This window comes from Tropicibacter naphthalenivorans (assembly GCF_900176475.1).
GTDB lineage: Bacteria > Pseudomonadota > Alphaproteobacteria > Rhodobacterales > Rhodobacteraceae > Tropicibacter > Tropicibacter naphthalenivorans.
Map to the genome: position 1 here is coordinate 1 of NZ_FWXX01000002.1, position 111,151 is coordinate 111,151.

The 111,151-nt window shown below is 62.9% G+C and carries 107 protein-coding genes, 3 tRNA genes, 1 other RNA gene and 1 pseudogene (1 of these 112 cut by a window edge); 65 read left to right on the top strand and 47 right to left on the bottom strand.

Features of this window, described 5'->3' with window-relative positions; all coding sequences use genetic code 11:
- Positions 1-140: 140 nt before the first annotated feature.
- Entirely contained in the window at positions 141-380 is a 240-nt protein-coding gene (locus B9A11_RS04345) for a hypothetical protein (RefSeq protein WP_143595797.1), read from the bottom strand.
- 116 nt (positions 381-496) lie between these two features.
- Positions 497-586 (bottom strand) — tRNA-Ser (locus B9A11_RS04350).
- Positions 587-831: 245 nt separating this feature from the next.
- Here B9A11_RS04350 and B9A11_RS04355 point away from each other — a divergent pair.
- From B9A11_RS04355 to B9A11_RS04385, 7 genes are all read left to right on the top strand, one after another.
- Positions 832-1,647 (top strand): DUF2059 domain-containing protein, encoded by an 816-nt coding sequence (locus B9A11_RS04355; RefSeq protein ID WP_058247094.1) that lies wholly within the window; start codon positions 832-834, stop codon positions 1,645-1,647.
- A gap of 202 nt (positions 1,648-1,849) precedes the next feature.
- On the top strand, positions 1,850-2,425 hold the full coding sequence (locus tag B9A11_RS04360; RefSeq protein ID WP_058247093.1) for a 50S ribosomal protein L21: 576 nt from the start codon (positions 1,850-1,852) through the stop codon (positions 2,423-2,425).
- A 19-nt stretch (positions 2,426-2,444) separates the two neighbouring features.
- Positions 2,445-2,714 (top strand): 50S ribosomal protein L27, encoded by a 270-nt coding sequence (rpmA, locus tag B9A11_RS04365; RefSeq protein ID WP_058247092.1) that lies wholly within the window; start codon positions 2,445-2,447, stop codon positions 2,712-2,714.
- A 185-nt stretch (positions 2,715-2,899) separates the two neighbouring features.
- On the top strand, positions 2,900-3,439 hold the full coding sequence (locus B9A11_RS04370) for a GNAT family N-acetyltransferase (protein WP_058247091.1): 540 nt from the start codon (positions 2,900-2,902) through the stop codon (positions 3,437-3,439).
- A 105-nt stretch (positions 3,440-3,544) separates the two neighbouring features.
- Positions 3,545-4,594, top strand: a complete 1,050-nt coding sequence (obgE, locus tag B9A11_RS04375; protein WP_058247090.1) for a GTPase ObgE — start codon at positions 3,545-3,547, stop codon at positions 4,592-4,594.
- Positions 4,582-5,685 carry a glutamate 5-kinase gene (gene proB / locus B9A11_RS04380; protein WP_058247089.1) on the top strand — a complete coding sequence of 368 codons (1,104 nt, stop codon included), beginning with the start codon at positions 4,582-4,584 and terminating at the stop codon, positions 5,683-5,685. The genes obgE and proB overlap by 13 nt, the downstream gene beginning before the upstream one ends.
- Before the next feature lie 58 nt (positions 5,686-5,743).
- Complete coding sequence (locus B9A11_RS04385; RefSeq protein ID WP_058247088.1) at positions 5,744-7,009, top strand: glutamate-5-semialdehyde dehydrogenase; 1,266 nt, start codon at positions 5,744-5,746, stop codon at positions 7,007-7,009.
- Between the two features lie 3 nt (positions 7,010-7,012).
- Here B9A11_RS04385 and B9A11_RS04390 read toward each other — a convergent pair whose 3' ends face one another.
- Entirely contained in the window at positions 7,013-7,621 is a 609-nt protein-coding gene (locus B9A11_RS04390; protein ID WP_058247087.1) for a histidine phosphotransferase family protein, read from the bottom strand.
- 30 nt (positions 7,622-7,651) lie between these two features.
- On the opposite strand from B9A11_RS04390, the gene B9A11_RS04395 reads away from it, so the two are divergent.
- The 3 genes from B9A11_RS04395 to olsA all read left to right on the top strand — a co-directional run bounded on the left by B9A11_RS04395 (position 7,652) and on the right by olsA (position 9,534).
- Positions 7,652-7,834, top strand: a complete 183-nt coding sequence (locus tag B9A11_RS04395) for a DUF3553 domain-containing protein (protein WP_058247086.1) — start codon at positions 7,652-7,654, stop codon at positions 7,832-7,834.
- Between the two features lie 123 nt (positions 7,835-7,957).
- The gene (olsB, locus tag B9A11_RS04400) at positions 7,958-8,716 is read left to right on the top strand and encodes an L-ornithine N(alpha)-acyltransferase (protein ID WP_058247085.1); all 759 of its coding nucleotides are present in this window, start codon (positions 7,958-7,960) and stop codon (positions 8,714-8,716) included.
- A complete protein-coding gene (gene olsA / locus B9A11_RS04405) occupies positions 8,713-9,534 on the top strand; it encodes a lyso-ornithine lipid O-acyltransferase (RefSeq protein ID WP_058247084.1) in 822 nt (273 codons plus the stop codon). The genes olsB and olsA overlap by 4 nt, the downstream gene beginning before the upstream one ends.
- 5 nt (positions 9,535-9,539) lie before the next feature.
- On the opposite strand, the gene B9A11_RS04410 is transcribed toward olsA, so the two are convergent.
- Positions 9,540-10,157 carry a thiamine phosphate synthase gene (locus B9A11_RS04410; protein ID WP_058247149.1) on the bottom strand — a complete coding sequence of 206 codons (618 nt, stop codon included), beginning with the start codon at positions 10,155-10,157 and terminating at the stop codon, positions 9,540-9,542.
- 156 nt (positions 10,158-10,313) lie between these two features.
- On the opposite strand from B9A11_RS04410, the gene B9A11_RS04415 reads away from it, so the two are divergent.
- Entirely contained in the window at positions 10,314-11,060 is a 747-nt protein-coding gene (locus B9A11_RS04415; RefSeq protein WP_058247083.1) for an RNA methyltransferase, read from the top strand.
- Between the two features lie 73 nt (positions 11,061-11,133).
- Here the strand turns inward: B9A11_RS04415 and B9A11_RS04420 are convergent, their stop codons facing one another.
- Entirely contained in the window at positions 11,134-11,463 is a 330-nt protein-coding gene (locus tag B9A11_RS04420) for an SH3 domain-containing protein (RefSeq protein ID WP_058247082.1), read from the bottom strand.
- Positions 11,464-11,653: 190 nt separating this feature from the next.
- Between B9A11_RS04420 and ctaA the strand changes: the two genes are divergently transcribed.
- Together ctaA and B9A11_RS04430 are read left to right on the top strand one after the other, a co-directional pair.
- Positions 11,654-12,793 (top strand): heme A synthase, encoded by a 1,140-nt coding sequence (gene ctaA, locus B9A11_RS04425; protein WP_058247081.1) that lies wholly within the window; start codon positions 11,654-11,656, stop codon positions 12,791-12,793.
- Positions 12,794-12,796: 3 nt separating this feature from the next.
- Entirely contained in the window at positions 12,797-14,272 is a 1,476-nt protein-coding gene (locus B9A11_RS04430; protein WP_058247080.1) for a carboxypeptidase M32, read from the top strand.
- A 187-nt stretch (positions 14,273-14,459) separates the two neighbouring features.
- On the opposite strand, the gene B9A11_RS04435 is transcribed toward B9A11_RS04430, so the two are convergent.
- The 4 genes from B9A11_RS04435 to gyrA form a co-directional block, all read right to left on the bottom strand.
- A complete protein-coding gene (locus B9A11_RS04435; RefSeq protein WP_058247079.1) occupies positions 14,460-14,810 on the bottom strand; it encodes a DUF6614 family protein in 351 nt (116 codons plus the stop codon).
- Positions 14,811-14,935: 125 nt separating this feature from the next.
- Positions 14,936-15,325: a hypothetical protein gene (locus B9A11_RS04440; RefSeq protein ID WP_084662778.1), complete on the bottom strand. Its 390-nt coding sequence runs from the start codon at positions 15,323-15,325 to the stop codon at positions 14,936-14,938.
- A gap of 103 nt (positions 15,326-15,428) precedes the next feature.
- Entirely contained in the window at positions 15,429-16,283 is an 855-nt protein-coding gene (locus B9A11_RS04445; protein ID WP_058247077.1) for a LysR family transcriptional regulator, read from the bottom strand.
- 288 nt (positions 16,284-16,571) lie between these two features.
- Positions 16,572-19,367: a DNA gyrase subunit A gene (gene gyrA, locus B9A11_RS04450; protein WP_058247076.1), complete on the bottom strand. Its 2,796-nt coding sequence runs from the start codon at positions 19,365-19,367 to the stop codon at positions 16,572-16,574.
- Between the two features lie 192 nt (positions 19,368-19,559).
- Between gyrA and B9A11_RS04455 the strand changes: the two genes are divergently transcribed.
- On the top strand, positions 19,560-19,829 hold the full coding sequence (locus B9A11_RS04455) for an usg protein (RefSeq protein WP_058247075.1): 270 nt from the start codon (positions 19,560-19,562) through the stop codon (positions 19,827-19,829).
- Positions 19,830-19,887: 58 nt separating this feature from the next.
- Here B9A11_RS04455 and B9A11_RS04460 read toward each other — a convergent pair whose 3' ends face one another.
- Complete coding sequence (locus tag B9A11_RS04460) at positions 19,888-20,442, bottom strand: lipid-binding SYLF domain-containing protein (protein ID WP_058247074.1); 555 nt, start codon at positions 20,440-20,442, stop codon at positions 19,888-19,890.
- Between the two features lie 117 nt (positions 20,443-20,559).
- Positions 20,560-21,558, bottom strand: a complete 999-nt coding sequence (gene hemB, locus B9A11_RS04465) for a porphobilinogen synthase (protein WP_058247148.1) — start codon at positions 21,556-21,558, stop codon at positions 20,560-20,562.
- Between the two features lie 170 nt (positions 21,559-21,728).
- Here hemB and B9A11_RS04470 point away from each other — a divergent pair, with 170 nt between their 5' ends.
- From B9A11_RS04470 to B9A11_RS04480, 3 genes are all read left to right on the top strand, one after another.
- Entirely contained in the window at positions 21,729-22,253 is a 525-nt protein-coding gene (locus B9A11_RS04470) for a hypothetical protein (RefSeq protein ID WP_058247073.1), read from the top strand.
- Between the two features lie 101 nt (positions 22,254-22,354).
- On the top strand, positions 22,355-25,849 hold the full coding sequence (gene mfd / locus B9A11_RS04475; RefSeq protein ID WP_058247072.1) for a transcription-repair coupling factor: 3,495 nt from the start codon (positions 22,355-22,357) through the stop codon (positions 25,847-25,849).
- 94 nt (positions 25,850-25,943) lie between these two features.
- On the top strand, positions 25,944-26,510 hold the full coding sequence (locus tag B9A11_RS04480; RefSeq protein WP_058247071.1) for a methyltransferase domain-containing protein: 567 nt from the start codon (positions 25,944-25,946) through the stop codon (positions 26,508-26,510).
- A 150-nt stretch (positions 26,511-26,660) separates the two neighbouring features.
- Here B9A11_RS04480 and B9A11_RS04485 read toward each other — a convergent pair whose 3' ends face one another.
- The 4 genes from B9A11_RS04485 to B9A11_RS04500 are packed head-to-tail and all read right to left on the bottom strand — an operon-like array spanning position 26,661 to position 29,664.
- Positions 26,661-27,737, bottom strand: a complete 1,077-nt coding sequence (locus B9A11_RS04485; protein ID WP_058247070.1) for a methyltetrahydrofolate cobalamin methyltransferase — start codon at positions 27,735-27,737, stop codon at positions 26,661-26,663.
- Positions 27,734-28,402 carry an HAD family hydrolase gene (locus tag B9A11_RS04490; protein ID WP_058247069.1) on the bottom strand — a complete coding sequence of 223 codons (669 nt, stop codon included), beginning with the start codon at positions 28,400-28,402 and terminating at the stop codon, positions 27,734-27,736. Before B9A11_RS04490 ends, B9A11_RS04485 begins: the two co-directional genes overlap by 4 nt.
- A gap of 9 nt (positions 28,403-28,411) precedes the next feature.
- The gene (locus tag B9A11_RS04495; protein WP_058247147.1) at positions 28,412-29,338 is read right to left on the bottom strand and encodes a methylenetetrahydrofolate reductase; all 927 of its coding nucleotides are present in this window, start codon (positions 29,336-29,338) and stop codon (positions 28,412-28,414) included.
- A gap of 17 nt (positions 29,339-29,355) precedes the next feature.
- Positions 29,356-29,664 carry a virulence factor gene (locus B9A11_RS04500; protein ID WP_058247068.1) on the bottom strand — a complete coding sequence of 103 codons (309 nt, stop codon included), beginning with the start codon at positions 29,662-29,664 and terminating at the stop codon, positions 29,356-29,358.
- 316 nt (positions 29,665-29,980) lie between these two features.
- Here B9A11_RS04500 and B9A11_RS04505 point away from each other — a divergent pair, with 316 nt between their 5' ends.
- A complete protein-coding gene (locus B9A11_RS04505) occupies positions 29,981-31,093 on the top strand; it encodes a Ppx/GppA phosphatase family protein (RefSeq protein ID WP_058247067.1) in 1,113 nt (370 codons plus the stop codon).
- Positions 31,094-31,144: 51 nt separating this feature from the next.
- Entirely contained in the window at positions 31,145-31,855 is a 711-nt protein-coding gene (locus B9A11_RS04510) for an RlmE family RNA methyltransferase (protein WP_058247066.1), read from the top strand.
- Here the strand turns inward: B9A11_RS04510 and B9A11_RS04515 are convergent.
- Positions 31,852-32,043: a hypothetical protein gene (locus B9A11_RS04515; protein WP_058247065.1), complete on the bottom strand. Its 192-nt coding sequence runs from the start codon at positions 32,041-32,043 to the stop codon at positions 31,852-31,854. The two genes, B9A11_RS04510 and B9A11_RS04515, sit on opposite strands and share 4 nt — an antisense overlap.
- Positions 32,044-32,221: 178 nt before the next feature.
- Between B9A11_RS04515 and B9A11_RS04520 the strand changes: the two genes are divergently transcribed.
- The 4 genes from B9A11_RS04520 (at position 32,222) to B9A11_RS04535 (ending at position 36,018) form a co-directional block, all read left to right on the top strand.
- Positions 32,222-32,848 (top strand): SGNH/GDSL hydrolase family protein, encoded by a 627-nt coding sequence (locus tag B9A11_RS04520; protein ID WP_058247064.1) that lies wholly within the window; start codon positions 32,222-32,224, stop codon positions 32,846-32,848.
- Complete coding sequence (locus B9A11_RS04525) at positions 32,845-33,288, top strand: lipocalin/fatty acid-binding family protein (protein ID WP_058247063.1); 444 nt, start codon at positions 32,845-32,847, stop codon at positions 33,286-33,288. Before B9A11_RS04520 ends, B9A11_RS04525 begins: the two co-directional genes overlap by 4 nt.
- A 68-nt stretch (positions 33,289-33,356) precedes the next feature.
- Complete coding sequence (locus tag B9A11_RS04530) at positions 33,357-34,763, top strand: carnitine 3-dehydrogenase (RefSeq protein WP_058247062.1); 1,407 nt, start codon at positions 33,357-33,359, stop codon at positions 34,761-34,763.
- Positions 34,756-36,018: a glycerate kinase type-2 family protein gene (locus B9A11_RS04535; RefSeq protein ID WP_058247061.1), complete on the top strand. Its 1,263-nt coding sequence runs from the start codon at positions 34,756-34,758 to the stop codon at positions 36,016-36,018. Before B9A11_RS04530 ends, B9A11_RS04535 begins: the two co-directional genes overlap by 8 nt.
- On the opposite strand, the gene B9A11_RS04540 is transcribed toward B9A11_RS04535, so the two are convergent.
- Entirely contained in the window at positions 36,015-36,779 is a 765-nt protein-coding gene (locus B9A11_RS04540; RefSeq protein WP_234988729.1) for a hypothetical protein, read from the bottom strand. The two genes, B9A11_RS04535 and B9A11_RS04540, sit on opposite strands and share 4 nt — an antisense overlap.
- A 97-nt stretch (positions 36,780-36,876) precedes the next feature.
- Here B9A11_RS04540 and B9A11_RS04545 point away from each other — a divergent pair, with 97 nt between their 5' ends.
- Entirely contained in the window at positions 36,877-37,752 is an 876-nt protein-coding gene (locus B9A11_RS04545) for a glycosyltransferase family 2 protein (protein WP_058247059.1), read from the top strand.
- Between the two features lie 18 nt (positions 37,753-37,770).
- Here B9A11_RS04545 and B9A11_RS04550 read toward each other — a convergent pair whose 3' ends face one another.
- The 4 genes from B9A11_RS04550 to B9A11_RS04565 all read right to left on the bottom strand — a co-directional run bounded on the left by B9A11_RS04550 (position 37,771) and on the right by B9A11_RS04565 (position 40,882).
- On the bottom strand, positions 37,771-38,307 hold the full coding sequence (locus B9A11_RS04550; protein ID WP_058247058.1) for a hypothetical protein: 537 nt from the start codon (positions 38,305-38,307) through the stop codon (positions 37,771-37,773).
- A gap of 302 nt (positions 38,308-38,609) precedes the next feature.
- On the bottom strand, positions 38,610-39,983 hold the full coding sequence (locus B9A11_RS04555) for a M20/M25/M40 family metallo-hydrolase (protein ID WP_058247057.1): 1,374 nt from the start codon (positions 39,981-39,983) through the stop codon (positions 38,610-38,612).
- Positions 39,984-40,046: 63 nt separating this feature from the next.
- Positions 40,047-40,382, bottom strand: coding sequence for a hypothetical protein (locus tag B9A11_RS04560; protein WP_058247056.1), 336 nt, complete (start codon positions 40,380-40,382; stop codon positions 40,047-40,049).
- 185 nt (positions 40,383-40,567) lie between these two features.
- Positions 40,568-40,882 (bottom strand): hypothetical protein, encoded by a 315-nt coding sequence (locus B9A11_RS04565; RefSeq protein ID WP_058247055.1) that lies wholly within the window; start codon positions 40,880-40,882, stop codon positions 40,568-40,570.
- Between the two features lie 371 nt (positions 40,883-41,253).
- Between B9A11_RS04565 and hemA the strand changes: the two genes are divergently transcribed.
- From hemA to ispG, 3 genes are all read left to right on the top strand, one after another.
- Positions 41,254-42,483 carry a 5-aminolevulinate synthase gene (hemA, locus tag B9A11_RS04570; RefSeq protein WP_058247054.1) on the top strand — a complete coding sequence of 410 codons (1,230 nt, stop codon included), beginning with the start codon at positions 41,254-41,256 and terminating at the stop codon, positions 42,481-42,483.
- A 196-nt stretch (positions 42,484-42,679) separates the two neighbouring features.
- On the top strand, positions 42,680-44,257 hold the full coding sequence (locus tag B9A11_RS04575; protein ID WP_234988730.1) for a RodZ domain-containing protein: 1,578 nt from the start codon (positions 42,680-42,682) through the stop codon (positions 44,255-44,257).
- Between the two features lie 108 nt (positions 44,258-44,365).
- Positions 44,366-45,490 (top strand): flavodoxin-dependent (E)-4-hydroxy-3-methylbut-2-enyl-diphosphate synthase, encoded by a 1,125-nt coding sequence (ispG, locus tag B9A11_RS04580; RefSeq protein WP_058247052.1) that lies wholly within the window; start codon positions 44,366-44,368, stop codon positions 45,488-45,490.
- 62 nt (positions 45,491-45,552) lie between these two features.
- Here ispG and B9A11_RS04585 read toward each other — a convergent pair whose 3' ends face one another.
- The 3 genes from B9A11_RS04585 to B9A11_RS04595 are packed head-to-tail and all read right to left on the bottom strand — an operon-like array spanning position 45,553 to position 48,081.
- On the bottom strand, positions 45,553-45,960 hold the full coding sequence (locus tag B9A11_RS04585; protein ID WP_058247051.1) for a thioredoxin domain-containing protein: 408 nt from the start codon (positions 45,958-45,960) through the stop codon (positions 45,553-45,555).
- Positions 45,957-46,736, bottom strand: coding sequence for a DsbA family protein (locus B9A11_RS04590; protein ID WP_058247050.1), 780 nt, complete (start codon positions 46,734-46,736; stop codon positions 45,957-45,959). The genes B9A11_RS04585 and B9A11_RS04590 overlap by 4 nt, the downstream gene beginning before the upstream one ends.
- Positions 46,737-46,758: 22 nt before the next feature.
- Entirely contained in the window at positions 46,759-48,081 is a 1,323-nt protein-coding gene (locus B9A11_RS04595; protein WP_058247049.1) for a M48 family metalloprotease, read from the bottom strand.
- 55 nt (positions 48,082-48,136) lie between these two features.
- Here B9A11_RS04595 and B9A11_RS04600 point away from each other — a divergent pair, with 55 nt between their 5' ends.
- The 3 genes from B9A11_RS04600 (at position 48,137) to B9A11_RS04610 (ending at position 53,307) form a co-directional block, all read left to right on the top strand.
- On the top strand, positions 48,137-49,291 hold the full coding sequence (locus tag B9A11_RS04600) for a pyridoxal phosphate-dependent aminotransferase (protein WP_058247048.1): 1,155 nt from the start codon (positions 48,137-48,139) through the stop codon (positions 49,289-49,291).
- A gap of 71 nt (positions 49,292-49,362) precedes the next feature.
- Entirely contained in the window at positions 49,363-50,586 is a 1,224-nt protein-coding gene (locus tag B9A11_RS04605; RefSeq protein ID WP_058247047.1) for an N-acetylmuramoyl-L-alanine amidase, read from the top strand.
- A gap of 192 nt (positions 50,587-50,778) precedes the next feature.
- Positions 50,779-53,307: a penicillin-binding protein 1A gene (locus B9A11_RS04610; protein WP_058247046.1), complete on the top strand. Its 2,529-nt coding sequence runs from the start codon at positions 50,779-50,781 to the stop codon at positions 53,305-53,307.
- 59 nt (positions 53,308-53,366) lie between these two features.
- On the opposite strand, the gene B9A11_RS04615 is transcribed toward B9A11_RS04610, so the two are convergent.
- A complete protein-coding gene (locus tag B9A11_RS04615; protein WP_058247045.1) occupies positions 53,367-54,218 on the bottom strand; it encodes an aminoglycoside phosphotransferase family protein in 852 nt (283 codons plus the stop codon).
- A 78-nt stretch (positions 54,219-54,296) separates the two neighbouring features.
- Between B9A11_RS04615 and prfB the strand changes: the two genes are divergently transcribed.
- The gene (prfB, locus tag B9A11_RS04620) at positions 54,297-55,421 is read left to right on the top strand and encodes a peptide chain release factor 2 (RefSeq protein WP_058247044.1); all 1,125 of its coding nucleotides are present in this window, start codon (positions 54,297-54,299) and stop codon (positions 55,419-55,421) included.
- Positions 55,422-55,589: 168 nt separating this feature from the next.
- Positions 55,590-56,396, top strand: coding sequence for a DUF2189 domain-containing protein (locus B9A11_RS04625; RefSeq protein WP_058247043.1), 807 nt, complete (start codon positions 55,590-55,592; stop codon positions 56,394-56,396).
- 39 nt (positions 56,397-56,435) lie between these two features.
- On the opposite strand, the gene B9A11_RS04630 is transcribed toward B9A11_RS04625, so the two are convergent.
- The gene (locus B9A11_RS04630) at positions 56,436-57,260 is read right to left on the bottom strand and encodes a helix-turn-helix domain-containing protein (protein ID WP_234988732.1); all 825 of its coding nucleotides are present in this window, start codon (positions 57,258-57,260) and stop codon (positions 56,436-56,438) included.
- A 76-nt stretch (positions 57,261-57,336) separates the two neighbouring features.
- Between B9A11_RS04630 and B9A11_RS04635 the strand changes: the two genes are divergently transcribed.
- A complete protein-coding gene (locus B9A11_RS04635; RefSeq protein ID WP_143595798.1) occupies positions 57,337-57,843 on the top strand; it encodes a hypothetical protein in 507 nt (168 codons plus the stop codon).
- An 82-nt stretch (positions 57,844-57,925) separates the two neighbouring features.
- On the opposite strand, the gene ilvN is transcribed toward B9A11_RS04635, so the two are convergent.
- Entirely contained in the window at positions 57,926-58,486 is a 561-nt protein-coding gene (gene ilvN / locus B9A11_RS04640) for an acetolactate synthase small subunit (RefSeq protein ID WP_058247041.1), read from the bottom strand.
- A gap of 148 nt (positions 58,487-58,634) precedes the next feature.
- Here ilvN and B9A11_RS04645 point away from each other — a divergent pair, with 148 nt between their 5' ends.
- Positions 58,635-60,293, top strand: coding sequence for an ATP-binding protein (locus B9A11_RS04645; RefSeq protein ID WP_058247040.1), 1,659 nt, complete (start codon positions 58,635-58,637; stop codon positions 60,291-60,293).
- Positions 60,294-60,421: 128 nt separating this feature from the next.
- Here the strand turns inward: B9A11_RS04645 and B9A11_RS04650 are convergent, their stop codons facing one another.
- Entirely contained in the window at positions 60,422-62,176 is a 1,755-nt protein-coding gene (locus B9A11_RS04650) for an acetolactate synthase 3 large subunit (RefSeq protein WP_058247039.1), read from the bottom strand.
- Positions 62,177-62,627: 451 nt separating this feature from the next.
- On the opposite strand from B9A11_RS04650, the gene B9A11_RS04655 reads away from it, so the two are divergent.
- Entirely contained in the window at positions 62,628-62,828 is a 201-nt protein-coding gene (locus tag B9A11_RS04655) for a hypothetical protein (RefSeq protein WP_058247038.1), read from the top strand.
- Here the strand turns inward: B9A11_RS04655 and B9A11_RS04660 are convergent, their stop codons facing one another.
- Both B9A11_RS04660 and B9A11_RS04665 read right to left on the bottom strand, forming a co-directional pair.
- Positions 62,829-63,461, bottom strand: coding sequence for a response regulator transcription factor (locus tag B9A11_RS04660; RefSeq protein ID WP_058247037.1), 633 nt, complete (start codon positions 63,459-63,461; stop codon positions 62,829-62,831).
- Positions 63,458-64,858 carry a cache domain-containing protein gene (locus B9A11_RS04665; protein ID WP_234988733.1) on the bottom strand — a complete coding sequence of 467 codons (1,401 nt, stop codon included), beginning with the start codon at positions 64,856-64,858 and terminating at the stop codon, positions 63,458-63,460. The genes B9A11_RS04660 and B9A11_RS04665 overlap by 4 nt, the downstream gene beginning before the upstream one ends.
- 276 nt (positions 64,859-65,134) lie before the next feature.
- Between B9A11_RS04665 and B9A11_RS04670 the strand changes: the two genes are divergently transcribed.
- From B9A11_RS04670 to B9A11_RS04685, 4 genes are all read left to right on the top strand, one after another.
- Positions 65,135-66,220 carry a TRAP transporter substrate-binding protein gene (locus B9A11_RS04670; protein WP_058247035.1) on the top strand — a complete coding sequence of 362 codons (1,086 nt, stop codon included), beginning with the start codon at positions 65,135-65,137 and terminating at the stop codon, positions 66,218-66,220.
- Positions 66,221-66,388: 168 nt separating this feature from the next.
- On the top strand, positions 66,389-67,336 hold the full coding sequence (locus tag B9A11_RS04675) for a TRAP transporter small permease subunit (RefSeq protein ID WP_058247145.1): 948 nt from the start codon (positions 66,389-66,391) through the stop codon (positions 67,334-67,336).
- Between the two features lie 12 nt (positions 67,337-67,348).
- Complete coding sequence (locus B9A11_RS04680; protein WP_058247034.1) at positions 67,349-69,709, top strand: TRAP transporter large permease; 2,361 nt, start codon at positions 67,349-67,351, stop codon at positions 69,707-69,709.
- Between the two features lie 213 nt (positions 69,710-69,922).
- Complete coding sequence (locus tag B9A11_RS04685; RefSeq protein ID WP_058247033.1) at positions 69,923-70,207, top strand: hypothetical protein; 285 nt, start codon at positions 69,923-69,925, stop codon at positions 70,205-70,207.
- Between the two features lie 39 nt (positions 70,208-70,246).
- Here B9A11_RS04685 and B9A11_RS04690 read toward each other — a convergent pair whose 3' ends face one another.
- From B9A11_RS04690 to B9A11_RS04700, 3 genes are all read right to left on the bottom strand, one after another.
- Positions 70,247-71,059, bottom strand: coding sequence for an arginyltransferase (locus B9A11_RS04690; protein ID WP_058247032.1), 813 nt, complete (start codon positions 71,057-71,059; stop codon positions 70,247-70,249).
- Between the two features lie 205 nt (positions 71,060-71,264).
- Positions 71,265-71,708, bottom strand: a complete 444-nt coding sequence (locus B9A11_RS04695) for an RDD family protein (RefSeq protein ID WP_058247031.1) — start codon at positions 71,706-71,708, stop codon at positions 71,265-71,267.
- A gap of 79 nt (positions 71,709-71,787) precedes the next feature.
- Entirely contained in the window at positions 71,788-72,213 is a 426-nt protein-coding gene (locus tag B9A11_RS04700) for a DUF2852 domain-containing protein (RefSeq protein ID WP_058247030.1), read from the bottom strand.
- A gap of 204 nt (positions 72,214-72,417) precedes the next feature.
- Between B9A11_RS04700 and B9A11_RS04705 the strand changes: the two genes are divergently transcribed.
- Positions 72,418-75,186: a [protein-PII] uridylyltransferase family protein gene (locus B9A11_RS04705; RefSeq protein WP_058247029.1), complete on the top strand. Its 2,769-nt coding sequence runs from the start codon at positions 72,418-72,420 to the stop codon at positions 75,184-75,186.
- A gap of 3 nt (positions 75,187-75,189) precedes the next feature.
- Positions 75,190-75,456 carry a hypothetical protein gene (locus B9A11_RS04710; RefSeq protein ID WP_058247028.1) on the top strand — a complete coding sequence of 89 codons (267 nt, stop codon included), beginning with the start codon at positions 75,190-75,192 and terminating at the stop codon, positions 75,454-75,456.
- Positions 75,457-75,490: 34 nt separating this feature from the next.
- Here the strand turns inward: B9A11_RS04710 and eda are convergent, their stop codons facing one another.
- Together eda and edd are read right to left on the bottom strand one after the other, a co-directional pair.
- Positions 75,491-76,135, bottom strand: coding sequence for a bifunctional 4-hydroxy-2-oxoglutarate aldolase/2-dehydro-3-deoxy-phosphogluconate aldolase (eda, locus tag B9A11_RS04715; protein ID WP_186009185.1), 645 nt, complete (start codon positions 76,133-76,135; stop codon positions 75,491-75,493).
- Between the two features lie 73 nt (positions 76,136-76,208).
- The gene (gene edd / locus B9A11_RS04720; RefSeq protein WP_058247027.1) at positions 76,209-78,014 is read right to left on the bottom strand and encodes a phosphogluconate dehydratase; all 1,806 of its coding nucleotides are present in this window, start codon (positions 78,012-78,014) and stop codon (positions 76,209-76,211) included.
- 215 nt (positions 78,015-78,229) lie between these two features.
- On the opposite strand from edd, the gene B9A11_RS04725 reads away from it, so the two are divergent.
- From B9A11_RS04725 to B9A11_RS04745, 5 genes are all read left to right on the top strand, one after another.
- On the top strand, positions 78,230-78,940 hold the full coding sequence (locus B9A11_RS04725; RefSeq protein WP_143595799.1) for a DUF6778 family protein: 711 nt from the start codon (positions 78,230-78,232) through the stop codon (positions 78,938-78,940).
- Positions 78,941-78,979: 39 nt separating this feature from the next.
- Entirely contained in the window at positions 78,980-80,185 is a 1,206-nt protein-coding gene (locus B9A11_RS04730; protein ID WP_058247025.1) for an RSP_2647 family RNA methyltransferase, read from the top strand.
- A gap of 5 nt (positions 80,186-80,190) precedes the next feature.
- Complete coding sequence (locus B9A11_RS04735; protein WP_058247143.1) at positions 80,191-80,730, top strand: RSP_2648 family PIN domain-containing protein; 540 nt, start codon at positions 80,191-80,193, stop codon at positions 80,728-80,730.
- A 94-nt stretch (positions 80,731-80,824) separates the two neighbouring features.
- Positions 80,825-82,204, top strand: a complete 1,380-nt coding sequence (locus tag B9A11_RS04740; protein ID WP_058247024.1) for an SLC5/6 family protein — start codon at positions 80,825-80,827, stop codon at positions 82,202-82,204.
- A 65-nt stretch (positions 82,205-82,269) separates the two neighbouring features.
- Positions 82,270-83,349: an ABC transporter ATP-binding protein gene (locus B9A11_RS04745; protein WP_058247023.1), complete on the top strand. Its 1,080-nt coding sequence runs from the start codon at positions 82,270-82,272 to the stop codon at positions 83,347-83,349.
- Here the strand turns inward: B9A11_RS04745 and B9A11_RS04750 are convergent.
- The 7 genes from B9A11_RS04750 to B9A11_RS04780 form a co-directional block, all read right to left on the bottom strand.
- Positions 83,346-83,573 (bottom strand): ribbon-helix-helix domain-containing protein, encoded by a 228-nt coding sequence (locus B9A11_RS04750; RefSeq protein ID WP_058247022.1) that lies wholly within the window; start codon positions 83,571-83,573, stop codon positions 83,346-83,348. The two genes, B9A11_RS04745 and B9A11_RS04750, sit on opposite strands and share 4 nt — an antisense overlap.
- Positions 83,570-83,743: a DUF4169 family protein gene (locus B9A11_RS04755; protein ID WP_058247021.1), complete on the bottom strand. Its 174-nt coding sequence runs from the start codon at positions 83,741-83,743 to the stop codon at positions 83,570-83,572. The genes B9A11_RS04750 and B9A11_RS04755 overlap by 4 nt, the downstream gene beginning before the upstream one ends.
- 124 nt (positions 83,744-83,867) lie before the next feature.
- Positions 83,868-85,262 (bottom strand): class II fumarate hydratase, encoded by a 1,395-nt coding sequence (gene fumC / locus B9A11_RS04760; protein WP_058247020.1) that lies wholly within the window; start codon positions 85,260-85,262, stop codon positions 83,868-83,870.
- Between the two features lie 121 nt (positions 85,263-85,383).
- Positions 85,384-85,845, bottom strand: a complete 462-nt coding sequence (locus B9A11_RS04765; protein ID WP_058247019.1) for an SspB family protein — start codon at positions 85,843-85,845, stop codon at positions 85,384-85,386.
- A 106-nt stretch (positions 85,846-85,951) separates the two neighbouring features.
- Complete coding sequence (locus B9A11_RS04770; protein WP_058247018.1) at positions 85,952-86,392, bottom strand: nuclear transport factor 2 family protein; 441 nt, start codon at positions 86,390-86,392, stop codon at positions 85,952-85,954.
- Between the two features lie 82 nt (positions 86,393-86,474).
- Positions 86,475-86,823: a transfer-messenger RNA gene (gene ssrA, locus B9A11_RS04775) on the bottom strand.
- A 17-nt stretch (positions 86,824-86,840) separates the two neighbouring features.
- Complete coding sequence (locus tag B9A11_RS04780; protein WP_058247142.1) at positions 86,841-87,191, bottom strand: DUF4345 family protein; 351 nt, start codon at positions 87,189-87,191, stop codon at positions 86,841-86,843.
- A 331-nt stretch (positions 87,192-87,522) separates the two neighbouring features.
- Between B9A11_RS04780 and B9A11_RS04785 the strand changes: the two genes are divergently transcribed.
- Together B9A11_RS04785 and tkt are read left to right on the top strand one after the other, a co-directional pair.
- Positions 87,523-88,830, top strand: a complete 1,308-nt coding sequence (locus B9A11_RS04785) for a sensor histidine kinase (protein WP_058247017.1) — start codon at positions 87,523-87,525, stop codon at positions 88,828-88,830.
- A 132-nt stretch (positions 88,831-88,962) separates the two neighbouring features.
- Positions 88,963-90,957: a transketolase gene (gene tkt / locus B9A11_RS04790; protein ID WP_143595800.1), complete on the top strand. Its 1,995-nt coding sequence runs from the start codon at positions 88,963-88,965 to the stop codon at positions 90,955-90,957.
- Between the two features lie 38 nt (positions 90,958-90,995).
- On the opposite strand, the gene B9A11_RS04795 is transcribed toward tkt, so the two are convergent.
- Positions 90,996-92,024: a LacI family DNA-binding transcriptional regulator gene (locus B9A11_RS04795; RefSeq protein WP_058247016.1), complete on the bottom strand. Its 1,029-nt coding sequence runs from the start codon at positions 92,022-92,024 to the stop codon at positions 90,996-90,998.
- Between the two features lie 173 nt (positions 92,025-92,197).
- Between B9A11_RS04795 and B9A11_RS04800 the strand changes: the two genes are divergently transcribed.
- The 15 genes and pseudogenes from B9A11_RS04800 to B9A11_RS04870 all read left to right on the top strand — a co-directional run.
- The gene (locus tag B9A11_RS04800; protein ID WP_058247015.1) at positions 92,198-93,433 is read left to right on the top strand and encodes an ABC transporter substrate-binding protein; all 1,236 of its coding nucleotides are present in this window, start codon (positions 92,198-92,200) and stop codon (positions 93,431-93,433) included.
- 84 nt (positions 93,434-93,517) lie between these two features.
- On the top strand, positions 93,518-94,408 hold the full coding sequence (locus B9A11_RS04805; RefSeq protein WP_058247014.1) for a carbohydrate ABC transporter permease: 891 nt from the start codon (positions 93,518-93,520) through the stop codon (positions 94,406-94,408).
- 31 nt (positions 94,409-94,439) lie between these two features.
- Positions 94,440-95,342, top strand: a complete 903-nt coding sequence (locus B9A11_RS04810) for a carbohydrate ABC transporter permease (protein WP_058247013.1) — start codon at positions 94,440-94,442, stop codon at positions 95,340-95,342.
- Between the two features lie 5 nt (positions 95,343-95,347).
- On the top strand, positions 95,348-96,436 hold the full coding sequence (locus tag B9A11_RS04815) for an ABC transporter ATP-binding protein (protein ID WP_058247012.1): 1,089 nt from the start codon (positions 95,348-95,350) through the stop codon (positions 96,434-96,436).
- A gap of 23 nt (positions 96,437-96,459) precedes the next feature.
- A complete protein-coding gene (locus B9A11_RS04820) occupies positions 96,460-97,209 on the top strand; it encodes a sugar phosphate isomerase/epimerase family protein (RefSeq protein ID WP_058247011.1) in 750 nt (249 codons plus the stop codon).
- A gap of 3 nt (positions 97,210-97,212) precedes the next feature.
- Positions 97,213-98,343: a Gfo/Idh/MocA family protein gene (locus B9A11_RS04825; RefSeq protein ID WP_058247010.1), complete on the top strand. Its 1,131-nt coding sequence runs from the start codon at positions 97,213-97,215 to the stop codon at positions 98,341-98,343.
- A complete protein-coding gene (locus tag B9A11_RS04830) occupies positions 98,343-99,167 on the top strand; it encodes a TolB family protein (protein WP_058247009.1) in 825 nt (274 codons plus the stop codon). Before B9A11_RS04825 ends, B9A11_RS04830 begins: the two co-directional genes overlap by 1 nt.
- A 12-nt stretch (positions 99,168-99,179) precedes the next feature.
- Positions 99,180-100,238 carry a sugar phosphate isomerase/epimerase family protein gene (locus B9A11_RS04835; protein ID WP_058247008.1) on the top strand — a complete coding sequence of 353 codons (1,059 nt, stop codon included), beginning with the start codon at positions 99,180-99,182 and terminating at the stop codon, positions 100,236-100,238.
- Entirely contained in the window at positions 100,238-101,347 is a 1,110-nt protein-coding gene (locus B9A11_RS04840; protein WP_058247007.1) for a Gfo/Idh/MocA family protein, read from the top strand. Before B9A11_RS04835 ends, B9A11_RS04840 begins: the two co-directional genes overlap by 1 nt.
- A 100-nt stretch (positions 101,348-101,447) precedes the next feature.
- Positions 101,448-103,247: a calcium-binding protein gene (locus B9A11_RS04845; RefSeq protein ID WP_058247006.1), complete on the top strand. Its 1,800-nt coding sequence runs from the start codon at positions 101,448-101,450 to the stop codon at positions 103,245-103,247.
- Positions 103,248-103,451: 204 nt separating this feature from the next.
- Positions 103,452-104,318 (top strand): FAD binding domain-containing protein, encoded by an 867-nt coding sequence (locus B9A11_RS04850; protein ID WP_058247005.1) that lies wholly within the window; start codon positions 103,452-103,454, stop codon positions 104,316-104,318.
- Entirely contained in the window at positions 104,315-104,797 is a 483-nt protein-coding gene (locus B9A11_RS04855; RefSeq protein WP_058247004.1) for a (2Fe-2S)-binding protein, read from the top strand. Before B9A11_RS04850 ends, B9A11_RS04855 begins: the two co-directional genes overlap by 4 nt.
- On the top strand, positions 104,797-107,034 hold the full coding sequence (locus B9A11_RS04860; RefSeq protein WP_058247003.1) for a xanthine dehydrogenase family protein molybdopterin-binding subunit: 2,238 nt from the start codon (positions 104,797-104,799) through the stop codon (positions 107,032-107,034). The genes B9A11_RS04855 and B9A11_RS04860 overlap by 1 nt, the downstream gene beginning before the upstream one ends.
- Positions 107,034-107,276 (top strand): MoaD/ThiS family protein, encoded by a 243-nt coding sequence (locus B9A11_RS04865; protein WP_058247002.1) that lies wholly within the window; start codon positions 107,034-107,036, stop codon positions 107,274-107,276. The genes B9A11_RS04860 and B9A11_RS04865 overlap by 1 nt, the downstream gene beginning before the upstream one ends.
- A gap of 348 nt (positions 107,277-107,624) precedes the next feature.
- Positions 107,625-107,903 (top strand): annotated as a pseudogene (locus B9A11_RS04870) (integrase core domain-containing protein); the annotation flags it as partial.
- Positions 107,904-107,970: 67 nt separating this feature from the next.
- On the opposite strand, the gene B9A11_RS21065 reads toward B9A11_RS04870, so the two are convergent.
- Positions 107,971-108,609, bottom strand: coding sequence for a hypothetical protein (locus B9A11_RS21065; protein WP_143595801.1), 639 nt, complete (start codon positions 108,607-108,609; stop codon positions 107,971-107,973).
- Between the two features lie 281 nt (positions 108,610-108,890).
- Here B9A11_RS21065 and B9A11_RS22015 point away from each other — a divergent pair, with 281 nt between their 5' ends.
- Positions 108,891-109,058: a hypothetical protein gene (locus B9A11_RS22015; protein WP_186009184.1), complete on the top strand. Its 168-nt coding sequence runs from the start codon at positions 108,891-108,893 to the stop codon at positions 109,056-109,058.
- A gap of 270 nt (positions 109,059-109,328) precedes the next feature.
- Here the strand turns inward: B9A11_RS22015 and B9A11_RS04885 are convergent.
- The 3 genes from B9A11_RS04885 to B9A11_RS04895 form a co-directional block, all read right to left on the bottom strand.
- A tRNA-Asn gene (locus B9A11_RS04885) sits at positions 109,329-109,403 on the bottom strand.
- A gap of 49 nt (positions 109,404-109,452) precedes the next feature.
- A tRNA-Asn gene (locus B9A11_RS04890) sits at positions 109,453-109,527 on the bottom strand.
- A 70-nt stretch (positions 109,528-109,597) separates the two neighbouring features.
- On the bottom strand, positions 109,598-110,515 hold the full coding sequence (locus B9A11_RS04895) for an MBL fold metallo-hydrolase (protein ID WP_058246999.1): 918 nt from the start codon (positions 110,513-110,515) through the stop codon (positions 109,598-109,600).
- Between the two features lie 54 nt (positions 110,516-110,569).
- Between B9A11_RS04895 and B9A11_RS04900 the strand changes: the two genes are divergently transcribed.
- Positions 110,570-111,151, top strand: the beginning of a protein-coding gene (locus tag B9A11_RS04900; RefSeq protein ID WP_058246998.1) for an ATP-binding protein. The gene runs 708 nt beyond the window's last position; the window shows 582 of its 1,290 coding nt (coding positions 1-582); it begins with the start codon at positions 110,570-110,572; the stop codon falls past the right edge of the window.

Sequence of the window (111,151 nt, forward strand, 5' to 3'; positions counted from 1 at the left end):
TGCCTCTGTGAGCCAGAACAAATCGCTCATGATGCAGGTCTCCACGACGCCCCTGCATAACCTTGTCCCTCAAATCTTAATGAGGCCTGAGCCTAATGCCTCGGCCCGCATTTGTCGCCACTCAGAGGCGCTCTCTGGGCTTAGGTCGATGATCCGGCCAATGCGCTTCTGGCCTTGGCGTCGGCTTCAAGCTGTCTGATCTGGCCAATGCGCACGTCCCGCAGGCGGACGGCTTCTGCGTGGCTGGTCGTGTTCAGCCCGAGTTTGATTTCGTTGCCGAAGGATTTCTTGGTCCAAGAGTTCTGGGTTCCGACCAGCACAGGGGGCGTGACCATGCGAAGAGAGTATCCTCGGCCTCGGGGCTTGGTGAGATACTGCATGTCAGGCTCCGGCGAGCCCGAGGTGATCTGCGGCGGTTGAATGTGGTCCGTCCTGTACCACAGGATGGTGTGTGCCACCCTTGATTTAAACCCTACAAATCAATGACTTAGGGGGGTGGCGGAGAGACAGGGATTCGAACCCTGGGTCCCCGTGAAGGGACAACGGTTTTCGAGACCGCCCCGTTCGACCACTCCGGCACCTCTCCGCGGGGGTCTTGGTGAGCGGTCGTTTAGACAATCCCCAAACCGGGCGCAACAGGGAAAATCGAAAAAAGTCACATGGCCTCGCATTTTAACCCAAAGCCCAAGCCACAGGCAGAGCGGGTAGGGGGAGCACACTCGCTAGAATTGCAGGCAAAAACCGGCAAAGCCTTGCGCACCACTGCACGCAGCACCTTGTTGAGACACGCGCCCTGCACTAGCTTTCCCATAGCAAACAGGAGCTGGCATTATGCGCGCACAGGCGGTTCAACGTATCGGCATGACCCTCGGGGCAGCTTTGCTGGCTTGGCCTTTGCACGCGGCCCCCGCGGACGATCTGATCGACGCGCTGCGGCTGGACGATATGATCGCCACCATGCGCACCGAGGGGCTGGCCTACGGGGCCGAGCTGGGCGAAGACATGTTCCAGGGGGGCGATGCGGGCTGGCAGCGTCTTTTGGAAGACATCTATGACACCGACCGGATGGAAAGCCTGATCGAAGCGGAATTCACCGCCGCGCTCGGGGACACTGACCTGACGCCGCTAATTGACTTTTTCGAGTCGGACCAAGGGCAGGAAATCGTCGAGCTGGAGCTGGCCGCGCGCGAGGCCATGATCGACGACGAGGTCGAAGAGATGGCGCGCTCGACCTATCGTTTTGCCGACCCGGACGGGGGGCGCACCCGGCAGATCACCCGCTTTATCGAGGCGAACGACCTGCTGGACTCCAACGTGGCCGGGGCGATGAACGCCTCTTTCCGGTTCTACCTGGGGCTGGTGGACGGCGGCGGCTTTGAGATGAGCGAATCCGACATCATCCAGGACGTCTGGGCGCAAGAGCCAGAGACCCGCTCTGACACCCAAGAGTGGCTGTATGGCTTTCTCTTGATGGCCTATGATCCGCTCAGCGACCGCGAGCTGGACCAGTACATCGACCTGTCTGCAACGCCCGAAGGGATGGCGCTGAACCGCGCTTTGTTCACCGCATTCAACAAGATGTATGACGACATCTCTTATGCGCTGGGGCTGGCCGCCGCGCAGCAGATGCAGGGCCAGGACCTGTAAACGCCAAGGTTGTTGACAGGGCGCATGGCTTTGCCTATGTAGCGCGGACGAAAGACGGGGTCCCACAGGCCCCGCTTTTGTTTTTTGTTGAAACGAACGCCCCGTAACAGGGCGCGCCGTTCGAGGTAAGTGGCCCAAGCCACGCGAAACGCCCGGACCTGATCCGGGGACCAAAGAACGCGGGAATGAAAGGAACACGCGTATGTTCGCGGTGATGAAAACCGGCGGCAAGCAGTACAAAGTCCAGGCGGGGGATGTCCTTCGTGTGGAGAAGCTGGCAGCCGATGCGGGCGAGACCGTCCAATTCAACGATATTCTGATGATCGGTGGCGACAACACTGTTGTTGGTGCACCGCTCGTCGCAGGTGCGGCTGTTCAGGCCGAAGTGATCGACCAGATCAAAGGCGAAAAGACCATCAACTTCGTCAAGCGTCGTCGTAAGCACTCGTCGCAGCGCACCAAGGGCCACCGCCAGCAACTGACGCTGCTGCGCGTGACCGAGATCCTCGCCGACGGTGGCGACAAGTCCGGCGTCAAGGCCGCGACTGGCGCAGGGTCTGCCCCCAAGGCAGCCGCTCCCGCCGCAGCAAAGGCCGCTCCGGCAGCCGCAGCTGGTGACGATCTGACCACCATCACCGGTGTCGGCCCCGCCGCCGCCAAAAAGCTGAACGACGCAGGCATCACCACCTTTGCCCAGCTCGCAGCTGTTGACGCAGACACGTTCGAAGCCACCAAGGTCAAGCCTGAGTGGGTCGAGCAGGCCAAAACTCTGGCCTAAGTTCTAAGGAGAGACACTCATGGCACATAAAAAAGCAGGCGGTTCCTCCCGTAACGGTCGCGACTCTGCGGGTCGCCGTCTTGGTGTGAAACTGTACGGTGGCCAGGCGGCCATCCCGGGCAACATCATCGCACGTCAGCGCGGCACCAAATTCTGGCCGGGCGAAGGCGTTGGCATGGGCAAAGATCACACCATCTTTGCAACCGTCGAAGGCGCAGTCACCTTCCACAAGGGCCTCAAAGGCCGCACCTTTATTTCGGTTCTCCCGGTGGCGGAGGCCGCTGAGTAAGCCGACCTGAGGGTTTTGAAGAAAAACAGGGGATCGGCAGGACTGCCGGTCCCTTTTCTTTTGCGCGCTTGACCTTGCCGGGAATGGGGATTCGAGGGGGCTTGGCCATAAAAGCGCCGCGAAAGGGTGAAATACGTAACGAAACGCCTAATTGTTTCAGGCAGTTGCACAGGAGGAGCGTGCAGATGAGCCTCGATACCATGACCAGCCAGCCTTTGGTTGAAACCGACCGCTTTGACCTGCGGCCCTTGCGCCGTTCGGACATGGGGTTGATCGAACATTACGCCAGCGAAGAGCGCCTGGCGCGGATGACCGCGACGATCCCGCACCCGTTGCCGCCCACCGCGGCCGAGGCCTATGTGACCCGCGTCACCGCCCCGGACCGCGCCGAGGACGTCTGGGCGCTGGATGCCACCAAGGTCGGCGGAAGCGAGTTGATGGGGGTTGTGACCCTGACCCACGTCGATGACGGCCAGTCCGAGGTCAGCTATTGGATCGCGCCGGCGTTCTGGAACACGGGCCTTGCCTCTGACGCGGTGAACGCGCTGGTGGCGGCCAACCCGCTGAACTGCACCACGCTGTTCGCCTCGGTGTTTCAGGACAACCCGGCCTCGGCGCGCGTCCTGGTGCACGCGGGCTTTGAATACATTGGCGACGCCGAGACGTTCTCGGTGGCGCGAGGCACCAAGGTCCCAACCTGGACCTACCTTCGAAAACTGGGCTAGGCGTCTGCGTGGCCCGAGCCTTATGGCGGCGCCGGGCCGTGTCAGCGCTTGAGAGCGCGCCGAATCCCGGCTAAACCGCCCCCAACCAGTTAGAAAGCCGCCGCCATGAAATTCCTCGATCTCTGCAAGGTCTATGTCCGCTCCGGTTCGGGGGGGAATGGCTGCATTTCCTTCCGCCGTGAGAAATTCATCGAATACGGCGGGCCCGATGGCGGCGACGGCGGCAAGGGCGGTTCGGTCTGGGCCGAGGCGGTGGATGGGCTGAACACGCTCATCGACTTTCGCTATCAGCAGCATTGGTTTGCGCAGAACGGGCAGGGCGGCATGGGCCGCGCGCGCACCGGCAAGGATGGCGACGACATCATTCTGCGCGTGCCCGTGGGCACCGAGATCCTCGACGAGGATGAGGAAACCGTGGTCGCCGACCTGACCGAACTGGGCCAGCGCGTGCTGCTGGCTAAGGGTGGCAACGGCGGCTGGGGCAACCTGCACTTTAAAACCTCGACGAACCAGGCACCCCGCCGCGCCAACCCGGGCCAAGAGTGCATCGAGCGCACCCTGTGGTTGCGGCTCAAGCTGATCGCCGACGTGGGTCTGGTGGGTCTGCCGAACGCGGGCAAGTCGACCTTCCTTGCGGCGACGTCCAACGCGCGGCCCAAGATCGCCGATTACCCCTTTACCACGCTGCACCCCAACCTTGGGGTTGTGGGCGTCGACAACACCGAATTCGTCGTGGCCGACATTCCCGGCCTGATCGAAGGCGCACACGAAGGGCGCGGTTTGGGCGATATCTTCCTTGGGCATGTGGAGCGCTCGGCAGTGCTGTTGCACCTGATCGACGGCACGTCCGGCACCTTGATCGAGGATTACCAGACCATTTGCGACGAGCTTGACGCCTATGGCGAAGGGCTGTCGGAAAAGCCGCGTGTCACCGTTTTGAACAAGATCGACGCGCTGGATGACGAAGAGCGTGAATTCCTGCGCGATGAGCTGCACGCCGCCGGGGCGGAGGGCGTCATGCTGATGTCCGGTGCCTCCAAGGAAGGTGTGACCGAGGTGCTGCGCGCCCTGCGTCCGCACGTCGAGGCCCGCCGCGAAGCCGACCGTCCCCGCGATCCCGAGGACGAGGAGGAGGGCGGCGCGTGGCATCCCTGAACGAGGCGCAACGGGTCGTCGTCAAGATCGGCTCGGCGCTGTTGGTGGACCGCCAGACCGGCCTTCGGGCCGATTGGCTGGCGTCGATTGCACAGGATATCGCGGCGCTCAAGGCGCGCGGGGCGGATGTGGTCTTGGTCTCTTCGGGGTCCATCGCGCTGGGGCGCGGCATCCTGAAACTGCCCTACGCAGAGCTGCCGCTCGAGCAAAGCCAAGCCGCCGCCGCGGTGGGCCAGATCGGTCTTGCCCGCGCGTGGGAAGAGGCTTTGGCGCCGCATGGTTTGACCACGGCGCAGGTCTTGCTGACGCTCGAGGATACCTCGGATCGGCGGCGGTACCTGAACGCGCGGGCGACGCTTGAAACGCTGCTGGGGTTCGGCGCGGTGCCCATCGTCAACGAGAACGACACCGTGGCCACCGATGAGATCCGCTATGGCGACAACGACCGTCTCGCGGCGCAGATCGCGGTGACCATCGGGGCGGATACGCTGGTGCTGCTGTCGGATGTGGATGGGCTTTATACGGCCAACCCCAACACCGACCCGGACGCGCAACACTTTGATATCGTCGACAAGATCACCCCCGAGATCGAGGCGATGGCAGGTGAGGGCGTCTCTGGCCTGTCCAAGGGCGGGATGATCACCAAGCTTATGGCGGCCAAGACCGCGACCGCCTCGGGCTGTGCGATGGCGATCTGTCACGGGGCCGATTTGCACCCGCTGGACCGGCTGGCCAAGGGCGCGCGCGCCACGTGGTTTACCCCCGACATCAACCCGCACGCCGCCCGCAAACGCTGGATCGCGGCGATGAAGCCGCAAGGCGTGCTGACCATCGACGCAGGGGCGGCACGGGCGCTGGCGCAGGGGAAATCCTTGCTGCCTGCGGGGCTAAGCGCGGTGTCCGGCACCTTTGGCCGGGGCGAGCCTGTGACCCTGCGCGCCTTGGATGGGCGGCATCTGGGGCAGGGGTTGACCCGCTACACCCACGATGAAGCCACGGCGATCGCCGGGCGGCACAGCTCTGAAATCGAAGAGGTCCTCGGCTATCCCGGACGCGCCGTTGTGATCCACCATGATGATATGGCGCTTTGACCGGGCGACCATTTCGAGTACAACCCTGATCCTAACCTAACCAAAAGCGAGACACGCCATGAAGGATATGACCGACATTCCCGCCCTCATGCAGCAGATCGGCGCCCGTGCCAAGGCCGCCGCAGCCGAGCTCGCTTTTGCCCCAGCCGAGGTCAAGCAAAAGGCGCTTGAGGTGGCGGCCGATACCCTGTGGGCGCGCCGCGCCGAGGTGACCCTTGCCAATGCCAAGGATATGGACTTTGGCCGTGAAAAAGGTCTGTCGGACGCCATGATGGACCGTTTGATGCTGGACGATGCGCGCATCAAGGGCATCGCCGACAGCCTGCGGGCGGTGGCGGCGCAGGACGATCCGGTGGGGCAGGTGATGTCCGAATGGGATCGGCCCACGGGCCTGCATATCAAGCGCGTGCGCACGCCGCTTGGGGTGATCGGTGTGATCTACGAAAGCCGTCCCAACGTGACGGCGGACGCGGGCGCGCTGTGCCTCAAGGCTGGGAACGCGGTGATCCTGCGCGGCGGCTCCGAGAGTTTTCACTCGTCAGGCGCGATCCACGCCTGCCTCGTTGAGGGCCTGCGCGCCGCCGGTCTGCCCGAGGATGCCATCCAGCGCGTGCCGACCCGCGACCGTGCGGCGGTGCAGGAAATGCTGACCATGACGGACTATATCGACGTGATTGTCCCGCGGGGCGGCAAGGGCTTGGTGGGGCTGGTACAGCGTGAGGCGCGGGTGCCGGTCTTTGCCCATCTCGAGGGCATCGTGCACATCTATATCGACAAGGACGCCGATCCGGTCAAAGCACTGAGCGTGGTGATGAACGCGAAAACCCGCCGGACGGGGATTTGCGGTGCGGCGGAATGCTTGCTGATCCACCGCGATGTGGTGGACACGCTGGGGCAGGGGCTGATCAAGGCGCTGGTCGAGGCGGGCGTCGAAGTGCGCGGCGACGAGACCCTGTCGCAGATCGCCGGCACCGTTCAGGCGACCGAAGCCGATTGGGGCTGCGAATACCTTGACAGCATCATCGCCGCCAAGGTGGTCGACGATCTGGACGGCGCGATTGCCCATATCCGGCAGTACAGCTCGAGCCACACCGATTGCATCATCACCGAGGATGACGCCGCCGCCGACCGGTTCTTTAGCCGGGTGGACAGCGCCATTCTGATGCGCAACGCCTCGACCCAGTTTGCGGACGGGGGCGAGTTTGGCATGGGCGCCGAGATCGGCATCGCCACCGGCAAGATGCACGCGCGCGGCCCGGTGGGGGCCGAGCAGCTGACCAGCTTCAAGTACATCGTGGTCGGTGACGGGACGGTGCGCAGCTAAGCGTCAGGCAATCTTGATGGTGATCGTGCTGTCGTCACTGGTCACCATCACCTTATAGCCGCGCTCTTCGGCCAGCACGACAAGCAGGGCGAAATGCACCCGTTCTGGGCCGACGTCGTCCAGCGGCACAAGGCCATTGAGGTGATCCCACAGCGGCTGCACCATGTTCAGACGCGGGCCCGTCGCGGTGATCGACCAACCGGCCATATCGTGGTCAATGCGCACGGTGCCGCCTGCGGGCAGCGCGCTTTCGCAACACAGAAAGGTCAAAAAGGCCAGTTGCACGTCGTGGCGCGAGAATTCCCCCTGCGGCACCCAGTCGGCGCGCAGCCGCCCGCCTTGGGTTGTGGCGGTCAGGGTGGACACGATCTCGCGTTGACCTAGGGTCTGTTCTGACTTGGCGCTTCCAAAGGCGACGCGAAAGAACTGAATCCGGGCGGTCGCGCTGGTACAGCTTTCCTGGATCAGCGACATTTCGGGGGACTCAGGCTCTGATCCACCGGACAGAGCGATCAGTTCCAGCCCGTTTTGGATGGCCCCGATTGGGCTGATCAGGTCGTGGCAGAGGCGAGACCCCACAAGCGACGCGAGGTTGGCGCTGGACTGCGGCATGTAGTATGTTCCTCCGTGAAGGATGAAATGATGAACGAACTCAACTCTTTGCTCGAACCGGGGATGCTGGTGAAGCACCCGGATCAACCGGATTGGGGCATCGGACAGGTGCAGTCCAACATCGGTGGCCGCATCACCGTGAACTTCCGCGAGGAAGGAAAAGTGGTGATCGACGGCAACCGGGTCGCCTTGACCCCGGTCTTTGATGGTTAACCTAGTATATCAGAGGTTGAGATAAGGTTAACCAAAGTCGCGCCTTTCGTCGCGTTTTCGATGCTGTTGTCTTTGAGCGGTTGTCTGCTAAAACCCGCCGGGAACCGATGGCGGAGCCAAAAGATGACCGTACAAGGCCAGCATTTCGAGCTGCAACTGGCGCAGGGCGAGGCCGATATTCGCGCCGCGCAGCGTCTGCGCTACGAGGTTTTTGTGGATGAACTTGGCGGCGATGGCGCGCTGGTTGACCACGACGCGCGGCTGGAACGGGATCGGTTCGATCCCTTCGTGGACCACCTCTTGGTGCGCGATCCCATGCGGGATGGCATGGTTGTCGGCGTCTACCGCCTGATGCGCCAAGAGCAGGCAGAGGCCGCCGGGCAGTTCTATTCCGAGGATGAATACGACCTTGAACCGCTGCGGGCCTCGGGGCGTAAGCTATTGGAATTAGGGCGGTCTTGCCTGCACGCTGAGTATCGCGGCGGCGGGGCGATGTTCCGGCTGTGGCAGGGGCTGGGGCAGTATGTACTGGACCATGGGGTCGAGGTTCTGTTCGGCACGGCGTCGTTTCACGGCACCGATGTGGGTGCGCTGGCGGAGCCGTTGTCCTTCCTCCATCACCGCCACTTGGCGCCCGCCGACCTGCGGGTTCGGGCGCGCGATTTCCAGCCGATGGACCTGATCCCACAGGCCGATCTGGATCGCCGCGCCGCGATGCAGGCGATGCCAGCGCTGATCAAGGCGTACCTTCGTTTAGGCGGCTGCGTGGGCGAGGGCGCCTTTGTGGATAAGTCCTTTAACACAACTGACGTTTGTCTTGTCATGGACACCGCGCGGATGACCGAGGCGCAGAAATCCATGTACACCAAGGCGCGCGCATGAGCACCTGGGACGGGGGCACGCCTGCGCCGCAGATTCGCATCTCGGCCTTGGGCTGGCTGTGTATCGCCTATAGGTTGCCGCTGATCGGGCTGGTGAATTTCGGCGGGTTGCTGCTGTTGCTCAGCCTACGCCTGATCGAAAGGCCGCTGTTCGGGATGGATCGGCCGGTGACTCCGTGGATCACGCAAGCCGTTTGCCGTACCACGTTGCGGATCATGGGGCTGCGCCTGCGCGCCACGGGACCGCGTATGAAAGGCCCCGGCGCGGTGGTCGCCAACCATTCGTCCTGGCTGGATATTTTTGTCCTCAACAGCCGCAAGAACGTCTATTTTGTCGCCAAGCAAGAGGTGTCTGGCTGGGCCGGGATCGGCTGGCTGGCGCGCGCCACCGGCACCGTTTTCATCAAGCGCGACCGCCGCGAGGCCAAGGCCCAGACGCAGGTCTTCCAGGATCGTTTGCTGCACGGTCACCGCCTGTTGTTCTTCCCCGAGGGCACCTCGACCGACAACCAGCGCGTGTTGCCGTTCAAGACGACGCTCTTTGCGGCCTTTTTCGACGACGCCCTGCGCGAGCGCTTGCAAGTGCAGGCCGTTAGTGTCTCTTACCAAGCGCCTAAAGGCCGTGAGCCGTATTTTTACGGTTGGTGGGGCGGCATGGATTTCGCGCCCTACCTGCTGCATGTGCTGGGCCAGCCGTGTCAGGGCAGCGTGACGCTGACCTATCATCCGCCGGTGCGGGTGGCGGATTTCGCGGATCGCAAAGCGCTGGCCGCAACCCTCGAACAGCAAACGCGGGGCGGGTTCAGCCTCGCGCGTTAACGCCCTCAGACCATCGCGGCGCGCAGCGCTTTGAGCGTGGCCAGCGGGTCTTCGGTGTTCCAGATTTCCTCGCCGATGGCGAAAAAGTCGGTCACGGGGGCCAGATCGCGCACAAGCGCTTCGGTCAGGTTGCCCTCGGCGACGACCGGCACTTCGATCATCTCGGACCACCACTGGAACAGCTCCTTGTCCGCCAATTCGCCGCCGCCAAGCGCGCCGGACACCGGCCCGAAGGAAATATAATCCGCGCCGTTTTCGCCCGCGGTCATGCCGTCGTGACGCGACTGCGCGCAATAGGCGCCGACGATCGCATCCGCGCCCAGCTCTTTGCGGGCCGCGCGGACCGAGCGTGCGCCGTCCAGCAGATGCACCCCGTCAAGGCCCAGCCGCTGCGCCAGCACCACATGGGTGTCGATGACCAAGGCCACGTCCTGCTGATGCGCCACTTCGCGCACGGCATCGGCGGCGCGCATCAGGCGGTCTTCGTCGCGGGTGGCCAGCGACAGGCGCAGGCAGGCGATCTCGACCTCACCCATGACACGGGCAAGCTCTGCGGGAAACGTGCCGAGTTCAAACTCGGGCGGGGTCACGAGATAGATCTGGGGGGCGTCGTCCTGGGCCATCATTCGCTCCTGTGGGCTTGGCCGCGTCTCTTAACGTGGAATTTGCGGTTTGACCATAAGGATTTGCTGCAAAGGCGGGGTTTGCGGGCGGGCAGGGCTTGCGTGCACGCGGATGGCCCCTTAGGCAGGCGTCGCATTTTGACGGGGAAAAGACAGATGGCGACGGGCACTCCTCAACCGGCTTTTGTGCTGGTGCGACCGCAGATGGGCGAGAACATTGGCGCGGCAGCGCGGGCAATGTGGAACTTTGGGTTGGACCGGATGCGGCTGGTGGCCCCGCGCGACGGCTGGCCGAACCCGCGCGCCGTGGCGATGTCGTCGGGCGCGGGGCGTCTGCTGGACGAGGCGCAGCTGGCCGAGGATCTGCCCGGCGCGCTGTCCGATTGCACCTATGTGATGGCGACGACCGCGCGCTCACGTGATCTGACCAAGACGATTTTCACGCCGGAACAGGCGATGATCGAGGCCCGCGACCGCATAGCGCGCGGCGAAAAGGTGGCTGTGCTGTTCGGGCCGGAACGGGCGGGCCTTGAGAATGACGATATCAGCCGGGCGAATGCCATCATCTCGGTGCCGGTGAACCCGCAATTTGCCTCGCTCAACCTTGGGCAGTGCGTGCTGCTTTGCGCCTACGAATGGCAGCGCGCTGTGGGCAACGCCCCCGCGATCCAAGAGGAACTGGCCGGAACCGACTGGGCCAACGGCGAAGAGATCGAGCATCTGGCCAAGCACTACGAGGACCGGATGGAGGAGGCGGGCTTTTTCTTCCCCGAGCATAAGGTCGCCAGCATGAAGCTGAACCTGCGCAACATGTGGAGCCGGATGCCCCTGACGCGCGCCGATGTACAGATGTTGCACGGCATGATGCGTCAGATCGTGCGCTGGAAAGAGCGCGACAAGTAAAAAGCGGACCAGCTTTGGGGGCTGATCCGCTGGCGGCTGGGCCGATCCGGGAGGAGAAGACCGGCGCGCGCCGTCAGTAGCCGTAGCCGCTGTGGGGCTTTTTATAGACCGGCTTTTTGTGGGTTTTCTTGGGGGCCGGGGCATAGTGGCAGGACTGGTTGCTCAGATACTTGGCCGAAACCCAGTAATACCCATGGTTGTAGGCAACCTTGGCCCAGCCGTGGCTGTGTGCCACCACATGCACCGGGGTGCAGGGCTTGAAGGTGCCCAGGACGTGGTAATTGGTGCCGGGGCCAGAGCGGGCGTTCAGCGCCGAGGAGCCGACCCAGGCTTGGGTGGCAGAGGCGGCCGAAGCGGTCAGCGTGGCGGCGGCGAGGACGGCGGAAAGAAGGATCTTTTTCATCGGGATGGTCCTTGGAAATGCGTTGGGGTGGTGGGCCTTGACTTGTGCATCCAAGGTACGTCCCGACCCGCATTCGCATAAGTCCGGAAACCATTACTGAGGTTTTCCTTACCTTTGGGACGCGTGGTCGCATCCGCTTGAAGCGCCCGGTGCTGCGCACTACTGTCCCCACGAAATTCGGGAGAAGACGATGGCCGAGAAACGCAAACTCTTTGAAGAAGTGGGGCAAGACACCCCGGCGCGCACCGCCCCCGCAGGCGGCATGATCGACGCCAACAAACGCGGCGCGCGCGGGGCGATCCGGGCGTGGCTCATGGTGTTGTTCGCGCTGGTGATGGTGATGATCGCCGTGGGCGGTTTGACGCGGCTGACGGACTCTGGCCTGTCGATCACAGAGTGGAAGCCGATCACCGGCGCGATCCCCCCCATGTCCGCCGAGGCGTGGGACAGTGAGTTTGCCAAGTATAAGGAAATTCCTGAATACCAGTTGCAAAACAAGGGGATGAGCCTGTCCGAATTCAAATCCATCTACTGGTGGGAATGGGGTCACCGTCAGCTTGGGCGCGTGATCGGCCTTGTCTGGGCGGTCGGGTTCTTTGGCTTTTGGGCGGCAAAACGCATCCCCGCGGGCTGGACGGGCCGCCTGTTTGGCATCGGCGTCTTGGGCGGTCTGCAAGGGGCCGTGGGCTGGTGGATGGTGCATTCCGGCCTTGGCGGTCAGATGTTGGACGTGGCGTCCTATCGCCTTGCCACGCACCTTGGGCTGGCCTTTGTGATCCTTGGGTTTATCGCGTGGTTTGTCTTTAGCCTTGGGCGCGAGGAACGCGAGCTGATGCAGGCGCGCCGTCTGGCTGAAGTGAAACTTTTCAAGATGTCCACCGGGTTGTTGCACTTTGCTTTCTTGCAAATCCTGCTGGGCGCGCTGGTGGCGGGCATCGACGCGGGCCGCAGCTTTAACGATTGGCCGCTTATGGCCGGGGGCTTTTTCCCGCCGTATCCCTTCGATCTGGACCCGGTCTGGCGCAACTTCTTTGAGAACGCTGGGCTGGTGCAATTCATGCACCGGATGGCGGGCTATCTCTTGATGGCCTTTGGCATTGTGGTCTGGCTGCGTGGGCGGCGATCCGCGCAAAGCGACACGCGGTTCCGCTTTAACGCGGTGCTGGCGATGTTGATCATCCAGATGCTGCTCGGTATCGTTACGGTTGTGTACCTTGCCCCGTGGCAGGTCGCGATCCTGCACCAGATCGGCGCGGTTGTGCTGTGGGTGCTGATCCTGCGGGCGCGCTTTGCGGCGCGCTATCCCGTGCAACAATCTATCCGAGGGTAACCCATGAGTGCTTTTGAAGAGTTGATGGCCTTTCAGCGCGACACCGAGGCGCTGGCGGGCGTGGCCGGGCGTCTGGGCTGGGATCAGGAAACCATGATGCCGCGCGGCTCTGCCGATCAGCGCAGCGAAGAGCTGGCGGCGATGGAAGGCGTGCTGCACCAGCGCCGCAACAGCCCGCGCATTGGCGAGTGGCTGGCGGCGATTGATCACGATGCGCTGGACGCGGTCGGCAAGGCGCATCTGCGCCACATCCGCCGCAGCTTTGAGCGGGCGCAAAAGATCCCCGAGGCGCTGGCCTCGGCCCTTGCGCGCAAGACCAGCCAAAGCCACGTGATCTGGGCGCAGGCGCGCGCCGACGACGATTTCGCCGCCTTCGCGCCGACCTTGGCCGAGGTGATCGCCCTGCGCCAGGAAGAGGGCGCGGCGCTGGCGGATGGCGGCGATGTCTATGACGCGCTGATCGACGACTACGAACCGCAGGCCAAGGCGAGCGATCTGGCGGCGATGTTCGGCGCGCTGCGGCCGCGTCTGGTGGCGCTGCGCGAGGCGGTTCTCGCCCAGCCGGTGCCCGCTGGTCTCGAAGGACCCTTCGACGAAAGCGGCCAGATGAAGCTGGCGCGGGCCTGCGCCAAGGCCTTTGGCTATGACTTTAAACGGGGCCGGGTGGACAAGGCGGTGCATCCGTTCAGCTCTGGCAGCGGCGACGATGTGCGCATCACCACGCGGACCAACCCATTGGATCCGTTCAATTGTTTGTACTCGACCATCCATGAGGTCGGCCACGCCTGTTACGAGCAGAACATCGACGCCGCCTATCGGCTGACGCCGCTGGGGCAGGGTGTGTCCATGGGCGTGCACGAAAGCCAAAGCCGGATCTACGAGAACCAGCTGGGCCGTTCGCGCGCCTTTACCGGCTGGCTCTATGGCCAGATGCGTGACACCTTTGGCGACTTTGGCGTGGCCGATGAGGACGCGTTTTATGCCGCCGTGAACCGGGTGCACAACGGCTATATCCGCACCGAGTCGGATGAGTTGCAGTACAACCTGCATGTGCTGCTGCGCTTCGATCTGGAGCGCGCGTTGATCTCGGGCGATCTGGCGGTGAGCGATCTGGAATCGGCTTGGAACGATAGGTTCGAGGCGGATTTCGGCTTTGCCGTGGACAAGCCGTCGAATGGCGTTTTGCAGGATGTGCATTGGTCGGCGGGCCTGTTTGGCTATTTCCCGACCTATTCGCTGGGCAATGTCTATGCCGGGTGCCTGTATCAGGCGCTGCGTTCGGCGGTGCCGACCCTCGACGATCAACTGGCGCAGGGCGACACCTCGGGCGCGACCGCGTGGCTGCGGGACAACCTGCAAACCCACGGCGGGCTGTATACCCCGCGCGAGGTCATCGAACGCGCCTCTGGGGCTGCCCCGTCAGAGGCGCCTTTGCTGGACTACCTCGACGAAAAGTTCACCGGGCTCTACGGCCTGTAAGCGGACAAAGAAAAAGCAGGGGTTTCCCCTGCTTTTTGAGGTTCAGTATGCAAGCTCTTACGTGTGCAAGACACGCGAGACCTGTCTGTGCGGGCATCCCCTGATGTCCTTGAAAGTTGACTCTATAGTCCATCTTTGCGCGCCGCAACGCTGCCGTGGCGTATGGTGCGTGCTCTTTCGTATAGGGTTATAGCAGGGCCATCCGCTCGGCGCGTTCGGTATCGGGGAAGGGGCGGTACAGCCCGAAATCCGCCGCCAAAATCTGCTCGTGCACCGCGCGGTAGAGGGCGTCGATGGTATCGTCATGCCGGCCAAGCGTGCGAAAGGCTTGGTCAAGCTGGCTCATATCCTCGACCTCGATCTGCAACAGGAAATCGCGGTGGTGGCTGGAGGCAAGGTTCAGCTTGCGCCGATAGAGGTGCCAATCCTGTATGACTTTCAAGGACTTGAGGTGGTTTAGCCAATCCTCTGCCGCCTTGGCAAAGACCAGCGCCTTGGCGTCATTTTTCAGATCAATTGAACAGGTGTACAGGTTCATTGCTATTCTCCTCCGCGCTTGATCATTGCGCAGTCGCCTTTCCCGCCCCTTAATGCTTCTAATCCAACACAAAAAATGGCGACCCCGAAGGGCCGCCAGTACGGAGTCATCCATTGGGCAACGGATTACAGAGCGCCGCTCCAGCCGCGTTGCAGCAGGCTGTACCGTCCGCCGCCGCGCAACAAGAGCGGCAGGGCAATGACGGTGACGACGAAAAGAGAATGCGCGGTCTGCGCGGAAAACATGTGAACGCCGGGCACCAGAATCGCGAACCCGTAAAACAGCGCCAGCCCCAGCGCCGCGACCACGCGCGTGCGCAGGCCGAACAGCAACCAGATCGCGGTGATCCACAGCATGGCGCGCAGGATCAGGACGGACAGCGCCTCTAGCGGCGGCTGCACGGATCCGATGGGGAGCGCATTCGGGGAGAGGTAATGCTCGGATGCCGTGTATGCCAGCGCGCAGGCCAAGAGGATTCGAAGGGCGCATTGACGCCCGTCTTCAGAGGGTAACATTTTGATTTTCTGCTCGTTTTCTTCTTTTGTTACGATCAACGTCGTACAATTCGAAGATGTGCGCAACGCCGATTACCGCGACAGTGCAATTGCAGAAAACGTGTTAGCCCGCCTTCGTCCCTGCGCTATCGGAAAACTGCGCCTCTTCGAAAGCCTTCAGCACAAAGTCTACGGCGCGCCGAATGCTGGGGTCGCTGCGGCGGGATTCGTGGAAAAACAGCCAGAAATCCTTGATCTCGGGGGCCGCTTCGGGCGTGACAGGCTCTAGCTCGGGGTCAGCCATGCCCACCAGATCGGGCAAAGGCGCCGCGAGGTTCAGCGTCTTCATCAAGGTCTGAAGCGCGTGAAAGTTGTCGACCCGCAGACGCGGCGGGCATTTGAACTCGGCATAGGCCATCTGGATCAGGCTGTCGTCGTCCATCGACTCGGCCAAACCGGCCCAGGCGCCGCTGATGCTGCCCTTGGGGCGGAACAGGCGAAAGGACAGCTCGCCCGCCTTGCGCGTGACCACACGGCCTTGTTCGGGGCGGCGATACTGGATCACCAGATCATGATCGCCCAAGCCCTCTTTGTTGACGCGATCGGAAAACACCATGTTGATGCCGTCCAGCATTGCACCATCGCGCTGCAATCCGGGCGCAAGCACCGACCGCAATACGAAAGGCACGCTGCCCATCTTGATGACGACCGGTGCGCTGTCGGCGTCACTTTGCGCGTTCAGCGCCGATTGGATTTGTCCGTCAAAGCTTTGGGCGACGTGGATCAGCCCCTCGACCGCTTTGGAAGGTTTCCAGCCGTCGGTCGTTTTGATAAATGCGGGCTGCCCCAAGGTTTCGGAAAGCCGTTCAATGCGGCGGGATACGGTGGCGGTGTTTGTCCCCAAAACTTGCGCCGCCGCTTTCATTGTTCCGGTGCGGGCCAGCGCTACGAGAAAGCGCAGATCATCCCAATTATCCATGTAGTCTCTTCTTATTATATCCTTGCGGAATGGAAACGCATGACGCGGGATTTGGTTCCCGTATTCAGCACTGGCACTCGGCACATTTTTTGGCGGATTGAGTGAAGGTCCGCTTATTCGTTAGCTCGGTTTACCTTAATTTAGAGCACAAGGGCGAAACCATCAATCATGATGCTGTATCTGCGCTGCATCTAATACGGTCAGCGCAGGCGTTACATGCACGTTTACGCAGTAAAACGCAAAAGGCCCGGCGCGAACACCGGGCCTTTAGGCGTAGAACGGCGGGGATCAGCTGTCGTCGCTGGGCCCGGTTTCGGGGGCGTCGCCTGCGTCGGTGACGGCCTCTGCCTCTTCGGATTGCTCGGCGATCCATGCCACGGAGACGACGGTTTCCTCCTTCCCGGTGTTGAACACCTTGACGCCGCCGGCGCTGCGCGAGCGGAAGGAAATGCCATCCACCGGCACGCGGATCGACTGCCCGGTCGAGGTCGCCAGCATGATCTGATCGCCATTCTCGACGGGGAAAGAGGCCACGATGTCGCCGCCGCGCATGGATTTCTCCCACGCGGTGACGCCCTGGCCGCCGCGCCCGCGAACGGGGTAGTCATGCGACGAGGACAGCTTGCCCAGACCCTTGGCTGTGATCGTCAGGATCAGGTTCTCGGCGGCGGACATTTCCGCATAGCGTTCCTGCGGCAGCGGGGTGTCGGCGTTGCCCTCTTCCTCGGCGTCGTCCTCGGTCACGCCAGCCATCAGGCGGCGCATCTTGAGATAAGAGGCGCGCTCGTCAGACTCGGCGTCAAAGTGGCGGATCACCGACATGGACACGACCTCGTCGTCGCCGTTCAGCCGCACGCCGCGCACACCGGTCGAGGCGCGCGAGTTGAACACCCGCACATCCGTAACGGGGAAGCGGATCGCCCGGCCAGAGTTGGTCACCAGCATGACGTCGTCATCTTCGGAGCAGATGCGGGCGTTGATCAGACGCATCTCAGTTTGCCCTACCGCTTCGCTACTTGAGGGCGCGTCCTCGGTGTCGAACTTCATGGCGATCTTGCCGTTCGCCTTGACGTTGGTGAAGTCCGACAGACGGTTACGACGCACCGATCCCTTGTTGGTGGCAAAGACGATTTGCAGGTCGTCCCAGTCATCCTCGGGGCGGTCCACCGGCATGATCGCGGCAATCGACACGCCCGCCGGGATCGGCAGGATGTTGACGATCGCCTTGCCTTTGGAGGTGCGGCCACCCTGCGGCAGACGCCAGGTCTTGAGCTTGTAGGCCATCCCATCGGTGGTAAAGAACAGCAGCTGCGTGTGGGTGTTGGCCACGAACAGCGTGGTGACCACGTCGTCGTCCTTGGTGGCCATGCCCGACAGCCCCTTGCCGCCGCGTTTCTGCGCGCGGAAGTCGGCCAGCGCGGTGCGCTTGATATAGCCGGACTGGGTGACGGTGACGACCATGTCCTCTTGTTCGATGAGGTCCTCGTCGTCCATGTCGCCCGCCCAATCGACGATGGTGGTGCGGCGCGGCACGGCGAACTGGTCGCGCACTTCGCGCATCTCATCGCCGATGATGCCCATGATCCGGTCGCGCGAGGACAGGATTTCGAGGTAATCCTTGATCTTGGCGGCCAGCTCTTCGAGCTCGTCGGTGACCTCTTTGACGCCCAGCTGGGTCAGGCGCTGAAGCCGCAGTTCCAGGATCGCCCGCGCCTGGCTTTCGGACAGGTTATAGGTGCCGTCCTCGTTGGGCTTGTGGGTCGGATCGTCGATCAGCGCGATGAACGGCAGGATTTCCCCGGCGGGCCAGCGGCGTTCCATCAGCTTGGTGCGCGCTTCGGCGGCGTCGGCAGAGGCGCGGATCGTGGCAACCACCTCGTCGACATTGCTGACCGCCACGGCCAAACCGCACAGCAGGTGCGAGCGTTCGCGCGCCTTGCGCAGCAGATAGGCGGTGCGCCGCGCCACCACATCCTCGCGGAAGTCGATAAAGGCGGACAAAAACGCCCGCAGCGTCAGCTGTTCGGGGCGGCCGCCGTTCAGCGCCAGCATGTTGCAGCCAAAGGAGGTCTGCATCGGCGTAAAGCGGAAGAGCTGGTTCATCACCACCTCGGCGGTGGCGTCGCGTTTCAGCTCGACCACCACGCGCACGCCTTCGCGGTCGGATTCATCCTGAACGTGGGCGATGCCTTCGATCTTTTTGTCGCGCGCGGCCTCGGCGATGCGTTCGATCATCGTGGACTTGTTCACCTGATAGGGGATCTCGTCGATGACGATGGCCCAGCGGTCCTTGCGGATTTCCTCGACCCGGGTCTTGGCGCGGATGATGACGCTGCCGCGCCCCTCAAGATACGCCTTGCGCGCGCCAGAGCGGCCAAGGATCACGCCGCCCGTTGGGAAATCCGGGGCGGGGATGTATTCGATCAACTGCTCAGAGGACAGGTCGGGGTTGTCCATCAAGGCCAGCGTCGCGTCGATCACCTCGCCAAGGTTGTGCGGCGGGATGCGGGTCGCCATGCCGACCGCGATGCCTTCGGCGCCGTTGACCAGCACGTTGGGGTAGCGCGCGGGCAGAACCGTGGGCTCCTGCTCCTTGCCGTCATAGTTGTCCTGAAAGTCGACGGTTTCCTTGTCGATGTCGTTCAGCAGCGCAAGCGCGGTCTTGTCCAGACGGCTTTCGGTGTAGCGCATTGCCGCGGGCGGATCGCCATCCATCGAGCCAAAGTTGCCCTGACCGTCGATCAGCGGCAGCGACATGGAAAAGTCCTGCGCCATCCGCACCAGCGCGTCGTAAATCGCGCTGTCGCCGTGCGGGTGATAGTTCCCCATGACCTCGCCAACGGATTTGGCCGACTTGTGATAGCTCTTGTCCGGGGTGTAGCCGCCTTTGTGCATCGCATAAAGAATGCGCCGATGCACAGGTTTTAGGCCATCGCGCAAATCGGGAATCGCACGGCTGACGATCACGCTCATGGCGTAATCGAGGTAGCTCACCTTCATCTCGTTTTCGATAGAGATCGACGGGCCGCTGTACTGGGGCGTCTTTTTCTCTTCGTTTTCAGGGGTTTCGGGCGTGTCGTTCACGTTTTCGGCCTGTTCTTGTGGCTTCGATATATAGTTGGTGAGGTTATATCAGAGACCATATGCAGGGTGCAATGCCGCCCCTTTACGCGGATTTTTGGCAGCCACCGGGCGTGGGTGCTAACACACTGTTTTTATTGAAAACTAAAGGATTCCTTCGCAAGATTCCGGTATCAAGAAAATTGAGGGTCAAAAATGCAGGAAAGCGAAACGGAACTGATGCTGCGCGGCTATGGGCTGACCACGGCCGAGTTTTACTACCGGATGCCGGATTTTAAAAACGTGTTGAACACCTTCATCTGGCAAGAGTACGACATTGCGCCCGATCACCCCAAGCTGTTCGAGTTCATCGAATTCTGGCAGGACGAGATCGAAGGCCCGCTGCATTCGGTGCGCTTTACCCACCGCAAGATGATCTCGCCGGGGGAATGGCGCAACGTGGTGGGGGAATTTACCTACCATTGAAAACAAAAACATCGCCCCGCGTCCTGGGGGCGATGTCTATCAGCGCAAGTGCGCAAATTTACGGAATAATCCGGCTGTATTTCACGCCTTCCAGCGTTGCACCCAGTCGCAGGCCCGACTGGCCAAAGATCACCGCGATCACCGGCGCCAGCGAGGTTGTCGTCTCGGCGGCCAGCGTTTCCCCTTGCGACGGGGTCGCGTATTCGATGTTCGCGCCCGCCGCATAGCCGGGCGAGCGGCGGAAGGTTTGCAGCGCCGCTTCGGTCATGAAGAACAGCACGTGGCTGTACTGCTGCCCGCCGATCTGCAAGCCACCCGAGGCTTTGGCGATGGAGTAATAATCCACCGTCGCCCCGCCCACGCGCAGCGCGCCGCGCCCATAGCCGCCGCCAAGGCCAAGGCCGACCTCGGTCACCAGCGGCATGACCAACATGCCTACGGATTTTGCGGCCAGCTGCTGGGTCGCGGGGTAATCGCCGTAAAGCTGGCTGAGCGTCGCGTTCACGCGCGCGTCGATCGTCGCCGGCCCGCGGCTGCCAATGCCATTGCCGCAGCCCGCCATCAGGCCGGTCGCGCCCAACCCCAGGACCATCTCTCGTCTGGAAAAGCTCATGTCATCTGTCCCTTGCCGATGCCTCTGTCCGGCTTTTGTCGCCGGTTAACTATGACATCTTATAAGAGCGGCGGGGCGGCTTGTCATCCTTAACAGCCGCCCATCGGCAAGCTATCGCTATCCGTTCAGGATTTTCGACGCGGCGGGGGCGAAATAGGTCAAAATCCCGTCGCAGCCCGCCCGTTTGAAGGCGGTCAGGCTTTCCAGCATGACCTTTTCGCCGTCGACCCAGCCGCGCTCGGACGCGCCCGCCAGCATCGCGTATTCGCCCGACACTTGGTAGGCAAAGGTCGGCGCGCCGAACATATCCTTGGCGCGGCGGCAAATGTCCAAGTAGGGCATCCCCGGTTTGACCATCACCATGTCCGCGCCTTCGCGCAGGTCACGTTCGATCAGGCGCATGGCCTCGTCCGAGTTGCCCGGCTCCATCTGGTAGGTTTTTTTGTCGCCTTTCAGCGCGCCCGACGCGCCCACCGCATCGCGGAACGGGCCGTAAAAGGCGCTGGCGAACTTGGCGGCGTAGGACAGCAGCAGGACGTTTTCGTGCCCCTCAGCCTCCAAAGCCTGACGCAACGCACCGATCCGCCCGTCCATCATATCTGACGGGCCGATGATGTCCGCGCCCGCTTCGGCCTGCGACAGGGCTTGTTTCACAAGCGCCTCGACCGTGCGGTCATTGACGATCTTGCCATCCTCGACAAAGCCGTCATGGCCGTTGATGTTATAAGGGTCGAGCGCCACGTCGGTCATCACGGCGATCTCGGGCACCGCGTCTTTGATCGCGCGGGTGGCGCGGTTGGACAGGTTGTCCGGGTTCCACGCCTCGGCGCAATCTTCGGTTTTGAGCGACGGATCGGTGTAGGGAAACAGGCAAATCGACGGGATGCCAAGGCTGTAGGCTTCTTTGGCGGCCTCGACCACCTTGTCCACCGACAGACGGTTCACACCGGGCATCGAGGCGATGGGTTCGACCACACCCGTCCCGTCACGCACAAACACTGGCCAGATGAAATCGCCGGGTGTCAGCGTGGTTTCCTGCACCAGCTTGCGGATCGCGGGGGTGCTGCGCAGGCGGCGCAGGCGGGTGGCGGGAAAGGCGGCTTGGGTCGGGCGCATCGGCAACTCCTCGGGGTGGTTCGCGCCCAACAGATGCACGGGGCAGGGCGGCTTGTCCAGCCTGTCACCTGCGGCGCAAGCGCATCATATTGCCTCGGTCTCACGCAACCTCTGGGCATTTGCCCAGACCCGCGCTAGAACCCCTCGGACGGATTACAAGGACGCATTGCATGGATTGGTACGGCTCGGTTTTCGAAATGATCGACATGCGGTCGTTTTCGAACCTGTGGTTCTGGATTGTCCTTGCGGTGGTGTGGTCGTCCGCCAGCCATTGGGTGCTGGGGGTGCCGTTCGACATGGTCGCCCGCGCGAAACGCTCCAACGGCGGGCAAGCGGCCCAGGACCTGGAGGACCTCGTGCGCATCAACGCCAACCGCATCTGGTTCATCGTCGAGGAAACCGGGCTTTGGCTGGCCGCGCTGGTGTCGGGCTTTCACACCGGCATGGCGCTGCTGGGCTGGGTCTATGGCGTGGAATTCGCCCAGGCGGTGTTCCTGCTGGCCTTTCCCATGTCGCTGGTCGGCCTGCTGAGCATTGCCTCGGCCCGCCGTATCCTGAACGGCGAAGGGCAGGGCGAGGCGCTGTGGCGCCGCCTGCGCATCCACCGGACGATCTCGCAGTTCATCGGCACCATCTCGATCTTTATCACCGCCTTTTGGGGCATGGCGCAGAACCTCGTTGTTCAGGTTCCTTAACGCTCGTCCTTGACCCCTGTCCTTAATGCCTGTGCGGTTTTCACCCGCTTAATCACCGCTTGTGGTTGACCCGGACGCCGAGGCGCGCCAAATCACGACCCATGGCGTCAAATCAGATCATCATGGGCGGCGCGCCGGAAGGCTTCGACGCGACCCTCGTCCTGCAAGAACTCGACAAGGCCAATGGCCCGGTCATCCACGTGGCCCGCGACGACAAGCGGCTGGCGTCCATGCGCGACGCGCTGGCGTTCTTTGCGCCGGATGTGCCGGTGGTGACCTTCCCGGCGTGGGACTGTCTGCCCTATGACCGCGTCTCGCCCAATGCCGATATTTCCGCCGCGCGGATGGCGTGTTTGGCCGGTTTGGTCCACGGGATGCCGGGGCGCTATGTCCTGCTGACGACCCTGGCGGCGGCGATGCAGCGGGTGCCTGCGCGCGACGTGCTGCGCGAGGCGGCGTTCAGCGCACGGGTCGGCAGCCGCGTCGACGAGGAAGCCCTGCGCAAGTTCCTTGTCCGCATGGGCTTTTCCATGGCCCCCACGGTGACCGAGCCGGGCGACTACGCCATCCGGGGCGGCATCATCGACATCTATCCACCGGGCGAAGGCGGCCCGGTGCGGCTGGATTTCTTTGGCGATACTCTGGACGGCGCGCGGCGCTTTGACCCCGTCAGCCAGCGCACCACCGAAAAGCTCGAGGTGGTGGAGCTTGCCCCCGTGTCCGAGGTGATCCTCGACGACGCCGCCATCACGCGCTTTCGCCAGAACTACCGGATTGAATTCGGCGCGGCGGGCACGGACGATCCGCTGTACGAAGCGGTCAGCGCGGGCCGCAAGCACCAAGGGATCGAGCATTGGCTGCCCTTTTTCCACGACCATCTAGAGACGCTGTTCGACTATCTGCCGGACGCGCCGGTGATGATGGATGACCAGATGACCGCCGCGCGGCTGTCACGCTGGGACAGCATCGAGGACCAGTTCGAGACCCGCAAACACGCGATGTCTCAGAAGAAAACCATGGGCAGCACGGTCTACAAGCCGATCCCGCCGGGGCTGCTGTACCTGAACGACGGCGACTGGACGCAGGCTGTGGGCGACCGGCGCTCTGTCCTGTTCCACCCCTTGCCGCAGGCCACTGGCCGCGGCGTGGTGGACGCAGGCGGGCGCATCGGGCGCAACTTCTCGCCCGAGCGGCAGCAGGAAAGCGTGAGCCTGTTCGGCGCGCTGGCGTCCCACGTCAAAGCCAAGATGCAAGACGGCCCGGTGGTCATCGCCTCTTACTCCGAAGGGGCGCGCGAGCGCTTGACCGGCCTGATCGAGGACGAAGGCCTTGCCGCCGCGATCCCCATCGGCAACGGCACCCGCATCGGCAAGACCGGGCTGCATCTGGCGGTCTGGTCTTTGGAAGCGGGGTTCGAAGCGCCGTGGGAGGCCCCGGCCTCAAGTAGCGGAGCGGTAGGCCAACAAAAACTCACGGTCATTTCTGAACAAGACGTTCTGGGCGACCGCCTCATCCGCTCGCCGCGCAAACGTCGCAAGGCCGAGAACTTCCTGACCGAACATCAAAGCCTGACGCCCGGCGATCTGGTGGTCCACGTCGATCACGGCATTGGCCGCTACATGGGGATGGAGGTCATCACCGCCGCCGGGGCCGCGCACGAATGCCTGCTGCTGGAATACGCCGAGGCCGCCAAGCTGTATCTTCCGGTTGAGAACATCGAACTGCTCTCGAAATACGGCCACGAAGAGGGCTTGCTCGATAAACTCGGCGGGGGCGCATGGCAGGCGAAAAAGGCCCGTCTCAAGGAACGCATCCGCGAGATGGCCGACAAGCTGATCCGCATCGCCGCTGAACGTGCGCTGCGCAAGGCGCCGGTGATGGACCCGCCGGTGGGGGCCTACGAAAGCTTTGCCGCGCGCTTTCCCTACAGCGAGACCGACGACCAGCTGAGCGCCATTAATGACGTGATGGACGACATGCACTCGGGCCAGCCGATGGACCGGCTGATTTGCGGCGACGTGGGCTTTGGCAAAACAGAGGTCGCCATGCGCGCCGCCTTTGTCGCGGCCATGTCCGGCGTGCAGGTGGCGGTGATCGCGCCGACCACGCTGCTGGCCCGTCAGCACTATAAATCCTTTGCCGAACGCTTCCGGGGCTTCCCGCTGAACGTGGTGCCCATGTCGCGCTTTGTCTCGAGCAAAGAGATGAGCAAACACCGCGAGGGGCTGGCGAACGGCACCGTCGATATCGTTGTGGGCACCCACGCGGTCTTGGCGAAAAACCTGCGGTTCCAGAACCTTGGCCTGCTGATCATCGACGAGGAACAGCACTTTGGCGTGCAGCACAAGGAGCGGCTAAAGCAGTTGCGCAGCGACATCCACGTGCTGACCCTGACCGCAACGCCGATCCCGCGCACGCTGCAACTGTCGCTGACCGGGGTGCGCGATCTGTCGATCATCGGCACGCCGCCGGTGGACCGTCTGGCGATCCGCACCTATGTGTCCGAGTTCGACCCGGTCACCATCCGCGAAGCCTTGCTGCGCGAACATTACCGCGGCGGGCAGTCGTTTTACGTGGTGCCGCGCATCTCTGACCTGCCCGAGGTCGAAGAGTTCCTGCGCGAGCAACTGCCTGAGCTGACTTACGTTGTCGCCCACGGCCAGATGGCGGCGGGCGAGCTCGATGACCGCATGAACGCCTTTTACGACGGCAAATACGACGTGCTGGTGGCGACGACCATTGTCGAATCCGGCCTCGACATCCCCACCGCCAACACCATGGTGGTGCACCGCGCCGATATGTTTGGCCTCAGCCAGCTGTACCAGATACGTGGCCGCGTCGGCCGGTCGAAAACCCGCGCCTACGCCTATCTGACCACCAAACCGCGCGCCAAACTGACCACCACAGCCGAGAAACGCCTGCGCGTGCTCGCCAGCCTCGACAGCCTCGGCGCGGGCTTTAGCCTGGCGTCGCAGGATCTGGACATTCGCGGGGCAGGTAACCTCCTGGGCGAGGAACAGTCAGGCCAGATGCGCGATGTGGGCTATGAGCTGTACCAATCCATGCTCGAAGAGGCGATCACCAAGATCCGCTCGGGCCAGATGGAAGGTCTGACCGACGACGACGGCCAATGGGCACCGCAGATCAACCTCGGCGTGCCGGTCCTCATCCCCGAAGACTACGTGCCCGATCTCGATGTGCGTCTGGGCCTCTATCGCCGGTTGTCGTCCCTGTCGACCAAGGTGGAACTCGAAGGCTTCGCCGCCGAGCTGATCGACCGCTTTGGCAAACTCCCGCGTGAGGTGAACACCCTGCTCTTGGTGGTGCGGATCAAGGCCATGTGCAAACGCGCCGGGATCGCGAAGCTCGACGGCGGGCCAAAGGGCGCGACGGTGCAGTTCCACAACGACAAATTCGCCAAACCCGAAGGGCTGGTGGACTACATCAAACGCCAGGGCGAGCACGCCAAGATCAAGGACAACAAGATCGTCGTGCGCCGCGACTGGAAAAGCGACAAGGACAAGATCCAAGGCGCCTTTGCCATCGCCCGCGATCTGGCCGAGGCCGCAGGCACCGTCAAACGCAAAAAAGCCTGAGGCCGATCTGCCTCAGGTTGCCTGTTGCGCAGCGCCTTCGGGTTGACCTTGGCGCGCGGCTGCGGCCTCATGCCCGCAAAAGACGAGGTGAAAAATGGCGAGCATCAACCGAATAGTCATGGCCAAGGCCTGCCGCACCCTCGTGCGCCAGTTGGAACCCGAAACGCTGGATGTGGCGGAAATTTCTGGGAAATTCGGCGCGAACTTTAGCTTTCGCAGCTACGACCAATATTGGTTCCCCGAATACGACATCTGCAAAGCGCCTCTGATCGACGCAAACGGCAGCCAGAAACTCTACGATCTGATCATCGCCGATCAGGTCTGGGAACACCTCGACCGCCCGTACCTCGCCACGCAACATATCCGCCAATCGCTGCGCCCCGGCGGCTATTTCCTCGTGGCCGTGCCATTCTTCGTCCCGCTCCACGCCGCTCCGCACGACTGCACCCGCTGGTCGGCGCGCGGCCTCAAGAACTTCCTCATCGAATGCGGCTTTGCCGAGGAAAACATCCTGTCCGAACAATGGGGCAACCGCTGGGCCGGGGTGCGCAATGTGGTGGGCCCGTTTCCGCCGGTCTACCAACCCGAAACCGACAAGCTCGAAAACGAAGACGATTTCCCCATCACCACTTGGGCTCTCGCGCAAAAAGAGCAGCTCTAAATCACAAAAGCCCCAGCCAAACTTCGGCCAGGGCTTCTTCTCTTTGCAAATATCCCGGGGGAGGCCGCAGGCCGGGGGCAGCGCCCCCTTTTACCAATAAGTGGCTCACCTTCGGTGAGACGGGGCAGCGCCCCCAAACCCCTCAAAAAATCAGCGACGGCGACGACCGCCACCACGGCGACCACGGCCACCTTCTGCGCCATCCGCAGCAGGCGCTTTATTGAACTTGATCCACTCAGCGCCGCTGTCGTCGTTGTTGGTCAGGAAGTTCGCCGCGCGGATCGCTTCCATTTCCTTGCCGGGGCGCGGCTTGGTGCTGCCCATGCCGAACATCTGAACAAACGCTTCGTCGTCCATGCCCTCGGGCAGCACGATGCCAGCCGCTTCGACGGCCGCGCGCTTTTCGGCAATCGCCTTGGGGCCAACGGGCAGAGCCACCGGGTTCATGATCGCAGAGGTCATGCCCGCGCCCATGGCCATCGGCAGGAAGGCGTTGTTGATGCCGTGACGGTTCGGCAGACCAAACGAAATGTTCGACGCGCCGCAGGTGGTGTTCACGCCCAGCTCTTCGCGCAGACGACGCACCAAGGTAAAGACCTGAAGGCCTGCGGTGCCCATGGCGCCAATCGGCATGACCAGCGGGTCGACCACGATGTCATGCGCCGGGATGCCAAAGTCAGCGGCCCGCTCGACGATCTTTTTCGCCACGGCAAAGCGCACGTCCGGGTCTTCGGAAATGCCGGTGTCGTCGTTGGAAATCGCCACAACCGGCACGTTGTATTTCTTGACCAGCGGCAGAACCACCTCCAGGCGCTCTTCTTCGCCGGTGACAGAGTTCAGCAGCGGGCGGCCCTTGGCAGCGGCCAGACCGGCCTCCAGAGCGCCGGGCACGGAGGAGTCGATGCACAGCGGGCAATCGGTCACGGCCTGCACACGCTCGATCAGCTGCTTCATCAGGTCCGGTTCAACAAAGTTGTTGTCGGCGTAACGCGGGTCTTCGGCCATCTTGTTCGAGAACACCGCACCCGAGTTGATGTCCAGCACGGTGGCCCCGGCGGCGACCTGCGCGATGGCGTCGGCCTCCACGCGGGAAAAATCGCCGCGCTCCAGCTCTTCGTTCAGGATTTTGCGCCCGGTGGGGTTGATGCGCTCGCCGATGACGCAGAACGGCTGGTCAAAGCCGATCAGGGCAGTTTTGGTTGCGCTCTCGATGACGGTACGTGTCATGTGTTTGCCTCTCTGTCGAAGCGCTGAAATACCTCCCTCAGCGCCGGATCGTTGAAATCTTGGATGGTGATATGCGCGCCGTTCTCCCGCAATTCGCGGTCCGACAGCGCGGAACGGATGCCCACGGTGAACGCGCCGGAAGCCGCCGCCGCGCGGGTCCCCGAGGGGCTGTCTTCAAAGGCGATGCAGTCCGCCGGGGACACGCCCAGCTGGCGCATGGCCTCGAGGTAGGGATCGGGCGCAGGCTTGCCGCGCGGGCATTCCTCGCCGATCACCATCACCTCAAAGGCGTGGCGCTGGCCGACGGCCTCTAACATGGCTTCGGCGTTCAGACGCATGGCGTTGGTCACGACAGCGCGAGGCCAGTCGTTGTCCACCGCATGGGCGATCACCTCGGCCACGCCGGGCATGGCGGGGTAGGGACGCGGCAGGCGGGCGCGAAACTCGGCCTCCTTGGCGTCGGACAACCCCTGCGGGTCGGGCTCGTTCGGCAGGAACTCGGCGAAGAAATCCACATTCAGCCGTCCGTGGACGTGCTGCATATAGAAGTCTTCGGTCACGTTCAGCCCGCGCGAGCCCATCATGTCGGCGAAAACGGCCATGTGGATCGAGTCGCTGTTCAGCATCGTCCCGTCCAGATCAAAAAGCAGTGCCGGTTTCGCCATGATACCCCTTTAGCCGTTTGCCGGTTTCGCCGAAGCGCCGCCGTTCTCGATGGCCCAGTTTGCGTTGGTCTTGATGCCGCCCAGCGGGAAGAAGTGCACGGATTCAATGTTGAAATTCGGGTTGGCGGCCTTGTGCGCGGCCAGCTCGGTCAGCACCTCGGTCGGCTCATAGGGCAGCAGCAGCTTGGTCACGTCCATAGCGCGCTTTTGCAGAACCTTGAGCGAGGGGCCGACACCGCAGGCGATGGCGAACTTGATCAGTGTTTGCAGCTTGGCCGGGCCGGCGATGCCGATGTGGATCGGCAGGGTGATGCCCTCGGCGGTCAGGCGGTCGGCCCATTCGATGATCGGCTTGGCGTCAAAGGCGAACTGCGTGGCCAGCGCCATTTGCGCATCGGTGCGTTCGTTAAAGGCTTGCTTCCAGCGCAGCGCCTCCATCACCATGGCGTCGCCGCCGTTGGGGTCGATGTCCTTGTTGCCCTCGGGGTGGCCCGCGACGTGCAGACGGGTAAAGCCCGCTTTGTCAAACAGGCCCGTTTCCAGCAGCTGCATCGAGCTGTCAAAATCGCCGTGGGGCTCGGCCACACCGCCCGCAAGCAAAAGCGCTTGCTTGACGCCCGCTTCACCGGCGTACATGGCAATCCAGTTTTCCAGCGTCGCGCGGTCCTTGATGATGCGCGCCGGAAAGTGCGGCATCACGTTATAGCCGTCGGCGCTCAGACGCTTGGCAGTGGCGACCATATCCTCGATGGGGGTGCCTTCGATGTGCGCGATGTAGACGCGGGTCTCTGCGGGTAGCAGATCGCGGAAGTTCTCGACCTTCTCGGCGGTGCGCGGCATCACCTCGATCGAATAGCCTTGCAAAAAGGCCTCAAGCGCAGGGTTGGCGTTGCCCGACGGGATTTCGTCGCGCTTACGGAAATTGAGCAATGCCATCACGGCCTCCTTCAGGTTCACTCGGGCGCACTCGCCCAGCCATCATTTGCGATCAGCGTCTTGATCCGCTCGGGCGTGAACTCTGCGTCGATCCGTTCGGCGGCGGCTTTGGCCGCTTCCATTGGATCACCCTCGACCGTGCCTTCGGCCACCTTGCGCCATTCGGCAAGATAGGCGTCGGTGTCCGAGGCCCCCACCTTCATGGCGGCGCGGTCGATGGCCTGCTCGAAACGTTCGGGCAGGGGCATCTTTGCGCCACGGCGGCCTTTCCCGACAATGACTTGTGCCGGAATGTCGCGCCAATACACGATGGTGAGATCAGCCATGGAGTTGATTCCCTTTTTTCTCGCTAGACCTTGATTACCTGTGGTCGGCCCATTGCCGGTGGTCGTTTTCGACCGATGCCGGATGGTATGCGACAGGGTAAAGCGAAGTTGCCGGACATGCCACCGCCGCCAATCCCCTAAGTTTTCACAAACAACATGAGGCCCGTTAACAAAGTGTCGGCCTTGGCGCGCCTGATGTTTGACGCTTTGGTAAAATTATTGAAAACCGCTGCGATGCGGCGCGTCACGCCACTTGCGCCAAGGCGGGGGGATGCGTATCTTGAGGGCAAGTTGATATCGGAAGAGGCGCAAAATCATGGCGCCCAAGCGTCCCAAGGCTGCGGGCGCATTCCCGAAACCGGTCGAGAGCCCCGCGCCTGTACCGCCCGATCCCAATGCGCTGTATGCCGCGTTGGATCTGGGTACAAATAGTTGTCGCATGTTGATTGCCCAGCCAAAGGGCAGTCAGTTCCATGTGATCGACAGCTTTTCCAAGTCGGTCCAGCTGGGCCAAGGGCTTGAAAAGACTGGTCGTCTAAGCCGGTCGTCCATGCAGCGGACGATCTCGGCCATTCGTGTGTGCAAGCAAAAGATCGAACGCCACAACGTGCAGAACATGCGCCTTGTGGCGACCGAGGCCTGCCGCCGGGCGCGCAACGCCCGCGATTTCATCCGGCACGTCAAACGCGAAACCGGCCTGATGCTGGAAATCATCCAGCCCGAGGAAGAGGCGCGTCTGGCGGTGATTTCCTGCGCGCCGCTGGTGTCGACCAAGACGGAGCAACTCTTGGTGGTGGACATCGGCGGTGGCTCGACCGAATTGGTCTGGCTGGACCTGTCGAATGTCGAGCCGCGCGAGCGTCCGCGCGCGATCATGCGCCTGCACGCCGGGTTCCACCCGCCCGACAGCCCGTTCCCCACGGCCAAGGTGGTCGATTGGATCAGCGTGCCCTTGGGCGTGGCGACCTTGCGCGATCAGTTCAATGATGTGGCCGATGATGCCGCGCGCTACGCCCTGATGAGCTGGTATTTCGAGGAACATCTGGCCGATTTCGCCCCGTATAGTGACGAACAGGCGCGCGAAGGGTTCCAGATCGTCGGCACCTCTGGCACCGTGACCACGGTTGCGGCCTCTCATCTTGGGCTGCGCCGCTATGACCGGACCAAGGTCGACGGGCTGCGCATGTCCTCTGACCAGATCGAAGCGGTGATCCAGCGTTACCTTGATATGGGGCCGACGGGGCGGCGGCGTGATCCGCGCATCGGGCCGGACCGTCACGCGCTGATCATGTCGGGCAGCGCGATCTTGCAGGCGCTCTTGCGGCTGTGGCCCACGGACCGCCTGAGCGTTGCCGACCGCGGCCTGCGCGAAGGGCTGCTGTACGCGCAAATGTCAGCGGATGGCGTTTTGGAAGACGGCCCGCTATAGGGACAGCTTCGGCAACTGCCGAACACAGGAAACACGAAGGCGAGTGAAGGTATGGCGAAGGGGACGAAGAACAGCTCCGGGCGCGGGCAGCGCGATCTGAAGGTCAAGGTCAAGTCGGCCCGTGGGCGCAAGCTGTCGTCCACGCTTTGGCTGCAACGGCAGCTGAACGACCCCTATGTCAAACGCGCCAAGGAAGACGGCTATCGCGGGCGTGCGGCCTTTAAGATCTTGGAAATCGACGATAAATATCGGTTCCTCGTGCCGGGTGCGCGGGTGGTTGACCTTGGCTGTGCACCGGGCGGCTGGTGTCAGGTCGCGGTCAAACGCGTCAATGCCCTGGGCGAGAAAAAGGGCAAAAAGGTCGGCACGATCCTCGGCGTCGATCTGCAAGAGGTCGATCCGATTCCGGGGTGCGAGATTCACCAGCTCGACTTTATGGAGGACGGCGCCGACGACAAGGTCAAGGCGTGGCTCGGCGGGCAGGCCGACGTGGTGATGTCCGACATGGCGGCGGCCTCTTCGGGGCATAAACAGACCGACCACCTGCGGATCATCGCCCTGTGCGAGGCCGCCGCCTATCTGGCCTTCGACGTGCTCGAAGAGGGCGGGACATTCGTGGCCAAGGTGCTGGCGGGCGGGGCCGAAGGGTCGCTTCAGCAAATCCTGAAACAGCGCTTTACCAAGGTTGCGAATTTCAAACCGCCGGCAAGCCGCTCTGATTCCTCGGAAAAATTCGTCGTGGCGACCGGGTTCAAAGGTTAATCGCGCGGGGCGGTCAGCGAATGGATCGCCTGCGCCATGATATCCGCGATCTGATCGTCACTTAGCGCCGCCTCACCGTGGTGCATGGCGACCTGCTCGGCCTCGATGATTTCTTCGGTGCGGTGCAGGGCAAACAGCCGCGCCAGCCGGTTGCTGGGCTCAGAGGGGCGGGGCGTGTCGTCAAGCATGGGGCAGTCCGAAGGTATCCAAGGTTTAAGCTGTTGTTAGCCATGAGTTTGACGGTGCTTTATGGCGATTTTCGTGCAATGAGAAGACCGATGTCGGGTGCTTTGCGCGGGTTGGTCGGACTGCGTGACAAAAAGGTTAACAGCGCCGCCGCAGGACCACACGGCCAGGAGGAAAAGCATGGCAGTTATTCTATGTTACGGCGATAGTAACACCCACGGCACCCTGCCGATGAAGATCCCCGGCGTGTCAGACCGCGCCCCGCGCGGCGATCGCTGGACGGACGTGATGGCCGCGCTTCTTGGCCCGGACCATCAGGTCATCCCCGAAGGTCTGCCCGGCCGCACCACCGTCCATGACGACCACATCGAAGGCGGCGCACGCAACGGCCTGTCGGTGCTGCCTGCGGTGATCCACAGCCATAAGCCTTTGGATTTCATGGTTTTGATGATCGGCACCAACGATCTAAAACCGCGCTTTTCCGTCACCGCCAATGAAATCGCCCGTTCGGTCGAGCGCTTGATCCTGACCGCCCGCGCCGAGGGTGAGGTCAGCGATATCCTCGTCGTTGCGCCCGCGCCGGTACGCGAAGTCGGCACTCTGCGCGAGGTGTTCGCTGGGGCCGAAGCGCGCCAAGAGGGCTTGGACGATCAGATCAGAGCTGTGGCCGAGCGTCACGGCTGCGGGTTCCTCGCCGCGGGTGATCACGTTAAGGTTTCGGACAAGGACGGAGTCCATTGGGAGGTGGACCAGCAGCGCCATTTCGGCGCCATCATGGCGCGCGCCGTGCTGGATCACCTGAAATGAAACGCGCAGCTTTCGCCGTGCTGCTGCTGAGTGCCTGCGCGCAGCCCGCGACCTTGCCCGACGTGGCGATCCCCATGCGCAATCCCACCGCACCCGTCGCCTCGCAGGCCGATGCGGGAGTGGGCCGTCTGTCCGGCGACTGGGTGGTCGTCCAAGGGGCCGGGCTGCCCCAAGGCACGCGCCTGCGGTTCTCCAAGACCTCCGTTCAGGTGGGTGAGGCGGTCCTGCCGCTTTCCCCGCAGGGGCAAGGGCGCTACAGCTTTGGGTCCGAGGCGATCTGGGTCCACTGGCTGGACGCCGACAACCGCACCGCCGCGCTTGGCAACCCGGACGGGGCGCGCGTCTGGATCATGGATCGCAGCGGCACGCCGGGCGAGCGCCTCAAAGCTGCCCGCGAAATCCTCGACTGGTACGGCTATGATCTGGGCCAGTTGAACTAAGTCCCAGCTTTGCCTTGTCTTTTGCCGCGCGCGCAGGTTCCATGGCGTGCGACACACAAGGAGGCGACATGGCACAACGGGCAGCGATCATTGGCGGCGGCGTCATCGGGGGCGGCTGGGCGGCGCGGTTCGCGCTTATGGGCTGGGACGTGGCGTTGTACGATCCTGACCCAGAGGCCAAGCGCAAGATGTCCGAGATCATGGCCGGTGCGGCGCGCGCCTTGCCCATGCTATTCGAAGCGCCAATGCCGCCGCGCGGCACCATCACCCATTGCGCGACCATGGCCGAAGCCGTCGCCGGTGCCGCCTATATCCAGGAAAGCGTGCCAGAGCGGCTGGAGCTAAAACACAAGGTTTACCAAGAGCTTCAGGCGAATTGTTCACGTGATGCGGTCATTGGCTCCTCCACCAGCGGATTTACTCCGACGCAGCTACAAGAGGGCGCGGCGCACCCCGAACAGATCATCGTCGCGCATCCCTTTAACCCTGTTTACCTTTTGCCCTTGGTCGAGTTGGTGCCCAGCCTCAAGACCGCGCCAGAAGTCACTGAAAAGGCGAAGGAAACGCTAACCAAGATCGGCATGTACCCGCTGCATGTGCGGGCCGAAATCGACGCCCACATCGCGGACCGTCTGCTAGAGGCCGTCTGGCGCGAGGCGCTGTGGCTGGTCAAGGACGGCATCGCCACGACGCAGGAAATCGACGATGCGATCCGCTATGGCTTTGGCCTGCGGTGGGCGCAGATGGGGCTGTTTGAAACCTACCGGATTGCCGGCGGCGAAGCGGGGATGCGGCACTTTATGGCGCAGTTCGGTCCGGCGCTGAAATGGCCCTGGACCAAGCTGATGGACGTGCCAGAGTTCGACGATGCGCTGGTGGATCTGATCACCGAGCAGTCCGATGCGCAGTCCGGTGCCTTGGACGTCCGCGCGCTGGAGCGGCTGCGCGACGACAACCTTGTGGCGATCTTGCGGGCCTTGAAAGGGCGCGAGGCGGCGGCTGGCAAGCTGTTGATTGAACAAGACACGCGGCTGCGCGCCCCCTTGGCGGGCAGCGTGCCCTTGGTGACGGTCCGGCGCACGGTGCCGGTGGATTGGGCCGATGTGAACGGCCACATGAACGAGGGCCGCTACGGTCAGGTGTTCAGCGATGCTTCTGAAGAGGTAATGACCCACGTGGGCGCGGATCGGGCCTATATCGACGCAGGTCACAGCTATTTCACTGCCGAGACCAACATTAAGTATCTCGCGGAAACCCTTGTCGGAGAAGAATTTATCGTGGAGACGCGGGTCGCGCTGGGGCAGGGCAAAAAGCTGCGTCTCTTGCACGAGATGAAGCGCCCGAGCGGCGAGGTCCTTGCCACTTGCGACCAGTTTTTGCTGCATGTGTCGCTGACCACGCGCAGTTCTTGCCCACCTTTGCCGGATGTTCTGGCGCGGGTCGAAGCCCTGGCGAAGGCGCACGCCGATGGATAAGCGCGCCTTTCTCACCGACCTGTTTCACACTGCCGTGGCGGCGGCTGATCCGCTCAAAGCCTTAGCAGAGGCTTTGCCGCCCAAGCCAAAGGGCCGTACCGTTGTGGTTGCAATCGGCAAGGGCGCGGCGCAGATGGCAGCGGCGTTCGAGACGCTTTGGGACGGGCCGATCAGCGGCGTGGTCGTGACGCGCTATGGCTACGCGGTGCCGTGCCAGCATTTGCCGGTGATCGAGGCCGCGCACCCGGTGCCGGACGCCGCAGGCATGACCGCCACGCGCAAGGTGTTCGAAGCCGTCAAAGGGTTAACAAAAGACGATCTGGTGGTCGCTCTGATCTGCGGCGGCGGGTCGGCTTTGTTGCCCGCGCCGCCGGGCGGCTTGGCGCTGGAAGATGAACAAGACCTGAACCGCGCTTTGCTGGCCTCTGGCGCGCCGATTGGCGTGATGAACGCGATCCGCAGGCACTTTAGCGACATCAAGGGCGGCCGATTGGCGGCTGCGGCCTATCCGGCGCGCGTGGTATCCTTGGTGGTTTCGGATGTTCCGGGCGACGATCCGGCGCAGGTGGCCTCTGGTCCCACGGTGCCGGATGAGGTGTCGCAAAGCGATGCGCTGTCGATGATCAGAGCGCGAAATATCGTTCTGCCAGAGCGGGTTATGGCGCATATTTCAGGTGATACTTGCGCCGCCCCAGACCCGAGTGACGCGATCTTTGCCGACAACGAGGTGCGTGTCGTGGCCTCTGCCCGATTGTCGCTAGAGGCCGCCGCCGCGCGCGCCGAGGCGCAGGGCATCCCCGCGGTGATCCTGTCCGACGCCATCGAGGGAGAGGCCAAGGACGTGGGTCTTGTCCACGCCGCCATCGCGCGGGAAACGGCGCTGCGGGGGCGCCCGTTTAAGGGACCGTTAGTGATCCTTTCGGGCGGCGAAACCTCTGTGACCCTCGGGGCCAATCCCGGCCGGGGCGGACGCAACACCGCCTTTCTTTTGGGCCTCGCCGGGGCGATCGAAGGGCTGGAGGGCGTCACCGTGCTGGCCGCCGACACCGACGGGATTGACGGCAGCGAAGACAACGCCGGCGCGTTTGCGGACGGCGGGTCATTGGCGCGGTTGCGCGCGATGGGCCAAGACCCTGGCGACTACCTTCGGGCGCAAGACCCTTGGGGGGCGTTCGACGCTTTGGGTGATTTGTTCGTGCCGGGGCCGACGGGGACAAACGTTAACGATTTCAGGGCGATGTTCATCGAAGGTTAAGTATAACCATAACCCAGAAGCGCCTCTTGGGCTGAGTCCAGCTGCGTGGTCATAAAGTCCAAATCCGCATCGGGCATCGCCTTGGGCGTGGCGGGGCGCGGCGTGACGCTGGGCAAAAACCGAGAGCCTAACCGCTTGTGAATGGGGCGAAAATCCTGCTCGGGCGAGGCCAGACCTAGCTCCGCCTGAACCTCGGTCACGAACCGCTGCGGCGCGGCGATGACGTTTTCCATCCGGCAAAACACCACCGTACAGCCGCGATTGTAGAACGACAGCAGCGCCGCCAGCTTGGCCCGGCGCAGGGCATAGAGGTTGGCAAACGGCACCCCCGTTAACGGATCGCGATCCAGCTGAAGCGGCAATCCCAACCCTCCCAGCGCCTGGACCTGCGGAAAGTACCGCTTGCGGTCGGCGATCGTCGCCCAGGGCGCGCGGATAAACTCTGCAAACTCCAAAACCTGCATCTGCGGCGGGCAATGCCAAGGTTTGGCGTGCATCGACAGGCTCCAGTCGCGGGCATCGCGGACCACGCAAACCACCGCCACATGCGCCGGAATCGCGGTCATCTGGGGAAAGCCATGCTTCCACCCGAGGTCTTCGATGGGCTGCATCACGGTGTTGCGGCCAAGAATACGTTTAACGTAATTGGTGCCTGAAGATCGCTCGCCAAACACTTGGAATTGCGTCGGAATTACGCCGTTTGGGGCGATCTGCCAGCCGGTTTCGCGAAAGTCCTGCCCGATCATATCGCGCCTCGTCATCCTTTTGTCAGACAGGTTAACCGCCTGCGTGCGAAAATGCGATTCACTCGAGGATAGATTGTGGCTAGGGTGACCGTAAAACGACAAGAGGCGTAAGATGCAGACTGTAGCCGCGGCGCTGACCATGGTGCGTGACGATGCGTTTTTCCTGAAGGCTTGGCTGCGCCACTACGGCGAGGTGCTGGGGCGCGAGAATTGTTACGTGGTGAATCACGGGCGCGGCGCCGAGGTCGAACAGCTGGCCGAGGGCTGTAATATCATTGGCATTCCCGGCGATCCGCACCCGAATTTCGACATGAAACGCTGGCGGATGCTGAACAACTTTGTGCAGGGGCTGCGCAGCTACTACACCCACGTGATCGTCGGGGATGTGGATGAGCTGGTGGTCGTTGATCCATCTACCGGTTTGAATTTGCTCGACTATCTGGCCAAGACCAAGGGCAAGCGGGTGCTGACCCCCTTGGGGCTAGAGGTGATCCATCGCCCCGAGTTGGAGCCTGAGCCGATCACGGACCGCATCCTGGGGCCGCGCCGCCACCTGCGCCTTGCGCCGCATTACTCGAAACCTTGTGTGATTTCAAACGGATGCAAGATTGCGCGGGGCGGGCATTACACCAGCTTCGATGAGTTGATCACCCCCGATGAGTTGTATCTATTCCATCTCAAGTTCTGCGATTTCGACAATTACGTGCGGGTTATGGACGCGCGCAACGCGGTCACCCAAGAGATCGGCAAAAGCATCAAGGAGACGGCGATTGGCCGCCATTGGTTCCCCGTGGCGCGCGGCGATGATCGCGCGCTGTTTGACGGTTTCGCGCAGCTGAAAATGCAAGAGGGCTTTGACGTGGATTGGGTGCGCAAGCGGATGCACCGCAGCTTTACCCCGCGCGGCGACACCGGGTTTTTCCAGTTCAACCGGCCCGAGTATGACGCGCAATATGTCCTGCCCGAAAGGTTTAACGGGCTGTTCTAGAGGTTAACGATTGTCGGATTAACGGCCGTTAGAGGAGACAAAGGTAACCTTGCCGAAATCGACGCCCGGCAGCACGTCGCCCACGGTGGCACTGGCCTGCATCATCAGCCCCTGCGAGTTGCTGTCCAGCATCCCAAAGCCGGTCGTCCACACGGTCGAGGGCGTGTAGATCAGCACCAAAGCCCCCAGCGCGCCGATCAGCAGCCCGCCGGAGTTCTTGCGCTTGCCGCCATTCTTGAACAGGTAGCGAAAGACGTGCAGCGCCAGCATGACGCCGGACACCGCCAGCAGCACCGCGAGCCCGGCAAAAATCCAGTCGTGATATTGCGCGGGCAGGTTGCCTTGTTTCAGCGACGCGGCGATGTGGTCACGGTTGTTCGACACCGAAATCACAAGGTAGGCCCAGCCAAAACCCATCAGCGCGGACCCAACCGGACGTTGTGGCGTCAGATCACGCACAGTCCCGCGCTCTCCCCAGCGATAGAACCGAGGATCGACGGTTTTCACGCGGCGGCGAAAGTCAGTGTGGGTTTGTTTGCGGATCAGATGTGCCATGCGATTTTTCTAGTAAACGAATTGGGCCAGATTGGGATGAATTGCGGCGAAACTGCCTTAATTAGCAAGCGGATATTACAAATTTTAACCTATTGTGCGGGCATCCGAGAGAGGGCGTATCCTTTGGGATAGTTTACCATGCGTTAACTAATGCTCGGACCGCCGTTTGCCCACCTTAACGCGAATCACGGAGTTGAGAGGCTTCGTGTGACGCAGATCACAGCCACCGGGTGATTTTGGCAGAAAAAACGGGCCGGAAACAGCGCTCCGACCCGTCTATCTTTCAGAAACTTAATCCTTGGTTAACTTTTGATGGCGTCGAGAATCCGCGCCCAGGACCGGATGCCCTTGTGGAAACTCTCGACGTCGTATTTTTCGTTGGGCGAATGGATCTGGTCGTCGTCCTTGGCCCAGCCCACCAGCATCGTGTCCATTTCGAGGATCGACTTGAAGTAACCGGCCACCGGGATCGAGCCGCCGCAGCCGGTAAATGCCGCCTCATGCCCCCATTCCGCGCCCAGCACGCTGCGCGCCTGTTCGAACGCCGGGTGGGTCGTGGTCATCTGGCTGGCAGGCGAGGCGCCGTGTTCCTGATAGCTGATTTTCACATCGGCGGGCAGCTGCGCCTCAACCCATGCGCGAAAATTCTTGCGGATCGCGTGCGGGTCTTGCTGGCCAACCAGACGGAAGGACACCTTGGCCGAGGCCTTGGACGGCAACACCGTCTTGAACCCGTCGCCGGTGTAGCCGCCGATGATCCCGTTGATCTCTGCCGTGGGTTGTGACCAGAGCATCTCCAGCGGGCTGCGGCCCTTTTCCCCGGCAGGCTGGCTGAGGCCCACATCGCCAAGGAAGGTGCCGTGGTCAAAGTTCAGCGCGTCCCACTGGGCGGCGATGTCCTCGGGTAGTTCGGGCACGCCGTCGTAGAAATGCGGGATCTGGATGCGGCCCGCGTCGTCGAACAGGTTGCCAAGGATGCGCGTCAGCACCCGGATCGGGTTGATCGCCGCGCCGCCGTACATGCCAGAATGCAGGTCTTTGTCGGGACCGGTGAGGGTGATCTCTTCGCCGCACAGGCCGCGCAGCTGGGTCATGATCGACGGCACCTTGGACTCGAACAGCCCGGTGTCGCAGATCAGCGCGATGTCCGCTTGGAGTTCGTCTTTGTTGGCCTCAAGGAACGGCACCAAGGACGGAGAGCCGCTTTCTTCTTCGCCCTCAAAGAAGAAGGTGATCTTGCAGGGCAGGGTGCCATGCACCTCTTTCCAGGCGCGGCAGGCCTCGATAAAGGTCATCAGCTGGCCTTTGTCATCGCTCGCCCCGCGCGCGCGGATGACGCGACCCTTGGGTGTGTCCTCGACGATCGGGTCAAAGGGATCGCGGTCCCAAAGTTCCAGCGGATCAACGGGTTGCACGTCGTAGTGGCCGTAGAACAGCACATGCGGGCCGTCGCCGTCGACGTGGCCGACCACCATCGGATGCTTCGGCGTTTCGCGCTTTTCCGCCGGGATGCCAAGGCTGCGCAGATCGCTCACCAGCCAGTCGGCGGCGCGGTCCACGTCGGCCTTGTAGGCGGGATCGGTGGAGATCGACGGGATGCGCAGCAGGTCGAGCAGGCGCTCCATCGCGGCGGGCAGGGTTTCGTCGATGCGGGAAAGGACGGGGTCAAGCGACATGGCGGCTCCTGTTCGTGTTTGGCCTGACCCTAGCACCGCGCCGCGCACTGTCCAGAGCGGGCGCTACTGCGTCACCAGAACCACGCCGCCAATGACCAAAGCTGCGCCAGCCAGTTGCCGCGCGCCCAAGCCTTCGCCGATGTATTGCGCCCAAGCCAGCACCAGCGCGGTTTCGGCGGCGATGATGGCGACATAGACCAGCGAGACGTCAAAGCGCCGCATCAGCTTGACCTCGGCGATAAAGGCCAGCGCAAAGCCCGCGAGGGTCAGGATGGCCCCCAGGATCGTAGAGGCACCACCCGAGACGGATTTCATGCCGACGGTGGCCAGCGCATAGCCGACAGCCGTCGCAAGAATAAAGGGAAAGGCCAGACCGGGCGTGCTGGATACAAAAGACATGGGATGTCCGTTCGGAACGGGAAAATGAGCAAAGGGGACGTCAGGTAATCGCTGAGATCACTTTGCGTGGAGGGAGGCGCGCCGGGTAGTCCGGTATTCCACCGTTCACGGATGTGGCCCCGGATAGGGTTCATGGCCGGGGCAGGCGGGCGACCCAAGGACCGCACGCCATTCATTCAATTTTGTTATTTTCGACCGCCTTTAGAGCCGCCACCCTTGCCGCCGTTTCCGCCATTTCCGCCGCGCGCCGAAGAACCACCCTGAGCGTTGTCCTGTGCGCCGCCCGCGTCATCGGACAGCTTGCCAAAGGCGTTCTGGGTCATCACACCGCGCATCTCATCCTCGCCCGGTGTGCCGATGCTGCGCGCTTGGTTCGTGTCGTGATACTGCTCCAGCAGGATCGACGTGTCCGTGGTCCAAGGGTTGGCGTGCCCGGCAAGCGCGGCGCCTGCGGTAAGGGTCATCATGCCGATTGTGCTAAGTGCGAAAAGGGTTTTCATGGCTTGCGCTCCGTTGTGATTTCGTCCACCCGAAGCCTCTATATTCCAACTATAAGATATAAGCAATTGTTTGAGAGTTTGAGTTTTCCGAAAATTCGCATTGAACCCGCCGCGCTCTGGCGTGATTCTCTGGCCCGTGTTAAATGGCCCTTAAAGGTGTTTCCGATATGCGCCAATGCACCCCCATGCGACCAAAATCGAGGTGTGCGGCATGTACCTTTTTGACGTAAATCAAAGATGCGACGGTAAGTCCGCCCCTAAACGGTAGACATAACGGGCTTTGGGCTTTAGTTATTCACGAAATTGAATGCGGACATAACCCGCTGTGGCTGCCAAAAATGATCGCGGCCAATAACAGAAGGAGGAGCCCGGTGGACTACACCGCGAAACTCGACGAAGCCTTGAACCGCCTGCACGAAGAGGGCCGTTACCGGACCTTTATCGACATCGAACGCAAGAATGGTCAGTTCCCGCACGCCGTCTGGACCAAGCCCGATGGCAGCGAACAGCCGATCACCGTGTGGTGTGGCAACGACTATCTTGGCATGGGGCAACACCCCGTCGTGCTCGCGGCCATGCACGAGGCGATCGACGCCACCGGCGCGGGCTCTGGCGGGACGCGGAATATTTCGGGCACCACCGTTTACCACAAGGCGCTGGAGGCCGAGCTGGCCGACCTGCACGGCAAAGAGGCGGCGCTGCTGTTCACCTCTGCCTATGTGGCCAACGACGCGACTTTGTCGACGCTGCCGAAACTCTTCCCCGGTCTCATTATCTATAGCGACGAGCTGAACCACGCCTCGATGATCGAAGGGGTGCGCCGCAACGGCGGGGCCAAGCGTATCTTTAAGCACAACGACGTGGCCGATCTGCGCGCCAAGCTCGAGGCCGACGATCCCGCAGCGCCCAAGCTGATCGCCTTTGAATCGGTTTATTCGATGGACGGCGATTTTGGCCCGATCAAGGAAATCTGCGATCTGGCGGATGAATTCGGCGCGCTGACCTACATCGACGAAGTGCACGCGGTGGGCATGTACGGCCCGCGCGGCGGCGGCGTGTGCGAACGCGACCGGCTGATGCACCGCATCGACATCATCAACGGCACGCTGGCCAAGGCCTATGGCGTGATGGGCGGCTACATCGCCGCGTCGGAAAAAATGTGTGACGCTGTGCGGTCTTATGCGCCGGGCTTCATCTTTTCGACCTCGCTGTCGCCGGCTCTGGCGGCGGGTGCGCGCGCCTCGGTTGCGTTCCTGAAAACGTCCGAGGGGCAAAAGCTGCGCGATCAGCACCAGACGCAGGCCAAGATCCTCAAGACCCGTCTGAAAGGTCTGGGGATGCCGATCATCGACCACGGCAGCCACATCGTGCCGGTCATCGTCGGCGATCCGGTCCACACGAAAAAGCTGTCGGATATGCTGCTCGAGGGCTTTGGCATCTACGTGCAGCCGATCAACTTCCCGACCGTGCCACGTGGCACCGAACGGCTGCGCTTTACGCCGTCTCCGGTGCATGGCCCCAAGGAGATGGACGCGCTGGTCAGCGGCATGGACCAACTCTGGAGCCACTGTGCGCTGAATCGTGCCGAACTGGCGGGGTAGCGCCTAGAAAACCTGTCAAATCCCTTGCCTTGTGTTAATCTGGGCTCAATAACCGGGCGACACGAATCGTGAGCGCCCGGGGATGGGCAGGCACTGGGGCGGACAGGACGATGGGGCAGACCGTATGATCGGGCGTTACACCCAAGATCAACACGATCATTCTGATTCTAGTCAAAATGGCTACGATGATTTCACCATGAGTCTGGGTGATCTCATGCGCGGGGAACGTGCGACGCTGGGCAAATCTCTGCTCGACGTGCAGCGCGAATTGCGCATCAAGGCCAGCTATATCGCCGCCATTGAAAACTGCGACCCCGACGCCTTTGACACCCCCGGTTTCATCGCCGGTTACGTGCGGTCCTATGCGCGCTACTTGGGCATGGACCCGGACGAAGCCTTTGCCGGGTTCTGCCGCGAAAGCGGGTTTTCGGTCGCGCATGGTATGTCCTCGCAGGCCTCCGTGGTGCGCAAATCGCCGCTGGCCTCGGACAAGCCGCGCGCCAAGTCGCGCAACCCGCTGGCCGAGCCGAATTTGCCTTTCGCCCCCAGCAGCGACTCGTTCCTGTCGCGGATCGAACCGGGCGCGGTGGGCTCTTCGCTGGTGCTGGTCGCTCTGATCGCGGGGATTGGCTATGGCGGCTGGTCGGTTTTGAAAGAGGTGCAGCGCGTTCAGGTGACCCCGGTGGATCAGACCCCGGTGGTGCTGTCCGAACTGGACCCGTTGGATGCGGCTATGGCGCCGCAAGCCCCTGAAATGCCTCAGGATGTTGCCGCGGGTGTGTTTTCGCCGCCGACCTCCGAAGCGTTTGATCGCCTTTATCGCCCGCAAGCCTTGGACGTGCCGGTCTTGGTGGCGCGGGATGCGCCGATCTCCACCCTCGATCCCGAAAGTGTGGGCGTGTTTAGCCAAGCGCGGGGCAGCGCCTTGCCGCAGGTGCAGGACAGCTCCTTGGCCGCCGTGGCGCTGGCCGAAGGTTTGGCCGCCCAGCCCGGCGCAACGCCGCCCGCAACGCTGTCGTCCGGCGTCAGCCTGATCGCGGCGCGCGATGCCTGGGTCGAGGTCACGGACCAGAACGGCAAGGTATTGATCAGCCAGAACATGGCGGCGGGCGATACCGTTTCGGTCCCGGCCTCTGCGGTTGATCCGCGCCTGATCGTGGGCGAATCCGGCGCGCTGTATTTCAACGTCGATGGCACGGTCTACGGACCGGCGGGCAAGGCGGGCTATCCCACGTCAAATATTTCCGTGGTTCCGCAAGAGCTTATGGCGCGCTACGCGCCGGTCGACGCGTCCACGGACACCGATTTGCTGACCGCCATGGTCGCGCAGGGCTTGCAGGCGACACCCACCGCCGATCCCGTTCAGACGGCAGAGGCCGCGCCGGCGCCGATCGCCACGCCGATGATGCCCAAGGTGCTGGCCGATGCCGCGCCGGGAATCACCGTGGTCGCCACGGCGGAAACCTGGGTCGAGGTCACCGCACCCTCTGGCAAAAAGCTGTTCGCCCAGACTTTGAAGGCTGGGCAGACCTACCAGGTGCCGCAGACTGACCAGCCGCCGACGATCTTTTCCGGCAACGCGGGCGGCGTTTATTTTGCCGTGAACGGCCAGACCTACGGCCCCTACGGGCAAAGCGGTCAATTCGGTCGCAACCTTGCGCTGTCGCCGGATGCGATCACGCAAAAGATGCAGGTCGCCGACCTGCGGCAGAATCAGACCTTGGCCAAGGTGGTCGCCGAGCTGAACCTGCAAGCGCAGCGGCCTGGGCAGTAAACTCGCGCAAAACAGTGACGATTTGGTGAATTTCAGGACGCCCCGACTGGAGAAATCCGGCGGGGCGTATTACCTGTCGGGCACCGCTTCCAAAAGGGGAACCTACCGATGAGCCTCAACCACGTCCGCCCTTGGCGCAACATCTATCGCCGCAAGTCGCGCCAGATCATGGTGGGCAATGTGCCGGTGGGGGGCGACGCGCCGATCAGCGTGCAGACCATGACGAACACGGTCACCACCGACGTCAAGGGCACCATCGCGCAGGTCTTGGCGGCGGCAGAGGCTGGCGCGGACATCGTGCGCGTGTCGGTCCCGGACGAGGCCTCGGCCAAGGCGCTGCGCGAGATCACCCGCGAAAGCCCGGTGCCGATCGTGGCGGACATCCACTTTCACTACAAACGCGGGATCGAAGCGGCCGAGGCAGGCGCGGCCTGCCTGCGGATCAACCCCGGCAACATCGGCTCCGAAGAGCGCGTGCGCGAGGTCATCAAGGCGGCGCGTGACCACAACTGCTCGATCCGCATTGGCGTGAACGCAGGCTCCTTGGAAAAACACCTGCTGGAGAAATACGGCGAGCCGTGCCCCGAGGCGATGGTCGAAAGCGGTTTGGACCATATCAAGATCCTGGAAGACAACGACTTTCACGAGTTCAAGATCAGCGTGAAGGCGTCGGACGTGTTTCTGTCGGCGGCGGCCTACCAAGCGCTGGCCGAAGTGACGGACAAGCCGATCCATCTTGGGATCACCGAGGCGGGCGGGCTGACCTCTGGGACGATCAAATCGGCGATTGGGCTGGGCAACCTGCTGTGGATGGGGATTGGCGATACGATCCGCGTGTCGCTGTCCGCCGATCCAGTCGAAGAGGTCAAGGTCGGCTATGAGATCCTGAAATCGCTGGGGCTGCGGCACCGGGGCGTCAATATCATTTCCTGCCCCAGCTGCGCGCGTCAGGGGTTTGACGTGATCAAGACCGTGGAAGCGCTGGAAAAGCGGCTGGAACATATCAAGACGCCCATGAGCCTGTCGATCATTGGCTGCGTGGTGAATGGACCTGGCGAAGCCTTGATGACCGATGTTGGGTTTACCGGCGGCGGCAATGGCGCGGGAATGGTATATCTGGCGGGCAAGCAGAGCCACAAGATGAGCAACGAGCAGATGGTCGATCACATCGTCGAGCAGGTGGAACAGCGCGCGGCGCAGATCGAAGCGGCAGAGGCCGACGCCGCCGAGTGAGGCCCGCGGGGACCAAATCTTTTTCAAAAGATTTGCAAATTCCTTGGAAGGAATTTGGCCGCTCAGTCCGACAGGTAGCGCGCCAGCACAAAGCTGGGCATGGGCCCGCGGATCAGCCGGTCTGGCATGACGTAAGACGGCACGATGTCCAGCGTCATGCGGGCCATCAATCTTGCGGTTTCGCCGTCGTCGATGTCCAAAACGTTGACGGCCACACCTAGCCCCTGCAAGTCGGCCAAGCTCGCGTCACACTCCGGGCAATCCGGGGCGACAAAAACCGCGATTTTTTCGCCCTTCGGGAACAGCAAAGCCGCGTCCGCCGCGATGCGCGCGAGATCTGCGGCCTTTTCCGCCGCGTAGGGATCAGAGACCTCTGGCGACGACAGCGCATTCAGGCGCTGCCGCAGGTCTTGGGCCTCGGCCCCCAAAGGAACCGAGGCGAGCAGCGCGAAAGCTGCCAGACGGATCACTCCGCCGCGCGCTCTTGGGCAACGATCTGCTGCATGGCGGGCAGGGGCGCATAGCCGCGCACCATCTGGTCGCCAAACACAAAGCTCGGCGTACCGTTGATCTGCATCGCCTGCGCCAGCTGGCGGGTGTCGGCGATGCGGCGCAGCACTTCGTCGCTGTCCATCTCGGCCATGATCGCGTCGACATCCAGACCCAGCGTATCCGCGAGGCGGGTCAGCGGGCCCTTTCCCGGGTTCCCTTCGAGCGCGATCAGCGCATCATGGACTTGCTTATAGGCCTCGTCGCCGGCGACGATCTGCGTTGCGATGGCAAATTTGGCAGAGATCAGAGACGCGTCCCCCAGGATCGGGAACTCTTTGATAATCAGGCGGATATTCCCATCCGATGCGATGAGCTCTTCGACTTCGGGCTGCGCCTTGCGGCAGTAGCCACAGCGGTAGTCCATGAACTCGATCACGGTCACGTCGCCGTCCGGGTTGCCGCCCACCCAAGAGTAGCCGTCGTTCACCAGCGCCTCGTAGTGGTCCTGAACCAGCTGGTCGTCGGCGGCGGCCGCGGCGTTTTGCTGGCGTTCCTCCAGAACGGCGACGGCCTCCATGATGACTTCGGGGTTTTCCATCAGGTAGGCGCGCACGGCCTCGCCAAAGGCGGCGCGCTGCGCGTCGCTCATGGTGGCCGGGTCAAAGGCGTCCTGCGCGCTGGCGGCACCGGCCATCAGGCAAAGCGCGGCGGCGGTGGTGCGCAGACCCGCAAAGGAAGAAAGGGTTTTCAGCATGGATCTCTCCGTTGGGTTGAATTTATCGGCGCTTTGCCTGCTTTGCTGCGAATAACACATCTTGGGCGCGTTGCCACGGGGCGGATCCGCTCGGCAGGCGGTCGGCGGCGCGTTTGGCGTGCAGGGCGGCGTCCTCTAACCGGCCTTGCAGGGCAAAGCGTTCTGCCGTGGCCAGCGACGCCATGGCGGGTTGGTTCAGCTTGGCGTAAGCGATGGCCAGATCGCGTTGGACCCGGATGTCGGTGTAATCGCGGCCCCGCGCGGCCTCGAGTGCGCCAAGCGCCTGTTTCGGCTGGCCCGCCGCCAGATAGGCCCGCCCCAGACCGCCAAGGATCAGCGCTTCACGCGGGGCGGCCTTGGCGGCGGACTGATAGACCTGCACGGCGGCGCCAAACTGGCGCGATTCCAGCAGGATCTGGCCTTTGAGCTCCATCAAAAAGGGATCGCCCTTGCGCAACGCCAGCGCGCCGTCGATGGCCGTCAGCGCCTTTTTCAGGTTCGACTGGCGGTGATAGGCCACCGCCTCGCGCATCAGCGCAATGTCCTGCGAGCCGCTGTCCTTCAGCCGCCGCAACGTCCAGCTGGGCGCGCGTTTGAACGCCGTCAGCTTGCCGCGCGCCCGCGCGTACCAATAGTTTGCGGCGGCGTTGGGCGGATGCGACGGGGCGGCGGCGACCAACCCCTTGAGCGCGCGCAGACGGTCGCGCGACAGCGGATGAGAGCGCATATAAGGGTCTTGCCGGGCGCTCGACAGCGCCTCTTGGCCGCGAAACAGGTCCTGAACCTCGACCGCGCCCTGGGGGTTGATCCCGGCGCGGCTCAGATAGCGGACCGAAGACATATCGGCCGCCGACTCCTCGGCCCGGGTGTGGCTGAGGAACAATCGCATGGCCGAACTGCCCGCGCCAATCGCCAGTCCCGCCGTCGCCTTGGCATTGCCCGACGCCGCGCCCGCCGCCGCCGCCAAGGCAAGCCCCAGCGTGGCGGCACTTTGCGCCGTGCGCATGTTCGACAGCCTCCGCGAGATATGGCCGTTGGCGATATGCGCCGCCTCATGGGCGATCACCGCCTGAATTTCCGGCGCGCTGTCCAGCTTCATGATCAGGCCCGAGTGGATAAAGATGTGCCGATGGTCGATGACAAAGGCGTTCAGCGACGGATCGTCGATCACCACCACCTTGATCCGGCTGGCATTCAGCCCGGCGGCGGTCAGGATCGGCTTGGCTAATTGCCCCAGCGCGTATTCGATATCCGCATCGCGCAGCAGCCGCACCCCGGCCTGCACGGGCTGGGCGAAAATCAGCATAGCCGCCATGACAAAAGCCATCATCCGGGTCGGGGTCATTGACGAGGCACCTTTCACACTCGTAGGTCGTAGGGCGCACAGTAGAGAGGCAGACATGCGGAATTCAAGTCGTGGGAACGTCGATCCCTTTATCGTGATGGATGTGATGGAGGCCGCGCGGCAGGCCGAGGCGGACGGACGCCACATCATCCACATGGAGGTGGGCCAGCCCGGCACGCCTGCGCCCGCTGCGGCGCGCGATGCTTTGGCCGCTGCGATGAAGGACGACTCGCTGGGCTACACGGTGGCCTTGGGCCTGCCGGCCTTGCGCGCGCGGATCGCGAAACTCTACGGGGAGTGGTACAACGTCGACCTTGACCCGGCGCGGGTGGTGGTGACGCCGGGCTCTTCGGGCGGGTTCATCCTTGCGTTCTCGGCGCTGTTCGATGCGGGCGACCGGGTGGCCTTGGGGCGGCCCGGCTATCCGTCCTATCGGCAAATCATGAAGGCCATGGACCTTGTGCCGGTCGAGGTGGAATCGCGCGCGGAAAACCGCCTACAGCCGACGCCAGAAGATCTGGCCCAGATTGATTACCAAGGGTTGATGGTCGCCAGCCCGGCGAATCCCACCGGGACGATGCTGGATCGGGGCGCACTGGCGGCGCTGATAGACGCCTGTCAGGCCAAGGGCGCGTCCTTCCTGTCGGATGAGATTTACCACGGCATCGAATACGACAAAAAGGCCGTCACCGCGCTGGAGATCAGCGACGATGTCTGCGTCATCAACTCTTTTTCCAAGTATTTTTCGATGACCGGCTGGCGCGCCGGGTGGCTGGTGCTGCCCGAGGCGAACATCCGGCAAGTGGAAAGGCTTGCGCAAAACATGTTCATCTGCGCGCCGCACGCCTCGCAGGTGGCGGCCCTTGCGGCGATGGACGCTGGGATCGAGCTGGAGGCCAATATGCAGGTCTACCGCGCCAACCGCGCCATGATGCTGGACGGGCTGCCCAAGGTCGGGTTTGACCGCATCGCGCCGCCCGATGGGGCGTTCTACGTCTATGCGGATGTGAGCCATCTGACGGGCGACAGCCGCGCCTTTGCCGCTGAGATCCTTGACAAAGCCGGGGTCGCGGTGACGCCGGGGCTGGACTTTGACCCCGACCGCGGCGCGGGGACCTTGCGCTTTTCCTACGCGCGCTCGACGGCGGATATCGCCGAAGGGCTCGAACGTTTGGGCAAGTTCATGCGCAACCGGGGCGTGATCGACTAGGGGCGCGATCTTGTGAGGTGCACTGTGCGTCGTGGACTGCTAGGCTGGGGCAAAACCGGGAACCGGGACGGATGAGCAGAGCATTTTCATGGATGGCGGCGCTGGTGCTGTGTGCCGCGCAGGCGGGCGCGCAAGAGGCGTCGGGCCAAGAAACGTCAGGTCTGGCGCGCTTTGAGGCGGGGCAGATCAGCGACGCGATGTTTGGCGGCACCACGTTGGAGCTGGCGCTGAGCCAAGGCGTGCCGTGGCGGGCCTTTACCCTGACCGACCCGATGCGGCTGGTCTTGGATTTCCGAGAGGTGGATTGGCAAGGCGCGGACGCGCAGGTTTTGGACCAGAGCGAGGCGGTGACGGCTTTGCGCATGGGCGCGTTCCGCCCCGGCTGGTCGCGTCTGGTGGCCGAATTGTCCGAGCCTTTGCGGATCGAGCAAGCGGGCCTGTCGGTGTCCGAGGACACGGGGCAGGCCGGTTTGACGGTTGTCTTGAAAGGCACCAGCGCGGCGGCGTTCGAGGCGTCGGCGGGGATGCCGCGCGATCCGACTTGGGACCGACCCGCGCCAAGCGCCCATGCGCCCAAGGCGGCGGCGTCGGGCCGTCCGGTGATCGTGCTCGACCCCGGTCATGGCGGCATTGACCCCGGCGCCGAGCGCGACGGGTTTTCCGAGGCCGATCTGGTGCTGCGCTTTGCGCTGGAATTTCGCGAGGTGCTGCTGCGCACCGGGCAATACGACGTGGTGATGACCCGCGAGAGTGACCAGTTCGTGTCGCTCGAAGGGCGGGTGAGCTTTGCCCATGAGGTTGGCGCGGACCTGTTTATCTCTTTGCACGCCGATGCCTTGGACGAAGGGCGCGCGCATGGCGCGTCGGTCTATACCTTGGCCGAAGAGGCGTCGGACGCGGCCTCGGCGGCGCTGGCCGAGCGGCACGACCGCGATGATTTGCTGGCGGGCCTCGATTTGTCGGGGGCCGATGACCGGGTGGCGCAGGTGTTGATGGATCTGGCGCGGCTGGACAATACGCCGCGCAGTCAGGCCTTGGCCGGGCATCTGGTGGGCGGGATCAAGAATGCCTTGGGACAGGTGCACAAGCGGCCCCTGCGGCAGGCGGGGTTTTCGGTTCTGAAGGCGGCGGATATTCCGTCTGTGCTGGTGGAGCTTGGGTTTTTGTCGACAGAGCAAGACCTTGCGAACCTGCGCGACCCGATCTGGCGCGCCGGGATGGCGGCGGGCCTGCGCGATGGGATTGCGGCCTGGGCGGTGGAGGATGCGGCGCTGGCGCGGTTGCGGCGGCAGTAGCGTGTGACGATGGCGGGTCTGGGGGGCGCTGCCCCCCAAAGCCTGCGGCTTTCCCCCCGGGATATTTTTAAAGAGAAGAAAGTGGGCCGTGGGATAGGGGGAGAGGGCGTCGGCGGTTCCCCGCGCGGATGTGTTTTGACCGGATGGCGCTTGGCGTATAAGGAAGGCGCGAGCAGATAAGGGGCCACTTACGTGCTGCGATTCATCTTTTCTTTCTTCGGCGGGATTTTCGCTGTTGTGACCATGGGCGCGATGATGACTGCGCTGACCATCGGGGCGGTGTTCTGGATGTATGGGCGCGATTTGCCCAGCCACGAGCATCTGGCGCAATACACGCCGCCGACCATCAGCCGGATTTATTCGGTCGAGGGGCAGGTCATCGATGAATTCGCCCAGGAGCGGCGGTTGTTCACCCCGGCGGCAGAGATCCCCGATCTGGTCAAGCAGGCTTTTGTCAGCGCCGAGGACAAGTCGTTTTATACCCACAACGGCTATGATCCGCGGGCGATTGTTTCGGCGGCGATTGACACGGCGCGCGGCAACACGCGCGGGGCGTCGACCATCACCCAGCAGGTGATGAAGAACTTTTTGCTGTCCGGCGATCGCAAGGCCGAGCGTAAGATCAAGGAGATCATCCTGGCCTCGCGCGTGGAATCGGCGCTGAGCAAGGAGAAGATCCTCGAGCTTTACCTGAACGAGATTTTCCTTGGCCAGAACTCTTATGGTGTGGCGGCCGCGGCGCAGGTTTATTTCAACAAGACGCTGAGCGAGCTGGCCCCGCATGAGGCGGCCTTTTTGGCGTCGATGCCCAAGGCACCCGGCAGTTTCCACCCCGTGCGCCGCAAGGAGCGGTTGCGCGAGCGTCGGGACTATGTGCTCGAAGAGATGAAGGAAAACGGCTATATCAGCGAGGCGGTCTATGAGCGCGAGGTGGCGATGCCGCTGCGGTCGGTGCAGAACGGCGACTTTGAGCCCTATCAGAACGCCTTGCCGCCGCGCGACTATTTCACCGATGAAATCCGCCGACAGCTGAGCCGGGATTTCGGCGAGGAGCAGTTTTTTTCCGGCGGGTATAGCGTGCGGGCGACCTTGGACCCCGAGATGCAGGTCGAGGCGGCGACCTCTTTGCGCCGTCAGCTGGAGCAATACGACCGTGGCTTGGGCGTTTGGAACGGCACGGGCAAGACCATCCCCGCCGAGGCGCTGAGCAGCGAGGACAGCTGGCGCGCGGCGCTGGCGGATGTGCGCGTGGCGCGGGACGTGGATCTGGACCATCCGTGGCTACCGGCGGTGGTGCTGGAGGTGCGCGAGAACGAGCTGGTGATCGGCATAGAAGGCGTGTCCAGCGATGATCCGCGCGGAAACCGCGTGCCGCGCTCTGACACCTCTTGGTTCAAGGGCAACCTGTTCGACAACTTTGAAAAGGGTGACGTGATCCATGTGCGCCAGATGACCGAGGACGGCAGCGGCGCGTTTATCCGTTGGTCCTTGCGGCAGATCCCCAAAGTGCAGGGCGGGTTCATGGCGATGGACGTGCACACGGGCCGGGTGATCGCCATGCAGGGGGGCTTTAGCTACCAGCATTCGGTGTTTAACCGCGCAACGCAAGCAAAGCGCCAGCCGGGGTCGAGCTTTAAGCCCTTTGTTTACGCCTCGGCTTTGGATAGTGGCTATACGCCCGCGACCATCGTTGTGGACGCCCCGATCGAGATCAACACGCCGCAGGGGGTGTGGCGTCCGCAGAACGCGTCGCGTCAGTATTATGGCCCGACGCCGCTGCGCACGGGGATTGAACGGTCGCGGAACCTGATGACCATTCGTCTGGCGCAAGAGGTGGGCATGGATGTGGTCGCCGATTATGCCGAGAAATTCGGGGTGTATGACAACATGGGGCGGGTTCTGGCCAACGCTCTGGGCGCGGATGAGACGACCTTGTACCGGGTTGTGGCGGCCTATGCCATGTTCGCCAACGGCGGTGAGCGGGTGGAACCGACGCTGATCGACCGGGTGCAGGATCGCTATGGCTCTTCGATCTACAGCCACGATGCGGCGGACGGGAACAAGCGGGTCTGCGTGGATTGTGACAACCCGGAGCTCAATCCGGGTCGGTCCCCGCGCATCGTCAACGAACGCGAGCGGGTGATGAACGCCGTGACCGCCTATCAGCTGACTTCGATGATGCGCGGCGTGGTGCAGCGCGGGACGGCGTCGAAATACGTCAACCTGCCGGTGCCCACGGCGGGCAAGACCGGCACCACCAACGACGCCAAGGACGTGTGGTTCGTGGGCTTTACGTCCAACATCGTGGCGGGTTGCTACATCGGTTATGACACGCCGCGCAGCCTTGGGCGCGGGGCGTCGGGCGGCGGCTTTTGCGGGCCGGTGTTCAACCGCTTTATGCAAAAGGCGATCAAGAAATACGGCGGCGGTGAGTTCAAGGTCCCCGAGGACTGCCAGTTCATCAACATCGACCGCTTTTCCGGCGCGCGTCTTGGGGCGGATGCCTCGGGCGACAACGTGGTGTCCGAGTGTTTCCGTCAGGGCGAAGAGCCGGTGTTCGGCATTCAGTTTGACGGTGGCTTTGCCATGTCGGGCAGCTTTGACCTGATCCGGCCCGATGGCTCGACGCAGGCCCAGGAGGTGACGACCTCGACCGGGAAAAAGGCTGTGGTTGGCCCCAAGGCAGGGTTTGGGTCGCTGTCCTCGGGCGGGTTGTACTGATCTGATTTGACTGCGAAAACGCCCCGCCGAGGTTTGTCCTTGGCGGGGCGTTTTGCGTTTTATGGTTCCGCGAAATCCTGCGCGAGGTCCAAGAGCAGCGACAGCACATCTGCCTCAAGGTCATCGCCGAGCACCCCCTTGGCGCGCCACGCGATGGACAGCGCCGCCTTGGCCGCCGCCCAAGCCGCCAGCCGCGCCGGATCGACATCCAGCCCTTCGGCAAAGATGTGCAGGCGGGCGCTTTGGTGATCGCGGTCGCGCTGCAACTTCGCGCAGCCCTTGGGATTGCGCATGGCATTGGCCAGCTCATAGGCCGGATCGCCGAGGATGCCCTTGGCGTCGATGGCCTTTGGGTGGGCGCCGACGATCACGTTGTCGTGGTGCAGATCGCCGTGCAAGGGACGCACCTTGTGATCGGTGGTTAGCATCCGCCGGGCCAGATCCCCGGCAAGGCCCATGTCGCGGCGCAAACCTTCGGGACAGTTGGGCGCGTATTGCAGGTTGAACAGATCGCCAAACCACAGCTCCAGCCGGGGCAGGCGGCTGAGGTCGGGCAGGGGCACCGCGTGCAACGCGCGGGCGACCAAGGCCAGCCGCTGGCAGGCGTCCAGATCAAAGCCCTTGCGGCTGTCCTCGCCCAGCAAGGGGCCGGGAATATACTCCATCAGCAGCGCGCCGGGGCCTTCGCCAAGGATCTGCACACAGGCCAGGGGGGCGCTTTCGGACCACAGGTTCATCAGGGCGATTCCCGACGCCTCATTGCCGAAATGCCCCTCTCGGTAGAGTTTCAGCACGCAAGGTGCCCCGTCGATGCCAAGCGCCTTGTAAAGCTGCGCGTGGGGCGTATTTGTCAGCGCCGTGACCTCTGTCAGCGCAAAGCCCTCGATGGCATCGTGTAATCTGTCGTCCAAGGCAAAGCCCCCGTCTTGCTACGTCCTTGGTCCCTTGGTATCACGCAGCACCCGAAGGGACGAGACAGGATCAAACCGATGCGCGCAGAAGCTCAGAACAACGCCGACAAGGTGCAAAAATCCATCGACTTGCTGGCGCAGCGGTTGGGGGCGGAAACGGCGCAGCACCGGCTGGAGGAATTCAACGCCCGGGTTGAGGACCCCAACCTGTGGGACGACCCGGCGGCGGCGCAAAAGCTGATGCGTGAGCGGCAGGCCTTGGTCGATGCGATCGAGACCTACGAGTCGATCAAGCAAGAGCTTGAAGATCAGGTCGAGCTGATCGAGATGGGCGAGATGGAAGACGACGAGGAAATCGTCGCAGAGGCCGAAGGCGCGCTGAAAGCGCTGGTCGAGAAGGCCGCCAAGAAAGAGCTCGAGGCGTTGCTGGACGGCGAGACCGACGGCAACGATGCGTTCTTGGAAATCAAGGCGGGCGCGGGCGGCACCGAAGCCTGCGACTGGGCGTCGATGCTGGCGCGGATGTATGTCCGCTGGGCCGAGAGCCGCGGCTTTGAAGTAGACCTGCAAGAAGAGACCCCCGGCGCCGAAGCGGGCATCAAATCGGTGACCTATCAGATCAAGGGCAAGAACGCCTATGGCTGGCTGAAGTCCGAAAGCGGCACGCACCGGCTTGTGCGGATTTCGCCCTTTGGCAAAGGCACGCGCGAGACGTCTTTTGCCGCCGTGGGCGCGTATCCAGTGATCGACGACAACATCGAGATCGAGGTGAACCCGGCGGATATCCGCATCGACACCTATCGCTCGTCCGGTGCGGGCGGGCAGCACGTGAACACCACCGACTCGGCGGTGCGGATCACCCACCACCCCACGGGGATCGTGGTGACCTCGTCGGAAAAATCGCAGCACCAGAACCGCGACATCGCCATGAAAGCGCTGAAATCGCGCCTCTACCAGTTGGAACTGGACCGCCGCAATGCCGAGGTGAACGCGCTGCACGAGGCCAAGGGCGACGCAGGCTGGGGCGCGCAGATCCGCAGCTACTTCTTGCAGCCCTACCAGTTGGTGAAAGACCTGCGGACGAACTACGAAACCTCGGACAGCCAAGGCGTGCTGGACGGCGACCTTGACCCGTTCATGGAAGCCACGCTGGCCATGCAGGTCGCGGGCAAGAGCCGGGCAGACGCGCGCGGGGACGAGTAACCAAATCTTTTATCAAAAGATTTGCAAATTCCTTTTTTAAGGAATTTGCCCCCGCGTGACTTGAGAAAACTTTTTTGATCTAAATCAAAAATTTATGGCTTCGGCGTCTTGCCTGAGGCCGCCCTAGCCCTTTTACTGGACATCAGGTCATGTTCAGGGGAGGGACACATGCCCGATACACCTAAACCCGGTGTGCCGGATCTTGGCACCGTCGCGTTTTCGACTTTGGCAGAGGCGCTGCGCCGCGGTCTCGCCGATCTCAAGCGCGCGCCGGGCTTTGCGTTGATCTTTGCTGGGGTTTACATCGTCGGCGGTTGGCTCATGGGGCTGATCACCTGGGCGACGGGGCAGACCTATTGGTTGGTCTTTGCCGCCATCGGCTTTCCCCTGATCGCGCCGTTTGCAGCTGTGGGCTTTTACGATGTCAGCCGCCGGATCGAGCAGGGGCGGCCCTTGGATTGGATGCAGGTCTTTTCCGTCGTGCTCCGCCAGTCCAAACGGCAATTGCCCAGCATCAGCGCCGTGATCATCGTGATCTTTCTGTTCTGGTTCTTCCTTGCCCACATGATCTTTGCGCTGTTCCTTGGCCTGTCGACGATGACCAACGTGTCGTCGTCCTTCGAGGTGTACCTCAGCGCCAATGGTTTGATGATGCTGGCGGTGGGCACTGCCGTTGGTGCGGGCTTTGCCGTAGTGCTCTATATGATCACCGTGCTGTCCCTGCCGCTGCTGCTGGACCGTGAGATCGATTTTGTCACCGCCATGATCACATCCTTCCAATACGTGCAAAATAACGTCGTGGTGATGTTCTCTTGGGCGGCCTTCATTGCGATCGTCACTTTTGTGTCGATGCTGCCGGGCTTTTTGGGCTTGCTGATTTCGCTGCCGGTCCTGGGACATGCCACGTGGCATCTATATGACATGCTGGCCTATGGCACCGAAGCAGCGCCGCAGGGCCGGGAACTGCGCGCATAACCGATGCGCACCGGGCCGTAGGCGCAAGGGCGCAGCCCATCAGGCGATCGGCTGCCCCAGTTTCAGCAGTTGCGCATGGAACGGTGGCAGCTCGCTTGGATCACACAGACCCGCGACACGCGCGGCCGGCAGAATGCGCGCGGGATCGCGCCCGAGGTATTCGTAGACAAGCCGTTCAAACAGCCGCCCGCCGCCGTTTTCGCGCGTTGGACGCGCCGTGTAGCCCTGCCAGTAGTTATTCTCGAACGCCGGAACGCGGGCGAGAAAGTTAAAGGTAAAGGTCGTCGCCCCCCTCCGGCTGACGAAAAAGCCGATGCCATCGTCCTGGCGCATGACGTTGCCGCGAAACTCGCGGTTGGCCAGCGAGCTTTTCAGCCCTTGGGTCGCCATGGCATCCTTGGCCTCAAAGCCCTTGATCAGCACGTCGTCATTGGCGCGAAACACATATAGCAGCCCCTGCACGCATTTGGTTTCGTCCATATAGGACCGGCGGCTAAAGCGATAAAACCCGCTGGGCATTTCCGCTTCGGTCAGGGGCAGGGCCAAGGGACCAAGGAAATCCGCCAAGGCCGGGTTCTGGAAACCACGGGTCTGCACCGGGGCAATCTCTTCGACCGGTTCCAGCAATATGCGCGCGTCGACTTTGAAATGGGTGCAAATGCGGTGCAGCACGTCCGGCCGGGGAAAGCTTTCGCCCGCCAGATAGCGATTGAATTGGGTCCGGTTGATCCCCAGATCACGGCACAATGCCGAAACCGACGCGGCTTGTTGCGCCAACTGACGCAAATTGGCACCAAGCATACTGCGCAATTCAGACGGGGTTGGGCGATGCGACAGCGTGGTCTTCTTTTCGGTGGGGGCCATGCTCGGTCCTCGTGCTCTGGTTTTGCTTTTGTCGATGGATCGGATCGGAAACTCGGTACAGGCACAACCGTAAGTGATGCTTATTCGCGTCGATTTGATGCGATTTGACGCCAAATTTGCCCCTTGGTGGACCAAAAATCAAGACCTCCTCCCGGAATTAGTCCTCTGTTTACCAGTGTTTTCGCGCAATACTTTGTGTGTCAAAGCAGTCGTGAGCGTTATGGAACAACGAATGTTGGGGGTGGTCCTATGGGCCGACCATGCGGATCATCGGGCCGTCATCTGGTGCGAAGACCAGGGTGAGCTGGCCTATTACGCGGCAGCGCAGTCTGCGGCGCAGGGCAATGTCGGTCTGGATGTGGGCGATTTGATCGAATTTGACATGCGCCGCGTGCGCAATTGTCGTTTGGCGGCCAAAGTACAGCGTCTTGGCCGGGGATATGCGCGCGATTTGCCCAAAGCGCTGCGGGCAAATGCCGCCAATCCAGCCGCAACTGCAACGCAGGGGCAAAAACGCCCAGCCGCGAAGAAATCAAAGACTGTCGATAATATCGTGCCGTTTGTCCGCCCGTCCGGCGGCTAATTCGGCCAAGAGGTGCGGTACCGAGTAAAAAACCCCGCAAGGCGCTGGCCTGCGGGGTTTGGTTTTTCCGGTAAAGGCGGGTTTAGACGCCGCGTGCCAAGGCGGCCACGCCGGTGCGCGCCACTTCTTCGAGGCCAAGGGGGCGCATCAGATCGGCAAAGGCGTCGATCTTGTCCGGGGTGCCGGTCAGCTGAAAGACAAAGCTTTCCAGCGTCGAATCGACCACATGCGCGCGAAAGATGTCCGCAAGGCGCAGCGCCTCGACGCGTTTTTCGCCGGTGCCCGCGACCTTGAACAGCGCCAGTTCCCGCTCGACAGAGCTGCCCTCGACGGTCAGGTCATGCACTTCGTGGACCGACACGATGCGGCCCAGCTGCGCCTTGATCTGTTCGATCACCTGCGGCGTGCCCGAGGTGACGATGGTGATACGGCTCAGGTGGCCCTGGTGGTCGACTTCGGCCACGGTGAGGCTGTCGATGTTATAGCCGCGGCCCGAAAACAGGCCGATCACCCGCGCCAGCACGCCGGGTTCGTTTTCGACCAGAACGGCCAAGGTGTGGCTTTCGGTGACGTCCGAAAAGTTGGGACGCAGGTTGTAGGCAGAGTGCTTGCTCGAGCCTTTCTTGATCTTCAGCGGCGACATTTCGGGCGATCCCCATCGTGATATCTGTGGTGGGGTACACTAGCCGCGCCCCCCGCAAATGACCAGAAGCCACGGCCAAGAATTTTTGAAAGCGAATATTAGGAAGCTGCGGGTATGGCTGTGGTGGAGATTCTGGCGCGGAGAGCGGATGGAGCGTGGTCAACAGCTTAACGACGGGACCGAGCCGGCACAGCCTTGCCCCGGCGAAGGCTGTGCGCCCTTGCGCGATCTCGAGGCGCAGCTGCGCCAGCGCAACGCCGAACTGGAGGAAAAGAACCGGCTGCTCACGGATGTTTTGGAAAACATGGGCGAGGGGTTGCTGGTCACCAGCAACGAGGGCGGCGAGATCGCCGACAACCGCATCCTGCTTGTGAACACCGCCTATAAGCGCTTGTTTGGAGTGACGGATGCGGATATCGCGCCGGGAATGCGGGTGCGCGACTACGTGGCGTTTCTGGCGCAGCGCAGCGATCCTGACGGGGTTCAGACGCGGTTTCGCACCTTGACCGAGGCGTTGAAAAAGCGCGAGCCGGTGACCATGGACATCCCCAGTCAGGGAAAGCATTTCCATACCAAGGCGGTGTCGACCGCCAGCGGTGCGCGTGTGTTGGTGCACACCGATGTGACCGAGCTTCAGCACCAACACGAGGCGCTGCGCTCTGCCCGCGATGCGGCCAAGGTGGCGAATCTGGCCAAGAGCAACTTTTTGGCGACCATGAGCCATGAAATCCGCACGCCGATGAATGGCATCGTCGGGATGGTCGAATTGCTGGCAGAGACGACGCTGGACGAAGAGCAATCCGAATTCGTCGAGACGATCCGCTCTTCGGCGCTGGCCCTGACCTCTTTGATCTCTGATATCCTCGATTTCTCCAAGGTCGAGGCGGGGCATCTGGATATCGCGGCCGATCCGTTTGATCTGCACGGTCTGCTGCACGAGATGTGCGATTTGCTGACGCCGCTCGCGGATGCCAAGCAGATCGCCCTGCGGTGTCAGATCGCGCCGGACGTGCCGCAATATGTGGTCGGGGATGCCTTGCGCCTGCGTCAAGTGCTGCTGAACGTAGTGGGAAACGCGATCAAGTTCACCTCGGACGGCAGTGTCAGCGTGCGGGTGGCGCACCGCGAGGACGTGGTGTTCACCGTGACGGACACGGGCATCGGCATCCCGCAGGACCGCTTGCCGCAGATATTTGCGCCCTTCGAGCAGGTCCACAGCGGGCACAGCCGCGCATTCGAAGGCACGGGGCTGGGCCTGGCGATTTCGAAACAGCTGGTGGACGCGATGAACGGGCGGATCGCGGTGCGCTCGCATGAGGGGCAGGGGACAGAGTTCCAAGTCAGCCTGCCCTTGCCGGAACGCGACGCTGCGCAGGATTTGGCGCAGCCGCCGGACATTCCCGACGACATCTGGATCGAAGGGATGCAGATCCTGTTGGTCGAGGACAATCAGACCAACCAAATGGTGGTGCGCAAAATGCTGGAACGGCGGGGGGCGGCGGTGACCGTGGCCAGCAACGGCCAGCAAGCCATTGATCTGTATGATCCCGAAGCCTTTGATGTGGTGCTCATGGATATTTCGATGCCGGTCCTGACGGGGCTGGAGGCTTCGCGCCACATCCGCGCGCGGGAACATCTGAACAACTGGCCGCACCGGCCGATCATCGCGCTGACGGGAAACGCCTTTGCCAAGGATCAACACGAGGCGATGTCCGCAGGCATGGATGGGTTTTTGTCCAAACCCGTGCGGCGCGATGCGCTGCTGTCGGCGGTTGTGCTGCACATGGAATTGGCCAAGAAACGGTAGACCCGCGCGCGGCCAAATTCCTTGAACAAGGAATTTGCAAATCTCTTAGATAAGAGATTTGGCCCCCGCAAAACAAAAGGCGCAAGTGAAACCACTTGCGCCAATCGCTTGTCTTACTTGAGATGGCCTTAGACCAGCACGGCCCCTTTGGCGCCGATGGCGTCCTTGGTCGAGGCCTGGCCCAGCAGCATCTTGTTGTGCGGCTCGCCCGACGGGATCATGGGGAAGCAGTTTTCGTGCTTTTCCACGAGGCAGTCAAAGACCACCGGGCCGTCGTATTTGATCATCTCCATGATCGCGTCGTCCAGGTCCGCCGGATCCGAGATCGAGATGCCCTTGCAGCCGAACGCCTCGGCGAGCTTGACGAAATCGGGCAGCGATTCCGACCACGAGTGCGAGTAACGCTCGCCGTGCAGCAACTCTTGCCACTGGCGCACCATGCCCAGACGTTCGTTGTTCAGGATGAACTGTTTCACCGGCAGCATGTATTGCACCGCGGTCCCCAGCTCTTGCATGTTCATCAGCCAGGACGCTTCGCCCGCCACGTTGATCACGAGGCTGTCGCGATGCGCCATCTGCACGCCAATCGACGCCGGGAAGCCGTAGCCCATGGTCCCGAGGCCGCCCGAGGTCATCCAGCGGTTGGGGTCTTCGAAGCCCAAATACTGCGCCGCCCACATCTGGTGCTGGCCCACTTCGGTGGTGATGTAGCGATCCATGCCCTTGGTCAACGCCTCAAGACGGGCAAGCGCGTGCTGCGGTTTGATGGTCGGGCCGTCCTGTTTGAAGGACAGGCAATCGACGGCCTTCCACTCTTCGATCTGCGCCCACCACTTGGCCAGGCCCTCGCGGTTGACCTTGCGGCCACGCGATTTCCACAGGTTCAGCACGTCTTCGAGCACATGGGCGATGTCGCCAACGATCGGGTAGTCCGCCTTGACAACCTTGTTGATCGAGGACGGGTCGATGTCGATATGCGCTTTCTTCGAGTTCGGGCTGAACGCATCGAGGCGGCCGGTGATCCGGTCGTCAAAACGCGCGCCGATGTTGATCATCAGATCGCAGCCGTGCATCGCCATGTTCGCCTCGTAGAGGCCGTGCATCCCCAGCATCCCCAGCCAGGACTTGCCCGACGCCGGGTAGGCGCCCAGACCCATCAGGGTCGAGGTGATCGGGAAACCCGTCGCTTCGGTAAACTCACGCAGCAGCTGCGAGGCCGCCGGGCCAGAGTTGATCACGCCGCCACCGGTGTACAGGATCGGACGCGCGGCATTTTCCAGCGCTTCGACCAGCGTCAGGATCATCTCCTGATCGCCCTTGAGCTGCGGCTGGTAATGCGAGGTGTTCACCTTTTGCATCGGCTGATACTGCGCGCTTGCGAACTGCACATCCTTGGGGATGTCCACCAGCACCGGACCCGGACGGCCAGAGCGCGCCACGTGGAAGGCCTGGTGGATCGTCTCGGACAGCTTTTCCGTCTCTTTCACCAGCCAGTTGTGTTTGGTGCAGGGGCGGGTGATGCCCACGGTGTCCGCTTCCTGAAAGGCGTCAGAGCCGATCATAAAGGTCGGCACCTGGCCGGACAGAACCACGATCGGGATCGAGTCGAGCAAAGCGTCGGTCAGGCCGGTCACAGCGTTGGTTGCGCCGGGGCCAGAGGTCACCAGCACGCAGCCAACCTTGCCGGTCGAGCGGGCATAGCCTTCGGCCATGTGCACGGCGCCCTGTTCGTGGCGCACCAAAACGTGCTTGATGCCGTTTTGCTGAAAAATCTCGTCATAAATCGGTAGTACGGCACCGCCGGGATAGCCGAATACCGTGTCCACACCCTGATCCTTGAGGGCTTGGACTACCATTTTCGCTCCGGTCATTTGACGTGTCATACTGTTTCTCCGTTCACGACACTGCGTTATGCGTATAAAAAAGCCCCCGTCCGGGTTGGCGGGGGCGCATGGGGTCCTGTTAGGGAAACCGTTACCGGCCCATGCGCCAAATTCCTACAATTACAAGCAGGGTGCTCATACCCGAGTGCTCCTTAATACGCGCGTGGACATTATGTCCGGGGCGGGGCAGCGTCAACCGCACATCGGTGAAAAATATGTCGCATGGGGCGCTTTTTCTTTGCGAAAATTTCGCGAAGCGATCTTTGGGCGTAATGTGCCCTGCGAAAATGCGGTTGCGCGGGCGGAATCGTGTCGATCTGTGCGAAAATCCGCAGGGTATGGTGCGCAAATCGCGCTTTGCAACATTGCGCGCGCGTTCGTGAATTGTCTGTGTGGTGGGTTTCGTGGGAACACTATCCCAGCAGAGGCCAGCAGCCATAGGAGGCCAGTTATGACCCGCAACATGTTTTACCGCGATTTCACCCTGTGCAAGGCGACGGCTCTGGTGGGTCTGATGGCCTTGGCCGCCGCTTTGGGGGGCGTGCCGCATCCCCATCTGGATCAGGCCGGGGCCGAGTTCGAAAGCTACATCCAGCCGGTGTACCTGATCGAGCAGTCCGACTGCGACAGCGCCAAGGGCACGCTTCTTTAACTACAGGTTCGCGCCTGTACCTTGCAGCACACCATGTTCCAGCGCGTAGCGGGTCAGGCCCGCGGTGCTGGAAATGCCCAGCTTGCGCTTGATGTTCTTGCGGTGGGTTTCCACCGTGCGCACGGAAATATCCAGCGCCAAGGCCACCTCTTTGTTCGACTTGCCCTGCGCCAGTTCCAGCAGCACCGTCTGTTCGCGGTTGGTCAGCTGCTCGCGGCTGGGGCTGTCGGGGGTCAGCGCGCCTTCGGCCCCGGTGCACAGGTAGCGCGCGCCGGTCATCACCGTATCAATCGCAAGCTTGATTTCCTCGGTCGGCACGTCCTTGAGGATGTAGCCGCGCGCGCCGTGGCTCAGCGCGTTCGAGATATACTCGGGCGTGTCGTGCATGGACAGGATCAGGATGCGCGTATCGGGGGCGCGTTCAAGGATCATCTCGGTGGCCGACAGCCCGCCAAGCCCCGGCATGTTCAGGTCCATCAGGATCACGTCCGGGGACAGCTCATCGAGCCGGTCGATGATCTGCTGGCCATCGGACAGGGTCGCCACCACGTCGATGTCGTCATAGCTTTCAAGAATGGCCTCGATCCCTTCGGCCACCATGGGGTGATCGTCGACAACAACGACTTTGGTCATGCGTGTCCCTTTGTTTGGCTAGGCGCGCCTTCGGGCGGCAACAGGTGCGTCAGCGGCACCTGCGCTTCGATAACCGTGCCAGATTTCGAGGACAAGACGCGCAACGTCCCGCCCAGCTGATCCATGCGCTCTTGCATGTTTTTCAGGCCAATCCCAGAGTGAGAGCGGCTTTCCCCAAGGCCGACGCCATTGTCCGCCACGCGCAAAGTGGCCCCGGCACGGTGGCCGCGCAGGTCCAGCGTCACCTCGGACGCGGCGGCGTGGCGTTCAACGTTGGTCAGGGCCTCTTGGGCGATGCGATAGAGCGCGATCTTGGCGTCCTGATCCAGACGGTTGCGAAAGACGCTGGTGTCAAAGTGGGTCTGGATGCCGGTGCGGGTGCGGAAATCATCCGTCAGCGTTTTCAGCGCAGGCCCAAGGCCAAGGTCATCCAGCACGCCGGGGCGCAAATCGCGGCTGATGCGGCGGACCTCTTGGATCGCTTGCGACAGGTTGCCGATGCCCTTGTCCAGCGTTTCAGGCGCGCGCGGGTCGCCGGTGCTGATCCTGCGGCGGGTGATGTCCAGCGCGTATTTCACCCCCACGAGGATCTGGCTGATGCCGTCGTGCAGCTCGCGCGCCACGCGCCCGCGTTCCTCTTCCTGGGCGTCGAACACCCGCTGCGTCAGTTCCTTGAGCTTCGCGTCGGCCAGGCGCCGCTCGCGGACGTTGATCACCATCCCAGAGGCGAACACCAGCAAGAGCGCGGCCAGCGTGATCCCCCCGATATAAAAGAAGGTGCGCTGAACGCGGGCCTCGACCTCGGCGCGGGTGGCGGCGACGCTGGCGAGCACATCGTCGATGAACACGCCGGTGCCCACCGCCCACCGCCAACTGGGGAAAGACGTCACGTATGTGATCATCCGCGCCTCTTGCCCGGTGGTGGGCTTGGGCCAGAGGTGTTCCACGTAACCAGCGCCCGCGCGGGCGGTATAGATGAACTCCTGGACGACCTTGGTGCCTTCGCTGTCCTCCAGCCCCCAGACGTTTTCGTTGATCAGACCGGTCTGGCGCGGCGACACCAGATTGTTGCCGTCATAGTCATAGACAAAGAAAAACCCCTCATCGCCGTAGATCATCGCGGACAGGATCTGCATCACCTGCTGCTTGGCGTCCTCGTCATCGGGGGCGGCGCTGCCGTAGATAAAGTAGAACCCGTTGCGCGCTTGGGTCACGTAGTTGCGCAGCTCGCGCTTCTTCGCCTCGATCAGCTGGGTTTCGAGCTGGCGGATTTCCCGGTCGGCCAGCGCGCGCGACTGCGCCGCCACCAGCACGGCAATCGCCGACACCGCCAGAACCAGCGGCACGGTCGCCAGCAGGAACAGCTTTTGCCGATAGGTCAGCCGAAGAAAGGACATCGCGCGGGACATGTGGGCCAGTGTATGCGCTGGAACGGGCAGGGGGAAGACGCTGCAAGTGCAAGAGAAATCGGTATATTTTGCGCTGCACCGCAGAAAGTTAACCACATTTCGCGTATGGGTTGCGTGGCTTGCCCAAAATTTGTCCGCAAAGACCAAATTCTACGTAGTGGTGGGTATTCCCATGCGCAGATTCGCCCCCTAGGGTAGCCGAACTTGAAATGAACGTGCGCGGTGGGGAGCCGTGTGCGCAATAAACCTTCTGGGAGGATTCATATGGATCGTCGTTCTTTCCTTCGCGCCTCGACCGTGGGCGCGGGTGCTGCTGCTTCCACTCTGGCAGCTCCGGTTTATGCTCAGGGCAAGCGGACCCTGACCATGGTCACTTCGTGGCCGCGCGGCTTTGCCGTTCTGGATGACGCAGCAAGCTATCTGGAAAAGTTCGTGTCGGAAATGTCCGACGGCAACCTGACCATCGACAAGAAAGCTCCGGGTGAGCTGGTTGGCGCGCTCGAAGTGTTCGACGCCGTGTCCTCGGGTCAGGCAGACATGTACCACTCGGCGGACTACTACTTCATCGGTCAGCACCCGGGTTACGCCTATTTCACCGCCGTTCCGTTCGGCGGCACCGCGCAGGAAGTGAGCAACTGGTACTACCACGGCGGCGGCGAAGAGCTGCACGACGAGCTGGGCCAGATCTTTAACCTCAAGGGTCTGCTTGCGGGCAACTCTGGTTCGCAGTCCGGCGGCTGGTTCTCCAAGGAAATCAAGTCGGCTGACGACTTCAACGGCCTCAAGTTCCGTATGCCGGGTCTGGGCGGCAAGGTGCTGGGCAAGCTGGGCGCATCCGTGCAGAACATCCCCGGCGGCGAACTGTACCAGGCGCTGTCCTCGGGTGCCCTCGATGGTCTCGAGTGGGTTGGCCCGATGGCCGACGAACGCGCCGGCTTCCAGGAAGTGGCCAAGATCTACTACACCGCGGGCTTCCACGAGCCGGGCTCGGCGCTGGCGTCGTCGGTGAACCTGGACGTCTGGAACGACCTGACCCCGCAGCACCAGCACATCCTGCGTTACGCCTCGATGGCCGTGACCCAGTACCAGTTGGCCGAAACGCTGGCCAACAACGGTGCCGCTCTGGCCCGCCTGCAAAGCCAGGGCGTCAAGACGCTGCAATTCTCGGACGACGTCTGGGATGCGTTCGGCGCGGCCTCCAAAGAGGTCATGGACGAAAACATGGGCGACGAGCTGTTCGCCAAGATCCGCACCTCGTTCGAGGAAAGCCTCGCGAACTCGGCAAGCTGGATCAACAAGTCGGACGGCTACTACGTGCAACAGCGCGTGCGCGTGCTGGGCGGCGAATAAGCGATCCGCTGATAAGACAACAAAGGCTCCTGCTTCGGTAGGGGCCTTTTTCCAACTTTGCGGGCCGGAAGGGGCACGTGGGACGAGACGACCGGGGCAACCGGCGAAGCGGGGGAAGACATGGACGATACAGGTTCGGACAACCTGATCGTGTGGATCCTGACCGAGATGGTCATGGGGATCGTACACATCTTTCAGGGGATCTGGATGGCCTTGTTCGGGCTGTTCAAACTGGTGACGGGCTATCGCCCCACCTACGCCGAGGGCGAAAGCGCCCCGGTCACGCCGTTTGATTGGATCGGCTGGAACGGCACCACCGAGGCCAAGCAATCGCTGATGCAATTCGTGTATTACGGCGGCTCGGTGGAATTCTTTTTCATCATGCTGGACCTGTTCCTGATCGTGTTCATCGCGGGCGTTTTCTTTCGCCCGTTCCTGTGGCGCGTGGTCCGCGTGCTCGAAGGTTTCGCGAACACCGTGGGGCGGTTCTTTGCCTGGGCGGGTCTGCTCATGGTGCTGCAACAGGTGATCATCGTCTTTATGCAGCGGATTTTCACCCGGCCCGACATCGTGTTCGGCTTTGGCATTCCGCTGGATTTCGACATTTCGTGGTACGCCGAAGAGCTCAAGCTGTATAACGCCATGGTGGTGGCGCTGTGCCTGACCTACACCTTTGTCCAAGGCGGTCACGTGCGCGTGGACCTGGTGTATTCCGCCGTCTCGCACCGCACCAAGCGGGTGATCGACATGTTCGGTTCGCTGGCGTTCATGCTGCCCATGGCGGTGATGATCTGGATGTACAACTGGTTCTTCCTGTGGCGCTCGCTGATCGTGCCGCCGGTGTCGCCCTCTGATCCGCTGCAACGGCTGGAGATGAAGGCCCGCGCCCTGCGCTGGAACGTGGAAACCATCGGCTTCAGCCCCAACGGCTTTACTGCCTATTTCCTGTTCAAGATGCTCATGGTCGCGCTGGTGGGGATGATCTTTATCCAAGCCTGGGCGTTCTTTTACCGCTCGTACCTTGAATGGGTCGAAGGCCCGGAGTCCGAAGGCAAATATCTAGACAAAGACGTGCTCGAAGAGGGTGAAGAACCCTACGATCACGCAGAATTCTAAGGGGGCGGGGACATGCTATTTGGATTGGATGGGGTCGAAATCGGCCTGATCATCGTCTTTCTGACGTTGTTTTCGGCGATCCTGTCGGGCTTTCCGGTGGCCTTTGCCATCGGCGGCGCGGGGGTCATTTCCTTTGGGATCATCGCGGCGCTCGACAGTGCGGGGCTGTTGATCCACCAGGCGATCGACACCTCGTCGGACGCCTATAACGCGCTGGTGGCCAGCGGGGTGAACGAAAAGACCATCAGTCTGTTCCGCAACCCTGATTTGCCGCGCATCGCCACGGACTCGATCTTCCCGGCGGGGGATTGGGAACAGGCGATGAAGCGCACCATCGCGGGCATCACCAACCGCATCAACGAACGCGTGATCGCGGGCCAGTCGATTGAAACGCTGCTGGCGGTGCTGATGTTCGTGCTGATGGGGATCGTGCTGGAACGCTCCAAGATTGCCAACGATCTGCTGACCTCGATGGCGCGGGTGTTTGGCCCGCTGCCGGGTGGTCTGGCCGTGTCGATCGTGGTTGTGGGCGCGTTCCTTGCCGCCTCGACCGGGATTGTGGGCGCAACCGTGGTGACCATGGGCCTGCTCGCCCTGCCGACCATGCTGCGCAACGGCTATTCGCCAGAGCTGGCGACCGGTGTGATTGCCGCCTCGGGCACCCTGGGGCAGATCATTCCGCCGTCCATCGTGATCGTTCTGCTGGGCACGCTGGCGGGGGATCTGTACTCTGCGGCGCAGGAAACTCGCGCGGTCGAGGCCGGCTGTACCGATGCGCTGACCTATCTGGGTGAGCCTGCGGTGGTCTCTGTCGGGACGCTGTTCCAGGCGGCGCTGCTGCCCGGTATCCTGCTGGCGGGGCTGTACGCGGCCTATGCCTTTGGCTTTGCCATGCTCAACCCGTCCAAGGCCCCGGCCGTGGAAATGGGCGAGGCCAACGGCGAGCCGGTCACGCGCGGCGAAGCCTTTACCTGGTACCTCGGTGTGCCGGTGGCGCTGATCGCGGGCATGATGCTGTTCAGCAACCTGGGCCTGATCGGCAGCCAGTCGACGCAGGTGGACAGCTTCTCTGACATCGGCGAGTCCGCATCGCTGCGCACCAACGTGTCGGAACAGTGCATGGCCTCGATGATCGACTTGCATGGCCAAGAGGCGTGGGACACCGCCGTGGCAGAACAGGCGGCCATCGACGCGGCCGGGGGCCAGCAGGCGTCCGAGCGTCTGACCCCGGAGCAGATCGAAGAGGCGCGCGCGGCCAAGATCGCCAACGCGGCCCCCATCGGCACGGGCATCGCCCTTCTGTCGGTGATCTTCGGCCTGATCCTTGCCATTGCGCGCGGCGTCTCGCCGTCGGCGGATGCGCGTCCCTTGCTGATCGGCGCGGGCGGGATCGTGCTGGGCCTGCTGGTCGATCTGATCTGGCTGTCGCCGACCACGTCCTCGGGCGTGACGGTGATCCTGATGGCCGTGCCGTGGGCGATCACCCTTTACGGGGTCGCCGCCGCGATGAAGCGTCTGGCGGGCAATGATCTGCTGCGCGTGGTCTTTCCGCCGCTGGTGCTGATCGTCGCCGTGCTGGGCTCGATCCTTGGCGGTATCACCAACCCGACGCCCGCCGCGGCGCTGGGGGCGGCAGGCGCGATCATGCTGGCGGCCTACCGCAAGCTGCAAGATCAGCACCGCTCGCCCAAGGTGATCATCTGGTCGACGCTGGCGGTGCTGGTGATGATCCTGCTGGGGGTCAACTTTGACCTGCGCATCAACACCGAAGAAGTGTCGGTCGAGACGTGGATCGCCTTTATCGCGGCCTATGCGGCGTATCTGTATGCGCTGTTCGGCCTGCTGTTCAGCTGCTGGGTCTTGTTCAAGTCGGGCGTCCTGACCCCCGCCGTGCGCGAGACCGCCAAGGTGACGTCGATGGTCTTTACCATCCTCATCGCCTCGCAGCTGCTGAACCTCGTGGTCATCTCGTTTGGCGGCGAACACTACATCCAGGACTTCCTCAAGAGCTTTGACGACGTGCGGACCGTGTTCCTGATCGTCATGCTGGTGCTGTTTGTGCTTGGGTTCGTGCTCGACTTCCTGGAAATCATCTACATCGTTGTGCCGATTGTGGGCCCGGTCATCTACGGCGCGCATTTCGACCCCAAGTGGGTGACGATCATGATCGCGGTGAACTTGCAGACCTCGTTCCTGACGCCGCCCTTTGGCTTTGCGCTGTTCTACCTGCGCGGCGTGGCGCCCAAAGAGGTCACCACCGGCCATATCTACCGTGGGGTGATTCCCTTTGTGTTGATCCAGGTGTTTGGTCTTCTCCTGCTGGCGAGCTTCCCGTCCATCGTGACGATTGTTCCGGCGCTGATGCCCAACTAACCTGCTGCTAAACAGCGACAAATTGGCCCGTCCGGAGCGATCCGGGCGGGCTTTTTACATCTTTTGGGTAGGGTATTAAGGCACCTCAAATACACGTATCACGGGAATGCCCGAAAAATGACCAGAAATTTCCGTTTCGTCACCGCAAACATTAAGCAAAACGGGTGCAGATCCAGAACGGATTTGGAAACAACGAACAGAAAGGTGAAACCCATGGCAGGGTCCCGTCTAGATGCGTTGTACGATTACTCTTCGCGCCGTATGCGCGACCCACAACCCGCGTCCCGTCCCAGCGAGTACGGACGGGGCCACAGTTCGGTCCACCGGGCCGGTCCGACCTGGTACGACGACAGCGTCTGGGGGGCAGAAGACCCGGCCCGCGCGCTGCTGCATGACGGCACCGAGTTTCGCTCGCGCGCCACGCGTGTCCTGCGCACCTGCGTCCTGCTGGCGCTTGGCTTTGCGCTGAACCCGCTGGCGGCGGCGATGCTGGCCTAAAGGCTTTTGCGGCTGGCCGTTCGGGGTCAGCCGCGCGTCTTATCCGCGGGTATCGGGAAAAGAGATATTGGCCACCTGTTCGGCAATCGGATCGTTCGACAGCGGATGGGTGTCTGCCTCATAGTCCTCGGGGTTGCCCATGGGCGCCCAGGCGCCGTGGCGATAGAGCTCCAGCCCGCTGAACTGCACCTTGTAGCCCATCTTGTCAGATCCCGGCACCCAATAGCCCAGATAGACATAAGGAAGACCCGCCTCGCGCGCGATCTGGATATGGTCGAGGATCATCCAGGTGCCCAGCGACTGCCGGGTCTGGGTCGGCTCGTAGAACGAGTAGACCATCGACAAGCCATCATCGAGCATATCCGTCAGGCAGGTGGCGATCAGATCGCCGCTGTCCTTGTCGGTGTATTCGATCACGCGGGTGCGGATCGGGGTTTCCTCGATCATCGCGGCGAATTCGAACACGTCCATATCGGCCATGCCGCCATCGGCGTGCCGCTCGTCCAAGTAGCGGCGGAACAGCTCGTACTGTTCCTCGGTGGCCCAGGGGCTGGTGGCGCGGCGCAGCAGGTTGGGGTTTTTCTTCATGACCTTGCGCTGGCTGCGCGTCGGTTTGAAATCCGCCACCTTGATCCGCGCCGACAGGCAGGCCGCACAGTCCGAGCAAGACGGCCGGTACAGCACGTTTTGCGAGCGGCGAAAGCCCTGTTTCGACAGGCTGTCGTTCAAGACCTGCGCCGTGTCCCCCTGAAGCGAGGTGAACAGCTTTCGTTCCATGCGCCCATCCAGATAGGGGCATGGCTGCGGAGCCGTCACGTAGAATTGAGGCGCAAGGGGCAGCGAGTGGCGCATCTGTCCTTAGGTCCTGCTTGGGGAATTTAACAAAACGGTAACAACGAAAGCGGCATTCGCCAACCCCCCGATAATGGCGAGGTTATGGAAAATGCCGCCTTTTTGATGAATGGGTTAATGGCAGGGTGGCGGGAAATGGTTAACCCCCGGTGTACACCGGGGGCTGTTTTCGATTGCACTTTAGCAAGGCGGCGGTGGCCGTGTCCTAGGCGCGGCGGTTCAAAGCCACGGTCCCCAGCACAAGGTCGGTCAAACCCTGACCGCGCTCGGTGGTAAACATCAAGATGACCGACACCACCTGCACCAGCACCATCGACATGGAAATCGTGTAGCCCAGCGTGTGCAGCAAGGCTTGTCCGCCGTCCAGCCGCTGGCCATAGGCGTCGCGGAACTCGATCGCCATGATCCGCATCCCCCAGGTGGCAGAGCCGCTGGCCAGCGTCATCCAGCGATACAAAAAGCCGACCACGAGGAAAAACACCGGCCAGAAAAACACGCCGACGATGGTCACCAGCGACACGGCGGTCGCAAGGATCCCGATAAAGAGGGCGTCGATGACCCAGGCAAGGCCACGTTTGATCGTGACGGACTCGTAAAACTCGGCCTGGTGCACCGGGTCGGGCAGGTGGCTGAGCGGTTCACTGTACATCGGTCTGTGTCTCCTGTTGGCTTTGTCCATGTGGGGGCGCTTGGCGGCCCCTTGCAAGGCCGCCTCGCATCATATCAGATCAGGCGTCTGCCGTCTCTTGGGTCTGGACGCGCTTGGCGCGGTCTTCCATGAACTGGTCGAATTCCGACTTGTCCTTGGCTTCTCGCAGGCGCTCCAGAAACGCCTCAAAGGCTTCTTGTTCGGTCTCAAGGCGGTGCAGCGTTTCGGCCTTGTAGGCGTCGAACGCGCGGTTGCCAGAGGGTTTCATGGCGGCCCAGGCCTGTTTGCGGGCCGAAGGATTGTGGCTGCGACAAGATTTACCGAACATGCGTTTGCTCCAGATCATATAGGCCAAAAGGGCAAGGCCCACGGGCCAGAAGAAGATGAACCCAAGAACCATGGCCGCGATCCAGGCGCCTTTGCCCTTGTGATCCAGCCAGGCCTCGGTCCGGGTCAGCCAGCCAGCATTGGCGGGCATCGCGGTGGTATAAGCGGCGGTGGTCATGGTGTTCTCCGTGTTTGAGGTTGGATGTGAATGCTTTTCACATTGAAACAGATCGGGATTGGGGGGCTCGCTTGCAAGGGCCTATGTGAATGTTTTTTACATTTTTCTGAAAGACTGTTTTTTAACAGAAGCTTAGAATGACATTTTTCGCCGATGGGTCCGCAGCCACTTGCGCTTTTTCCGTGCCCGTGGCCAAGTACGCCCATGAGTATCGAGACCCGCATCACGCGCCTTCCGCGCGCTTTTGAACCCGATCGCGCCGCGGAGGCGCTGATCGCTACCCCTTGGGCGACCGGCCAGCTGGCGCAGCTTTTGCACGGCACGGGTGGGTCCAGTCCGTACCTGCTGGGCCTTTTGCAAAAAGAGGCGGGCTGGCTGGAAAGCGCCGTGGACGACCCCGAGGGGGCGGTGGCTGCGATGATGGCAGAGCTGGAGGCGACCGCGCCTGACCAGATCGCCAGCGCCCTGCGGCAGGGCAAGCGGCGCATCGCCTTGCTGATTGCGCTGTGTGATCTGGGCGGGGTCTGGCCGCTGGAGACGGTGACCGGCACGCTGACTGATTTCGCCTCGCGCGCCACGCATTTGGCCCTGCGCGCCGCCGTCGGGCATGAAATCCGCCGCGGCAAGCTGCCCGGCCAGACCGAGGATGACATTGAAACCGCTGGTGGCATGGTCGCGCTGGCCATGGGCAAGATGGGCGCCGGAGAGCTGAATTATAGCTCTGATGTGGACCTGATCTGCCTGTTCGACGAGACGCGCTATGACCCGGACGACTACCACGAGGCGCGCGCCTCGTTGGTGCGGGCCACGCGCAAGATGTCCGGCACGCTCAATGATCTGACCGGCGAGGGCTATGTCTTTCGCACCGATCTGCGGCTGCGGCCCGATCCGGCGGTCACGCCCGTTTGCCTCGCCATGGAGGCCGCCGAGCGTTACTATGAGAGCCTTGGCCGCACGTGGGAGCGCGCCGCCTATATCAAGGCAAACCCCTGCGCGGGTGACATTGCCGCCGGTCAGCGGTTCCTGCGCGCGCTCAAACCCTTTGTCTGGCGCAAGCATCTGGACTTTGCCGCCATTCAGGACGCCCATGACATGCGCCTGCGCATCCGCGAGCACAAAGGCTTTCACGGTCAGATCACCTTGCCCGGCCACAATATGAAGCTGGGGCGCGGCGGCATCCGTGAGATCGAGTTCTTTACCCAGACGCGGCAGCTGATCGCGGGCGGGCGCGACCCGGATTTGCGGGTGCGCGGCACGGTGCCGGGGCTGCGGGTGCTGGCGCAAAAGGGCTGGGTGCCCCAAGAGGTGGCGGACAAGCTGGCCGATCACTACCGCGCCCACCGCGAGGTCGAGCACCGTATCCAGATGGTCAACGACGCCCAGACCCATGACATCCCCACGAACCCCGACGGGATCGAACGGGTCGCCTGCCTGATGGGCCTCAGCGTGGCCGAGATGACGTCGCAAGTGACCGAGCGCCTGTCCGAGGTGCACGCCCTGACCGAGGGCTTTTTCGCCCCCGATGGCGACAGCGCGGCCCCCGTGACTGCCTTTGCAGACAGTGACATTCCCGCGCGTTGGCCGACCTATCCGTGCCTGCGCAGCGACCGCGCCATGACGATTTTTCGGCGGTTGCGGCCGGAAATCCTGCGTAAACTGGCGCAGGCCGCGCGCCCCGAAGAGGCGCTGGTGGCCTTTGATGGGTTCCTGTCCGGTCTGCCCGCCGGGGTGCAGCTGTTTTCGCTGTTCGAAGCCAACCCGCAGCTGGTCGATCTGCTGGTGGACATCGTCTCTACCTCGCCAGAGCTGGGGCGGCACCTGGCGCGCAACGCTGGCGTGTTCGACGCGGTGATCGGCGGCGATTTCTTTAGCGCCTGGCCGGGGCGCGATGCGCTGCGGCGCGAGCTGGCGGACCGGCTCGCCGAAGAGCCCGATTACGAACGCAGGCTCGATCTGACCCGGCGCTGGGGCAAGGAGTGGCACTTTCGCGTGGGCGTGCACCTGCTGCGCGGCCTGATGGAGGCCGAGGAAGCCGCAGGCGCCTATGCCGATCTGGCCGAGGCGACCTTGGCCGCGCTTTGGCCCGCCGTCCAAGAAGAGTTCGCGCGCAAACATGGGCCTGCGCCGGGGCGCGGCGCTGTGGTGGTGGGCATGGGCTCGCTTGGGGCGGGGAGGCTGCACGCGCGCTCTGATCTGGATGTGATCGTGATCTATGACCCCGATGGTGTCGAGATGTCTGACGGGCGGCGGCCTTTGCCCTCCCGCACCTACTACGCGCGGCTGACGCAGGCGCTGATCACCGCCATGACCGCCCCCATGGCCGAGGGGCGCCTGTACGAGGTCGACATGCGCCTGCGCCCGTCGGGGAACCAAGGGCCGGTGGCCACCTCTTGGGCGTCGTTTCAGGAATACCAGCGGACCGAGGCCTGGGTCTGGGAGCATCTGGCGCTGACCCGCGCCCGCGTGGTGGCCGGGGCGGCGGATCTGGCGGCGGACGTCGAAGCCTTCCGGGTGGAGGTGCTGTCGGCCCCGCGCGACCCCGCCGATATTCTGCACGAGGTTGCCGTGATGCGCGCGCGCATTCAGGACGCCAAGGGGACGGGCAGCGCCTATGAGGCCAAGCTGGGTCCGGGACGGATGCAGGACATCGAACTGTTGGGGCAGGCGGCGTCGCTCTTGTCGGGAAAGGCGGTGCGGCAAATCCCGCGCGCGCTGCGGCTGGCCGATTGGCTATCGCCCGAGGACAAAGAGGCCTTGATCGACAGCTACCGGCTGTTCTGGTCCATGCAGATTGGGGCCAAGCTGGTGACGGAAAGCCCGCTGGACCCGGAGGCGCTGGGGCACACCGGCTGTGCGTTCCTGGGGCGTCTGACAGGGCTTGCGGATATGGCCGCGCTGCGTCAGGACTTGGCCGACAAGGCGGGGCGGGCGGCGGCGGTCATCGACGCGGTCTTGCCAGAAACGAAAGGATAAGGCGTGCGCAAGGGCAATGAATTCGACCCAAAGGGGCTGGTCACCGAGGCGTATAAGATCGACGGCATCACGCTAGAGGAATGCCGGACGATTTTCCTTGATTGGGCGCTGTCGGTGCCGGTGGATGCGGACACCAAGACGCATATCGAGGCGCTGTTGCAGATGCACGGGCAAGAAGGTCATCCGATGACGCAGGTTCTGGAAGAGGGGCGCACGTCCATGACGGCCCCGCGTCGGCGGGGTGGATATCGGTCTCGGCCCCGCAACTAAGAGGGATGTGGGGGCCTCGTGGCCCCCATTTTGTTTAGCGCGGCAGCTTGGCGGCTTCGGCGGCGAGGGCCGTGATGCCGTCCCAGTCCTGCGCTTGCACGAGGTCCTTGGGCGCAACCCAAGAGCCGCCGCAGCACAGCACGTTCGGCAGCGACAGGTAATCGCCAACGTTTTTCATCGACACACCGCCGGTGGGGCAAAAGCTGACCTGCGGGATCGGCGCGCCGATGGCCTTGAGCGCAGGCGCGCCGCCGTTTGCCTCTGCCGGAAAGAACTTTTGCACTGTGTAGCCGCGTTCCAGAAGGCGCATGACCTCTGACGAGGTGGCCGCCCCCGGCAGGATCGGCAGGCCGGCCTCTTCGCAAGCGGACAGGATGGTGTCGGTCGCGCCGGGGCTGACGCCGAATTTCGCGCCCGCGTCCACGGCGTTTTGCACGTCCTTGGGGGTCAGCAGGGTGCCTGCGCCAACGACGCCGCCCTCAACCTTGGCCATCTCGCGGATCACGTCGAGCGCGGCGTCGGTGCGCAGGGTGACTTCGAGCACGGGCAGGCCGCCTTTGACGAGCGCTGCGGCGAGGCCCTGCGCGTGAGCGGCGTCATCGACCACGAGGACGGGGATGACCGGGGCGAGCGCGCACAGGTCGCGGGATTTTTCGCTGGCTTGTTGCGGGGTTATCATGGGCGGTGCTCCTTGCGGGCGTCGGATTTTGGATATTTTTAAAGAGAAGAAGACAGGGAGGGGCTGAGGGGGCTTAGACCACCACAGCCGCCCCGTTGGAGGACAGGCCGACGTTGTCGCGGAAGGCCTTGAACAGCTCGCGCCCCACGCCGTGGCCGTTGCCGGAGAGGTCAGCGGTGGCGTTCTCGCGGGTCTCGAAGTCGGGCGCGAGGTTTTCCAGCGTGCCTTGTGTCGCGTCGAGGCGGATCAGGTCGCCGTCGCGCACCTTCGCGAGCGGGCCGCCGTTGGCCGCTTCGGGCGAGATGTGGATGGCGGCGGGGACTTTGCCGGACGCGCCCGACATGCGGCCATCGGTGACCAGCGCCACCTTGAGCCCGCGGTCCTGAAGGACGGCGAGGGTTGGGGTCAGGCCGTGCAGTTCGGGCATCCCGTTGGAGGATGGCCCCTGAAAGCGGACGAGGACGATGGTGTCCTCGGTGAATTCACCGGCCTTGAAGGCGGCCTTGACGCTGTCCTGATCGTGGAAGACGCGGGCCTTGGCCTCGATCACGTGGCGCTCGGGAGCGACCGCCGAGACCTTGATCATGCCGTGGCCGAGGTTGCCGTGCAGCTGTTTCAGACCGCCGGTTTTCTGGAAGGGATCGGCGGCGGGGCGCAGAATCTTGTCGTTCTGGGTCTCTTTGTCGGCCTCGACGTAGGTGACGCGGTCGCCGTCCAGCTTGGGCTCCTGCGTGTAGCGGGTCAGGCCGTCACCGGCGACGGTTTTCACGTCGTCGTGCATGAGCCCTGCGTCCAGCAGCTGGCCCATCATGTATTGCAGGCCCCCCGCCGCGTGGAAGTGGTTCACGTCCGCCAGACCGTTGGGGTAGACCTTGGCCATCAGCGGGGTGACGCCAGAGATGTCGTCAAAGTCCTCGAGTTCCAGCGCGATGCCAGCGGCGCGGGCCATGGCGGGCAGGTGCAGCACGAGGTTGGTCGAGCCGCCCGTGGCCATGAGGCCAACGATGCCGTTCACAAAGGCTTTGGCATCGAGGATGTCACAGACCGGGCGGTAGTCGTTGCCAAGGGCCGTGATCTCCAATGCGCGCTGGGTTCCGGCGACGGTCAGCGCATCGCGCAGCGGCGTGTTGGGGTTTACAAAGGACGCGCCGGGCAGGTGCAGGCCCATGAACTCCATCAGCATCTGGTTGGAGTTCGCGGTGCCGTAAAAGGTGCAGGTGCCAGGCGAGTGGTAAGAGGCCATCTCGGCCTTCATCAGCTCGTCGCGGCCCACTTCGCCGGTGGCAAACTGCTGGCGGACCTTGGCTTTTTGATCGTTGGGCAGGCCAGAGGTCATGGGACCGGCGGGCAGGAAAATGCCGGGGATATAGCCAAAGGTGGCGGCGGCGATCACCAGACCGGGGACGATCTTGTCGCAGACGCCAAGGTAAACGGCGCTGTCAAAAACGTTGTGCGACAGCGACACGCCCGCGGCCAGCGCGATCACGTCGCGCGAGAACAGCGACAGTTCCATGCCGACCTGGCCCTGGGTCACGCCGTCACACATGGCGGGCACGCCGCCCGCGACCTGCGCGGTGCCGCCATTGGCGCGGGCGGTGTCGCGGATCAGCTGGGGGAAGCGTTCGAACGGCTGGTGCGCGGACAGCATGTCGTTATAGGCGGTCACAATTCCGATGTTGGGGGCGCGCCCAGTGGCCAGCGCGTCCTGGTCGGCGCCCATGGCGGCATAGGCGTGGGCCTGGTTGCCGCAGGTCAGATGGGCGCGGCGCGGGCCTTCTTCGGCGGCGCGGCGCATCCGGTCGAGATAGGTGGCGCGCATCTGGGCAGAGCGGTCTTCGATACGTGCGGTGACGCGGGCGATGGTGTCGTTCAGAGCCATGGGGCCTCCGATCCTGAGAATGTCTTGCGTGTGATCTATACTGGTTAGCGCTAACAGTAAAGGTCTTGCGCACATACAACCGATGGGCGTGAACCTTGGTAATTCCCTAAGCCTGCCCCAATGCCGCCCGAATTGGCGGGCAATTATTGGTTAACAAAAACTTACTCCTCAGAGACGTAAAAACGCAACCGAGGAGAGGCAAAGGGGTAGACGAGATGACGCTGGCAAGAATTGCTGCAACTTTGGGATTGATGGCTGCACTGTCGGCCTGTGGTGGTACGCCGGTGACGCGCAATGTGCCTTATGAGGCGCTGCCGCCGGTGGCGCAGCTAGAGGCCCCCGAAGGCTATCGTCAGGCGTCGGTCACCACTGACACCATCGAAGGGCAGGCGGTGCCGGATCGCCCCGCCGCGCTTGCGCCTGTGCAGATCAGCACCTATTCGATCAAGATCCCGCAAGAACTGACCGTCTCTGAGGCGAACCTTTACCACCCGATGTCCGACATCGTCTGGCGCGAAGACCCGCGCGGCAATCGCAAGGCCCAGGTGGGCGCGATCCTGCAAGAGGCGATGGAACGCAGCCGCGGCACGCTGAAAGGTGGCCAAGAGGTGCAGGTAGACCTGACGCTCCGCCGCTTTCATTCCCTGTCGGAAAAGGCGCGCTATACCATTGGCGGGATGCAGACGATCTTTTTTGACCTGCGGGTGAGCGATGTCAAAACCGGCGCTGTTGTGATGGACCGCCTGGTGAAGGTGAACTTCAAGGGCTTTGGCGGGCGCAAGGCGCTGGACGCCGAGGCGCAGGGCATCACCCAGAGAAAGCGCATCCTGCATCACGTCAGTCGCGCCATCACCGCCGAGTTGACGCTGCCCGGTGGCTGGAACGATCAGGATAATAAACTCGATACCGCATTGGGACAGATCTGACGCTTTCCAGAACGCAAAAACCAAGCTAAAGGCGGGGGCATGACAGCCCCCGTTTTCGCGTCCGAGCGCCCCGTCCTTCGCCTGAAACCCAAAGCCAACGCCCGTGCGATCCGCCGCGGCGCGCCGTGGGTGTTTGAAAATGAGCTGGTCATGGACCGCCGCTCGCGCAAGATCGCGCCGGGGACCATTGCCACGCTCGAAGACAACGAACACACGCCGCTGGGCACCGTGGCGGTCAATCCGAACTCGAAAATCGTGGCACGGATGCTGGACCGCGAACTGGTGGATATCGACCAGACGTGGCTGGAGACCAAGATCGCCAAGGCTTTGGCGTTGCGCGAGCGTCTGTATGACGCGCCGTTCTACCGCCTGATCCACGCCGAATCCGACGGGTTGCCGGGGGTGATCGTCGACCGCTTTGGCGACACGCTGGTGGTGCAGCCGAACGCGGCTTGGGCCGACGCGCTGATCGAGGTGATGGCCGATGCGCTGGTCAACGTCACTGGCGCGGCGAATGTGCTGAAGAATTCGGGCGGGCGTGGCCGCGCCCTCGAAGGGCTGGACGATCAGGACGTGGTCCTGCGCGGATCGGCCCCCGAGGCACCTGTGCCGGTGCAGATGAACGGCGCGACCTATATGGCCGACCTGACCGGCGGGCAGAAAACCGGCCTGTTCTATGACCAGCGCGAGAACCACGCTTTTGCGGCGCGTCTGGCGCAGGGCGCGAATGTCGTCGACGTGTTCAGCCACGTGGGCGGCTTTGCCTTGGCCTCGCTGGCGGGCGGCGCGGCAAGCGCGCTGTCGGTGGACGGCTCTGCCCCGGCCTTGGCTTTGGCCGAGGAAGGCGCGAGCCAGATGGGCGCGTCGGGTCGCTTTGAAACCCGTCAGGGCGATGCCTTTGCCACGCTCGAGGCGCTGGCCGAAGAGGGCAAAAAGTTCGAGGTGGTGATCTGCGATCCCCCGGCCTTTGCCCCCAATAAACCCGCGCTCGACAAGGGCTTGCGCGCCTACGAACGCGTGGCGCGTCTGGCCGCGCCGCTGGTGGCCGAGGACGGCTATCTGGTGCTTTGCTCTTGCTCGCACGCCGCGGACCTCAACGCCTTTACCGGCGCGTGCCTGCGCGGCATCGGGCGGGCGGGCCGCTGGGCGACGCTGATCCACACCGGGGCGGCTGGCCCGGACCATCCCTTGCTGCCGCAACTGGCGGAATCGGGGTATCTCAAGGCGCTGTTCTTCCGCCTGTGATGGCTGTGAAGGTTCTGCTTGATACCTGCGTCCTGTTCCCGACGGTGATGCGCGAAGTGCTGCTGGGCGTGGCCGGGCAGGGGCTCTATACGCCCCTGTGGTCCGCCCGCATCCTCGAAGAATGGGCGCGCGCCGCCCGCAAACTGGGGCCAGAGGGCGAGACAATTGCCCGCGGCGAGATCGCCCAGCTGCGCGCCGCGTGGCCCAAGGCCGAGGTGGTCTGGAAGCCCTCGCTCGAGGACCGCCTCTGGCTGCCGGATGTGAACGACCGCCATGTCTTGGCGGCGGCGATTGCTGGCTCCGCCGAGGTGCTGGTGACCATGAACGCCAGCGATTTCCCCCGGGGTCTGCTGGCCGAAGAGGGGCTCAGCCGCTCTGACCCCGACGCCTTTCTGCTGGGGTTCTGGCAGAGCAACCCCGAGGCGGTGCAAGAGGTCTGCACCCGCGTGCTTAGCACCGCGCGGCGGTTGTCCGGCGATGACTGGCAAATGCGCCCCCTGCTGAAAAAGGCGCGCCTGCCGCGTCTGGCCAAGGCGGTTGGCTAACGCCACGTTCACCTTGTCGAAAGCGGGCTGAAACATGGGTTCCTTCCGCGCGCCTGTCAGGTAAACCAGTCGTTAACCAAGCAGCGGAGCGCCTATGTCCACCCCTTTGATCCTCATCTCGCTCGGCGTGATCCTCGCGCTGTCCTTTGTGGTCGCGCCGCGCCGCGCCTCGGTCCAAGGCTTCTTTGCCGGAACCACGCCGGATGGCGGCGCGCCGGGGCTGTGGACGCTGGTGCTGAGCCAGGTCACCACGTGGATTTTCGCCCGCTCGCTGATGAACGCCGCCATCCTCGGCTACTACTACGGCATCGCCGGAACGCTGGCCTATGCGGCCTACTACGGCTCGTTCCTGACCGGCGGTTTTATCGTGATGCGCCTGCGCGAGACCCGCGCCGCCTCGGTGCAGGATTGGCTGGGCGCGCGCTTTGGCGGGGCGGGGCGAGCGGCCTATAACCTCGTGATCGCTCTGCGGCTCTTGTCCGAAGTCTTTGCCAACCTGATCGTGATCGGCCTGATCTTTGCGGCGCTGCTGCCGGGGTCTGAAACCGTTGCCGTGCTGGCGATCGCAGCGCTGGCGCTGGCCTATTCGGCGTGGGGCGGCCTCAGCGCGGCTTTGCGCACCGACGTCCTTCAGATGGCGCTCTTCCTTGTTGTCTTCATCGCGGCCCTGATCGCGCTGCTGCTCAGCCCCGGCGTGTCGCTTGGCGCGATGCTGACCGCGCCCGGCACCGCTGGGGCGTGGAACGGCTGGGTCTTGTTGGCGGTCGCGGCCTTGCAGGTGTTTTCCTACCCGGCGCACGACCCGGTGATGATGGACCGAGGGTTTCTGGCCGACCCCGCCACCACCCGCGCGTCGTTTTTCCACGCCTTCTGGATATCGACCCTGTGCATCATCGGCTTTGGCTTGTTCGGCATCCAAGCCGGGATCACCGGGGCGGCAGTGGAAAACCAGTTGATCGGCACATGGGCGGCGATGTTCCCGTCTTGGGTCTTTGCGGCGCTGATGCTGTCGCTGCTGGTCTCGGCGCTTTCGACGCTGGATTCGGCCCTGTCGTCCGCCGCACGCCTGTGCGTCGAGGAACTGCGCCTCGCGCCGCGCAGCCTGATGGGGGGCCGCCTGTCCATGGCCGTCTTTGCCGTCGCGGGCACCTTGCTGACGCTGTTCGGCAGCCAAAGCCTGTTCGACGCGGTGGCGGTCAGCGGCACGGCCTCGATGTTTCTCACACCGGTGCTGGTGGTGGGCCTTGTGATGGGCCGCCGCATCGCGCTTTGGGCGTACCTCATCGCGTGGGCGGCGGCGATGCTGGGCGCTGCGGCCTACTTTGCGCGCGCCGTGCCCTGGGTCGCCGCGTTCCTGCCGCAGGGCCATAAGTACGAGCAATTGTTCGTCATTTGCGTGGTGGTTCTGATCGCGGGTTTCGCCGCCGTGTGGCTTGGCAGCCGCGGCAGGGTTGAAACCGCGCAAGAGGGCTGATACCTGCCTAGGCAAACCCGACCCTTTCGCTAAGCTTAGGGTCGACACGGCAAGGGAAGACATCCATGGCAGGCGCGCCTCGGCTTGAAATTCGCAATCTGGTGCGGCGCTTTGACGGCAAAGCGGTGGTGGACGATGTGTCCTTGTCCATCGCGCCGGGGCATGTGACCTGCCTGCTGGGGCCGTCCGGCTGCGGCAAGTCTACAACCCTAAGGATGATTGCCGGGGTCGAGATGCAGGACAGCGGCACGATCCATGTGGATGGCGCGCTGATTTGCGACACGGTGTTTCGCGTCCCGCCAGAGCGCCGCTCGATTGGCCTGATGTTTCAAGACTTTGCGCTGTTTCCGCACCTGTCCGTGGGGGAAAACGTCGCCTTTGGCCTGTCCGGGTCCGGGGCCGAGAAACGCGCGCGGTCCAAGACCCTTCTCGAACGTGTTGGCCTTGCCCATTACATCGACGAATACCCGCACCAGTTGTCCGGGGGCGAACAGCAGCGGGTCGCGCTGGCCCGTGCCCTTGCGCCGAAACCGCGCGTGATGCTGATGGATGAGCCGTTCTCGGGGCTGGATAACCGCCTGCGCGACGGCATCCGTGACGAGACTTTGGACCTGCTCAAGGAAGAGGGCGCAAGCGTTTTGCTGGTGACGCATGAACCCGAAGAGGCCATGCGTATGGCCGATGAAATCGCCCTGATGCGCGGCGGCAAGATCGTCCAGCGCGGCGCGCCCTATAACATCTATAACGCCCCCGCCGACCGCGAGGCTGTGGCTTTCTTTAGCGATATCAATCTGTTGCGCGGCAAAGTTCAGGGCGCTCTGACTGATACGCCCTTTGGCCGGTTCCTCGCGCCGGGGGTGCCGGACGGGGCCGAGGTGGAAATCGTCTTTCGCCCGCAGCATGTCAGCATCGACTTTGATCGCGGGGGCAAAGGCCCGAACCCCACCGTCGCCGCCGGCACGCCCGCGCGTGGCGTGGTGGAACGGGCGCGCTTTATGGGGTCCGAAAGCCTTGTGGAATTCCGCATGGATCACGACCAGCAGACGCTGAAGGCCACCGTGCCAAACGTGTTCCTGCCCAAGCCCGGCACGCCCATGTGGCTGTCGGTGCGCCGCGATCGCTGTTTCGTGTTCCCGGCGAGTTAACCGCTACGCTGCGCCTGCAATCGTTTCAGAATGAACACCCGGATGGACGAGGCAAGGCCCACGTCCTCTTCGCGCGATGCGTCAATTTCTGCCGCTAAGGCATTGATTGGCTTACCTTCTTTCGCAGCGATGTTGCGAAACTCTTTCCAAAACGCATCCTCAAGCGACACCGACGTGCGGTGCCCCTGAAGCGTCAAGGACCGTTTGACCGGACGCCCCGTCATTCGCGTTCGTGCCCGTCGAGGTCGCGCTTGGCCTTGGCGTCCCGCGCCTTGTCCAGATCGCGCTCTGCCTTGGTGCGGCCATGCTTGACGGCGTTCTCATCCGCCTGCTGGCGACGGTCGCCCTTGGCCTTTTGCTTGCGAAATTTGTTAAGGTTTACAACGTTGCTCATGCGGTAATTGTAGCAAATCCGCCGCAACTTTCCACGGGAAAGACGCGCGGAAAATGCGACACCGCACATGAAAAAAAACGCGCCCGGTTGCCCGGACGCGCCTTTGATTGCCGATCGAAAAGGATCAGTCCTTGGGGCCGATCATGTCCTCGGGGCGGACCACGCGGTCAAAGGTTTCCTCGTCCACAAAGCCCAGACCAATCGCCTCTTCCTTGAGGGTGGTGCCGTTCTTGTGCGCAGTCTTGGCGACCTTGGTGGCGTTGTCGTAGCCGATGGTCGGCGCCAGCGCGGTCACCAGCATCAGCGATTCCTTCATCAGCTTGTCGATGCGCGCGGTGTTCGCCTGCGTGCCGACCACCATGTTGTCGGTGAAGGCCGAGGCCGAGTCGCCCAAAAGCTGCATGGATTGCAACACGTTATAGGACATCATCGGGTTGTAGACGTTCAGCTCGAAGTGACCTTGGCTACCTGCCATGCCGACGGCCGCGTCGTTGCCCATCACATGCGCACAGACCATGGTCAGCGCTTCGGCTTGGGTCGGGTTGACCTTGCCCGGCATGATCGACGAGCCCGGCTCGTTTTCCGGCAGGATCAGCTCGCCCAGACCGGAGCGCGGGCCAGAGCCCAGCAGACGCATGTCGTTGGCGATCTTGAACAGCGACGCGGCAACGGTTTTCAGCGCGCCCGAGAACATGACCATCGCGTCATGGGCGGCCAGCGCTTCGAACTTGTTCGGCGCGGTCACAAAGGGCAGGTCGGTGATTTCCGCCATGTTGGCGGCGACCATCTCGGCCCAGCCTTTTTTGGTGTTCAGACCGGTGCCAACGGCGGTGCCGCCCTGCGCCAGCTCGTAGATGTCGCCAAGGCAAGCCTCGACGCGCTCGATGCCCTTGGCCACCTGATGGGCGTAACCGCCGAATTCCTGACCAAGGGTCAGCGGCGTTGCGTCCTGCGTGTGGGTGCGGCCGATCTTAATAATGTCCTTGAATTCCTCGGACTTGGCGGCCAGCGCGCCGTGCAGCTTGCGCAGACCCGGCAGCAGGACGTCACGCGCCTGCATGGCAATCCCCACGTGCATCGCGGTGGGGAAGGTGTCGTTGGACGACTGGCCCATGTTGCAATGATCGTTGGGGTGGACGGGGGTTTTCGAGCCCATGGTGCCGCCCAACATTTCAATCGCGCGGTTCGAGATCACCTCGTTCGCGTTCATGTTGCTTTGCGTGCCGGACCCGGTCTGCCAGACCACCAGCGGGAAGTTGTCGTCGAACTTGCCCTCGATCACTTCGCCAGCGGCGGCGATGATCGCATCGGCCACTTCGGCGTCCATGTTGCCCAGCTCTTTGTTGGCCATGGCGCAGGCTTTTTTCACCACGCCCAGCGCGCGGATGATCGGCACCGGCTGGCGTTCCCAGCCGATGGGGAAGTTCATGATCGAGCGCTGCGTTTGCGCGCCCCAATACTTGTCTGCGGGAACCTCAAGCGGGCCAAAGCTGTCGGTCTCGGTGCGGGTTGCAGTCACGGGAAGTCCCTCCTCGTCAAATCTGGCATTTCTAATACCGGAAAAGCACGCAAAGACAAGGCGGTATACCGTTGGATACCGTTAACATACGATGGAAAATCGTCGCAGTGTGACCGCGTGCTTATTTGCGGAACCGGTCCAGGCTGACAACCTCGGCGTCGCGATGCTCTGGCTCGCCGCCGCCGGGACCATCATCGGGCGCCTCGGGGCCGTCATCCTCGTCGTCGTCATCCTGGCTTTCAAAGCGCAGGCCGAACTCGACGGACGGATCCACAAAGGTCTTGATCGCATCGTAAGGGATATAGAGCCGCTCGGGCGCATCGCCGAAATTCAGCGTGATTCCAAAGCCTTCGTCCGTGACATCCAAGTCGTCGTACCAACGCTGCATGACCACGGTCATTTCCTCGGGGTAGCGGTCGGACAGCCAATCGGCCAGCTCCGCATCCGGGTGCGAGGTGTCGAAGGTGATGAAAAAGTGATGCTCGCCGGGCAAGCCATTCTTTTGCACACCGGTCAGCACTTCTTGGATGAGCCCGCGCATGGCACGGTGCATCAGTTTGCCGTAGTCAATCCCTTCGGACATGTCGTGGTCCTTTATCCTTTGCGCTCAGCATATTGGTTTTGTCGCGGAACGGAAGGGCGGAATTTTCGAGAATTGCAAATGGCCTAAGCGCTTGCTTAATCCTTGGTCACTTGAAGGTGCCGCCGGCCAGCAGCATGTAGGCGGTGTGTTCGGGCAGGGCGCCGACCATTTCAAAGTATCCCATGAGATCGACGTAGTTGTGGGTCGCGGCGATCCGCCCGTCGCGCAGCGTCATAAAAATCGAACAGTCCTGCGGGGCGGTGCGCCCATTGGCAAAGGACGTGACCTGCAAGGTGATGCGAAAGGCGGCGCGGTCGTCTGAGTCTACGAACACATCGTGGATGGTAAAGCCATCCAGCCGCGAAAGCGTGGAGTATTGTTCGATCACCTCACGAAATTCGCGCGGGCCCAGCACGGTGCCGGGGACCATCCCATGGATTTCGGCGTCGGGCTGGTAGATGTCGTCAATCGCATCCAGATCATTGTCGATCCAGATCCGTTGCAGCACGTCGATCATGATCTGTCGAAAGCGGGCATAAGGCGTCATAAGCGCAAAATGCCGCCCAGCGCTTAATAAAGCGTGGACCCAGCCAGATAAGGCGCGGGAGTTTCTCGTCAATTTGAGGGAAAGTGCAGGTTTCTGTTGCCAGGTACCTGCGAACCCCGCCTTACGCGGCTAGGCGCAAGGGCTTAGATTTCGATTCCTCGAACTGCTTACGCAGCCAGAGCAACCGGAGCACGATTGTCGTTTGCAATTGTACTTTGTGAACCGATAACGGTGGTATCTCACCGAGACAAAGCTACATCTTTACGCGTTCGTCGATCCTGTTTCGTCCCCATGATCCCCAAACGAAGGATGATTGGTGGAGACGCCGGGTACCGCCCCCGGGTCCGATCCGTTTATTACATGCGCGTTTATGTCCATAGTCCCCGAAGGAACAGGGTGAATATAGGCGCGCGGGCGGCGGATGCAATGGGGGGCGGGGCGGCTTTGCCTAAAAATTTGTCGCGATCAGCCAGGCGGCGGGCAGGATTTCAAAGGCGGCCCAGATGGCGGCCTTGGGCAGGGGCGGGCGGTCGATGAGGATCGAGGTCACGCGCCCGATCCCGGCACCTGCATAGGCCACCCCCAGCATCCCATAGGCCCAAGGTGCGCCCGTCCATAGGCAGGCAGTGCCCAAGGCGACGAACAATCCGCCCGCCGAGGCGCGCAGCTCTGACAGGCCCATGGTCGAGCCTTCGGTGGCAAAATCCAATGCCTTGGCGGTAAAACGCGGGGCGATCAGGCCGAACAGCCCAAAGCCAATGGTCAAAACGGCCAGTGCGGGATTGATGAGGGAAAGCATGGCGGCCTCTTGCTTGTGTGCCATGCCAATTAGGGCATTTTCGGTACAGGGCCAGTACCGCCCAAGATCGACGCCGAGCGCAAAAGGTTAACCGGGTGTGTATTCTTGACCCCGGTCAACCAAAGCTTGAAATTCGTTAACATTTGAAAAGATTAACAAATTTTCCGTGTCACTTGTGAGTTGACACTAGGTAAACCGGAAACAATACTTGGAATTAGGGGATGGGTGTTTCCAGTTTATTGACAAACGGGGCTTAATAAAGCCGTGCCCAATTCTTGCCACATTGGACTGCGACGCGGGAGTCCAATCAATGTGAATATGGGGCTAAGGAATGGACGCGCGACGCGAAGTCGATCGATTACAACACGTCGAATATGGCGATCTGTTCGAGTTTTGGTTTCGGATGGCCTTGGTTCAGACGTCGGGGCTGGCCCTGTTCTTTTACACCGGCTGGGTGATGTCGCTGATGTGGATCGGCGTCTACGCGGTCACCCATGTGGTCTATTACGGCTGTCTCAAGTATGCCGACCGCTGTCCCAGCTGGGGCGCGGTGCGGCTGGTGTCGGTCAGCTTTTTCGTCATGCTGCTGGCCTATTTCTGGATGCCGGCGTTCTTGATGGTCCAAGAGGACCTGACCTTGCAGATCCCGGCGGCGGCGGCGCTTGGCGGTGCGTTGGTGTTCCTGATCCGTCGTGCGGATACCAGCCTTGCCATGTGCTATCTGGAAATCGCCTCGGTGGGGGTGGCGATCATCGCGGTGGACATCCTCGCGCTGGCGCGGGTGCAGGATATGGCGGCGCGTCTGGTGATGATCTTTACCTCGATGTCGCTGTTTGCCTATTTCGCCAAGGCGATGCTGGCGGCGCGCAAACAACGGCTAGAGGCCGAGCGCGCCGCGCGCCTGTCCCTGCAATCGCAAAAGATGGAGGCGCTGGGGCAGCTTGCGGGCGGTGTTGCGCATGATTTCAACAACATCCTGACGGCGCTGAACGGCAGTCTCGAGCTGTATGATCTGGTCGAAGACCCCGCCGAACGCGCCGATCTGATCCGCAATTGCCGCGAGACCACCGACCGCGCCGGGTCATTGGTGGGTCAGTTGATGTCCTTTGCGCGGCAAAAGACGCTTGCGACCAGTTTGCAGGACGTGTCCGAGGTTCTGCGCAGCACCGCGCAACTGGGGGAGCGGCTCTTGCCCTCTCAGATCAGTTTTCGCACTGTCTGCTCGCATGAGCATATCGTTGCGCAAGTGGACGACGGGCAGCTGATGACCGCCGTGCTCAACCTGATTTCCAACGCGCGTGATGCCATGCCGGGCGGCGGCGAGATCACCATGTCCTGTAGTGCATGGCAGGCGGACAAGCCCTTTGTCGTCGCCGGGGGCAGCACCCTGCCGCCGGGCCGCTACGCCGAGATCAGCGTCGCGGACAATGGCACCGGCATCAACGAAGACGACCTGCCGCGCATCCTTGATCCGTTTTACACCACCAAACCGGATGGCAAGGGCTCTGGCCTTGGGCTGTCGATGGTGTTCGGTTTCGCCAAGCAATCGCAGGGCGGTTTGATCATCGACACCTCTCAGACGGGGACCAAGGTCAGCATCGTCATTCCCTGCGAGCCTGCGATGGCACCTGCGGCCTAAGTTTCGCTTATGTTTAGTTTTACTTAAAAGTTGCGCGTCAATCCGAAATTGTTGCCCGCGCGCGCGGGCGATACCTAGCGTCTCAACAGGCCAGCCGGAGGGGATGGCCAACAGGTTGAGAGGAGCAGGGCCATGACCGAGGCACCCAAGCTGAGCGCCGCCAAGCTGCGCGAGATGGCAAACGCAATCCGTTTTCTGGCGATGGACGCGATTGTGCGCGCGCAGGACGGCCACCCCGGCACCCCCTTGGGCGGCGCGGATATTGTCACGGGGCTGGTGACGCAGCATCTCAAGTACGACCCCAAGAATCCGACATGGCCTGACCGCGACCGCTTTGTGCATTCGGCGGGGCATGGGTCGATGCTGCTTTATGCGATGCTGCACCTTCAGGGCTATGAAAAGCTGGACATCGAGCAGATCAAATCCTTTCGCGTGCTGGGCTCGCACACCGCCGGGCACCCTGAATACGACCCCGAGGCGGGGATCGAGACCACGACCGGCCCGCTGGGCCAAGGCATCACCAACGCCGTGGGCATGGCCATCGCCGAGCAAATCCTGAATGCCGAGTATGGCGACGACATCGTCGACCACCACACCTATGCTTACACCGGCGACGGCTGCCTGATGGAAGGCATCGCCGCCGAGGCCATCGCCATCGCCGGTCACCTGCGTCTGGGCAAGCTGATCTACCTGTGGGATGACAACCGCATGACCGACGACGGCCCGACCGATCAGGCGGTGACCGAGGATCAGGTGGTGCGGTTCGAGAACAACGGCTGGCACGTGCAATCCGTCGACGGTCACGACGCGCAGGCGGTGGCGGATGCCATTGCGCAGGCCAAGGCCGACCCGCGCCCCTCGATGATCGCTTGCCGGACGCTGATCGGCTTTGGCATCCCGCGCATTCAGAACGACCGCGCGGCCCACGGTGGCAAGATTTTCGTCGAAGACACCGATGCGGCGCGTGAAAACCTCGGCTGGACCCATGCGCCGTTCGAGATCCCGCAAGACCTGTACGAGGCGTGGCATCAGGCGGGCGCGCGCGGCGCCGCAGAGCGCGAAGCGTGGGAAGCCCGTTTGGCCGCGCTGCCAGAGGCCAAGCGCGCCGCGTTCCAGCGCCGGTTGAACGGCGATCTGCCGGACGGCTGGCAGGACGCTTTGCAGGGGATCAAGCAGACCCTCGCCACCGACGGTCAGGCCCGCGCGGGCATCAAAGCCTCTGGCGAAGTGCTGTCCACATTGGCAGGGGCCGTCCCCGAGCTGATCTCTGGCGCGCCCGACCTGGAGGCCGCGACCCAGCACAAGCGGCAGCTTGCGCCCTTTACCCGCGACGACCGCACCGGGCGGTACATCCACTACGGCGTGCGCGAATTCGCCATGGGGGCGATCATGAACGGCATGACGGTGCATGGCGGTGTGGTCAGCGTCGGGACCACCTTCCTCGTGTTCAGCGACTACATGCGGCACACGCTGCGGATGGCCGCCTTGATGGGCATTCCGGGGATTTTCGTCTTTAGCCACGACAGCATTGGCATCGGCAAGAACGGCCCGACGCACCAGCCGGTGGAATACCTCGCCTCGCTGCGCGCCTATCCCAACATGTATACGATCCGTCCCGCCGATGGGGCCGAGATGGCCGAAGCGTGGGAAATCGCCATGCAGCGCCGCCAAGGTCCGACCAACATCATCTGCTCGCGTCAGCCGCTGCCCGCTGTGCGCGAAGGTGTGACCGGGGAAAACCTGACGGCGCGCGGCGCCTATGTGCTGGCCGAGGCGACCGGCGCGCGGCAAGCGACTTTGCTTGCTACCGGCTCCGAGGTGGCGATTGCGCTGAAGGCGCGCGAAGCGCTGCAGGCGCAAGGCATTGGTGCGGCGGTTGTGTCCATGCCCTGCTGGGCGGCGTTCGAGGAACAGGACAAAGCCTATCGTGACGCAGTCTTGGGCCGTGGCACCGTGCGCGTCGGGATCGAAGCCGCCGTGCAGTTCGGCTGGGATCGCTACATCGGCGAGGACGGCGCGTTTATCGGCATGACCGGCTTTGGCGCATCGGGGGCGGAAACCGACCTGTACAAGCATTTCGGCATCACCGCCGAGGCGGTTGTGGACGCGGTCAAGGCGCGGCTCTGACCCGCTGGAAACAAAGCCCTGCCATCGAGGCGGGGGCTTTAAACCGGGGCAGGGCTGGTGCTTTTGCGCACCACCAGCTCCACGTCGATCACATCCGGGCAGTGCGCCTTGCGCGCGCTGGGGTCTTCGATCTGGGCCAGCAGACGCTCGGCGGCGCGGGTGCCCAGCGCGGGGCGGTTTTGCCGGATCGTGGTCAGCGGCGGCAGGGTGTATTCGGCCATTTCAATGTCGTCGAACCCCACGACAGAGATGTCCTGCGGCACGCGCAGACCGCCTTGGGTCAGGGTCGCGATCAAGCCGATCGCCACCATGTCAGAGGCGCAGAACACCGCCGTGGGCCGATGGTCCATCGCCAAGATGCGCGCGGCGGCGGCCTGGCCCGAGGCAAGGCTGAAATCGCCGCGAATGATCCATTCGTCCCGCACCGGCAGGTTCAGGCGGCTGCGTTCGGCCAACATGCCCTCGCGGCGCTCGGCGGTCAGCACGTTGCCTTCGGGGCCGGTGACATGGGCGATGTGGCGATGCCCCAGGTCGTACAGATGCTGCACCGCAAGACGCACGCCCGCGCGGTTGTCGCTGCGCACCGAGGGCAGGGGCACATCGGGCGCCCATTCACAGGCAAAAATGATCCGGCTGGCGTAATCGTGCTGGGCAAATTGCGCCATCTGGTCGGGGGTCATGCTGCCATCGAGCGAGATGATTCCGTCGATCCGCGCATCGTTGAAATAGTCCAGCGCGGTGCGGGTGACATCGCCGTGATCGTGGCTGTCGGCGATCAGCACCGAGGTGCCATTGTCCGCCAAGGTTGCGCTGATGCCCGACAGGATCTTCGAGAAAAACGGGTTCCCAAGGTTCGGCGTCAACACAAGAACAGCCCCCGCGCGCCGTGTGCGCAAGGTGCGGGCGGCATGATTCACCCGGTAACCGGTTTGCCGAATCGCGTTCATCACCGCGTCCCGCGTTGGCTGGGCCACTTTGTCGGGGTTGGACAACGCTCGGCTTACGGTTGCGGTGGACACGCCTGCCGCCTTGGCAACGTCTTGAATTTTGGCGGGTTTTTTCAGCATGTCCCGGTGGTCCTTGGGGCAGCGGCCCGAGAGCGCGCCGGATAATTGTTCCCGCAAGTCTAATGTAATCGTTTACAGGCGTCCACCGTGTTGCTAGCGTGTAATCGTTTACAGGCGGCGAGACAGTCGCGGAACACCGGGCGTTGAGGAGCGCTCGAAAGGGAGGAAAAACCATGAAACTACTCAAGACCATGCTGGCGGCCTCGACCGCTTTGACCGTTGCGGGCACCGTCCACGCCGCCGATCTGGAAGTCACCCATTGGTGGACCTCGGGCGGCGAAGCGGCCGCCGTGGGCGAGCTGGCCAAGGCGCTGAACGAGCGCACAGAGCACAAGTGGGTGGACGGCGCGATCGCGGGCTCTGGCAACACCGCGCGCCCGATCATGATCAGCCGCATCACCGGCGGCGATCCCATGGCCGCCACCCAGTTCAACCATGGCCGCCAGGCCGAAGAGCTGGTCGAAGCGGGCATGATGCGCGACCTGACCGACATCGCCGAGGCGAACAAATGGCGCGAGGTCATCAACCCCCCGGCGCTGCTGGACGCTTGCACCGTGGACGGCAAGGTCTATTGCGCGCCGCTGAACATCCACTCGTCGCAGTGGCTGTGGCTGTCCGACGCGGCCTACAAAAAGGCCGGCGTGCCGGTGCCGACCACCTGGACTGAATTCGTGGCCTCGGCGCCTGCGCTGAAAGAGGCCGGGATCACCCCGCTGGCCATGGGCAAGCAGGGCTGGCAGCAGAACCTGGCCTTTAACGCGATGGTCATTTCCCTGATGCCGACCGATGTTTACCTGTCGGTTTTCCAGGACAAGGACGCCGACGCGGCGGCCAGCGCCGAGGTGCTGGAAATCTTCAAGACTGCCGCCATCGCGCGCGATCTGTCCGCCGACAGCAACGTGCAGGACTGGAACCAGGCCACCAACCTTGTGATCACCGGCCAGGCGGGCGGTCAGATCATGGGTGACTGGGCGCAGGGCGAATTCGCCGTGGCAGGGCAAGTTGCGGGGCAGGATTACCACTGCCTGCCGGGTCTGGGCGAGCGTGACGTTCTACTGGCGGGGGGCGATGCCTTTTACTTCCCGGTGCTGGATGACGCGGACAAATCCGCCGCTCAGGGCGAGCTGGCCGCGCTGCTGGTCGACCCGGACGTTCAGGTGGCCTTCAACCTGAAAAAAGGCTCGCTGCCGGTGCGCGGTGATGTCAACCTTGATGCGGCGAACGACTGCATGAAGAAAGGTCTGGAAATCCTTGGCCGCGGCAACGCCGTGCCCGATTGGAACATCCTGATCACCTCTGACACGCGCGCCCAGCTCGAAGACCTGTTCGTCGAGTTCTTTGCCGATAGCTCGATCACCGCCGAAGCGGCGCAAGAGCGCTTTGTCGGTATCATGGAAGACGCCGAGTAAGCGCGCCTGACAGCCCGGCTTGCGCGCGCCGCAGGCCGGGCCCGTTCATCCCGAAAATCTGACCTTTTTCATTCCGGGGGCGCTATGGCCGCTTCACGTCCGAAATCGCTGTTTCGCAATCTGAACGCCAAGATTGCCGCGATTCCGATGATCATCACCGCGCTGGTCGTCTTTACCGGCGGCACGCTTTGGACCGTCGCCTACAGCTTTACCAAGTCCAAGATGCTGCCCAAGTGGAAGTTCGTCGGCTTTGACCAGTACGAACGCCTGTGGGACACGCGGCGTTGGATGGTCTCGATCGAGAACCTGTTCATCTATGGCCTGTGCATGTTGGTGCTCAGCTTTGTGCTGGGCTTTATCCTTGCGGCGCTGATGGATCAGAAAATCCGGTTCGAGAATACCTTTCGCACCATCATCCTGTATCCCTTTGCGCTGTCCTTCATCGTGACGGGGCTGGTGTGGCAATGGCTGCTGAACCCGGATTTGGGCGTGTCGAACGTGGTGCGCGCGCTGGGGTGGGACAGCTTTGCCTTTGACCCGCTGTACAATGCGCAGATCGCCATCTTTGGCGTGGTGATCGCGGGGCTGTGGCAGGGGACGGGCCTTATTATGGTCCTGATGCTGGCGGGCCTGCGCGGCATCGACCAGGACATCTGGAAGGCCTCGCGCGTTGACGGCATCCCGGCGTGGAAGACCTACCTGTTCATCGTCATTCCGATGATGCGCCCGGTCTTCATCACCACGCTGGTGCTGATCGCCTCGGGCATCGTCAAGGTTTACGACCTGATCGTGGCCATGACCGGCGGCGGCCCCGGCGTGTCCACCGAGATGCCTGCGAAATACGTCTATGACTACATGTTCGGCGGCCAGAACCTGGGCCAGGGCTTTGCCGCCTCGACCATGATGCTGCTGGCGGTGCTGATCGTTGTGATCCCCTGGGCGATGCTGGAATTCGGAGGCAAGAAACGTGGCTAATCCTGCAACTTTGAATGCTGCGGGGGCGGCGATGGACGCGGTCAGCGCGCATCTCGACGGCCCCCAAGGCCCCAAGCCGCGCAAGCGCTTTTCGCGCAATAACATCATCATCTACGGCATTCTGGGGATGGTGGCGCTGTATTACCTGCTGCCCTTGTACGTGATGGTGGTCACCTCGCTCAAAGGGATGCCGGAAATCCGCATGGGCAACATCTTTGCCCCGCCGGTGGAAATCACGTTCGAGCCTTGGGTCAAGGCGTGGTCCGAGGCCTGCACCGGCCTGAACTGTGACGGGCTGTCGCGCGGGTTCTGGAACTCTGTGCAGATCACCATCCCGTCGGTGATCGTGTCCATCGCCATCGCAAGCGTCAACGGCTACGCGCTGGCCAACTGGCGGTTCAAGGGCGCGGATGTGTTCTTTGCCATCCTGATCTTTGGCGCGTTCATTCCCTATCAGGTGATGCTGTACCCGCTGGTGATCATGCTGCGCGAGCTGGGTCTGTATGGCTCTCTCTGGGGGCTGGTGATTGTGCACTCTATTTTTGGGATGCCGATCCTGACGCTGCTGTTCCGCAACTATTTCACCTCGCTCCCCGAAGAGCTGTTCAAGGCGGCACGGGTGGACGGCGCGGGCTTTTGGCAGATCTACTTCCAGATCATGCTGCCCATGTCGCTGCCGATCTTTGTTGTGGCGATGATCCTGCAAGTCACTGGAATCTGGAATGATTTCCTGTTCGGCGTGATCTACACCAAGCCCGACCTCTACCCGATGACGGTGCAGCTGAACAACATCGTCAACTCGGTCCAGGGGGTCAAGGAATACAACGTCAACATGGCGGCGACGCTGCTGACCGGGTTGGTCCCCCTCGTGATCTACTTTGTGTCCGGCAAGCTGTTTGTGCGCGGCATTGCTGCTGGCGCCGTAAAAGGATGAGCCACATGAACGCTCAAATGAACTCTGTTGAAATCAAGAACCTTGACCTGCATTTCGGCGCGGTCAAAGTCTTGCAAGACCTGAACCTGACCATCGGGCAGGGGGAATTCCTCGTGCTCTTGGGCTCTTCGGGCTGTGGCAAGTCGACCTTGCTGAACTGCATTGCCGGGCTGCTGGACGTGACCGCCGGGCAGATCCACATCGGCGGCAAGAACGTCACCTGGGCCGAGCCGTCCGATCGCGGCATTGGCATGGTGTTCCAAAGCTACGCTTTGTACCCGCAGATGACGGTCGAGGGGAACCTGTCCTTTGGCCTGAAAAACGCCAAGGTCCCCAAGGATGAGATCGCCAAGCGGGTCGCCCGCGCCGCCGAGGTCTTGCAGATCGAGCCGTTGCTGAAACGCAAACCGGCGGCTCTGTCTGGCGGGCAGCGGCAGCGGGTCGCCATCGGGCGGGCGCTGGTCCGTGACGTGGATGTGTTCCTGTTCGACGAGCCGCTGTCCAATCTTGATGCCAAGCTGCGCGCCGATCTGCGGGTCGAGATCAAGCAGCTGCACCAGACGCTGGGCAACACGATGATCTACGTCACCCACGACCAGATCGAAGCCATGACGCTGGCCGACCGCATCGCCATCATGAAGGGCGGGCGGGTGATGCAGCTGGACAGCCCGTCCGAGATCTACAACCGCCCGCGCAACCTGTATGTGGCGGAATTCATTGGCTCTCCGACGATGAACATGGTCGACGGCGCGCTGGCCGCGACGCAATTTTCCAGCCCCTTGGGCGAGATTTCGGTGGAGGGCTACGCCTTTGACGGCGGCGCGCCAGATGCGACCCCCGCCGTGCTGGGCATCCGGCCCGAACACATCGCCTCTGGCGCGGCGGCGGCGCAAATGCCGATCCGTCTGGACAGCACAGTCGAGCTGGTCGAGCCGCTGGGATCAGACACTCTGGCGCGGGTCAATGCCAACGGCGCGCCGTTCTGGGTGCGTCTGGACGGGCAGGCCACGCTGCGCCCCGGCGACGCGCTGCCCATCGGGTTTGACCCCGCCCGCATCCATCTTTTTGACAAAGCAAGCGAAGAGCGGCTGTGACCGCCCAACCAACAGGATCCATCATGGACGTTTCATTCCAACTTTACTCGGCACGCGAGGCGACCCCTTGGGAAGACGTGATCGCCAAGCTCGCCGCCCTCGGCTACACGCAGGTCGAAGGCTTTGGCGGTGTCTACACCGACCCGGCCGCCTTTCGCGCGCTGCTGGACCAGCACGGGCTGACCATGCCTTCGGGGCATTTCTTTCCCATCGGCAATTTCGAAGAGACACTGGATCAGACGCTGGCCACGGCCAAGATTTTGGGCATGAACCGTATTTTCTGCCCCGCGCCCGAGGATCTGTGGCGCGACGGCACCGATGCGGCCAACTGGATTGCGCTGGCAAAGCGCCTGCATGAGGCCGGGAAAAAGGTGAACGACGCAGGGTTTGCCTTTGGCTGGCACAACCACCATTGGGAATTCATGCCGCTGCCCGGTGGCGAAATCGCCATGGACCTGATCCTGGAACACGCGCCCAACATTGACTGGGAAATGGACGTGGCTTGGGTGGTGCGCGGCGGGGCCGATCCGCTGAAATGGATCAAGGCCCATGCCGACCGCATCACCACCGCCCACGTCAAGGACATCGCCGCGCAGGGTGAGTGCGCGGACGAGGACGGCTGGGCCGACGTGGGCCACGGCACCATGGATTGGAAGGCGATCATGACCGCTTTGCGCGAGGTTGGTGTTGATCTGTTCGTCGCCGAGCATGACAAACCCAGCGATTGCGACCGTTTTGCGCGGCGCTCGATTGAGACGATCAAGGGGCTGTAACTTATGAAAACCTACGGAATTGGTGTGATCGGCTGCGGCAACATCTCTGCCGCCTACATGAAACTTGCGCCGCTTTTCAAAGGCTTGGAAATGCGGGCCTGCGCCGATGTGAACATGGACGCCGCAAAGGCGCGCGCCGAGGAATTCGGCCTGCGCGCCTGCACGGTGGACGAACTGCTCGCCAGCGATGACATCGACATCGTCGTCAACCTGACCATCCCGGCGGCGCATTTCGAGGTCTCGAAACGCATCCTCGAAGCCGGCAAGCACAGCTACTCGGAAAAACCCTTCGTCCTGACGCTGGAAGAGGGCGAGGCGCTGCGCGCGCTGGCAGCTGAAAAGGGGCTGCGCGTCGGCTCTGCCCCCGACACCTTCATGGGCGGGGCGCACCAACTGGCGCGCGCCATCATCGACGAAGGCAAGGCGGGTCCGATCGTCGGCGGCACCTGCCACGTGCTGTCCTTTGGGATGGAACATTGGCACCCGAACCCGGACTTCTTCTTTCAGCCGGGCGGTGGCCCTGTGCTGGACCTCGGGCCGTATTACATCACCAACCTCGTTCAACTGATCGGCCCGATCAAGGCGGTCGCCGCCATGACCGGCAAGGGACGCGCCACGCGCACCATTTCCAACGGGCCGCGCAATGGCGAAGAGATCCCGGTGGACACGCCCACCAATATCCACGCGCTGCTGGAGTTTGAAAACGGCGCAATTGTCACGCTGGGCGCAAGCTGGGACGTCAAAGCGCATCGCCATGAAAACATGGAGCTTTATGGGCTTGATGGCTCTGTCTACGTGCCCGATCCGAACTTCTTCGGCGGTGCGGTGCAGTTCGCCACGCCGGACGGGGCCGAGGATGTGGCAGAGCGCGGCCATCCGTTCAGCGTCAACAATATGGAGGACGGGCGCGGCACGCCCCGGGCCAACTATCGTTGCGCGGGTCTGGCCGATATGGCCGCCGCCATCGACGAAGGCCGCCCGCATCGCTGTAGCCAAGAACTGGCGACCCATGTGGTCGAGGTCATGACCGCGATCCTGCAAGCGGGCGAGGACCGCGCTTGGGTGAGTATGAAAACCACCTGCGAGCGGCCAGAGGCTCTGGGCCCGGACGCCGCGCAGGCGATGCTGGCGTGATGCGGTCGGTCCTCGACATTTACGATCTGGCGGAGGGCAGGGCGCAGACCTTGCTCGCCGTCGAGAGCCATATCGAAGCGCCGAATTGGGCGCCTTCGGGGGACCATCTGATCGTGAATGGCGAGGGGCGGCTGTTTCGCGTGCCTCTGGTCGCGCCAGAGCTTCAGCCGATCGAGGTGACGGGGGTAAAGTGGCTCAACAATGACCACGGCATTTCGCCCGATGGAGAGACGTTGGTGGTCTCGGACAGCCCGGCGCGCGGCACCTCGCTGATCTACACGTTGCCCAAGGCGGGGGGCGTGCCTGTGCAAGTCACGCCGCTGGCCCCCAGTTGGTGGCACGGCTGGTCCCCCGATGGCGCGCGGCTGGCCTATACTTGCATGCGGGGCGGCCAGTTCGGGATCGCCACCTGCGCGCTTGATGGCGGGGACGAGCAGGTCTTGGTCACCAGCGCGCACCACTACGACGGGCCGGACTACACGCCGGATGGCGCGTGGATCTGGTTCAACTCGGACCGGGGCGGGGCGATGGACCTGTGGCGGATGCACCCGAATGGCACCGGGCTGGAGCAGATGACGGAGGACGCGCGCGTCAATTGGTTCCCGCACCCCAGCCCCGACGGGCGGCACGTGGTCTATCTGACCTACGCGCCGGGGACCGACGGGCACCCGGCAGAGCGCGACGTGGACCTGCGCCTGATCGACCTGACTACAGGCGAGACGCGCGTCCTGACAGAGGTTTTCGGCGGCCAAGGCACCTTGAACGTGCCGTGCTGGTCGCCCGATGGGAAACGATTTGCCTACATGCGCTATGCGCAAGGTTAACGGAGGAAAGACATGGCGGGTTTGATCAAAGGACCGGCGCTGTTTCTGGCGCAATTCGCAGGCGACGATGCGCCCTTTAACAGTCTGGAAAACATCACGAAATGGGCAGCGGGCCTTGGCTATAAGGGCGTGCAGATCCCGACCTTTGACGCGCGTCTGTTCGATCTGGACAAGGCCGCCGACAGTCAGACCTATTGCGACGAGATCAAGGGGATCTGCGCCGATGCGGGCGTCGAGATCACCGAGCTGTCGACCCATCTGCAAGGGCAGTTGGTCGCGGTGAACCCGGCCTATGATCTGGCGTTTGACGCCTTTGCTCCGGCTGAGGTCCACGGCAAGCCCGACGCACGGCAGGCCTGGGCGGTGGACCAGGTGAAAAAGGCCGCCGTGGCCTCGCGCCGTCTGGGCCTGAATACGACCGTGAGCTTTACCGGATCGCTGGCCTTTCCCTACCTTTACCCGTGGCCGCAGCGCCCCGCCGGGCTGATCGAAGAAGCCTTTGCCGAACTCGCCCGCCGCTGGGTGCCGATTTTCGATCATTACGAGGAAAACGGCGTCGATATTGGCTTTGAAATTCACCCGGGCGAGGATGTCTTTGACGGTGCGTCGTGGGAAATGTTCCTCGATGCCTGCAAAGATCATACCCGTTGCCGGATCAATTACGACCCCTCGCATTTCCTGCTGCAAGGCATGGATTATTTGCAGTTCATCGACATCTACCACGAAAGAATTTGCGCCTATCACGTAAAAGACGCCGAGTTTAATCCCGATGGTCGCCAAGGCGTTTATTCCGGTTACCAATCATGGGTCAATCGTGCGGGCCGTTTCCGCAGCCTTGGCGACGGGCAAGTGGATTTCTCGGGCATCTTCTCGAAACTCGCGCAATATGGCTATGACAGCTGGGCGGTTTTGGAATGGGAATGCTGTTTGAAATCCCCCGAACAAGGGGCCGCAGAAGGTGCGCCGTTCATTTCCCGGCATATCATCGAAGTCACGGATAAAGCCTTTGACGATTTTGCCGGGGCGGAAACCGATCAGGCGCAAATCAAAGCCATGTTGGGGTTGAAATAATGCGGTTGAAACTGGGCATGGTTGGCGGCGGGCAGGGCGCCTTTATTGGCGGGGTCCACCGCATCGCCGCGCGCATCGACGGACAGTGGGATCTGGTCGCTGGCGCGCTGTCGTCTGACCCGGTCAGGGCGCGGGCCTCGGGGGCGGAACTGGGGCTTGATCCGGCGCGCTGCTACGACGATTTCGCCGCCATGGCGCAGGCCGAGGCAGCGCGCCCCGACGGCATCGACGCGGTGGCCATCGTCACGCCGAACCACATGCACGCCGCCCCCGCGATCGCCTTTCTGGACGCGGGAATCCACGTGATTTGCGACAAGCCGCTGGCCGCCAGCATGGAGGACGCGCGCGCCATCGCCGCCGCCGTCGCGCGCAGCGGCAAGCAGTTCATCCTGACCCACAACTACACCGGCTATCCCCTGATGCGCCAAGCGCGCGAGATGATCGCGCGCGGCGATCTGGGCACGCTGCGGGTGGTGCAGGTGGAATACGCCCAAGACTGGCTGGCCGAAGAAACCCATAATAAACAAGCCGATTGGCGCACCGATCCGGCGCGTTCGGGCGCGGGGGGCTGTGTCGGGGACATTGGCACCCATGCCTATAACCTCGCCTGTTTCGTGACAGGCCGCGAGGCGCAGAGCCTTGCCGCCGATCTTGACGCCTTTGTCCCCGGACGGCAGGTGGATGACAATGTGCACGTGATGCTGCGCTTTGACGGCGGCGCCAAGGGGATGCTCTGGGCCTCTCAGGTGGCGGTGGGCAATGAGAACGCGCTGCGCCTGCGGGTCTATGGCACCAAGGGCGGCATCGAATGGGCGCAGGAAAATCCCAACCAGATGACCTTTACCCGCTTTGGCGAGGCGAAACAGATCCTCACGCGGGGCGGCGCGGGCGCAACAGAGGCGGGCCTTGCCGGGGTGCGCATCCCTCCGGGCCATCCCGAAGGCTACCTCGAAGGCTTTGCAACGCTCTACGCCGATGCCGCAGCGCGCATTCGCGGGGCCAAAGCCGAGGCGTTGCAAGGCATTGACGAAGGCCTCAGCGGAATGCGCTTTATCAAGGCCTGTATTGCGTCTTCGCAAAACAACGGGGCTTGGACGGAATTGGGATAAATCCAACTGCCGCGCCCCAGTTGGCGCGGCCTTTTATCGGTTTACTCGTGGCCCGCCCTACGCTACTGCTCCCCCTTAGGTTTATGGGAGGTTGGGCTTCATGCGTTTCGATTTTTTGGGCTATGATCTGAGCATCGTCTACGGGCTTTTCGACGCGGACTTGGAAAACGGGCTTTCGGTCACGGACCAAGGCGTCGTGGTGACCGTGCCCATCGGATCCATCCCCGGTCTACACGAGGGCACAATCACCCTGACCGGCGACACCCTTGATTTCGAGGCCGGGACAGGGACGATCACCGGGGCCGAATTCCGATCTTATGGCATTGTCCAAGCTGAATTCTCTGACATCGCTTGGCCGGTTGCGGATGTTGTGGCCATGCTGTCCGAACCCACGGTGGCCGACAAGCAAAGCGCGCTGGCGGGCCTGATCAACACATCCGCGTCGGTGATCATGGTTGCCTCTGCGGCGACAGGCTTTTTCCATCAACATAATCTGATTATCGACTTCCAAGATCAGATCACCGTGCCGATGACCCTTGACGGGTCGCCTGTGGGCAACGTGCTGATCGGAACATTTCTCGATGACAGGATTGCCTTTACCGGCGCGGCGACCACGTCGGATGTGCACTGGGACGCACTCAATACCGTCAGTGCGACACCGGGGTCTGATACCATCACTCTTGCGCCGGGGTATTACGCGGGGCTGTCGCTGCGGTATGATCGCTTTGTGGAAGGTCTGACCATGGATGTGGACGGGCAGACCGGCGATGGAACGGTCATAACCACGATGGGCACCGACACGATCAGTGGCTTGCACCACGTCCTTGCCACCTCAGACCTGATTTTGTCGGGCTCGCAAGGCGATGACACGATCCGTGTGACCGGGGCGGGTGATGGCCACGTCTTTATCAACGGCGACGGCGGCTCTGACCGGTTCGAGCTGACGCTGGATGGGGTTCTGGGGCTGTCCTACGGATGGGCGCGGGCGGGCACCTCGACCGGGATCGACCTTGACCTGAGCACAGGGCAGGTGGCGGACAACGGGTTTGGCGGGCAGGACACCATCGTGCAAACCCCCGGCAGCGGCTATCTGATTGTCGAAGGCAGCGAAGCCGCGGACCGCATGATCGGGGACGATTTCGACAACCTTCTGGCCGGGATGGACGCCGACGATACGATCCAAGGCGGGCGGGGCAATGACTCGCTCTACGGCGGGTTGGGTGACGACGATCTGCACGGGCAAACGGGGCAGGACGACCTGTTTGGCTATGACGGCAACGACAGGCTACGCGGCGGCACCAAAAGCGATTACCTCGACGGCGGGAATGGCGACGACAGCCTGGCAGGGCAGCGCCACGGCGACACGCTGCACGGCGGGTCCGGGGCCGATACGCTTAAGGGGGGCGGCGGCAGTGACTACATGAACGGCGGCGATGGGGACGATTTCCTAAAGGGCGGCACCTATCAGGACACGCTGTATGGCAGCTACGGCAACGATACGCTGACCGCCAACCGCCACGACGATTATCTCGATGGTGGCGAAGGCGACGACCTCTTGCTGGGCGGCGGCGGAGAGGACACGCTGTTCGGCAACTGGTGGAACGATACGCTCAAAGGTGGGGCGGATGCCGACCTGTTCCTGTTTGACGACAGTTACGGCTCGGACGTGATCCTTGATTTCAACGCGGCGGATGGGGATCGGATCGGGCTGACCTTTGGGCTGGCGAATGCGCGCGAGCTGTCGCAGATCGCCGCCGATATGCAGGTCATGGACCGCGGCACGCTGCTGAGCTTTAACGAAAACGTCGAGGTGTTCCTGACTGGCGTGGTGGATCTGGACGCCGCCGCGCTGAGTGATACGCTGGTCTACTGGACCCCCGAGGGGGATATTTCGTTCTAAAGCCGCGCCGCGCGGGCCAGCCTAGAGCGGCCAAAGCTTTTGCGCGAGGGCGCGCGCCGGGCGTCACGCATGGCATTGCCTTTCAGGTCATTTCCCGAAATGCTGCAAGGGCGGGGGACACGGGTTGACCGTGCCGCCCGGCCTGGGGCGCGCCGTTCCGGCGCGCTTGTCCGCAACAGACCCGCACATGCTTTGGGAGGCTTCATGCGATATCACAGTCCAACGACCTTTACGGACGCCAGCGGGATCGCCGCTGCGGCCTCTGGTGTGACGCGGTTTCTGGCGGGCGGCACCGACGTGCTGGTGCAGATGCGCGCCGGGATGGTGGTGCCTGACGACCTGATCGACCTCAAGAAAATCGACGGCGTGAGCGAGATTTCCCAGACGGCAGAGGGCGGCTGGCGCATTGGCGTGGCTGTGCCGGGCATCGCTTTGGGCGCGCACACGGGTCTCAAGGCCGATTGGCCCGGCGTCGTCGAAGGCATGGAGCTGGTGGGCTCGACCCAGGTGCAGGGCCGCGCGACCTTGGCGGGCAACCTGTGCAACGGCTCTCCGGCGGCGGATTCGGTCCCCGGTCTGGTGGCGGCGGGCGCGATGGTCGAGGTGACCGGCCCCGATGGCACGCGCACCGTTCCGGTCGAGGATATTCCCGCCGGTCCCGGCAAGACGACGCTGGCCAAGGGCGAGCTGATCTCGGCGATCCTGCTGCCGCCGCGCGGGGATGCTGCGGGCGACGCTTATCTGCGGTTCATCCCGCGCACGGAAATGGACATCGCCGTGGTCGGCGCAGCGGTCAGCCTGCGTCTGGATGGCGAGACGATCTCAGAGGCGCGCGTGGCGCTTGGGGCGGTGGCCCCAACGGTGGTGCTTGTCCCCGAAGCGGCCGAGGCCATCATCGGCACCCCGCTGGACGACGCCGCGATCGAGGCGCTGGTCAAGGCCGCCCAGGGCGCTGCCAAACCGATCAGCGACAAACGCGGCACCGCCGAGTTCCGCACCGAAATCGCCGGCGTTCTGGCCAAACGCGCCGCGAAAATCGCCTATGCCCGCGCCAAGGGAGAGCACGCATGACCAAGATCCACGTCCAAACCACCGTTAATGGGGATGCGGTCGAATTCCTCGCCGATCCGCGTGAAACCTTGCTGGATTGCCTGCGCGATCACGTTGGCCTGACCGGTTCCAAAGAGGGCTGCGGCACCGGCGATTGCGGCGCGTGTTCCGTCGAACTCGACGGCACCTTGGTGTGTTCGTGCCTCGTGCTGGGCGTCGAGGCGGACGGCAAAAGCGTTGAAACCATCGAAGGCATGGCGGACGGCAACAGCCTGCACCCGCTGCAACGCAAATTCATCGAACACGCGGCCTTGCAGTGCGGGTTCTGCACGCCGGGCATTCTGGTCGCGGCGCGCAAGCTGCTGGAGGTCAACCCCAACCCGACCGAGGAAGAAACCCGTTACTGGCTGGCCGGGAACCTGTGCCGCTGCACCGGCTATGACAAGATCATCCGCGCCGTGATGGACGCGGCGGCGGAACTGCGCGGGGAGGCGGCGTAATGGCCAAGGATGGATTGACCGAATTCAAACTGGTTGGCACGCGGCCCGACCGCCCCGATGGCCTTGACAAGGTCACGGGGCGCGCGCGCTATGGCGCGGATTTCGCGCTGCCGGGGATGCTGCACGCGGCCGTGGTCCGCTCGCCCCATGCGCACGCGCGGATCGTGTCGATTGACACAGCTCGGGCCGAGGCGCTGGACGGCGTCAAGGCCATCGTCACCCGTGCGGATTTTCCCACCGGGCTGACGGGCGAGGATTGGAACCTTCAGGAAAACACCATCGCCGGGGACAAGGCCTTGTACGATGGGCACGCGGTGGCCGCCGTCGCTGCCACGTCCAAACTGATCGCCGAAGAGGCGGCGCGCCTGATCGACGTCACCTACGAGGTGCTGCCGCATGTGATCGACGTGGATGACGCCATGGCGGACGGTGCCCCGGTGATCCGCGAGGGGGCCGCCGATCCCACCGTCCCCGAAGGCTTGCACCCCAATGTGGTCAAATACATGGAGTTCGGGCGCGGCGACGTCGACGCAGGATTCTCCGAGGCCGATCTGGTCATGGAAAAGACCTACAAGACCGAGGCCACCCACCAAGGCTATATCGAACCGCACGCCTGCGTCGGCCAGATGGGCAGCGACGACAAGGGCGAGATGTGGGTCTGCACCCAAGGCCAGTGGTTCATCCGCAAGATGTGCACCGCCGTTCTGGGCATCGAAGCCAGCCAGCTGCGCGTCACCCCGTCCGAGATCGGCGGCGGCTTTGGCGGCAAGACCACGATCTTTATGGAGCCTTTGAGCCTTGCCCTGTCGAAAAAGGCGGGCGGCAAGCCGGTCAAGATCGTCATGTCCCGGTCCGAAGTGCTGCGCGCCACGGGACCAACGGCCAGCGCGTCGATGGACGTCAAGATCGGCATGAAGTCGGACGGCACCATCACCGCCGCCCGCGCCGAGTTTCGGATGCAAGGCGGCGCGTTCCCCGGTGCGCCCGTCGATATGGCCCTGTACTGCTGCTTTGCGGGCTACAAATTGGCGAACGTCCAGCACATCGGCTATGACGTGCTGGCCAACCGCCCCAAATGCGCCGCCTACCGCGCGCCGGGCTCGCCCATGGGGGCCTTTGCGGTGGAAAGCCTCGTGGATGAGATGTGCCGCGCACTGGCGCTCGACCCGGTCGAGGTGCGGCTCAAGAATGGCGTTGTGACCGGCGATCAGGCCTCTTACGGGCCGAAATTCGGCTCGATTGGCCTGAAAGAGGTGCTGGAGGCGGTCAAGGATCATCCCCAGCTCAGCGCGCCTTTGGCCGAGAACCAGGGGCGCGGCTTTGCGGTGGGCTATTGGTTCAACCACAATGGCGAAACCTCGGTCAGCATGGCGATTGGCGAAGACGGCACGGCGCAAGTGTCGGTCGGCACGCCCGACATTGGCGGCAGCCGCGCGTCCGTGGCCCTCATGGTCGCGGAAACGCTTGGCATCCCCTATGAGGACGTGCGCGTCAACGTGGTGGAAACCGGTGCTTTGGGCGTCAACGAGCCGACCCATGGGTCACGCGCCACCTTTGCCACCGGCAAGGCCGCGGTCGAGGCCACCCAAGGCGCGATCAAGGAAATGTGCCGCCGGGCCGCCGCTGACTGGGGCATCGAGGCCGAGGCGGTGGAATGGGCCGATGGGGCCGCGCAGCCCGCAGGCCCGAATGCGGGCAAGTTTCCCCCCATGACCATCAAGGAAATCGCCGCCAAGATGGGCAGCACAGGCGGGCCGATCTCGGGCCACCACGAATCCGTGCCGGACGGCGTCGGCGCAAGCTTTGGCGCGCATGTGGTGGACCTAGAGGTCGATCCTGAAACGGGCCGCGTAACGATCCTGCGCTACCTTGTCGTGCAGGACGCGGGCCGCGCGATCCACCCGTCCTACGTCGAGGGCCAGTATCAGGGCGGCGCGGCGCAGGGCATCGGCTGGGCGCTGAACGAAGAGTACGTCTATGACGACAAGGGACGGCTGGCGAACCCGGTGTTCTTGGACTACCGCGTGCCGGTGGCTTCGGACCTGCCGATGATCGACACGGTGATCGTCGAAGTCCCGAACCCCGGCCACCCGTTTGGCGTGCGCGGCGTCGGCGAGACGGGGATCACCCCGCCGCTGCCCGCCATCGCCAACGCCATTGAGGACGCGGTGGGCGTGCGCATGACCCATCTGCCGATCAACCCGCCGAAACTGCTGGCGGCGCTCAAGGCGCGGTGATGGTCACGGTCCACCTGTGGTCGGGCCTGCGCCGTCTGACCGATGGAGCAGAGACGGTGGAGGTCGAGGCCAACACTGTCGGGGCCATGCTGGACGCGCTGGCGCAGGCCCATCCGGGGGTGAAGCCTGTGCTGGATGCGGGCGTGTCGGTGGTGATCGACGGGCAGATGGTCCCGTCGCGCCACGCCCCCGTCGCGCCGGGTCAGGAAATCTATTTGATGCAACGACTCAAGGGCGGGTGACGGGCCATCCGCCGAACCGCCTTGCGTAAACGCACCAGCGCCCACCATGGCGCGCCGGCAACAGGCGGCGGAACGCATCTCCAGCGCCGTTATTGAGCTGAGCGCCTCTGCCAGCGAGGAAAGCGCCGCGCCACCGGCCAGTTCGGTCGCCGGGCGGCGCTGCACTCCGGGGCGGTGACCCTTTGACCTGCCCCGGCGAAATTCCTCGCCGTGATGTAGCGTCTGCGCCAACTCTGAAGGAGCAGACACATGCAAAAGAGCCGTTTCACCGGTTAAGAGGACCGTGGCCCCGTACCAGATTATCGGGATGATCAAAAAGCAAGAGGCCGCCAGACCGCCATTGGTCCGAGCGACAATGGTGGCGGCTCTGAGTTCACCAGTCGGGCCATCCTGAAATGGGCCGACGAGAACGAGCCGCCGTGGTGCTACATCGATCCGGGCGAGGCTCAGCAGGATGCGTTCATAGAGAGTTTCAACGGCAACCTGCGGGACGAGCTGCTTAACGAAGAGATCTTCGATAGCCTCGACGATACTCGCAGGAAGCTGTCCCCCTGGCGTTACGACTACAACACGGTGAGGCCGCATTTGTCCCTAGCCATTCAGACGCCGCAGCAAGCGCGCCGGACGGGGAACCAAAATGCCTAAATCCAACCTCAAGACTCTCGTCATGAATGACGGATCCGCAGGGGGCAGGTTACTTGGCATCTCCAATTTCGATCAGTTTGATCGTGCTGTATTTCTTAAGGTCCGCTGATGAGCGGCCGTGGTTCTTGGGCACGCGCCACATTGTTTCGAGCGCGTCATTCACTTCATCGAACGAGATTTCATCTACCGCGATGTCATCCAGAACCTCAGGGCAGAAGCTCAGCGCGAAACGAAATTTGGAGCGATGGTCTTCGTTTAAGCGATCTTCGACAGGCTTGGATCGTATATCGGGGTCGATGCGCATGCGCTTCTTCGGTGTGTCGAAGGGAGCCACATAGCCGAAGCTAATGAGTTTAAAATGAAGCACAATTGCCTCTCGCAGCGTGATTCCGCGCTTTTTTTCGAGCGCCGCGCGCGTTTCGTCGGTCAAAAGCTTCCGATTAATATGGATCTTCGGCGGCCTGGCGAGGATACGGGCGTCTTGCCACTGCTGCGCGCTGCATCCATCAGGCGCGTCGAGATCGGCGGGAATGACCAGTGGTGTCGACGATGGATCCTCCGTCAGATCTGCCTGACTGTCTTTCGACACAGGGGCTGCGCGTGCTTTCTCGAATGACGACTCTTCCAACTGGACGCGGTGTGTCAGGGGCTCTGGAGCTGTGGCAATGGGCCCATCGGCGGAAGGCACGACCTAGTTCTGCGCGACGCTCGTCGCAGCGAAAGAAGCGGGTGCCACCGAGCTAGCCTGTGGCGAAGTCAAGGTCGCGGGACGGTGGTGTGTAACGTCCGTGGAGATTGCCCGCTGGAAGACGCGCGTGGGCTGCTCGTAGAGGCCCTGTTGCCGCTTGTGACGTTCCGTGCTGATATCCAGCAGGACCTTGGTCGCCTCGTAGGCGAGGCGCGACCAGTCCTCACAGTCCTATGCTATGGAGAGGCCCAATTGGCTGGCGACGTGGCGAAGTGGCGCCCGTGCTCGAACGCTTCGATTTTGAAGCGCGCGAGGCTTTCCAGCATCTGAACCTGTGTCTCGGGCGCAATCGCCATCGTCATCTCCGCATTCGCGGCGAAGACAAGGCCGCTCATCTCGGTGAGGCGGCGGGCCAGTATTTTCGCGTTGTAAGGGAGATTGGTTCGTAGCGAAAAACACAGGAGCAACTTTGACGATGGGGTCCGGATGTTCCCTGTGTCACCAGCACCGGCTCTCACCGCGGCACGACGGAACGCGGACGGGATCCGGCGTCGCCAATGATAGCCATTTCGGCGGATCTCGAGGTGAGGGGGGAAGCTCCGAGGGCCCTCCTGTGCACACGTTGTGCACCGCCGAGTGCACACGTTAGTGCACCTCGTCATCGAGCCTCATTTACCAGTATCGAAAAACTCTGCCTTATCAGCAGGTTGTGAGTATAATGGCTCCGGCGGTAGGGATCGAACCTACGACCAATTGATTAACAGTCAACTGCTCTACCGCTGAGCTACGCCGGAATGCCTCTTCACCTTGCTGACCACGCATTCCCCGGTGAAGGGGGGAAGGTGGCTCCGGCGGTAGGGATCGAACCTACGACCAATTGATTAACAGTCAACTGCTCTACCGCTGAGCTACGCCGGAATATGTGGGGCGGTATAGCGATGTCGATTTCAGCCGACAAGAGGGGAAAGGCGTTTTTTTGACCTCAATTTCATTTTTCCTCGACCAGATGAAACCGCGCGTCGCTGCGCAGCGGGCCGATGGGGGAAACGAGGTTTTCCTCAGTCAAGGCAATGAGATGCGCGAGGACGTTGCGGCTGGCGGCGGGCAGCAGGGCACTGGGGGTGCCGGTGTAGATTTTCCCCGCCAGCCCGGCGGGCGTGTCGGCGCCAAGGCGCAGCGTTTCGAGAATCTCGGCCTCGCGCCCTTGGCGGTGGGTCAGCAGGGTCTTGAGCCGTTCGGCAGGCTCGGTCACCGGCGCGCCGTGGCCTGCGTGAAAGACCGACCAATCAAAGCTTTGCAGTCGGCGCAAGGACGCCATGAAGGCGCTGAGATCGCCATCGGGGGGCGACACCAGCGACGTCGCCCAGCCCATCACCAGATCGCCGGAAAACAACACATTCCCCCAGGCAAAGGCCAAGTGCCCCGACATGTGTCCCGGCGTGTGCAGCGCTGTCACCTGCCAATCCGCGCCCGAGACGCAATCGCCATCGGCCAGCAAAACGTCGGGCGCAAACCCCAGATCAACGCCTTCGCCGCCGCCGACCAGCCCACTGTCCGCCAGTTCTTGCATCAGCGGGCTGCGTCCGGCGGTGGCCGGGCCAAAGCCATAGACCGGTGCGCCGGTGCGCCCGGCCAGAACGCGGGCCAAGGGCGAGTGGTCCAGATGCGCGTGGGTGACAAGGATATGACTGATGCGCCCCGCGCCAGCCTCTAGAATGGCGCTTAGATGCGCGTCATCCAGCGGGCCGGGGTCGATCACCGCCACCTCGCTCTCTCCCAGCAGATAGGTGTTGGTGCCCCGATAGGTCATGGGCGAAGCGTTGGGCGCCAGCAGGCGGCGCAACCCTGGGGATAGCTGCTCGGCCACCCCGACGGCGGGCTGGAAATCGGGTTGCGGATCAATCATGGCGGCGGCCTTTTCTTAATGGTGCGCGGGGGCGCGTCAGGCTAGGCTTAGCGCATGTCTTTCGAATGGCTCAAACAATATATGCCGCGCAGCCTGTACGGGCGGGCGGCGCTGATCCTGGTTCTGCCGGTGGTGACGCTGCAACTGGTGGTTTCTGTGGTCTTTATCCAGCGCCATTTCGAGGGCGTGACCGAACAGCTGACCCGCGAATTGTCGCGCGCGGTGAATCTGACCGTGTCCAGCCAGCCCGACCCGCTGTTGATGAACCGGCTGAACGTGCCCTTGGTGCCGATCCCAGAGGCCGCGCTGCCCGAGGCGAACTTTGTCCACTGGTACGATCTGTCGGGGCTGGTGGTGATCCGCGAGCTGTCTGAGACCGTCGAAGGGCTGGAACGGATTGAACTGCCCACGACCAAGATCATGCGGCTGTATATCCGTCATGAGGGCGTGTTGTACCTGTCAGAGGTGGACCGGCGGCGCGCCTCTGCGGCCAGTCCGCACCAGCTTTTGGTCAATATGCTGTTCTTTGGCGTCCTGATGACGTTGATTGCCTATCTGTACCTGCGCAACCAGCTGCGGCCCATCACCCGTCTGGCCCATGCCGCCGAAGCCTTTGGCCGTGGTCGGACAGAGGCC

Excerpts from the sequence above, each read along its gene's own strand:
- B9A11_RS04345 (WP_143595797.1), bottom strand. The coding sequence starts at position 380 with ATGCAGTATCTCACCAAGCCCCGAGGCCGAGGATACTCTCTTCGCATG.
- B9A11_RS04355 (WP_058247094.1), top strand. The coding sequence starts at position 832 with ATGCGCGCACAGGCGGTTCAACGTATCGGCATGACCCTCGGGGCAGCT.
- B9A11_RS04360 (WP_058247093.1), top strand. The coding sequence starts at position 1,850 with ATGTTCGCGGTGATGAAAACCGGCGGCAAGCAGTACAAAGTCCAGGCG.
- rpmA (WP_058247092.1), top strand. The coding sequence starts at position 2,445 with ATGGCACATAAAAAAGCAGGCGGTTCCTCCCGTAACGGTCGCGACTCT.
- B9A11_RS04370 (WP_058247091.1), top strand. The coding sequence starts at position 2,900 with ATGAGCCTCGATACCATGACCAGCCAGCCTTTGGTTGAAACCGACCGC.
- obgE (WP_058247090.1), top strand. The coding sequence starts at position 3,545 with ATGAAATTCCTCGATCTCTGCAAGGTCTATGTCCGCTCCGGTTCGGGG.
- B9A11_RS04385 (WP_058247088.1), top strand. The coding sequence starts at position 5,744 with ATGAAGGATATGACCGACATTCCCGCCCTCATGCAGCAGATCGGCGCC.
- B9A11_RS04390 (WP_058247087.1), bottom strand. The coding sequence starts at position 7,621 with ATGCCGCAGTCCAGCGCCAACCTCGCGTCGCTTGTGGGGTCTCGCCTC.
- B9A11_RS04395 (WP_058247086.1), top strand. The coding sequence starts at position 7,652 with ATGAACGAACTCAACTCTTTGCTCGAACCGGGGATGCTGGTGAAGCAC.
- olsB (WP_058247085.1), top strand. The coding sequence starts at position 7,958 with ATGACCGTACAAGGCCAGCATTTCGAGCTGCAACTGGCGCAGGGCGAG.
- olsA (WP_058247084.1), top strand. The coding sequence starts at position 8,713 with ATGAGCACCTGGGACGGGGGCACGCCTGCGCCGCAGATTCGCATCTCG.
- B9A11_RS04410 (WP_058247149.1), bottom strand. The coding sequence starts at position 10,157 with ATGGCCCAGGACGACGCCCCCCAGATCTATCTCGTGACCCCGCCCGAG.
- B9A11_RS04415 (WP_058247083.1), top strand. The coding sequence starts at position 10,314 with ATGGCGACGGGCACTCCTCAACCGGCTTTTGTGCTGGTGCGACCGCAG.
- B9A11_RS04420 (WP_058247082.1), bottom strand. The coding sequence starts at position 11,463 with ATGAAAAAGATCCTTCTTTCCGCCGTCCTCGCCGCCGCCACGCTGACC.
- ctaA (WP_058247081.1), top strand. The coding sequence starts at position 11,654 with ATGGCCGAGAAACGCAAACTCTTTGAAGAAGTGGGGCAAGACACCCCG.
- B9A11_RS04430 (WP_058247080.1), top strand. The coding sequence starts at position 12,797 with ATGAGTGCTTTTGAAGAGTTGATGGCCTTTCAGCGCGACACCGAGGCG.
- B9A11_RS04435 (WP_058247079.1), bottom strand. The coding sequence starts at position 14,810 with ATGAACCTGTACACCTGTTCAATTGATCTGAAAAATGACGCCAAGGCG.
- B9A11_RS04440 (WP_084662778.1), bottom strand. The coding sequence starts at position 15,325 with ATGTTACCCTCTGAAGACGGGCGTCAATGCGCCCTTCGAATCCTCTTG.
- B9A11_RS04445 (WP_058247077.1), bottom strand. The coding sequence starts at position 16,283 with ATGGATAATTGGGATGATCTGCGCTTTCTCGTAGCGCTGGCCCGCACC.
- B9A11_RS04455 (WP_058247075.1), top strand. The coding sequence starts at position 19,560 with ATGCAGGAAAGCGAAACGGAACTGATGCTGCGCGGCTATGGGCTGACC.
- B9A11_RS04460 (WP_058247074.1), bottom strand. The coding sequence starts at position 20,442 with ATGAGCTTTTCCAGACGAGAGATGGTCCTGGGGTTGGGCGCGACCGGC.
- hemB (WP_058247148.1), bottom strand. The coding sequence starts at position 21,558 with ATGCGCCCGACCCAAGCCGCCTTTCCCGCCACCCGCCTGCGCCGCCTG.
- B9A11_RS04470 (WP_058247073.1), top strand. The coding sequence starts at position 21,729 with ATGGATTGGTACGGCTCGGTTTTCGAAATGATCGACATGCGGTCGTTT.
- mfd (WP_058247072.1), top strand. The coding sequence starts at position 22,355 with ATGGCGTCAAATCAGATCATCATGGGCGGCGCGCCGGAAGGCTTCGAC.
- B9A11_RS04480 (WP_058247071.1), top strand. The coding sequence starts at position 25,944 with ATGGCGAGCATCAACCGAATAGTCATGGCCAAGGCCTGCCGCACCCTC.
- B9A11_RS04485 (WP_058247070.1), bottom strand. The coding sequence starts at position 27,737 with ATGACACGTACCGTCATCGAGAGCGCAACCAAAACTGCCCTGATCGGC.
- B9A11_RS04490 (WP_058247069.1), bottom strand. The coding sequence starts at position 28,402 with ATGGCGAAACCGGCACTGCTTTTTGATCTGGACGGGACGATGCTGAAC.
- B9A11_RS04495 (WP_058247147.1), bottom strand. The coding sequence starts at position 29,338 with ATGGCATTGCTCAATTTCCGTAAGCGCGACGAAATCCCGTCGGGCAAC.
- B9A11_RS04500 (WP_058247068.1), bottom strand. The coding sequence starts at position 29,664 with ATGGCTGATCTCACCATCGTGTATTGGCGCGACATTCCGGCACAAGTC.
- B9A11_RS04505 (WP_058247067.1), top strand. The coding sequence starts at position 29,981 with ATGGCGCCCAAGCGTCCCAAGGCTGCGGGCGCATTCCCGAAACCGGTC.
- B9A11_RS04510 (WP_058247066.1), top strand. The coding sequence starts at position 31,145 with ATGGCGAAGGGGACGAAGAACAGCTCCGGGCGCGGGCAGCGCGATCTG.
- B9A11_RS04515 (WP_058247065.1), bottom strand. The coding sequence starts at position 32,043 with ATGCTTGACGACACGCCCCGCCCCTCTGAGCCCAGCAACCGGCTGGCG.
- B9A11_RS04520 (WP_058247064.1), top strand. The coding sequence starts at position 32,222 with ATGGCAGTTATTCTATGTTACGGCGATAGTAACACCCACGGCACCCTG.
- B9A11_RS04525 (WP_058247063.1), top strand. The coding sequence starts at position 32,845 with ATGAAACGCGCAGCTTTCGCCGTGCTGCTGCTGAGTGCCTGCGCGCAG.
- B9A11_RS04530 (WP_058247062.1), top strand. The coding sequence starts at position 33,357 with ATGGCACAACGGGCAGCGATCATTGGCGGCGGCGTCATCGGGGGCGGC.
- B9A11_RS04535 (WP_058247061.1), top strand. The coding sequence starts at position 34,756 with ATGGATAAGCGCGCCTTTCTCACCGACCTGTTTCACACTGCCGTGGCG.
- B9A11_RS04540 (WP_234988729.1), bottom strand. The coding sequence starts at position 36,779 with ATGACGAGGCGCGATATGATCGGGCAGGACTTTCGCGAAACCGGCTGG.
- B9A11_RS04545 (WP_058247059.1), top strand. The coding sequence starts at position 36,877 with ATGCAGACTGTAGCCGCGGCGCTGACCATGGTGCGTGACGATGCGTTT.
- B9A11_RS04550 (WP_058247058.1), bottom strand. The coding sequence starts at position 38,307 with ATGGCACATCTGATCCGCAAACAAACCCACACTGACTTTCGCCGCCGC.
- B9A11_RS04555 (WP_058247057.1), bottom strand. The coding sequence starts at position 39,983 with ATGTCGCTTGACCCCGTCCTTTCCCGCATCGACGAAACCCTGCCCGCC.
- B9A11_RS04560 (WP_058247056.1), bottom strand. The coding sequence starts at position 40,382 with ATGTCTTTTGTATCCAGCACGCCCGGTCTGGCCTTTCCCTTTATTCTT.
- B9A11_RS04565 (WP_058247055.1), bottom strand. The coding sequence starts at position 40,882 with ATGAAAACCCTTTTCGCACTTAGCACAATCGGCATGATGACCCTTACC.
- B9A11_RS04575 (WP_234988730.1), top strand. The coding sequence starts at position 42,680 with ATGAGTCTGGGTGATCTCATGCGCGGGGAACGTGCGACGCTGGGCAAA.
- ispG (WP_058247052.1), top strand. The coding sequence starts at position 44,366 with ATGAGCCTCAACCACGTCCGCCCTTGGCGCAACATCTATCGCCGCAAG.
- B9A11_RS04590 (WP_058247050.1), bottom strand. The coding sequence starts at position 46,736 with ATGCTGAAAACCCTTTCTTCCTTTGCGGGTCTGCGCACCACCGCCGCC.
- B9A11_RS04595 (WP_058247049.1), bottom strand. The coding sequence starts at position 48,081 with ATGACCCCGACCCGGATGATGGCTTTTGTCATGGCGGCTATGCTGATT.
- B9A11_RS04600 (WP_058247048.1), top strand. The coding sequence starts at position 48,137 with ATGCGGAATTCAAGTCGTGGGAACGTCGATCCCTTTATCGTGATGGAT.
- B9A11_RS04605 (WP_058247047.1), top strand. The coding sequence starts at position 49,363 with ATGAGCAGAGCATTTTCATGGATGGCGGCGCTGGTGCTGTGTGCCGCG.
- prfB (WP_058247044.1), top strand. The coding sequence starts at position 54,297 with ATGCGCGCAGAAGCTCAGAACAACGCCGACAAGGTGCAAAAATCCATC.
- B9A11_RS04625 (WP_058247043.1), top strand. The coding sequence starts at position 55,590 with ATGCCCGATACACCTAAACCCGGTGTGCCGGATCTTGGCACCGTCGCG.
- B9A11_RS04630 (WP_234988732.1), bottom strand. The coding sequence starts at position 57,260 with ATGGCCCCCACCGAAAAGAAGACCACGCTGTCGCATCGCCCAACCCCG.
- B9A11_RS04635 (WP_143595798.1), top strand. The coding sequence starts at position 57,337 with ATGCTTATTCGCGTCGATTTGATGCGATTTGACGCCAAATTTGCCCCT.
- ilvN (WP_058247041.1), bottom strand. The coding sequence starts at position 58,486 with ATGTCGCCGCTGAAGATCAAGAAAGGCTCGAGCAAGCACTCTGCCTAC.
- B9A11_RS04645 (WP_058247040.1), top strand. The coding sequence starts at position 58,635 with ATGGAGCGTGGTCAACAGCTTAACGACGGGACCGAGCCGGCACAGCCT.
- B9A11_RS04650 (WP_058247039.1), bottom strand. The coding sequence starts at position 62,176 with ATGACACGTCAAATGACCGGAGCGAAAATGGTAGTCCAAGCCCTCAAG.
- B9A11_RS04655 (WP_058247038.1), top strand. The coding sequence starts at position 62,628 with ATGACCCGCAACATGTTTTACCGCGATTTCACCCTGTGCAAGGCGACG.
- B9A11_RS04660 (WP_058247037.1), bottom strand. The coding sequence starts at position 63,461 with ATGACCAAAGTCGTTGTTGTCGACGATCACCCCATGGTGGCCGAAGGG.
- B9A11_RS04665 (WP_234988733.1), bottom strand. The coding sequence starts at position 64,858 with ATGTCCTTTCTTCGGCTGACCTATCGGCAAAAGCTGTTCCTGCTGGCG.
- B9A11_RS04670 (WP_058247035.1), top strand. The coding sequence starts at position 65,135 with ATGGATCGTCGTTCTTTCCTTCGCGCCTCGACCGTGGGCGCGGGTGCT.
- B9A11_RS04675 (WP_058247145.1), top strand. The coding sequence starts at position 66,389 with ATGGTCATGGGGATCGTACACATCTTTCAGGGGATCTGGATGGCCTTG.
- B9A11_RS04680 (WP_058247034.1), top strand. The coding sequence starts at position 67,349 with ATGCTATTTGGATTGGATGGGGTCGAAATCGGCCTGATCATCGTCTTT.
- B9A11_RS04685 (WP_058247033.1), top strand. The coding sequence starts at position 69,923 with ATGGCAGGGTCCCGTCTAGATGCGTTGTACGATTACTCTTCGCGCCGT.
- B9A11_RS04690 (WP_058247032.1), bottom strand. The coding sequence starts at position 71,059 with ATGCGCCACTCGCTGCCCCTTGCGCCTCAATTCTACGTGACGGCTCCG.
- B9A11_RS04695 (WP_058247031.1), bottom strand. The coding sequence starts at position 71,708 with ATGTACAGTGAACCGCTCAGCCACCTGCCCGACCCGGTGCACCAGGCC.
- B9A11_RS04700 (WP_058247030.1), bottom strand. The coding sequence starts at position 72,213 with ATGACCACCGCCGCTTATACCACCGCGATGCCCGCCAATGCTGGCTGG.
- B9A11_RS04705 (WP_058247029.1), top strand. The coding sequence starts at position 72,418 with ATGAGTATCGAGACCCGCATCACGCGCCTTCCGCGCGCTTTTGAACCC.
- eda (WP_186009185.1), bottom strand. The coding sequence starts at position 76,135 with ATGATAACCCCGCAACAAGCCAGCGAAAAATCCCGCGACCTGTGCGCG.
- edd (WP_058247027.1), bottom strand. The coding sequence starts at position 78,014 with ATGGCTCTGAACGACACCATCGCCCGCGTCACCGCACGTATCGAAGAC.
- B9A11_RS04725 (WP_143595799.1), top strand. The coding sequence starts at position 78,230 with ATGACGCTGGCAAGAATTGCTGCAACTTTGGGATTGATGGCTGCACTG.
- B9A11_RS04730 (WP_058247025.1), top strand. The coding sequence starts at position 78,980 with ATGACAGCCCCCGTTTTCGCGTCCGAGCGCCCCGTCCTTCGCCTGAAA.
- B9A11_RS04740 (WP_058247024.1), top strand. The coding sequence starts at position 80,825 with ATGTCCACCCCTTTGATCCTCATCTCGCTCGGCGTGATCCTCGCGCTG.
- B9A11_RS04745 (WP_058247023.1), top strand. The coding sequence starts at position 82,270 with ATGGCAGGCGCGCCTCGGCTTGAAATTCGCAATCTGGTGCGGCGCTTT.
- B9A11_RS04750 (WP_058247022.1), bottom strand. The coding sequence starts at position 83,573 with ATGACGGGGCGTCCGGTCAAACGGTCCTTGACGCTTCAGGGGCACCGC.
- B9A11_RS04755 (WP_058247021.1), bottom strand. The coding sequence starts at position 83,743 with ATGAGCAACGTTGTAAACCTTAACAAATTTCGCAAGCAAAAGGCCAAG.
- B9A11_RS04765 (WP_058247019.1), bottom strand. The coding sequence starts at position 85,845 with ATGTCCGAAGGGATTGACTACGGCAAACTGATGCACCGTGCCATGCGC.
- B9A11_RS04770 (WP_058247018.1), bottom strand. The coding sequence starts at position 86,392 with ATGACGCCTTATGCCCGCTTTCGACAGATCATGATCGACGTGCTGCAA.
- B9A11_RS04780 (WP_058247142.1), bottom strand. The coding sequence starts at position 87,191 with ATGCTTTCCCTCATCAATCCCGCACTGGCCGTTTTGACCATTGGCTTT.
- B9A11_RS04785 (WP_058247017.1), top strand. The coding sequence starts at position 87,523 with ATGGACGCGCGACGCGAAGTCGATCGATTACAACACGTCGAATATGGC.
- tkt (WP_143595800.1), top strand. The coding sequence starts at position 88,963 with ATGACCGAGGCACCCAAGCTGAGCGCCGCCAAGCTGCGCGAGATGGCA.
- B9A11_RS04795 (WP_058247016.1), bottom strand. The coding sequence starts at position 92,024 with ATGCTGAAAAAACCCGCCAAAATTCAAGACGTTGCCAAGGCGGCAGGC.
- B9A11_RS04800 (WP_058247015.1), top strand. The coding sequence starts at position 92,198 with ATGAAACTACTCAAGACCATGCTGGCGGCCTCGACCGCTTTGACCGTT.
- B9A11_RS04805 (WP_058247014.1), top strand. The coding sequence starts at position 93,518 with ATGGCCGCTTCACGTCCGAAATCGCTGTTTCGCAATCTGAACGCCAAG.
- B9A11_RS04810 (WP_058247013.1), top strand. The coding sequence starts at position 94,440 with ATGGACGCGGTCAGCGCGCATCTCGACGGCCCCCAAGGCCCCAAGCCG.
- B9A11_RS04815 (WP_058247012.1), top strand. The coding sequence starts at position 95,348 with ATGAACGCTCAAATGAACTCTGTTGAAATCAAGAACCTTGACCTGCAT.
- B9A11_RS04820 (WP_058247011.1), top strand. The coding sequence starts at position 96,460 with ATGGACGTTTCATTCCAACTTTACTCGGCACGCGAGGCGACCCCTTGG.
- B9A11_RS04825 (WP_058247010.1), top strand. The coding sequence starts at position 97,213 with ATGAAAACCTACGGAATTGGTGTGATCGGCTGCGGCAACATCTCTGCC.
- B9A11_RS04830 (WP_058247009.1), top strand. The coding sequence starts at position 98,343 with ATGCGGTCGGTCCTCGACATTTACGATCTGGCGGAGGGCAGGGCGCAG.
- B9A11_RS04835 (WP_058247008.1), top strand. The coding sequence starts at position 99,180 with ATGGCGGGTTTGATCAAAGGACCGGCGCTGTTTCTGGCGCAATTCGCA.
- B9A11_RS04840 (WP_058247007.1), top strand. The coding sequence starts at position 100,238 with ATGCGGTTGAAACTGGGCATGGTTGGCGGCGGGCAGGGCGCCTTTATT.
- B9A11_RS04845 (WP_058247006.1), top strand. The coding sequence starts at position 101,448 with ATGCGTTTCGATTTTTTGGGCTATGATCTGAGCATCGTCTACGGGCTT.
- B9A11_RS04850 (WP_058247005.1), top strand. The coding sequence starts at position 103,452 with ATGCGATATCACAGTCCAACGACCTTTACGGACGCCAGCGGGATCGCC.
- B9A11_RS04855 (WP_058247004.1), top strand. The coding sequence starts at position 104,315 with ATGACCAAGATCCACGTCCAAACCACCGTTAATGGGGATGCGGTCGAA.
- B9A11_RS04860 (WP_058247003.1), top strand. The coding sequence starts at position 104,797 with ATGGCCAAGGATGGATTGACCGAATTCAAACTGGTTGGCACGCGGCCC.
- B9A11_RS04865 (WP_058247002.1), top strand. The coding sequence starts at position 107,034 with ATGGTCACGGTCCACCTGTGGTCGGGCCTGCGCCGTCTGACCGATGGA.
- B9A11_RS04895 (WP_058246999.1), bottom strand. The coding sequence starts at position 110,515 with ATGATTGATCCGCAACCCGATTTCCAGCCCGCCGTCGGGGTGGCCGAG.